Source organism: Solwaraspora sp. WMMD406 (assembly GCF_029626025.1).
Lineage (GTDB): Bacteria > Actinomycetota > Actinomycetes > Mycobacteriales > Micromonosporaceae > Micromonospora_E.
Window position 1 is genome coordinate 4620001 of the sequence record NZ_JARUBF010000001.1, and the last position, 113427, is coordinate 4733427.

At 70.8% G+C, this 113427-nt stretch carries 107 protein-coding genes, 5 pseudogenes and 1 CRISPR repeat array (1 of these 113 only partly in view); of the genes and pseudogenes, 32 read left to right on the forward strand and 80 right to left on the reverse strand.

Translation table 11 applies throughout. The features are described from left to right. Positions 1-89: 89 nt before the first annotated feature. The 4 genes from O7632_RS20185 (at position 90) to O7632_RS20200 (ending at position 4026) form a co-directional block, all read left to right on the forward strand. A complete protein-coding gene (locus tag O7632_RS20185) occupies positions 90-1715 on the forward strand; it encodes a flavin monoamine oxidase family protein (protein ID WP_278116515.1) in 1626 nt (541 codons plus the stop codon). A 209-nt stretch (positions 1716-1924) separates the two neighbouring features. After that, positions 1925-2377 carry an OsmC family protein gene (locus O7632_RS20190; protein WP_278116516.1) on the forward strand — a complete coding sequence of 151 codons (453 nt, stop codon included), beginning with the start codon at positions 1925-1927 and terminating at the stop codon, positions 2375-2377. A 169-nt stretch (positions 2378-2546) separates the two neighbouring features. Then, on the forward strand, positions 2547-2903 hold the full coding sequence (locus tag O7632_RS20195) for a metalloregulator ArsR/SmtB family transcription factor (RefSeq protein WP_347403585.1): 357 nt from the start codon (positions 2547-2549) through the stop codon (positions 2901-2903). A gap of 88 nt (positions 2904-2991) precedes the next feature. Continuing rightward, positions 2992-4026 (forward strand): phosphatase domain-containing protein, encoded by a 1035-nt coding sequence (locus O7632_RS20200; protein ID WP_278120226.1) that lies wholly within the window; start codon positions 2992-2994, stop codon positions 4024-4026. 40 nt (positions 4027-4066) lie between these two features. Here the strand turns inward: O7632_RS20200 and O7632_RS20205 are convergent, their stop codons facing one another. Then, entirely contained in the window at positions 4067-4225 is a 159-nt protein-coding gene (locus O7632_RS20205; protein WP_278116517.1) for a hypothetical protein, read from the reverse strand. 18 nt (positions 4226-4243) lie between these two features. Here O7632_RS20205 and O7632_RS20210 point away from each other — a divergent pair, with 18 nt between their 5' ends. Then, positions 4244-5104 (forward strand): hypothetical protein, encoded by an 861-nt coding sequence (locus O7632_RS20210; protein WP_278116518.1) that lies wholly within the window; start codon positions 4244-4246, stop codon positions 5102-5104. 22 nt (positions 5105-5126) lie between these two features. On the opposite strand, the gene O7632_RS20215 is transcribed toward O7632_RS20210, so the two are convergent. Continuing rightward, positions 5127-6047, reverse strand: coding sequence for a fumarylacetoacetate hydrolase family protein (locus tag O7632_RS20215; RefSeq protein WP_278116519.1), 921 nt, complete (start codon positions 6045-6047; stop codon positions 5127-5129). Between the two features lie 196 nt (positions 6048-6243). Between O7632_RS20215 and O7632_RS20220 the strand changes: the two genes are divergently transcribed. After that, positions 6244-6924 (forward strand): DNA methyltransferase, encoded by a 681-nt coding sequence (locus O7632_RS20220; RefSeq protein ID WP_278116520.1) that lies wholly within the window; start codon positions 6244-6246, stop codon positions 6922-6924. A gap of 63 nt (positions 6925-6987) precedes the next feature. On the opposite strand, the gene O7632_RS20225 is transcribed toward O7632_RS20220, so the two are convergent. After that, on the reverse strand, positions 6988-8490 hold the full coding sequence (locus O7632_RS20225) for a hemolysin family protein (protein ID WP_278120228.1): 1503 nt from the start codon (positions 8488-8490) through the stop codon (positions 6988-6990). A 257-nt stretch (positions 8491-8747) separates the two neighbouring features. Here O7632_RS20225 and O7632_RS20230 point away from each other — a divergent pair, with 257 nt between their 5' ends. Continuing rightward, complete coding sequence (locus O7632_RS20230) at positions 8748-9578, forward strand: sulfotransferase (RefSeq protein WP_278116521.1); 831 nt, start codon at positions 8748-8750, stop codon at positions 9576-9578. On the opposite strand, the gene O7632_RS20235 is transcribed toward O7632_RS20230, so the two are convergent. Further along, positions 9554-10894 carry a tetratricopeptide repeat protein gene (locus O7632_RS20235; RefSeq protein ID WP_278116522.1) on the reverse strand — a complete coding sequence of 447 codons (1341 nt, stop codon included), beginning with the start codon at positions 10892-10894 and terminating at the stop codon, positions 9554-9556. The two genes, O7632_RS20230 and O7632_RS20235, sit on opposite strands and share 25 nt — an antisense overlap. A gap of 54 nt (positions 10895-10948) precedes the next feature. Here O7632_RS20235 and O7632_RS20240 point away from each other — a divergent pair, with 54 nt between their 5' ends. Beyond that, positions 10949-11089: a hypothetical protein gene (locus tag O7632_RS20240; RefSeq protein ID WP_278116523.1), complete on the forward strand. Its 141-nt coding sequence runs from the start codon at positions 10949-10951 to the stop codon at positions 11087-11089. A 73-nt stretch (positions 11090-11162) separates the two neighbouring features. Continuing rightward, positions 11163-11432, forward strand: coding sequence for a LuxR C-terminal-related transcriptional regulator (locus O7632_RS20245; RefSeq protein ID WP_278116524.1), 270 nt, complete (start codon positions 11163-11165; stop codon positions 11430-11432). Between the two features lie 34 nt (positions 11433-11466). On the opposite strand, the gene O7632_RS20250 is transcribed toward O7632_RS20245, so the two are convergent. The 31 genes and pseudogenes from O7632_RS20250 to rpe all read right to left on the reverse strand — a co-directional run bounded on the left by O7632_RS20250 (position 11467) and on the right by rpe (position 40392). After that, positions 11467-12153 carry a DNA-3-methyladenine glycosylase gene (locus O7632_RS20250; RefSeq protein ID WP_278116525.1) on the reverse strand — a complete coding sequence of 229 codons (687 nt, stop codon included), beginning with the start codon at positions 12151-12153 and terminating at the stop codon, positions 11467-11469. Positions 12154-12168: 15 nt separating this feature from the next. After that, on the reverse strand, positions 12169-13632 hold the full coding sequence (gene argH, locus O7632_RS20255) for an argininosuccinate lyase (protein ID WP_278116526.1): 1464 nt from the start codon (positions 13630-13632) through the stop codon (positions 12169-12171). Between the two features lie 8 nt (positions 13633-13640). Further along, positions 13641-14879 (reverse strand): argininosuccinate synthase, encoded by a 1239-nt coding sequence (locus O7632_RS20260; protein ID WP_278116527.1) that lies wholly within the window; start codon positions 14877-14879, stop codon positions 13641-13643. Between the two features lie 101 nt (positions 14880-14980). Next, on the reverse strand, positions 14981-15490 hold the full coding sequence (locus O7632_RS20265) for an arginine repressor (protein WP_278116528.1): 510 nt from the start codon (positions 15488-15490) through the stop codon (positions 14981-14983). Further along, positions 15487-16479 carry an ornithine carbamoyltransferase gene (gene argF, locus O7632_RS20270; protein WP_278116529.1) on the reverse strand — a complete coding sequence of 331 codons (993 nt, stop codon included), beginning with the start codon at positions 16477-16479 and terminating at the stop codon, positions 15487-15489. Before argF ends, O7632_RS20265 begins: the two co-directional genes overlap by 4 nt. After that, a complete protein-coding gene (locus O7632_RS20275; RefSeq protein WP_278116530.1) occupies positions 16476-17702 on the reverse strand; it encodes an acetylornithine transaminase in 1227 nt (408 codons plus the stop codon). The genes argF and O7632_RS20275 overlap by 4 nt, the downstream gene beginning before the upstream one ends. After that, on the reverse strand, positions 17703-18623 hold the full coding sequence (gene argB / locus O7632_RS20280) for an acetylglutamate kinase (RefSeq protein WP_278116531.1): 921 nt from the start codon (positions 18621-18623) through the stop codon (positions 17703-17705). Then, on the reverse strand, positions 18620-19792 hold the full coding sequence (gene argJ, locus O7632_RS20285) for a bifunctional glutamate N-acetyltransferase/amino-acid acetyltransferase ArgJ (RefSeq protein WP_278116532.1): 1173 nt from the start codon (positions 19790-19792) through the stop codon (positions 18620-18622). Before argJ ends, argB begins: the two co-directional genes overlap by 4 nt. A 55-nt stretch (positions 19793-19847) precedes the next feature. Continuing rightward, positions 19848-20885 (reverse strand): N-acetyl-gamma-glutamyl-phosphate reductase, encoded by a 1038-nt coding sequence (argC, locus tag O7632_RS20290; RefSeq protein WP_278120230.1) that lies wholly within the window; start codon positions 20883-20885, stop codon positions 19848-19850. Between the two features lie 98 nt (positions 20886-20983). Next, positions 20984-21271, reverse strand: coding sequence for a DUF427 domain-containing protein (locus tag O7632_RS20295; protein ID WP_278116533.1), 288 nt, complete (start codon positions 21269-21271; stop codon positions 20984-20986). 90 nt (positions 21272-21361) lie between these two features. Then, positions 21362-21790 (reverse strand): hypothetical protein, encoded by a 429-nt coding sequence (locus tag O7632_RS20300; RefSeq protein WP_278116534.1) that lies wholly within the window; start codon positions 21788-21790, stop codon positions 21362-21364. Between the two features lie 190 nt (positions 21791-21980). Further along, positions 21981-24560, reverse strand: a complete 2580-nt coding sequence (locus O7632_RS20305) for a phenylalanine--tRNA ligase subunit beta (RefSeq protein WP_278116535.1) — start codon at positions 24558-24560, stop codon at positions 21981-21983. 3 nt (positions 24561-24563) lie between these two features. Beyond that, on the reverse strand, positions 24564-25625 hold the full coding sequence (gene pheS, locus O7632_RS20310; protein ID WP_278116536.1) for a phenylalanine--tRNA ligase subunit alpha: 1062 nt from the start codon (positions 25623-25625) through the stop codon (positions 24564-24566). A gap of 167 nt (positions 25626-25792) precedes the next feature. After that, positions 25793-26728 (reverse strand): RNA methyltransferase, encoded by a 936-nt coding sequence (locus O7632_RS20315; RefSeq protein ID WP_278116537.1) that lies wholly within the window; start codon positions 26726-26728, stop codon positions 25793-25795. Positions 26729-26767: 39 nt separating this feature from the next. Beyond that, positions 26768-27160 (reverse strand): 50S ribosomal protein L20, encoded by a 393-nt coding sequence (gene rplT, locus O7632_RS20320; RefSeq protein ID WP_278116538.1) that lies wholly within the window; start codon positions 27158-27160, stop codon positions 26768-26770. A gap of 33 nt (positions 27161-27193) precedes the next feature. After that, positions 27194-27388, reverse strand: coding sequence for a 50S ribosomal protein L35 (gene rpmI, locus O7632_RS20325; RefSeq protein ID WP_278116539.1), 195 nt, complete (start codon positions 27386-27388; stop codon positions 27194-27196). A gap of 19 nt (positions 27389-27407) precedes the next feature. Then, entirely contained in the window at positions 27408-28025 is a 618-nt protein-coding gene (infC, locus tag O7632_RS20330) for a translation initiation factor IF-3 (RefSeq protein WP_278116540.1), read from the reverse strand. 410 nt (positions 28026-28435) lie between these two features. After that, entirely contained in the window at positions 28436-28945 is a 510-nt protein-coding gene (locus tag O7632_RS20335) for a PH domain-containing protein (protein ID WP_278116541.1), read from the reverse strand. After that, positions 28930-30015 carry a DMT family transporter gene (locus tag O7632_RS20340; RefSeq protein WP_278116542.1) on the reverse strand — a complete coding sequence of 362 codons (1086 nt, stop codon included), beginning with the start codon at positions 30013-30015 and terminating at the stop codon, positions 28930-28932. The genes O7632_RS20335 and O7632_RS20340 overlap by 16 nt, the downstream gene beginning before the upstream one ends. A gap of 121 nt (positions 30016-30136) precedes the next feature. Next, on the reverse strand, positions 30137-30937 hold the full coding sequence (locus O7632_RS32265; protein WP_347403638.1) for a hypothetical protein: 801 nt from the start codon (positions 30935-30937) through the stop codon (positions 30137-30139). Between the two features lie 36 nt (positions 30938-30973). Continuing rightward, positions 30974-31309 (reverse strand): annotated as a pseudogene (locus O7632_RS32270) (hypothetical protein); the annotation flags it as partial. 438 nt (positions 31310-31747) lie between these two features. After that, a complete protein-coding gene (gene hisG, locus O7632_RS20350; RefSeq protein WP_278116544.1) occupies positions 31748-32596 on the reverse strand; it encodes an ATP phosphoribosyltransferase in 849 nt (282 codons plus the stop codon). A gap of 48 nt (positions 32597-32644) precedes the next feature. Then, positions 32645-32926 (reverse strand): phosphoribosyl-ATP diphosphatase, encoded by a 282-nt coding sequence (locus tag O7632_RS20355; protein ID WP_347403639.1) that lies wholly within the window; start codon positions 32924-32926, stop codon positions 32645-32647. A gap of 97 nt (positions 32927-33023) precedes the next feature. Continuing rightward, positions 33024-34145 (reverse strand): Gmad2 immunoglobulin-like domain-containing protein, encoded by a 1122-nt coding sequence (locus O7632_RS20360; RefSeq protein WP_278116546.1) that lies wholly within the window; start codon positions 34143-34145, stop codon positions 33024-33026. Next, on the reverse strand, positions 34145-34669 hold the full coding sequence (locus tag O7632_RS20365; protein WP_278116547.1) for a SigE family RNA polymerase sigma factor: 525 nt from the start codon (positions 34667-34669) through the stop codon (positions 34145-34147). The genes O7632_RS20360 and O7632_RS20365 overlap by 1 nt, the downstream gene beginning before the upstream one ends. 134 nt (positions 34670-34803) lie before the next feature. Continuing rightward, positions 34804-35280 (reverse strand): 6,7-dimethyl-8-ribityllumazine synthase, encoded by a 477-nt coding sequence (gene ribH, locus O7632_RS20370; RefSeq protein WP_278116548.1) that lies wholly within the window; start codon positions 35278-35280, stop codon positions 34804-34806. Beyond that, on the reverse strand, positions 35280-36572 hold the full coding sequence (locus O7632_RS20375; protein ID WP_278116549.1) for a bifunctional 3,4-dihydroxy-2-butanone-4-phosphate synthase/GTP cyclohydrolase II: 1293 nt from the start codon (positions 36570-36572) through the stop codon (positions 35280-35282). Before O7632_RS20375 ends, ribH begins: the two co-directional genes overlap by 1 nt. Next, on the reverse strand, positions 36569-37204 hold the full coding sequence (locus O7632_RS20380) for a riboflavin synthase (RefSeq protein ID WP_278116550.1): 636 nt from the start codon (positions 37202-37204) through the stop codon (positions 36569-36571). Before O7632_RS20380 ends, O7632_RS20375 begins: the two co-directional genes overlap by 4 nt. Positions 37205-37208: 4 nt before the next feature. Then, positions 37209-38270, reverse strand: coding sequence for a bifunctional diaminohydroxyphosphoribosylaminopyrimidine deaminase/5-amino-6-(5-phosphoribosylamino)uracil reductase RibD (gene ribD / locus O7632_RS20385; protein ID WP_278116551.1), 1062 nt, complete (start codon positions 38268-38270; stop codon positions 37209-37211). A gap of 482 nt (positions 38271-38752) precedes the next feature. Continuing rightward, positions 38753-39724: a response regulator gene (locus tag O7632_RS20390; protein ID WP_278120232.1), complete on the reverse strand. Its 972-nt coding sequence runs from the start codon at positions 39722-39724 to the stop codon at positions 38753-38755. Next, complete coding sequence (rpe, locus tag O7632_RS20395) at positions 39712-40392, reverse strand: ribulose-phosphate 3-epimerase (RefSeq protein ID WP_278116552.1); 681 nt, start codon at positions 40390-40392, stop codon at positions 39712-39714. The genes O7632_RS20390 and rpe overlap by 13 nt, the downstream gene beginning before the upstream one ends. A gap of 257 nt (positions 40393-40649) precedes the next feature. On the opposite strand from rpe, the gene O7632_RS20400 reads away from it, so the two are divergent. The 5 genes from O7632_RS20400 (at position 40650) to O7632_RS20420 (ending at position 43810) form a co-directional block, all read left to right on the forward strand. Then, positions 40650-41636, forward strand: a complete 987-nt coding sequence (locus O7632_RS20400) for a septum formation family protein (protein WP_278116553.1) — start codon at positions 40650-40652, stop codon at positions 41634-41636. An 18-nt stretch (positions 41637-41654) separates the two neighbouring features. Beyond that, positions 41655-42614 carry a septum formation family protein gene (locus tag O7632_RS20405; protein ID WP_278116554.1) on the forward strand — a complete coding sequence of 320 codons (960 nt, stop codon included), beginning with the start codon at positions 41655-41657 and terminating at the stop codon, positions 42612-42614. A gap of 377 nt (positions 42615-42991) precedes the next feature. Next, complete coding sequence (locus tag O7632_RS20410) at positions 42992-43372, forward strand: hypothetical protein (protein WP_278116555.1); 381 nt, start codon at positions 42992-42994, stop codon at positions 43370-43372. Next, complete coding sequence (locus O7632_RS20415) at positions 43369-43581, forward strand: hypothetical protein (RefSeq protein ID WP_278116556.1); 213 nt, start codon at positions 43369-43371, stop codon at positions 43579-43581. The genes O7632_RS20410 and O7632_RS20415 overlap by 4 nt, the downstream gene beginning before the upstream one ends. Positions 43582-43612: 31 nt before the next feature. After that, a complete protein-coding gene (locus O7632_RS20420) occupies positions 43613-43810 on the forward strand; it encodes a hypothetical protein (RefSeq protein WP_278116557.1) in 198 nt (65 codons plus the stop codon). Positions 43811-43902: 92 nt separating this feature from the next. On the opposite strand, the gene O7632_RS20425 is transcribed toward O7632_RS20420, so the two are convergent. Beyond that, a complete protein-coding gene (locus O7632_RS20425) occupies positions 43903-44589 on the reverse strand; it encodes a Crp/Fnr family transcriptional regulator (RefSeq protein WP_278116558.1) in 687 nt (228 codons plus the stop codon). A 69-nt stretch (positions 44590-44658) separates the two neighbouring features. Next, complete coding sequence (locus O7632_RS20430; RefSeq protein ID WP_278116559.1) at positions 44659-45195, reverse strand: hypothetical protein; 537 nt, start codon at positions 45193-45195, stop codon at positions 44659-44661. 169 nt (positions 45196-45364) lie between these two features. On the opposite strand from O7632_RS20430, the gene O7632_RS20435 reads away from it, so the two are divergent. The 3 genes from O7632_RS20435 (at position 45365) to O7632_RS20445 (ending at position 49096) form a co-directional block, all read left to right on the forward strand. Next, on the forward strand, positions 45365-46180 hold the full coding sequence (locus O7632_RS20435) for a hypothetical protein (protein ID WP_347403640.1): 816 nt from the start codon (positions 45365-45367) through the stop codon (positions 46178-46180). Then, complete coding sequence (locus O7632_RS20440) at positions 46177-48270, forward strand: hypothetical protein (protein ID WP_278116561.1); 2094 nt, start codon at positions 46177-46179, stop codon at positions 48268-48270. The genes O7632_RS20435 and O7632_RS20440 overlap by 4 nt, the downstream gene beginning before the upstream one ends. 94 nt (positions 48271-48364) lie before the next feature. Further along, entirely contained in the window at positions 48365-49096 is a 732-nt protein-coding gene (locus tag O7632_RS20445; protein ID WP_278116562.1) for a hypothetical protein, read from the forward strand. 186 nt (positions 49097-49282) lie between these two features. Here O7632_RS20445 and O7632_RS20450 read toward each other — a convergent pair whose 3' ends face one another. Continuing rightward, a complete protein-coding gene (locus O7632_RS20450; RefSeq protein WP_278116563.1) occupies positions 49283-49798 on the reverse strand; it encodes a hypothetical protein in 516 nt (171 codons plus the stop codon). 206 nt (positions 49799-50004) lie between these two features. Here O7632_RS20450 and O7632_RS20455 point away from each other — a divergent pair, with 206 nt between their 5' ends. The 4 genes from O7632_RS20455 to O7632_RS20470 all read left to right on the forward strand — a co-directional run bounded on the left by O7632_RS20455 (position 50005) and on the right by O7632_RS20470 (position 52022). Beyond that, a complete protein-coding gene (locus tag O7632_RS20455) occupies positions 50005-50832 on the forward strand; it encodes a DUF5753 domain-containing protein (protein WP_278116564.1) in 828 nt (275 codons plus the stop codon). Next, positions 50829-51023, forward strand: a complete 195-nt coding sequence (locus O7632_RS20460) for a DUF397 domain-containing protein (RefSeq protein ID WP_278116565.1) — start codon at positions 50829-50831, stop codon at positions 51021-51023. Before O7632_RS20455 ends, O7632_RS20460 begins: the two co-directional genes overlap by 4 nt. Positions 51024-51120: 97 nt before the next feature. Continuing rightward, entirely contained in the window at positions 51121-51315 is a 195-nt protein-coding gene (locus tag O7632_RS20465) for a DUF397 domain-containing protein (protein ID WP_278116566.1), read from the forward strand. Between the two features lie 143 nt (positions 51316-51458). Further along, a complete protein-coding gene (locus O7632_RS20470) occupies positions 51459-52022 on the forward strand; it encodes a Uma2 family endonuclease (RefSeq protein WP_278116567.1) in 564 nt (187 codons plus the stop codon). Between the two features lie 12 nt (positions 52023-52034). On the opposite strand, the gene O7632_RS20475 is transcribed toward O7632_RS20470, so the two are convergent. The 3 genes from O7632_RS20475 to cas1 form a co-directional block, all read right to left on the reverse strand. Next, positions 52035-52655 (reverse strand): DUF6518 family protein, encoded by a 621-nt coding sequence (locus O7632_RS20475; RefSeq protein WP_278116568.1) that lies wholly within the window; start codon positions 52653-52655, stop codon positions 52035-52037. A gap of 295 nt (positions 52656-52950) precedes the next feature. After that, a CRISPR array of direct repeats spans positions 52951-53913; the repeat unit is 37 nt; unit sequence GTTTCAATACGCCCTTGGGCGTGACGTGGTTTCTGAC. Between the two features lie 212 nt (positions 53914-54125). After that, positions 54126-54359, reverse strand: coding sequence for a CRISPR-associated endonuclease Cas2 (gene cas2, locus O7632_RS20480; protein WP_278120234.1), 234 nt, complete (start codon positions 54357-54359; stop codon positions 54126-54128). Between the two features lie 42 nt (positions 54360-54401). Continuing rightward, on the reverse strand, positions 54402-55505 hold the full coding sequence (cas1, locus tag O7632_RS20485; RefSeq protein ID WP_278116569.1) for a CRISPR-associated endonuclease Cas1: 1104 nt from the start codon (positions 55503-55505) through the stop codon (positions 54402-54404). A gap of 91 nt (positions 55506-55596) precedes the next feature. Between cas1 and uppS the strand changes: the two genes are divergently transcribed. The 3 genes from uppS (at position 55597) to O7632_RS20500 (ending at position 57140) form a co-directional block, all read left to right on the forward strand. After that, positions 55597-56373 (forward strand): polyprenyl diphosphate synthase, encoded by a 777-nt coding sequence (gene uppS / locus O7632_RS20490; RefSeq protein ID WP_278116570.1) that lies wholly within the window; start codon positions 55597-55599, stop codon positions 56371-56373. A 73-nt stretch (positions 56374-56446) separates the two neighbouring features. After that, positions 56447-56845 carry a type II toxin-antitoxin system RelE/ParE family toxin gene (locus tag O7632_RS20495; RefSeq protein WP_278116571.1) on the forward strand — a complete coding sequence of 133 codons (399 nt, stop codon included), beginning with the start codon at positions 56447-56449 and terminating at the stop codon, positions 56843-56845. Next, positions 56811-57140, forward strand: coding sequence for a helix-turn-helix transcriptional regulator (locus tag O7632_RS20500; protein WP_278116572.1), 330 nt, complete (start codon positions 56811-56813; stop codon positions 57138-57140). Before O7632_RS20495 ends, O7632_RS20500 begins: the two co-directional genes overlap by 35 nt. A gap of 52 nt (positions 57141-57192) precedes the next feature. Here the strand turns inward: O7632_RS20500 and cas6 are convergent, their stop codons facing one another. Together cas6 and O7632_RS20510 are read right to left on the reverse strand one after the other, a co-directional pair. After that, the gene (gene cas6, locus O7632_RS20505) at positions 57193-57972 is read right to left on the reverse strand and encodes a CRISPR system precrRNA processing endoribonuclease RAMP protein Cas6 (RefSeq protein ID WP_278116573.1); all 780 of its coding nucleotides are present in this window, start codon (positions 57970-57972) and stop codon (positions 57193-57195) included. Positions 57973-58053: 81 nt separating this feature from the next. Beyond that, positions 58054-59871 (reverse strand): GNAT family N-acetyltransferase, encoded by a 1818-nt coding sequence (locus O7632_RS20510; protein ID WP_278120236.1) that lies wholly within the window; start codon positions 59869-59871, stop codon positions 58054-58056. Positions 59872-60179: 308 nt separating this feature from the next. Between O7632_RS20510 and O7632_RS20515 the strand changes: the two genes are divergently transcribed. Next, positions 60180-61958, forward strand: coding sequence for a cellulose binding domain-containing protein (locus tag O7632_RS20515; protein WP_278116574.1), 1779 nt, complete (start codon positions 60180-60182; stop codon positions 61956-61958). Positions 61959-62006: 48 nt separating this feature from the next. Here the strand turns inward: O7632_RS20515 and O7632_RS20520 are convergent, their stop codons facing one another. Beyond that, positions 62007-63404, reverse strand: coding sequence for a hypothetical protein (locus tag O7632_RS20520; protein WP_278116575.1), 1398 nt, complete (start codon positions 63402-63404; stop codon positions 62007-62009). A 378-nt stretch (positions 63405-63782) separates the two neighbouring features. Further along, positions 63783-65336 carry a plasmid pRiA4b ORF-3 family protein gene (locus tag O7632_RS20525; RefSeq protein ID WP_278116576.1) on the reverse strand — a complete coding sequence of 518 codons (1554 nt, stop codon included), beginning with the start codon at positions 65334-65336 and terminating at the stop codon, positions 63783-63785. Positions 65337-65808: 472 nt separating this feature from the next. Between O7632_RS20525 and O7632_RS20530 the strand changes: the two genes are divergently transcribed. After that, a complete protein-coding gene (locus O7632_RS20530; protein ID WP_278120238.1) occupies positions 65809-66657 on the forward strand; it encodes an LppX_LprAFG lipoprotein in 849 nt (282 codons plus the stop codon). Between the two features lie 76 nt (positions 66658-66733). Here the strand turns inward: O7632_RS20530 and dapF are convergent, their stop codons facing one another. Together dapF and O7632_RS20540 are read right to left on the reverse strand one after the other, a co-directional pair. After that, positions 66734-67744 (reverse strand): diaminopimelate epimerase, encoded by a 1011-nt coding sequence (gene dapF / locus O7632_RS20535; RefSeq protein ID WP_278116577.1) that lies wholly within the window; start codon positions 67742-67744, stop codon positions 66734-66736. A 141-nt stretch (positions 67745-67885) separates the two neighbouring features. Further along, positions 67886-69757 carry a S8 family serine peptidase gene (locus O7632_RS20540; protein ID WP_278116578.1) on the reverse strand — a complete coding sequence of 624 codons (1872 nt, stop codon included), beginning with the start codon at positions 69755-69757 and terminating at the stop codon, positions 67886-67888. 550 nt (positions 69758-70307) lie between these two features. Here O7632_RS20540 and O7632_RS20545 point away from each other — a divergent pair. Beyond that, on the forward strand, positions 70308-70748 hold the full coding sequence (locus O7632_RS20545; protein ID WP_278116579.1) for a hypothetical protein: 441 nt from the start codon (positions 70308-70310) through the stop codon (positions 70746-70748). Between the two features lie 205 nt (positions 70749-70953). Then, complete coding sequence (locus O7632_RS20550; protein WP_278116580.1) at positions 70954-72039, forward strand: hypothetical protein; 1086 nt, start codon at positions 70954-70956, stop codon at positions 72037-72039. A gap of 20 nt (positions 72040-72059) precedes the next feature. On the opposite strand, the gene O7632_RS20555 is transcribed toward O7632_RS20550, so the two are convergent. The 6 genes from O7632_RS20555 to O7632_RS20580 form a co-directional block, all read right to left on the reverse strand. After that, positions 72060-72425, reverse strand: coding sequence for a cellulose binding domain-containing protein (locus tag O7632_RS20555; RefSeq protein ID WP_278116581.1), 366 nt, complete (start codon positions 72423-72425; stop codon positions 72060-72062). A 256-nt stretch (positions 72426-72681) separates the two neighbouring features. Beyond that, complete coding sequence (locus O7632_RS20560) at positions 72682-73356, reverse strand: TcmI family type II polyketide cyclase (protein WP_278116582.1); 675 nt, start codon at positions 73354-73356, stop codon at positions 72682-72684. 88 nt (positions 73357-73444) lie between these two features. Beyond that, positions 73445-74737: a cytochrome P450 gene (locus tag O7632_RS20565; protein ID WP_278116583.1), complete on the reverse strand. Its 1293-nt coding sequence runs from the start codon at positions 74735-74737 to the stop codon at positions 73445-73447. Next, positions 74734-75153 (reverse strand): antibiotic biosynthesis monooxygenase family protein, encoded by a 420-nt coding sequence (locus O7632_RS20570; protein WP_278116584.1) that lies wholly within the window; start codon positions 75151-75153, stop codon positions 74734-74736. The genes O7632_RS20565 and O7632_RS20570 overlap by 4 nt, the downstream gene beginning before the upstream one ends. Next, positions 75150-77504: an FAD-dependent monooxygenase gene (locus O7632_RS20575; RefSeq protein ID WP_278116585.1), complete on the reverse strand. Its 2355-nt coding sequence runs from the start codon at positions 77502-77504 to the stop codon at positions 75150-75152. Before O7632_RS20575 ends, O7632_RS20570 begins: the two co-directional genes overlap by 4 nt. Positions 77505-77816: 312 nt before the next feature. Next, complete coding sequence (locus O7632_RS20580; protein ID WP_278116586.1) at positions 77817-79988, reverse strand: alpha-galactosidase; 2172 nt, start codon at positions 79986-79988, stop codon at positions 77817-77819. Between the two features lie 414 nt (positions 79989-80402). Between O7632_RS20580 and O7632_RS20585 the strand changes: the two genes are divergently transcribed. Beyond that, positions 80403-81455: a hypothetical protein gene (locus tag O7632_RS20585; protein WP_278116587.1), complete on the forward strand. Its 1053-nt coding sequence runs from the start codon at positions 80403-80405 to the stop codon at positions 81453-81455. Between the two features lie 172 nt (positions 81456-81627). Beyond that, positions 81628-82530: a septum formation family protein gene (locus tag O7632_RS20590; protein ID WP_278116588.1), complete on the forward strand. Its 903-nt coding sequence runs from the start codon at positions 81628-81630 to the stop codon at positions 82528-82530. Positions 82531-82623: 93 nt separating this feature from the next. Here O7632_RS20590 and O7632_RS20595 read toward each other — a convergent pair whose 3' ends face one another. The 17 genes and pseudogenes from O7632_RS20595 to pyrR form a co-directional block, all read right to left on the reverse strand. Beyond that, the gene (locus tag O7632_RS20595; protein ID WP_278120240.1) at positions 82624-84078 is read right to left on the reverse strand and encodes a transcription antitermination factor NusB; all 1455 of its coding nucleotides are present in this window, start codon (positions 84076-84078) and stop codon (positions 82624-82626) included. A 32-nt stretch (positions 84079-84110) separates the two neighbouring features. Further along, complete coding sequence (gene fmt, locus O7632_RS20600) at positions 84111-85037, reverse strand: methionyl-tRNA formyltransferase (RefSeq protein ID WP_278116589.1); 927 nt, start codon at positions 85035-85037, stop codon at positions 84111-84113. 5 nt (positions 85038-85042) lie between these two features. Then, the gene (def, locus tag O7632_RS20605) at positions 85043-85633 is read right to left on the reverse strand and encodes a peptide deformylase (protein ID WP_278116590.1); all 591 of its coding nucleotides are present in this window, start codon (positions 85631-85633) and stop codon (positions 85043-85045) included. A 121-nt stretch (positions 85634-85754) separates the two neighbouring features. Next, a pseudogene (locus tag O7632_RS20610) lies at positions 85755-87887 on the reverse strand (primosomal protein N'); the annotation flags it as partial. 21 nt (positions 87888-87908) lie between these two features. Next, on the reverse strand, positions 87909-89105 hold the full coding sequence (gene metK, locus O7632_RS20615; RefSeq protein WP_278116592.1) for a methionine adenosyltransferase: 1197 nt from the start codon (positions 89103-89105) through the stop codon (positions 87909-87911). Positions 89106-89242: 137 nt separating this feature from the next. Next, positions 89243-90439 (reverse strand): bifunctional phosphopantothenoylcysteine decarboxylase/phosphopantothenate--cysteine ligase CoaBC, encoded by a 1197-nt coding sequence (gene coaBC / locus O7632_RS20620; protein ID WP_278116593.1) that lies wholly within the window; start codon positions 90437-90439, stop codon positions 89243-89245. Positions 90440-90477: 38 nt separating this feature from the next. After that, the gene (gene rpoZ, locus O7632_RS20625) at positions 90478-90741 is read right to left on the reverse strand and encodes a DNA-directed RNA polymerase subunit omega (RefSeq protein ID WP_184537378.1); all 264 of its coding nucleotides are present in this window, start codon (positions 90739-90741) and stop codon (positions 90478-90480) included. A 145-nt stretch (positions 90742-90886) separates the two neighbouring features. Further along, positions 90887-91489 (reverse strand): guanylate kinase, encoded by a 603-nt coding sequence (gene gmk, locus O7632_RS20630; protein WP_278116594.1) that lies wholly within the window; start codon positions 91487-91489, stop codon positions 90887-90889. Positions 91490-91521: 32 nt separating this feature from the next. Then, positions 91522-91839, reverse strand: coding sequence for an integration host factor, actinobacterial type (mihF, locus tag O7632_RS20635; protein ID WP_123601181.1), 318 nt, complete (start codon positions 91837-91839; stop codon positions 91522-91524). A gap of 173 nt (positions 91840-92012) precedes the next feature. Continuing rightward, positions 92013-92852 carry an orotidine-5'-phosphate decarboxylase gene (pyrF, locus tag O7632_RS20640; protein ID WP_278116595.1) on the reverse strand — a complete coding sequence of 280 codons (840 nt, stop codon included), beginning with the start codon at positions 92850-92852 and terminating at the stop codon, positions 92013-92015. 103 nt (positions 92853-92955) lie between these two features. Further along, positions 92956-94281 carry an adenosylmethionine--8-amino-7-oxononanoate transaminase gene (locus O7632_RS20645; protein WP_278116596.1) on the reverse strand — a complete coding sequence of 442 codons (1326 nt, stop codon included), beginning with the start codon at positions 94279-94281 and terminating at the stop codon, positions 92956-92958. Between the two features lie 68 nt (positions 94282-94349). Then, complete coding sequence (locus tag O7632_RS20650) at positions 94350-95420, reverse strand: quinone-dependent dihydroorotate dehydrogenase (RefSeq protein ID WP_278116597.1); 1071 nt, start codon at positions 95418-95420, stop codon at positions 94350-94352. Between the two features lie 137 nt (positions 95421-95557). Beyond that, positions 95558-98866: pseudogene (gene carB, locus O7632_RS20655) on the reverse strand (carbamoyl-phosphate synthase large subunit); the annotation flags it as partial. Further along, entirely contained in the window at positions 98859-100034 is a 1176-nt protein-coding gene (carA, locus tag O7632_RS20660; RefSeq protein ID WP_278116598.1) for a glutamine-hydrolyzing carbamoyl-phosphate synthase small subunit, read from the reverse strand. The gene carA and the pseudogene carB, both read right to left, overlap by 8 nt. Then, entirely contained in the window at positions 100031-101329 is a 1299-nt protein-coding gene (locus O7632_RS20665; protein ID WP_278116599.1) for a dihydroorotase, read from the reverse strand. The genes carA and O7632_RS20665 overlap by 4 nt, the downstream gene beginning before the upstream one ends. A 94-nt stretch (positions 101330-101423) precedes the next feature. After that, positions 101424-102350: an aspartate carbamoyltransferase catalytic subunit gene (locus O7632_RS20670; RefSeq protein ID WP_278116600.1), complete on the reverse strand. Its 927-nt coding sequence runs from the start codon at positions 102348-102350 to the stop codon at positions 101424-101426. 80 nt (positions 102351-102430) lie between these two features. Next, positions 102431-102964, reverse strand: a pseudogene (gene pyrR, locus O7632_RS20675) (bifunctional pyr operon transcriptional regulator/uracil phosphoribosyltransferase PyrR); the annotation flags it as partial. A 322-nt stretch (positions 102965-103286) separates the two neighbouring features. Here pyrR and O7632_RS20680 point away from each other — a divergent pair. Continuing rightward, positions 103287-103775, forward strand: coding sequence for a transcriptional regulator (locus tag O7632_RS20680; protein WP_278116601.1), 489 nt, complete (start codon positions 103287-103289; stop codon positions 103773-103775). Positions 103776-103836: 61 nt separating this feature from the next. Here O7632_RS20680 and nusB read toward each other — a convergent pair whose 3' ends face one another. The 6 genes from nusB to aroC are packed head-to-tail and all read right to left on the reverse strand — an operon-like array spanning position 103837 to position 108108. Next, positions 103837-104244 (reverse strand): transcription antitermination factor NusB, encoded by a 408-nt coding sequence (nusB, locus tag O7632_RS20685; RefSeq protein WP_278120242.1) that lies wholly within the window; start codon positions 104242-104244, stop codon positions 103837-103839. 23 nt (positions 104245-104267) lie between these two features. Beyond that, the gene (gene efp / locus O7632_RS20690) at positions 104268-104825 is read right to left on the reverse strand and encodes an elongation factor P (protein ID WP_278116602.1); all 558 of its coding nucleotides are present in this window, start codon (positions 104823-104825) and stop codon (positions 104268-104270) included. A gap of 58 nt (positions 104826-104883) precedes the next feature. Then, the gene (gene aroQ, locus O7632_RS20695) at positions 104884-105327 is read right to left on the reverse strand and encodes a type II 3-dehydroquinate dehydratase (RefSeq protein WP_278116603.1); all 444 of its coding nucleotides are present in this window, start codon (positions 105325-105327) and stop codon (positions 104884-104886) included. Continuing rightward, positions 105324-106397 carry a 3-dehydroquinate synthase gene (gene aroB, locus O7632_RS20700; protein WP_278116604.1) on the reverse strand — a complete coding sequence of 358 codons (1074 nt, stop codon included), beginning with the start codon at positions 106395-106397 and terminating at the stop codon, positions 105324-105326. The genes aroQ and aroB overlap by 4 nt, the downstream gene beginning before the upstream one ends. 29 nt (positions 106398-106426) lie before the next feature. Beyond that, positions 106427-106930, reverse strand: coding sequence for a shikimate kinase (locus O7632_RS20705; protein WP_278116605.1), 504 nt, complete (start codon positions 106928-106930; stop codon positions 106427-106429). Then, complete coding sequence (aroC, locus tag O7632_RS20710) at positions 106930-108108, reverse strand: chorismate synthase (protein WP_278116606.1); 1179 nt, start codon at positions 108106-108108, stop codon at positions 106930-106932. The genes O7632_RS20705 and aroC overlap by 1 nt, the downstream gene beginning before the upstream one ends. Positions 108109-108258: 150 nt before the next feature. Between aroC and O7632_RS20715 the strand changes: the two are divergent. Continuing rightward, positions 108259-109424 (forward strand): annotated as a pseudogene (locus O7632_RS20715) (multidrug effflux MFS transporter); the annotation flags it as partial. On the opposite strand, the gene O7632_RS20720 reads toward O7632_RS20715, so the two are convergent. The 4 genes in view from O7632_RS20720 to alaS are tightly spaced (at most 40 nt apart) and all read right to left on the reverse strand, a layout consistent with a single transcriptional unit that may run on beyond the window. Continuing rightward, positions 109374-110267: a shikimate dehydrogenase gene (locus O7632_RS20720; protein WP_278116607.1), complete on the reverse strand. Its 894-nt coding sequence runs from the start codon at positions 110265-110267 to the stop codon at positions 109374-109376. The pseudogene O7632_RS20715 and the gene O7632_RS20720 overlap by 51 nt on opposite strands. Then, entirely contained in the window at positions 110254-111462 is a 1209-nt protein-coding gene (gene mltG / locus O7632_RS20725) for an endolytic transglycosylase MltG (RefSeq protein ID WP_278116608.1), read from the reverse strand. Before mltG ends, O7632_RS20720 begins: the two co-directional genes overlap by 14 nt. Further along, complete coding sequence (ruvX, locus tag O7632_RS20730; RefSeq protein WP_278116609.1) at positions 111462-111920, reverse strand: Holliday junction resolvase RuvX; 459 nt, start codon at positions 111918-111920, stop codon at positions 111462-111464. The genes mltG and ruvX overlap by 1 nt, the downstream gene beginning before the upstream one ends. A gap of 40 nt (positions 111921-111960) precedes the next feature. Then, positions 111961-113427, reverse strand: partial view of an alanine--tRNA ligase gene (gene alaS, locus O7632_RS20735; protein WP_278116610.1) — the 3' portion only. The gene runs 1218 nt beyond the window's last position; the window shows 1467 of its 2685 coding nt (coding positions 1219-2685); its start codon lies beyond the right edge, outside the window — the gene reads right to left on this strand; it ends in the stop codon at positions 111961-111963.

Here is a 113427-nt window from a genome sequence, read left to right on the forward strand (position 1 = left end):
CGGCATCGGCATCGGCATCGAAATGTATCGGCAACACCATGCGCGCCAGACGGCAACAGACCGCACACAGTATCGACCTTCACCAATCAATGAAGATCCTGGAGGTCACCGTGTCGGAGTCCGTACCCAGTGTCAGTCGACGCCGGTTCCTGCAGTCGGTCGGCGTCAGCGGTGGCGCCGGTGCGCTGTTCGCGACGATGGGCGCGCTCGGCTTGGCGCCGACCGCGACGGCCGCGGTCCCGGCTTTCGCTCCCCCTCGGGCCGGGGATCTCCAGGTGACCGGTCGATCGGCAGGCCGGGTGGTCGTCCTAGGCGCGGGCATCGCCGGCCTGACCGCCGCGTACGAGTTGGGCAAGGCCGGCTACCAGTGCACCGTGCTGGAGGCGCGGGACCTCGCCGGCGGTCGCAGCCTCACCGTGCGGCACGGTACCTCCGAGACCGACCTCGACAGCAACGTCCAGCGCGCCGACTACCAACCGGGGACGTACTTCAACGCCGGACCGGCCCGGATCGCGCAATGGATGGTCACGATGGACTACTGCCGGGAACTCGGGGTACCGGTGGAGGTCTTCACCAACGCGAACGCCAACGCGCTGATCTACAACGAGAACAGCGGGATGCCGCCGGAGTCAGCCGTCCGCTACCGGACGGCGAAGGCCGACATGTACGGCTACGTCGCGGAGTTGCTCGCCAAAGCCACCGACCAGGGTGCCCTCGACGACGCGTTGACCAGCACGGACAAGGACCGACTGCTGAGCTTCCTGCAGAGCTTCGGCGCGATCGGCGGGCGAAGCTCCGGCTGGGCGTACGGGGGCACCACCCGGCGGGGATACCTGAGCGACCCGGGGGCGGGCAACGACGCCGGCGTACCGCTCGGCGCGCCGCCGCCCTTGTCGGAGGTCTTCGCCAGCAACGTCGGCCGCTACTTCAGTTTCGAACTCGGTTACGACCAGGCGATGTTGATGTTCCAACCGGTAGGCGGGATGGACCGTATCGTCGCCGCCCTGGTCCGGGCGATCGGACCAGCCTCGGTACGGACCGGTGCCGAGGTGACCGAGTTGGTCGACGGCGTCAACGGGGTGACGGTCACCTACCGGCGCGGTGGCCGGCTGCGGCGGATCGAGGCCGATTTCTGCGTAGCGGCGCTGCCGCCGCACCTGATGGCACGGGTCACACACAACCTCGGTGCTTCCGTACAGGACGCGTTGGGGCGGTTTCCGGCGTCACCCGCCGGCAAGATCGGCATCGAGTACCGCAGCCGATGGTGGGAACGCGACCTGCGGATCTACGGCGGCATCACGGAGACCGATCTGGACCTGGCGCACATCTGGTACCCGTCGCACGACTTCCATGCCGAGCGTGGCCTGATCGTCGGCTACTACAACACCGGGTCGGCGGCGCGTACGTACGGCTCGCTGACCCCGGCTCAGCGGCACGAGCGCGCGATCGACCAAGGAATGAAGATTCACGGTGAGCGATACCGTACGGAGGCCGGCGCCTCGTTCTCCGTCGCCTGGCACAGGGTCCGCCACCTGGAGGGGGCCTGGGTCTCCGCCCCGTACGGAACGGCCGCCTACGACCTGCTGCTGCGGCCGGCCGGCCGGGTCTACTTCGCCGGCGACTGGTTGAGCCGGACCGTGGCCTGGCAGCACGGCGCGTTCCTGTCCGCCCGTTCGGTGGTGACCGCGATCCATTCCCGGGTGCTGACCGGCTGAGTCCGGACCTACCGGCGCGACCTACCGACGCGACCTACCGACGCGACCTACCGGCGCGGGCCGAGCGTCCCATCGCCGTCGGGCCGGCCGGCCCTGCCGCCGGATCGTCGACGGCGATGTACTGGCGATATCAGACGAGCGGACGACCAGACGGACGAGCGGGTGCGGTGGGTGAACCAGCCGGCACCGGGTCGGGAGGGAGAACGACGATGGACGTCATGCTGAGCGCGCCAACGCGGCCGGACCAGCCGCTGGCGAACGGTGCCGCGATGACGGTGCGTCACGTGGCCGGGGAGGCTTACGCCGTCGACGTCCGCGGCCACCGGATCGTGGTGGACCAACCGCACGGCGGTGGGGGCGCGGGCGAGGCACCGACCCCGGTCGAGTTGTTCGTGGCCAGCCTCGCCTCCTGCGTCGCCTTCTACGCCGGGCGGTACCTGACCCGGCACGGGTGGTCCCGGGAAGGGCTGACGGTCTCGGCCCGGTACGTGATGGCCACCGACCGGCCGGCGCGTGTCACGGCGGTACGGATCGACATCGGGCTACCACCGGATCTGCCGGCCGGTCGGCGGGCCGCGCTGCGGGCCGTGGCCGCGCACTGCACGATGCACAACACGATGGCCGACGCGCCTCGGGTGGACATCGAACTCGAGCCGAGCTGACGGGTACCCGTATGGTCGGCTCGACGGGACAGCCGTACGGTCGCGGCGTGCCCGTACGGTCGCGGCGTGCCCGTGCGGTGGCACCGCCGCGCGGTTTGGACCTGGTCGTCGCCGGCCCGGTCCCGCTGGCCGCTTGCGGCGTGTTTCGACCGATGTCAAGGTTGGCGTCATGGAGCAGACGCTGTCGCGGCCGGTTGACGGCGCACGGGCGGGGTGGGACACGCCGCTGCTGTCGGCCGCGCTGCCGGTGGAGGCCGCCGGTGGGTTCGCTCGCGCGTTCAAGGCCCTGTCGGATCCGGTACGCCTTCGGCTGCTGTCGTTGATCGCGTCCGCTCCCGCCGAGGTCTGCGTCTGTGATCTCACGACCGCGTTCGATCTGACCGGACCCACCATCTCGCATCACCTGCGGGTGTTGCGCGAGGCGGGGCTGGTCGACTGCGAACGGAGGGGTACCTGGGTCTACTACTGGCCCTGTCCGCAGGCGATCGGGCGATTGTCCGTCCTGCTGGCCGCGCCAGGCGGGTGATCATCCGTACGACGGGAACCGGTCGCCCCTCGGTTGATCACCACGTCGTGCCGGGTGCACCAGACTGTGGCAGGGTGTCACCGTGGCGATGACACCCGTGAGCCCGGCTGCCCGCGGAGCGCACCGGGCGGTACGGATCGAGGATGCCATCCATGCCCTGTTGGAACGGCGGTTGCGACGTCGGGGTTGGGACCTGACGCTGATTCCGTACACCGGCTATGGCGCGCCGGGTTGGGTCCGGGTGATGGCCCGGGTGCTGCTCGGCCGGCCGGATCCGGCGTTCCGCCGGGCGAAGAAGGTGCGTGGCTGGCGCAGCTTCGCCACCCTGCCGGTCAAGCACGCGACCGTGATCATCGAGGCGGGCGGAAAGCGACACGAGGTACAGGCCGACCGTGGCGGTTTCGTCGACACGGTGGTGCCGGCCGACCTTGCGCCTGGTTGGACCTCGGTGCGGTTGCACAGCGGCGACTCGGAGCCGGTGGAGGCACCGGTGCGGATCGTCGATCCCCAGGTCCGTTTCGGGATCATCTCCGACATCGACGACACCGTGATGGTCACCGCGTTGCCCCGGCCGATGTTGGCGGCCTGGAACACCTTCGTGCTGGACGAACACGCCCGGGCCTCGGTGGCCGGAATGGCGGTGCTCTACGAACGACTGGTCACCGCGCATCCGGGTGCGCCGGTGCTTTACCTGTCGACGGGAGCGTGGAACGTCGCGCCGACGTTGCGGCGATTCCTGTCCCGCCATCTGTACCCGGCGGGTCCGTTGCTGCTCACCGACTGGGGGCCGACCGCGGAGCGTTGGTTCCGCAGCGGCCGGGAGCACAAGCGGGCGAGCCTGGCCCGGCTGGCCGGCGAGTTTCCGCAGGTACGGTGGCTCCTGGTCGGTGACGACGGTCAGCACGACCAGGAGATCTACGCCGAGTTCGCCGCCGAGCATCCGGACAGCGTCGCGGCGGTGGCGATCCGGCGGCTCTCCCCCACCCAGGCGGTTCTGGCCGGTAACCTGCCCGCTCCGGCGGGAGAGACGTCGCGGGCCGCTGGACCCGGGGGGCGTCGTTGGTTGTCCGCGCCGGACGGGGCTGGTCTGGCGCACCTGTTGCGCGAGGCGAAACTGCTGTGACCGTGGCGCCCGGTGCGTCCCCGCCGGGGGGCGGTGGGCGTCACCGTGGTGGAACGGCTTCGGCGTGGCGTTGGCGCAGTCGGTCGCGGATCTCCTCCGGCGTGTAGGCGCGACGGCGGCGTTCCGCCCGGACGACGACCGCTCCGGTCGCGGCCACTCCGACGAACGCGGCCAGGCCCATTACCTTCCACCATCGCATCGGCCTAGGGTAGTCCAGGTGACCGCCGACCCGCTCCGCCTCGATGCCGCGGTTGATCTGACCCGTACCGGCGATCTCTGGCTGTTCCGTGGTCGCTCGGTGCCGGACCGCGCGATCCAGTTGACGACGAACAGTCCGGTGAACCATGTCGGGATGGCGGTGGTGATCGACGACCTGCCGCCCCTGTTGTGGCACGCCGAACTGGGTCGTTCGCTACCGGACATGTGGTCGGGAACCCACCACCGTGGGGTGCAGTTGCACGATCTACGCGACGCGGTGACGGTGTGGGCCCGGCGGTACGGGCAACGCGGCTGGTTGCGGCAGCTCGATCCGCCAGCGGACGCGCGGATGGAGGACGCGGTGCTGCGGACCATCGCCCGCCTGGACGGCACGCCGTTTCCGTCGACCGCCCAGCTGGCGTGGCGGTGGCTACGCGGCCGGACTCCGTCCCGCTCGCGTACCGCCCGATTGCCGGGTTTGCCAGATCTGCCAGGCTTGCGGAATCTCACCGCGATGGCGGGGCTTCGTTCCGTACGCCGGGCGCCCGACCGACCGGGCGGGTGGCCCACCGGGAGACGGGCGTCGGAGCACGGCGCGGACCGGTCCGACCAGGACGTGCGCGCAGCCGGGTTGGTGGGGACCGGGCTGGGTGCGGATCTGGAGAGTGTGTACTGCGCCGAGGTGGTAGCGCTCACCTACGAGGCCATGGGGCTGCTTCCGACGGGACGTCGGACCAACTGGTACGACCCGGGCCGGTTCTGGAGTGGCGACGATCTGCGCCTACGCGGTGGTGCGCGGCTCGGTGCCGAGATCGCGGTCCAGGTGTCGCCGGAGGATTCCGCCGGTCGCCGAGGCAGCCCCCCGGATCGCTCGGGGTGACGGTCGGCGGCCTACGGAGCGATCAGGTGGGTTTCCGACCACCTGGCAGTGTCGTCGCCGGGTCCGTCGAGTCGGTGGCGGCGACGCACTCGTGGCGTAGTTCGCCCAGCTGACTGATTCGCGTCCGCAGGACGTCACCCGGGCTGAGATAGCGAGCCGGTGACCGGCCGAAACCCACTCCGGGTGGAGTGCCCGTGAAGATCAAATCACCTGGATACAGTGGACATACCGCAGACAGGTAGCTGATCAGCACCGGCACCGGGAAGACCATGTCCCGGCTACGGCCGTGCTGCACCACCTCGCCGTTGATCAGGCAGGACAGTTCCAGATCGTCGCGATCGGTCACCTCGTCCGGCGTGGTCAGCACCGGCCCGATCGGGCCGTAGCCGGCGAACGACTTGGCCAGGCTGAACTGCGGTGGTACGCCGCGCATCTGCAACGCCCGGTCGGACAGGTCCTGGCCGACGGTCAGTCCGGCCACATGGTCCCACGCCCGGTCGACGGTGACCCGCGACGCGGTGACCCCGATCACGACCACGAGTTCGACCTCCCAGTCGACGGTGTCGCTGGAGAGCGTGATCGGGCCGGTCGGGCCGGTCAGGCACGAGGCGAACTTGGTGAAGATCATCGGCTGGGCGGGCTGGGTGAACCCGGACTCGGCGCTGTGATCGACGTAGTTGAGGCCAACCGCGAAGATCTGCCGGGGTCGAGGAACCACCGGCCCGAGCGCCTTCGGGTCGAGGTGACCGTTTGACGACGGGGCGACCTCGCCCGGATCACCGACGCGCAGTCCCAGGTCGTCGGCCCACCGCCGGAACGGTGTCCAGTCGTCGAAGATCGCCTGCGGATCCGGGCCGAACCGCCCGTCGCTGGCCGTGGCGACATCGACGACACCGCCTGGGGTGACCAGCGTCAGCCGGCCGCGCAGGTTGGCGAGTCGCATGTCGTCCTCCTCCGATGGCGGGGTCTCCGATGGCGGGATTTGACGCATCCCACACTGACATCTCAGACACCGTACCGATTGATCGGGATGTCCTGTGGGTTGTCGAGGCCCGCGCCACGGCGATCCGCGCGACCGAACGACCCACGATCGAACGACCCGCGACCGAACGAGCGGGCCGGCGAGGGACAATAGGTACGTGAAACCGTGGCTCCAGCTGTCCAGCTCGGACCTAGCCGATCAGCTTCCCGACGGTGAGGACCAGGAGGTGCACTTTCCGGCGGCGCTGGTCGAAGCGATCCTCAGCGAGTACACCACCCCGGGACAGACCGTCCTCGACCCGTTCGCCGGGTTCGGCACGACCCTGGTGACCGCCGAGGTCATGAATCGACGCGCGATCGGAGTCGAGCTGCTGCCCGACCGGGTCGACCTCATCCGCAGCCGACTCACCGGCGCCGGTACCGTCGAGGTGATCAACGGTGACGCCCGGAAGCTGAGCACCCTGGTCGACGGACCGGTCGATCTGTGTCTCACCTCACCGCCGTACATGGACGCGGTCGACCATCCAGAGAATCCGTTGAACGCCTACGAGACACTCGACGGCGACTACGCGACCTACCTCGACGAGATCGCCGCCGTCTTCGGCCAGGTCGCGAGCCTGCTGCGGCCAGGTGGTCACGCCATCGTCAACGTGGCGAACATGCGGGTCGACGACCGCGTCACCACACTCGCCTGGGACGTCGGCCGGGCGATATCGCGGCACCTGACGCTCCGTCAGGAGTCGTTCCTGTGCTGGGATCGGCAGCCGGAGTGGTTGACCGGCGACTACTGCCTGGTCTTTCAGCGACCGGTGGACTCGACCGGGCACCCCTACCCGTAGGGGTCGCGTCGGGGCTGAACCCACGTCTGGGCGGAACCCGCGCCGGGGCTGACCCGCCGCCGCTCAGCCTGGCCTGCCGGTCGACGGCGAGGCGCTGGCCGGGGCGTCGCCGACCGCCCGGCCGTCGCCGACCCGGCCGTCGCCGACCCGGCCGTCGCTGACCGCTCGGCCCGCGTCCTGGCCCGCGTCTTCCTCGGCGGCGTGGCCGTCGGCAGGGGTCTCCCGCGACCGGACCCGCTCGGCCGAGGCCGGGTTCGTGTCGGCGGTGGCGGTGGCGGTGGAATCGCCGGGCGTCGGGCTGGACGCGCGCATCCGTACCCCGCTGATCGCGTGATGGTCCACCGACGCGACCTCCAGGGTCCAGTTGTCGATCCGGACCGACTCCCCCGCGGCCGTGGGAATGTGACCCAGACACGCCAGCACCAGTCCGGCCACCGTCGTGTAATCGCCGGTCGGCCGGCCGGGAAGCTCGACGCCGATGTCGATCAGATCGTGGATCGGGAAGGTGCCCGGCACCAGCAGAGCGCCGTCCTGCTCGGTACGTACGGCCCGGACGTCCCGGTCGGTCTCGTCGTAGATCTCCCCGACGATCTCTTCCAGTACGTCCTCCAGGGTCACGATGCCGTCGACGGCTCCCCGCTCGTCGACGACCAGCGCGATGTGCTGCCGCTCCGCCTTGAACTGACGCAACGCGTCGACGACCGGCAGCGACTCGGGTAACAACATCGGCGGCCGGGAGATGCCGTCGATCTGCCGGTCCGCCGGTACGCCGACGAGATCCCGCAGGTGGATGACGCCGACGGTGTCGTCGAGCATCCCGTTGCGGACCACCGGCGCCCGGGAGTGCCCCGACGTCGCCAGCACGATCCGCGCCGCCTCCGCCGAGGTCCCGCTGTCCAGGGTGAACACCTCCAACCGGGGCACGAGCACCGCCCGCAACCGCCGATCGGCGATCTCCAGGGCACCGGCGATGATGGTCTGCTGCTCGACGGTGAAGGCCCGGTGTCCGGAGACGATGTCGAGCAGTTCGTCCGGGCCGATCTCGTCCCGGGCGGCTTTGGGATCCCCACCGGTGAGGCGGACGACCAGGTCGCTGGTCGCGCCCAACGCCCAGACCGCCGGCCGGGCCAGGCTGGCCATCACGTCGAGTGGCCGGGCCACCGCCAGCGCCCACTGTTCCGCCCGCTGCATGGCGATACGTTTGGGTGCCAGCTCACCGAAGACCAGGGTGACGAAGGTCAACGCCAGGGTGATCAGGACGATCGCGACCGGCTCGGCGGCCCCGCCGAGGGCCTCCAGCAGGGGTACGAGCGGCCGGGCGAGGGCGACCGCCGCCGTCGCGGAGGCGAGGAACCCCGCCAAGGTGATCCCGATCTGGATGGTGGCCAGGAACCGGTTCGGATCCTTGGCCAGCTTCGCCAGGACACGACCGGTCCGGCGGGACCGTTCCAGACGTTGCAGTTGGCTCTCCCGCAGCGACACCAGTGCGATCTCGCTGCCGGCGAAGACCGCGTTGATCACCACCAGGATGCCGACGAGCGCCAACTGCGTCCCGTAACCCTGCACGTCCGCACCTTCCGTCACCGCGCCACGAAACCGGTCAGGCGACCCGACCAGCGCCCGTCAGAGGACCCACCCGGCGGGCGGTCTGTACGCCCACCCGGCATTGCCCACCCTCGCCCACGGTGAATCCTGTCATCTCGGTCGCGGCGGCGGTCAGCGACCGGGGTCGCTGCGCCAGAGCGTTCGGCGGGCGGAGTAGATCGTCGGCTGTGCCGCCCGAACATGGCGGACTGACAGGAAGGCCTCGTAGTGTCGGTGCGATGAGTTGGAAGGAGCACATCGCCGTACGCATCGCCCGCACCACCGGACTGCAGGTCACCCGGCGGGGTGGCCGTCCCACCCTGGCCCGAGGATCATCCCGGCTGCTCGAGCGGCCGGTGTTCCTGCTCTCGTCGGTGCGGTCCGGATCGACGCTGCTACGCATGATGTTGAACAGTCATTCCGCCGTCTACGCCCCACACGAGCTGCATCTGAGCAAGCTGCGGGTCGGCTTCGAGGATCATTACGTCACCGACAGCATGAACGAGCTCGGCTGGGACGAGCTGGAGGTCACCCACCTGCTCTGGGACCGGGTGCTCGACGCCGCGCTGCACCGCAGCGGCAAGCAGGTGCTGGTGGAGAAGACCCCGCACAACGTGTTCATGTGGTCCAGGATCGCCCGCTGCTGGCCGGACGCGCGCTTCCTGTTCCTGCTGCGGCACCCGGCTGCCATCCTCGACTCCTGGCGGCGGGCCCGCCCACGCCAGACTCCGCAGCAGGCCGAGGAGAGCGTGGCCAGATATCTCACCCGGCTCGCCGAGGCCCGCCGGGCACTGCCCGGACACACCGTCCGGTACGAGGATCTCGTCGCCGACCCGGCCACCCAGACCCAGGAGATCTGCGCGTTCCTGGGGCTGGAGTGGGAACCCGCGATGGTCGAGTACGGCCGTTTCCGACACGGCTCGATCAAGGCGGGTCTCGGCGACTGGACCGAACGGATCCGGTCCGGGAGCGTCCAGCCCGCCCGCGAGGTGCCCACCGACGTCGAGTTGCCGGAGCCGCTGGACGAGTTGGCCCGTAAGTGGGGCTATCCGGCCCGGCGGGCCGGGTAGGCGGCGTCCGACGCGGCCCGGCCGAGGTGCACGACCGCGGTCGCCTTGCGAAACGCCTCCACCGCGCCGATCGGGTCGCCGGTGTCGGCCAGCATGTCGCCCAGTTCCGCCCATGCGCGCGACGCCTGCCGGGAGGCGTTGAGCCGGCCGAGGGTCTGCGCGGCTTCGGCGAACACCTCCTGGGACTGTTCCTTGTCGTCGGCGGCGGCGAGGGCGGCGGCGAGGGCGATCTGCGCGCGGGCCCGCTCCAGGTGCGCCTGGCCGCCGAGTTCGGACAGCGAACGCCGGGCGCAGTCGACGGCGCTCGCCACGTCGCCGTCGAGCAGGTTGACCCGGGACAGTTCGGTCAGTACGTAGCCTCGGTCGATGCCACCGCCGATCTCGGTCAGTTCCCGCAGGGCGCTGTCGAAGGCGGTACGGGCCTCGCGTACCCGGGGTGGGGTGTGGCTGAGCAGGATGCAGCCGTAGGCGGTGAGCAGCCGAGCGGCGCTGCGCCGGTCGCGGTCCTGCCGGAAGAAGGCCAACGCCTCCTCGGCCAGTTCGAGGGCCTCGCGGTAGCTGCCCTGCTCGCAGGCGACCTGGCTGGCGTTCCACAGCACGGCAGCGCGGGCACGCGGCGATCCGATCCGTCGCGCGCGGTCCATTCCTTCCCGGAGCAGCCGCTCGGCCTGGCGCAGGTCGCCGAGCTCGGCGTGGGCCGCGGCGACGGTGGCAAGCAGTCGGATGGCGTCCTCGGACTCCCACGCGCCGAGCCGGTCCACCCGTTCCAGGGTGCCCATCCCCACTTCGATCACGCGATGTAGTTCGCCGAGCTCGTAGAGGCAGCGCACCCAGCTGATCACCATGCCGAGCGAGGCCACGAAGGCGGGTCCGTCGGTGTTGTCGCGCAGTAACGACTCGTACTGCTGGGCGGCCTCGTCCAGTCGGCCCTGTTCGGCCATGGCCCGGGCCAGACCGAGGTGGGCCTCGGTCCGGGTCAGTGGATCCGGCGGTGCGGCGGCCAACACGGTGGCGAACTGCCGTTCGGCTTCGCCGGGGTCGCCGGCCTCGATCGCCAGGCGGCCGTAGGACAGCGTCAGGCTCGCCGGGCGGGTGGCGACGGCGTCGACCTCGCCGGTCAGCTCCGCGACCGAGCAGCCCAAGGTCTCCGCGAGGTCACGCAGCACCTCTGGTTTCGGTGTACGCCGACCCGCCTCCAGCAGCGAGATGTAGCTGACCGATAGGCTGCCCCGAGCCAGCTCGCGTTGGGTCATGTTCCGGGCCGTCCGCAGCGCCCGGAGCCGGCGCGGGAAGTCACGGTGAACGTGTTGACTCACGTGAACCTCCCTTATTTACTGCAGGCACCGTTATATCACCATCGAGGGAGCACAATGAAGCTCATGCGCGCGGGTGTCGTCGCCGCGCTCGTCACGCTCGCCCTGGTCGTCGCAGGCTTCGCCCCTGCGCAGGGGACGGGCGTCGTGGAAACCAACCCGCCGGGATGGCCGTCTTGTTGTGGAGTGGCGCGCTGACTAGTCAACTCGTTGACTAACGATTAGTCAACTGCTTAATCTTCGGAGGTCACGGCACTTCCGGAGGCTCATCGTGTCCGAATCACCCGTCATTCCCGGCCCGCGTCTCTCGCGACAGGAGACCGAGGTACTGCTCGCCTACGTCTCCGGGCTCACCATGGTCGCTGTCGCGAGGCGGGTCGGGATCGGCCTGGGCACCGCCAAGCAGTACCTCGAACGGGTCAAGCGAAAGTACGAAGCGGACGGGCGCCCGGCGCGGACCAAGCTCGACCTCGCCCGCCGGGCCGTCGAGGACGGACTGTTGCCCTGGGCCGAACGGCGGCGGCCACAGCCCCACGGGTAGCGGCCACGCCCCCACGGGTAGCGGCCACGGCAGATCACGGTCGGCCGGGCGTCGCCTCCGCGTCAGCCGCCGTCGGCCGCGTCGCGGACCGACGTGACCTGGGCACAGCCCGACGGTACGGGCTCACCGTCGGTTCCCCGTCGAGCCAGAACCGCCACGGTGTCTCGACGGCCCGCGCGACACCGACCCGTGGACCGGACCGGATCCGGGCCGGGTCGACCGGCGCACCCGCCGACAACGTCACCGGTCCCGCCCCGTCCAGCAACGCCACCCCGTCGACCGCGCCGTCCAGGCCCAGCGCGACCATCAACCGGGCCGGACCCCGAGCCAGGTCCCGGTCGCTGACCGCCGGGCCACGCCGACCACGAGCCGCACCGTGACCGGAGATCACCTCACCGGCGCGCAGCAGCACCGCGGCGGCTTCGCCCGGTGCTCCGGTGACCACATTCCCGCACCAGTGCATGCCGTAGGTGAAGTAGACGTACAAGTGTCCGGCCGGCCCGAACATCACCGCGTTGCGCCGAGTACGGCCGCGGTGGGCGTGCGAGGCCGGATCGGCGTCGACTCCGCCGTACGCCTCGACCTCGGTCAGCCGGACCGCGACGTCGCCGGCGGTGACGACGCAGCCGAGCAGGCCCCGCGCGGCCAGCGGAACCGGCCCGGCGAGCAACGTCCGCAGATCGCTGCCGCCCGAGCCATCGATCGCGTCACGTCGCCCCACCGGAACCCGGCGGCGTCAGCGCGGGACGACCGACTCGGCGGCCCACTCCCGCCAACCGGCGAGCTGTTCCGTGACGCTCACGAGCTGGTCGGCGACGGGGCCCGGTCCGGTCGAGCCGGGCGTGGTCCGGGCCGCCAGGGCCGACCGGACCGACAGCACCTGCCGGACCCCGCCGTCCAGGTGCTCGCTGACCAGCCGCAGGTCGTCGTCGGAGACCTCGTCGAGGGCGCATTCGCGGGCCGCGCAGAGCGCCACCAGCTTGCCGGTGATCTCATGTGCGTCGCGGAACGGCACCCCCTTGAGAACCAACCAGTCGGCGACCTCGGTAGCCAGGGTGAACCCGACCGGGGCGGCGGCGGCAAGCCGGTCCACCCGTACCGTCATGGTGGAGATCATCCCGGCGAGAGCCGGCAGCAGCAGCGCCAGGGTGTCCACCGCGTCGAACGCCGGCTCCTTGTCCTCCTGCATGTCCCGGTCGTAGGTCAACGGCAGGCCCTTGAGCATGGTCAGCACCGCGACCAGCCCACCGACAAGGCGTCCGGACTTGCCCCGGGCCAGCTCGGCGATGTCGGCGTTCTTCTTCTGCGGCATGATCGACGAACCGGTGGCGAAGGCGTCGTCCAGCTCCACCCAGCCGAACTCCTGGGAGGTCCAGAGCACCACCTCCTCGCCGAGGCGGGACAGGTGCACCCCGATCAGCGCGGTGACGAACAGGAACTCGGCGGCGTAGTCCCGGTCGGCGACGGCGTCCATCGAGTTGGCGAACGACGTCTCGAAGCCCAGCTCCTTGGCGACCACGCCCGGATCCAGCGGCAGACCGGAGCCGGCCAGCGCGCCCGCGCCCAACGGGGACACCGCCGTACGCAGGTCCCAGTCCCGCAGCCGGTCCAGGTCCCGCAGCAGCGGATGCACGTGGGCGAGGAGCCAGTGCCCGAAGGTCACCGGCTGGGCGTGCTGCACGTGGGTCATCCCCGGAGCCGGCGTGTCCAGATGCCGCTCGGCCTGCTCGACCAACGCGGCGGCCAGCTCGATCAGCCGCACCGCCAGCCCACGGGCGTGATCCCGCAGATACAGCCGCAGGTCCGTGGCGACCTGGTCGTTGCGGGACCGCCCGGCCCGCAGCTTGCCGCCGAGCGAGCCCAGCCGCTCCAGCAGCCCGCGTTCCAGCGCGGTGTGCACGTCCTCGTCGTCGATCGTCGGCCGGAACGACCCGGAGGCGCAGGCCGCCTCCAGGTCGTCCAACGCCGCGAGCATCCGACCCAGTTCGTCCGGGTTCAGCAGGCCGGCGGCGGCCAGCACCCGGGCGTGCGCCCGGGAACCAGCGATGTCGTACGGGGCGAGCCGCCAGTCGAACTGGACGCTGACCGACAACCGGGCCAGCGCTTCGGCCGGCCCGCCGGCGAAGCGTCCACCCCACAGGCTGGTGCGGTTCGGGCTGGCGGTGTTCTCGGTCAGGCTCTTGTCGTCCACGGCGACCATTGTGGGGGTCAGGAACCGGAGCCGGACAACCGGGACTGGCCACCAGGGCCGGCGAGCCGGGTGTCGCGGGCGGTGGCCAGCCGGCTGGACAGCCCCCACAACTGCACGAACCCCTTGGCCTGGCTCTGGTCGAAGGTGTCGCCGGTGTCGTAGGTCGCCAGGTTGAAGTCGTACAGGCTGGCGTCGGAACGCCGGCCGACGACGACCGCGCGGCCGCCGTGCAGCACCAGCCGGATCTCACCGGTCACGTGCCGCTGGGTCTCGTCGATGAACGCGTCGAGGGCACGCTTGAGCGGCGAGAACCACAGGCCGTCGTAGACCAGCTCGCCCCAGCGCTGGTCCACGGTCCGCTTGAACCGGGCCACCTCGCGTTCCACGGTGACGTTCTCCAGCTCCTGGTGGGCGGTGATCAGCGCGATCGCGCCCGGAGCCTCGTACACCTCGCGGCTCTTGATCCCGACGAGCCGGTCCTCGACCATGTCCAGCCGGCCGATGCCCTGCGCGCCGGCCCGCCGGTTGAGCTCCACGACCGCCTGGTACGGCGTGACGGTCTCGCCGTCGATCGCCACCGGCACCCCGGCGTCGAAGGTGATGGTGAGCTCGTCGGCGTCGCGCGGCGCGGCCGGGTCGGCGGTGTAGGCGTACAGATCCTCGATCGGGGCGTTCCAGATGTCCTCCAGGAACCCGGTCTCGACCGCCCGGCCCCACAGGTTCTGGTCGATCGAGTACGGCGACTTGTGCGACACGTCGATCGGCAGACCCTTTTCCTCGGCGAGGGCGATCGCTTTGTCCCGGGTCCAGGCGAAGTCCCGGGCCGGGGCGACGACCTTCAGCTCGGGTGCGAGCGCGCCGATGCCGACCTCGAAGCGGACCTGGTCGTTGCCCTTACCGGTGCAGCCGTGCGACACGACGGTGCCGCCGTGCTGACGGGCCGCGGTGACCAGGTGCTTGACGATCAGCGGCCGGCTCAGCGCCGACACCAGCGGGTAGCGGTCCATGTAGAGGGCGTTGGCGCGCAGCGCCGGCAGGCAGAAGTCGGCGGCGAACTCGTCGCGGGCGTCGATCACCTCGGACTCGACGGCGCCGCAGTCCAGCGCCCGCTGCCGGATGACCTCCATGTCCTCGCCACCCTGGCCGACGTCGACGGCGACCGCGATCACCTCGGCGCCGAGTTCCCCGGCGAGGTACGGGATGGCGACCGACGTGTCCAGGCCGCCGGAGTAGGCGAGTACCACCCGCTCAGTCATGATGTCGTGCTCCTTGTCGGTGGGTCGATGTCTGGCTTGTCGGTGGGTCGATGTCTGGCTTGTCGGTGTATCGGTAGCTGTGGCTTGTCGGGCCGGCCCGGTCAGCTGGCGCCCGGGGCGGGTGGGGTGGCGGCCCAGGTGGACAGCTTGTCGGCCAGGTCGGCCCCGCCGACCGGGTCTCGGGCGACGACCAGGATGGTGTCGTCGCCGGCGATGGTGCCGACCACCTCCGGCAGGCCGGACCGGTCCAGCGCGCTGGCCAGGAACTGCGCCGCGCCCGGGGGGGTCCGCAGCACACAGATGTTGGCACTGGAGTCGACGCCGGTGAGCAGCTCGTGCAGCAGCCGGACCAGCCGGGACGGGGCCTGCTCGGCCGGACGCAAGGTCGGGTTGCCGTCCTCGGGGATCAGATAGACCGCCGGACCGCCGTCACGGCCGCGTACCTTGACCGCACCGAGTTCCTCCAGATCCCGGGACAACGTCGCCTGGGTGACCTGCATGCCGTCACCGACGAGCAGCTCGGCCAGCTCGGTCTGGGACCGGATCGCCTTGGCCCGGATCAGCTCGACGATCCGCGCGTGCCGGGCGGTCCGGGTGGCCGGCCCGGTCACCGGGGCGCTCCGCCGCCGTCGCCTCGTACCCGGCCGCCGGCCCGCGTGTCACCGGCCCGCGTGTCACCGGCCTGTGCGAGCAGCCAGGTCAGCAGCGCCTTCTGCGCGTGCAACCGGTTCTCCGCCTGGTCGAACACGGCGCTGTGCACGCAGTCGAGCACCTCGTCGGTGATCTCCTCGCCCCGGTGCGCCGGCAGGCAGTGCAGCACGATCGCGTCCGGCGCGGCGAGTGCCAACAGTTCCTTGTTGACCTGGTACGGCCAGAACGGGGTGCGCCGGTCCCGGCCGTCGTCCTCCTGTCCCATCGACGTCCACGTGTCGGTGGCGATCACGTCGGCGCCGTCGACCGCCTCCCGGGGATCCCGGACGAGCCGCACCGATCCGCCGGTCCCGGCGGCGATCACACCGGCACGGGCGACGACCGCCCGCGACGGATCGTGGCCGGGCGGTCCGGACACCCGTACGTGCATGCCGGCGGTCGCCCCGGCCAGCAGGTACGAGTTGGCCATGTTGTTCGCCGCGTCGCCGACGTACGCCAGCGTCCGCCCGGCGGTGCCACCGCAGTGTTCCCGCACGGTCAGCAGGTCGGCCAGCAACTGGCAGGGGTGGAACCCGTCGGTGAGGGCGTTGACCACCGGGACGCTCGACCCGGCGGCCACCTCCGCCAACCGGTCGTCGCCGTACGTGCGCATCACGATCGCCGCGACGTAGCGCGACAGCACCCGGCCGGCGTCGGCCAGGGTCTCGCCGCGACCGAAATGGGTGGCCTGGGTGTCCACCACGATCGGGTTGCCGCCCAGCTCGGCGATGCCGACGTCGAACGACAGCCGGGTCCGCAGGCTCTGCTTGTCGAACAGCACCGCCACCGAGCGGGGGCCGGCCAGCGGCCGGTGGCCGTACCGGTCGGACTTCATCGCGGCGGCCAGGTCCAGCACCGCCGACTGCTCGGCCGGGCTGAGGTCGTCGTCGCGCAGCAGATGCCGGGTCACGAGCCTTCTCCTGTGGTGGTGGCGGCGTCCAACGCGCCCGGCAGCGCGGCCAGGAACGAGTCGGCCTGCTCGGCGGTGAGGATCAGCGGCGGAGCCAGCCGGATCACGTCCGGCTGAGCCGGATTGACCAGGAAACCGGCGTCGCGCAGGGCGGTGGCCACGGCTGGCGCGGCGGGCGCGGTGAGCACGACGCCGAGGAGCAGGCCCGCACCGCGTACGCCGGCGACCAGCGGGTGGCCGAGCGCCTCGACGCCCCGGCGCAGCTGCTCGCCGATCCGTTTGACGTGGTCGAGCAGCCCGTCGGCGGCGATGGTCCGCAGCACGGCGAGCGCGGCGGCGCAGCAGACCGGGTTGCCACCGAAGGTGCTGCCGTGGCTGCCCGGGGTGAGCAGCGCCGCCGGGGTCAGGTGCGCCGCCGAGGCGCCCACCCCACCGACCCGGGTGTCGGCGAAGGCGATACAGGCACCGATCGGCAGTCCGCCACCCAGCCCCTTGGCCAGGGTGACGACGTCCGGGGCGATCCCGTCGGCCTGGTGGGCGAACCAGTGGCCGGTCCGCCCGACACCGGTCTGCACCTCGTCGAGGGTGAGCAGCGCGCCGTGCCGGCTGGTGATCTCCCGGGCGGCCGCCAGGTAGCCCGGCGGCGGCACCACCACACCGGCCTCGCCCTGGATCGGCTCCAGGATCACCATCGCGGTGCGGTCGGTGACGGCGGCGGCGAGCGCGTCGACGTCGCCGTACGGCACGTGGGTGACCTCGCCGGGCAGCGGCCGGAACGGATCCGCCTTGGTTGGCTGCCCGGTGAGCGCCAACGCGCCCATGGTGCGGCCGTGGAAGCCGTCGTGGGTGGCGACGACATGGGTACGCCCGGTGCGGCGGGACAGTTTGAACGCCGCCTCGACCGCTTCGGCACCAGAGTTACCGAAGAACACCGTGCCGGGGCGACCGGTCAACGCCAGCAGCAGTTCGGCCAGGGCGACCGGGGGTTCGGCGACGTACAGGTTGGACACATGGCCGAGGGTGCCGATCTGGCGGGTGACCGCCTCGACGACCGCCGGGTGGGCGTGGCCGAGCACGTTGACCGCGATCCCACCGAGCAGGTCGAGGTAGCGGCGGCCGTCCTCGGCGACGACGCTGGCGCCCTCGCCGCGCACCAGCGCCAGCGGCGGTGTGCCGTAGTTGTCCATCAACGATGCGGACCAGCGGTCCCGCAGCGAGGCCATTCAGGACTCCCCGTCGTTCGTCGGATCGGTGACCATGGTGCCGAAGCCTTCGGAGGTGAAGACTTCCAGCAGGGTGGAGTGGGCGACCCGGCCGTCGACCACGTGCGCGGCGGGCACCCCGCCCCGTACCGCCCGAAGGCAGGCCTCCATCTTCGGTACCATGCCGGCGGCGAGGGAGGGCAGCAGCCCGGCCAGGTCGTCGGCGGTGATCCGGCTGATCAGGCTGGCGGTGGCGGGCCAGTCGGCGTACAGGCCGGGCACGTCGGTGAGGACGACCAGTTTGCGGGCCCGCAACGCGACGGCCAGCGCGGCGGCGGCGGTGTCGGCGTTGAGGTTGTGCAGCACGCCGTCGACGTCGGGGGCCACGGTGGAGATCACCGGGATCCGGCCGGCGGCGATGATGTCGGCGACCGCCGACGGGTTGACCGTGTCGACGTCGCCGACCTGGCCGATGTCGACCGGTTCGCCGTCGACGTACGCGGGGCGGCGCACGGCGGTGAACAACCGGGCGTCCTCACCGGACAGCCCGACGGCGTACGGGCCGTGTTCGTTGATCAGGCCGACGAGTTCCCGGCCGACCTGGCCGACCAGCACCATCCGGACCACGTCCATCGCTTCCGGGGTGGTGACCCGCAGGCCGCCCTTGAACTCGCTGGCGATCCCGAGCCGGCGCAGCATGCTGGAGATCTGCGGCCCGCCGCCGTGCACCACGACCGGTCGGATGCCGGCGTAGCGCAGGAACACCATGTCGGCGGCGAAGGCCCGCTGCAACTGCGGGTCGATCATGGCGTTGCCGCCGTACTTGACCACGACCGTCTCGCCGTGGAAGCGAGCCAGCCAGGGCAGCGCCTCGATCAGCGTGGCGGCCTTGGCCTGGGCGGCGCTGAGGTCCCGGCTGAGCTGGGTGTGCGGGTCGATCATGTCGAGTACGCCGAGTTCTCGTGCACGTACGCGTGGGACAGGTCGTTGGTCCAGATGGTCGCGGTGTCGGTGCCGGCGTGCAGGTCGACCCGGATGCGCACCAGCCGGCCGGTGAGGTCGACCTGGTCGCGGGGCGCGTGCGCGGCCCCGCCCCGGCAGATCCACACGTCGTTGATCGCCACGTCGAGCTGGTCAGGGTCGAACGCGGCGGCCGTGGTGCCGACCGCCGCGAGGATCCGCCCCCAGTTGGGGTCGTTGCCGAACAACGCCGTCTTGACCAGGTTGTTGCGAGCCACCGCCCGGCCGACCTGCACCGCGTCGGTCTCGCTGGCCGCGCCGACCACCTCGATGGCGATCTCCTTGCTGGCCCCTTCGGCGTCGGCGATCAACTGCCGGGCCAGGTCGGCGCAGGCGGCGGTGACGGCGGCGGTCAGCTCGGCGGCCGACGGGGTGACCCCGGACGCGCCGCTGGCCAGCAGCAGCACCGTGTCGTTGGTGGACAGGCAGCCGTCGGAGTCGATCCGGTCGAAGGTGGTCCGGCAGGCTTCGCGCAGCGCCGCGTCGCAGGTCGCGGCGTCGGTGAGCGCGTCGGTGGTGAGGACGCAGAGCATCGTCGCCATGGCCGGGGAAAGCATGCCGGCGCCCTTGGCCATCCCACCGACCCGCCAGCCCGTGCGGTCGATCACCACGGTCTTCGGCCGGGTGTCGGTCGTCATGATCGCCTCGGCGGCGGCCGGTCCGGCATCGTCGGCCAGCGCCGCCACGGCGGCGTCGACCCCGGCGAGCAGCTTGTCCATCGGCAGCCGTTCGCCGATCAGCCCGGTCGAGCAGACCGCGACCTCACCGGCCCCGACGTCGAGGCCGGTTCCGGTGCCGGTCAGTGTCGCGGCGACGTGTTCGGCGGTGGCGTGGGTGTCCTGGAAGCCGCCCGGTCCGGTGCAGGCGTTGGCCCCGCCGGAGTTGAGCACCACCGTGCGCAGCGTGCCGGTGCGCAGCACCTGCCGGCTCCACCGTACCGGCGCGGCCTGCACCCGGTTGGCGGTGAAGACCCCGGCGGCGGTGGTGGCCGGGCCGTCGTTGACGACCAGGGCCACGTCGGCCGCGCCGCTGCTCTTGAGCCCGGCCACCACCCCGGCCGCCCGGAATCCCTTCGGCGCCGTAACCGTCACCTGAGCCACCTTTCGATCGCGGCTGCGGGACTCCGCTGCGCTACGTTCCTCGCGCTCACGGCGCAACTCCGAAAGCGGTCAGGCCCGTGGTTTCCGGCAATCCGAGCATCAGGTTGGCGCACTGGACGGCCTGGCCGGCGGCGCCCTTGCCGAGGTTGTCGATGGCGCTGGTCACGATCACCCGTCCCGAGTCGATGTCGGTGCTCACCTGCAGGTGGCAGGCGTTGGATCCGAGGGTCGCGGCGGTGGTCGGCCAGCTGCCGGCGGGCAGCAGACGCACGAACGGTTCGTCGGCGTACGCGGCGGTCAGCGCCGCGTGCGCGGCGACGGCCGGGTCGGCGGCGGTGCCGGCGACGATGTCGACACCGCCGGCCGGACGGGCGGTCACCGTGGCGAGGATGCCGCGCGGCATCGGGGCCAGCACCGGGGTGAAGGAGAGGCTGGTCGCGCCGGTGGCCTGCTTGATCTCCGGGACGTGCTGGTGCGCGCCGACCTTGTACGGCGACAGGCTGCCCATCACCTCGCTGGCCAGCAGGTGGGTCTTGGCGGCCCGGCCGGCACCGGAGGTGCCGCTGGCGGCGACCACCACGACGTCGGCGGGGTCCACGACACCGGCGGCGATCAGCGGGGCGAGCGCCAGGGTGATGGCCACGGCGTAGCAGCCGGTGGCGGCGACCCGATCGGCGGCGGCGATCAGGTCCCGCTGGCCGGGCAGCTCCGGCAGGCCGTACACCCAGGCACCGGCGTGCCGGCCGCCGTAGTAGCGGTCCCAGGCGGCGGCGTCGGTCAGCCGGTGATCGGCACCGAGGTCGACGACCTTGACTCCAGCGGGCAGGGTGGCGGCGAGCGCGGCGGACTCGCCGTGCGGCAGGGCCAGGAAGACCAGGTCCGCGTCGGCGAAGCTGGTGACGTCGGTGCCGGCGAAGGTCAGGTCGAGGCCGGCCAGATGTGGATGTACGGCGGAGACCGACGCGCCGGCCTGGCTGTGTGCCGTGGCGGCGACCAGGTCCAGTTCGGGGTGCCCGGCGATCAGCCGCAGCAGTTCTCCCCCGGCGTACCCGCTCGCGCCGGCGACGGCGACCCGGATGCCCATACCCACCTCCGCATTTCTATGCAGCGGAAGGTATCAGGATGCACTCGCCCCTGGCAACCCACAAGATCGGCTGCCAGGGGCGACGTGCAGGCGCACCGTCAGTCGGCGATCACCTCGACGTCGCGCCAGAAGGCGACCCGTCCCCGGATCGTCTCGGCCGCCTGCGACGGCTCCGGGTAGTACCAGACCGCGTCGGCGCTGCGCTGACCCTCGTGCTCCAGCGAGTAGTAGGACGCGTCGCCCTTCCACGGGCAGTGGGTGTGGGTGTCCGATTCACGTACCAGGTCGTCACGCAGCGACGACCTGGGGAAGTAGTGGTTTCCCTCGACGACGACCGTGTCGTCGCTCTCGGCGATCACGAGCCCGTTCCAGATGGCCTTCGGCATAAATCCAGCGTAGCCACCCGCCTGACCGACCCGAAGTACAGACATTCGATCGGCGGCTGCCCTGCGTCGGCGGCGAAGACCAGCTCACCCCTACCCGAGCGGCGTCATCCGGACCAGGATCAGCAGACCCGAGACCGCACCCAGCAGCGCGGCGACGAAGCCGAAACCCTCCCGTACGTGCCGGGCCACGTCCCGGCTCCGATCCGCCGGCACTGCCACGCCCGGCCCTTTCCGGCGGTCGCCGGCAGGAGTCCGTGGTTGCGCGCCGAGCAGCCGCTCGAGCTTGTCGAGGCGGTGCAGGTGGCAGCCGACCAGCAGACCCGGCCCCAGGTACGGGCAGTCGCCGTCGTGCCACAGTGGCTCACCGCAGCGCGCGGGAACGGCGAGGACCGCGTACGGCAGCCCGACGGTGAGCAGCAGAAACCAGCCCCAGTGCGGCTGGCCGGTGGTGAACGCGGCCACCGCCAGCGCGGCTGTCGACGCGCCGGCGACCAGACGCGTCGTCCGCCATTGAGGCATCCCCGCATCCTAGTCGGAGGGTCCATTCACACTTCGCCCAACCTCGGTTCGCCACTGGAGCACAGCGTGAGTGCACTGTGCACGGTGGGTCCGTGCGGGTTGAGCGGCATTCGGCTGGCATCGCTGGCGGTCCCGGCCCGGTCCGCCCGTCGTCGCGGCGGACCGGGCCGGGACCCCGGCGTCGGTACGGTCAGGCGCCGCGCAGGGTGGCGCCGAGCCGGGCAGCCGCCTCGGCGACCGCGCCGTCGCGGGCCGCCACCGCCTCATCCACGGTCAACGTACGGTCCGGGGCCCGGAACACCAGCTTGTACGCCAGGGACTTACGCCCGGCGCCGAGCTGCTCCCCGGCGTACACGTCGAAAAGCCGGACCGATTCGAGCAGCTCGCCGGCACCGGCGACCAGGGCGGCGCGGACCTGCGCCGCCGGGGTGGCCTCGTCGACGACCAAGGCGACGTCGATCAGCGCCGGCGGGAAGCTGGAGAAGTCCGGCGCCGGCACGACCGGAGCCGGCGGCACCGCGTCCAGGTCCAGCTCCATCGCGCAGGTACGCCGGGGCAGTTCCAGCGCGGCGACCGCCGCCGGGTGCAACTCCCCGGCGTGGCCGACGACGACCCCGTCGACCAGCAGTTCGGCGCAGCGGCCGGGATGCCAGGGGGCGTACTCGCCGGCCCGGACCTCGACCCGGTCGGCCGGGACACCGGCGGCGTCGAGCACCACCCGGCTGGCTTCGACGGCGTCGGCCCAGCCGGCCGGGCGTCCAACGCCCCACCAGCCGCCCGGCTCCACCTCACCGGCGAGCACGACGGCGACGTGCCACGGCTGGTGCGGTACGGCGGCGTCGGCGGCGGCGAACACCTCGTCGTCGGGTCGGTCGTCGACGCCCATCGCCGGTGGCGCGGCCGCACCCGGCCGGGGTTGGAACACCACGCCGATCTCGTAGAGGGCGACGTCGCGCTGTCCCCGGCCGATGTTGCGCCGCAACGTGCCCAGCAGCGGCGGCAGCAGGCTGGTCCGCAGCAGCGGGTCGGTGTCGGCCAGCGGGTTGGCCAGCCGGACCGCGTCGCGGCGCGGGTCGTCGGCGGGCAGCCCCAGGTCGTCGGCGGCCTGCGGGGAGACGAACGGGTAGCAGAGCGCCTCGACGTGGCCGGCTTCGGCCAGCGCCCGCGCCACCGACCGGCGACGCCGCTGGGTGGCGGTGAGTCCGCGTCCGGCCGGGGCCGGCGGCAACACGCTGGGCACGTCGTCGTAGCCGGCCAGCCGGACCACCTCCTCGACCAGGTCGGCCGGGTCGGTCAGGTCGGGCCGCCAGCTCGGCGGGGCGACGACCAGCGGTGCCGCGCCGTCGTCGGGGGCCGAGGCCGCCGAGGTGGCGGTGGCCGCCCCGGTGGCGACGGCGCTGGCGCTGGCCACCCCGGCCCTGGCGCCGGTGGCGACGGTGCAGCCGACGGCTTCCAGCAGTTCGACGACCCGCTGCGGCGGGTACGCCACCCCGACCCGGCGGCCGGGCAGCCCGGCGTCGATCACGATCGGGGCCGGCGGGGCGACGTGGTCGATGTCGAGGATCTCCGCCCCGGCTTCGCCGCCAGCGTACTCGGTGAGCAGCCGTACGGCGCGGTCGACGGCGACCAGCGGCAGCGCCGGGTCGACGCCGCGTTCCCACCGCTTGGCGGCCTCGCTGAACAGCTTGTGCCGCCGGGCGGTGCGGCCGACCATCACCGGGTCCCAGTGGGCGGCCTCGAACAGCACGGTACGGGTGTCGGCGACGACCTCGCTGGTCTCGCCGCCCATCACGGCGGCGAGCGAGATCGGCCCGGTGTCGTCACAGATCACCATGTCCTCGGCGTCGAGGACCCGGGCCACCCCGTCCAGGGTGGTCAGCTTCTCCCCCGCGACCGCCCGGCGTACCACCAGCGGGCCGGCGAGCCGGTCGGCGTCGAAGGCGTGCATCGGCTGGCCGAGTTCGAGCATCACGTAGTTGGTGATGTCGACGGCGAGGCTGATGCTGCGGACCCCGGCGGTGGTCAGCCGGCGCACCATCCACTGCGGCGACGGCACGGTCGGGTCGACGCCGCGCACCATCCGGGCGGTGAACCGGTCGCAGCCGACGGTGTCGCGCACCTCGACCGGGTACGCCGGGGCGGCGGTGGCGCCGGGTGCGTCGATCGCCGCCGGGTCCCGCCACGGTACGCCGAGCGCCTGGGCGAGTTCCCGGGCGATCCCGCGCACCGACATGGCGTACCCCCGGTCGGGGGTGATCTCGACGTCGACCACGACGTCGTCGAGGCCGACGACGGGCCGGGCGTCGTCGCCGGGCGCGGCGGTGACGTCCGGGGGCAGCACGATGATGCCGGCGTGGTCGTCGCTGACGCCGAGCTCGCGGGCGGAGCAGATCATGCCGTTGGAGTTGCGCCCGTAGGTCTTGCGGGCGCCGATGGCGAAGCCGCCGGGCAGCACCCCGCCGGGCAGGATGACGACGACCTTGTCACCGGGGGCGAAGTTGGTGGCGCCGCAGACGATCTCCTGCGGTTCGCCGGTGCCGTTGGCGGTGCCGACGTCGACCCGGCAGAACCGGATTGGTTTCTTGAAGCCGGTGAGTTCCTCGATCTCGCGGACCTCGCCGACGACGAGAAAGCCGGTGACGGTGCCGGCCAGGTCGACGATCGACTCGACTTCCAGACCGAGGCCGACGAGGGCGTCTTCGAGTTGCCGCGTCGTCAGGTCGGCGGGCAGGTCGACGTGTTCACGCAGCCAGGAGAGTGCGATCCGCATGACTCAGACCTCCATCCCGAAGGCGCGGGTGAACCGCACGTCGCCTTCGACCATGTCGCGCATGTCGCTGATGCCGTGGCGGAACATCAGGGTGCGTTCGATGCCCATGCCGAACGCGAATCCGGAGTAGACCTCCGGGTCGATGCCGCAGGCCCGCAGCACCCGGGGGTTGACCATGCCGCAGCCGCCCCATTCGACCCACCGGGGGCCGTCGCGGTGCTGCGGGAACCAGACGTCGAACTCGGCGGACGGCTCGGTGAACGGGAAGTAGTGCGGCCGCCAGCGGGTCCGGGCGTCGGCACCGAACATCGCCTGGGCGAAGTGGTCGAGGGTGCCCTTGAGGTGCGCCATGGTGATGCCCCGGTCGACGACGAGCCCTTCGACCTGGTGGAACACCGGGGTGTGGGTGGCGTCGAGTTCGTCGGTGCGGTAGACCCGCCCCGGGCAGACCACGTAGATCGGCGGGGTGCGGGTCAGCATGGTGCGGGCCTGCACCGGTGAGGTGTGGGTGCGCAGCACCAAACCGGGCAGGTCGAGGTGGAAGGTGTCCATCAGGCCGCGTGCCGGGTGGTCGGGGCTGATGTTGAGCGCGTCGAAGTTGGTCCACTCCAGCTCGGCCTCGGGGCCTTCGGCGATCTCGTAGCCCATGCCGACGAACAGGTCACCGATGCGTTCCATCAGGGTGGTCAGCGGGTGCCGGGCGCCGCGCGGGCGGCGGTCGTACGGCAGGGTGACGTCGACGCGTTCCTCGGCGAGGACGCGGCGGGCCCGTTCGGCTTCGAGCGCGACCTGACGGGTGTCGTACGCGGCCTGGACGGCGGCGCGGGCCTCGTTGACCCGTTTGCCGGCGTCGGCCTTGGCCGCCGGCGGCAGGGCACCGATCTCGCGGCGGGCCAGCGCGATCGGGGCGCGGTCGCCGAGGTGCTGGTGGCGCAGCGCGGTCAACGCGTCCAGGTCGGCGGCGGCGGCGAACGCCTTCTCGGCGGCGGCGACCGCACCGGCGAGCGCGGTCGGGTCGAGCAGCGCGACCTGCTTCGGATCGTATGGGTCGTTGCGGTAGGTCATGACGTGCGGGCACTCCCTCGCGGCGTGCGGTCACCGGGGCCGATGACCGGCAAGAGTCTACGGACGCGCGGCGCTGCCGCAGCCCGCCGGTGGGAGAAGGCGCAGGAGAGGGTCCGCTCAGCCCTGCCGCCCGCCGCGACCGGCGGGCTGGCTAAACATGGGGGCGGTCAACACGAGGACTCCCTGGATCGTTGCGCTCTGGCCGAAGTGTACAGGCAGACGGCGGCGGCGGCAGCCAGGTTGAGGCTCTCGGCCCGGCCGTGCAGCGGTACCCGTACCCGCGCGTCGGCTCGGGCGGCGAGCGGGTCGGCCAGCCCGTGGGCCTCGGATCCGAACAGCCAGGCGGTCGGGTCGCGCAGGGTCCCGTCGTCGGCGAGGTCGTCGAGGTCGGTGTCGCCGTAGCCGGTGGCGGCGAGCACCCGCAGCCCGGCGGCGCGCAGGGCGTCGACGACGTCGTCGGGGTCGGGGTGGCGGACCACGTCGACGTGGAACAGGCTGCCGGCGCTGGCCCGGACACATTTGCCGTTGTAGGGGTCGACGGCGGCACCGGCGAAGACCACGGCGGCGGCTCCGGCGGCGTCGGCGGTCCGCAGGATAGTGCCGGCGTTGCCGGGATCCCGGACCTCGGCCAGCACGGCGACCAGCGTGGGTCGCCGGCGCAGCGCCGCGTCCAGGGTGACGTCGAGGTGGTCGCAGACGGCGACGACGCCCTGCGGGGTGACGGTTTCGGTGAGCGCGGCGAGCGCGTCGTCGGTCACCGTGGAGACGGTCACGTCGGCGCGGGTGGCGGCGGCGACCAGATCGGCGTGCCGGTCCAGGCCGGCGGCGCTGCCGAACAGCTCGCGGGTGACCCCGGGGGTGGCGAGCGCTTCGCGGACGGCTTGCGGGCCTTCGGCGAGGAAGCGCCGCGTGGTGTCGCGGTCGCGGCGGCGCAGCAGCCGCCGGGCGGCCACGATCCTGGGGGTACGGGTGGTGAACCCGGCCGGATCCGATCCCACGTGCGCCGGGCCGGTCCGGCCCGGGCCGGCGGGCGTCGGGTCGACTCGGCCGGTGCCAGTCGCCGGGGCATGAGTGAGGCGTCCGGCGGGCCGTGGTGCGGACATGCCGGACGCCTCGTTTCGTGCCACGTGCGGGTCAGCCGGTCAGGCGGCCTGGGCCGCCGCACCGCCGGTGCCTTCGGCGGCGACCGCGGTGCGGGCCACCTCGACGATGCCGGCGAAGGCGGTCGGGTCGTTGACCGCCAGGTCGGCCAGGATCTTGCGGTCGACCTCGACACCGGCCAGCTTCAGGCCCTGGATGAGCCGGTTGTAGGTCATCCCGTTGGCGCGGGCCGCCGCGTTGATCCGGGTGATCCACAGCTGCCGGAAGTCGCCCTTGCGGTCGCGACGGTCCCGGTAGGCGTACTGCATCGAGTGCAGCACCTGCTCCTTGGCCTTGCGGTAGAGCCGGGACCGCTGGCCCCGGTAACCGCTGGCGTCATCCAGCAGGGTGCGGCGCTTCTTCTGGGCGTTGACAGCCCGCTTGACGCGTGCCATTTCACCTACTCCTTCAGGTCAGTGGCGCGCGCGTCAGCGGCCCAGCAGCTTCTTGATGCGCTTGACGTCGGCCGGAGACACCTCGACGGTGCCGGTGAGCCGACGGGTCCGGGTGGAGGGCTTCCCCTCCAGCAGGTGGCGCTTGCCGGCCTGCTCGGACAGGATCTTGCCCCGGCCGGTCACCTTGACCCGCTTGCCCATGCCGGAGTGGGGCTTCATCTTTGGCATTTGTCGCGTCTCTCCCCTGTCACTCGCCGGTGGTGCCGGCGGGTTCGGCCGCTGCGGCCGGTGGTGCCTCGACGGCACCGGCGTCGCGCTGCTCCCGGGTCGGACCGACCCGGGCCGCTGTTGCGGCGGCGGCTGCGGCCTTGGTGGCCCGGTGCGGGGCCAACACCATGATCATGTTCCGGCCGTCCTGCTTCGGAGCGGCCTCGACGTACCCCAGGTCAGAGATCTCCGATTCGAGCCGGCGCAGGAGCCGGTAGCCCAGCTCCGGGCGGCTCTGCTCACGACCCCGGAACATGATCGTGACCTTGACCTTGTCGCCGGCCTTGAGGAACCGCACCACGTGACCCTTCTTGGTCTCGTAGTCGTGCGGATCGATCTTGGGCCGGAGCTTCATTTCCTTGATGACGGTCTGCTGCTGGTTACGCCGCGCTTCGCGCGCCTTGAGTGCGCTCTCGTACTTGAACTTGCCGAAGTCCATGAGCTTGCACACCGGCGGGCGCGCCATCGGCGCAACCTCAACCAGGTCCAGGTCGACGTCCGCGGCCAGCTGCAGGGCCCGCTCCAGTGGGACGATGCCCACCTGCTCACCCTCCGGACCGACCAGTCGGACCTCACGTGCCCGGATCTGCTCGTTCACGCGTGGTTCGACGCTGATGGGGCCTCCTCGAGTCCGTTTCTCCGTAGTCTCGTCGACCCCGGACACGCACCCCGGCGGGGGCGCCCCGGGAAAGCAGAAGGCCCTGGCGCATGCCAGGGCCCGCTCGACCGGTCGATGACGCCGGAGGCGTCGACTCGACGGCGGACATAGCCGCCGTGAGTGACCGGACCCGACCGCCGAGTTCGCGGTACGGGTGGGAGCGGGCGCTCCGCTTTCTCGACTGTCGCCGGATGACCGGCTCCCGGTGGTGACGACCCCGGCGAAGAACATCTGACGGGCTCGACCGTGACCTGGAGCCGCCACCGGTGACAGCGTGGTCGACCCGCCAAGCCTACCAGGTCGGTGACTTAGCCGGGAATCGAACCGGCGTCAACCCGCGCCGACGTACCTCAGCCCGCCCGGGTGGCCGGCCGCCGCCCGGCACCGCCCCGACCATCGGCGCTGCCCCTGCCGGCGCCATACGACGTGTGCAGCGCCCGCAACGCCCGGACGGCGTCGACCGCGTGCTGCCGGTCGACCGCCTGCAGGGCCAGCACCGGCACCGTCTCGTCGTCGTCGAGTTCGATGCTGGCCCAGGCGGCGTCGCGGTCGAAGCGCACCGCCCGGATCACCGACCAGGGCAGCTCGTAGGAGCGGAACACGTTACGTACCCGGACCCCGGCGGCGTCGGCCTCGACCCGGGGACGGGTGAACAGCAGGATCACGGCGGCACCGACCAGGCCGAGGCCGATCATCGCGAACTGGTCGCCGCGCTGAAAGCTGCCCATGTTGCGACCGGTGGAGCCCTCCAACCCGAAGCTGATCGCCGTGAAGAGCAGCACCAGAGCCGCCGCCAACGACCAGCAGGTCACCCGGATCCGACGCGGGCGCGCCGACACGCTCGTCACTTCGTCCGCCATCTGATCGAGTCTGCCATCCTCCGACGGGTCCCGTCCCGCACCCCGGCGGTCCCCCGACCGGACACCAGCACCGCCGCCACGATCAAGCCGGCCCCGGCCAGCAGGCCGACACCGACGCCGGGACCGTCCGGACGCAGCACGTCGATCAGCAGCGCCCCGATCAGCTGGCCGCCGACCACTCCGAGTCCGGTCCGCAGCACCCCGACCGACCGCACCCCGACGAGCAGCGCGACCATCACCATGACACCGAACAGGCCGCCCAGGTAGAGGAACCAGTCCCCCGGCCAGCCGCCGCGCGCCACGGCACCGGACGCGCCGAGCACGACGGCCACGCCGAGCACCATCGGGGTGGCGACGGCGAAGTTGACCACCGTGCCGGCGGCGGTGGTACTGGCCGCCGAGACCCGGCCGTTGAGCGCCGACTGGATCGCCACGGCGAGTCCACCGGCCACCGCCAGCGCCACCAGGCCGACGGCCAGCTGCCCGACCGGGCGACCGATCTGGGCCACCGCGACCGCCCCGATCCCGAGCAGGGCGCCGGTCAGCCGGGGACCGGAAAGGGCCAGCCGGCCAGCCGGGGCGAGACCGGTCCGGTCCACCGCCAGCCCGCCGACGCTGGTGCCCGCCACCTGCGCGATGGTGAACACCGCCACCCCGAGCACCGGTACGGCGTACGTGGCGGCGATGACGAGGAAGCCGCCGCCGATCCCGCCCAGGTAGGTCCACCACGGCAGCCGGGCCCGCCGCAGCGTCCGCAGCCCGGCCCGCATCGACGGTACGAGCAGCAGTCCGCAGACGATCAGCGACGACCCGCCGATGTTGTTGACCGCCGCGCCGACGACGGCGTTGCCCATCCGGGCCCCGAGTTCGGCGTTGACCGCGCTCTGCGACGCCGACGCGACCCCACCGAGCGCGGCGACGATCAGGGCAAGCCAGGGCGGCACCACCCTGGCCGGCACCGCTGGCGGGACCGCCGGGACGACCGATGCCGGTCCGGCCGATGCTGGTCCGACCGGCTCCGGGCGCGGCGCCGCCGACGCGGCGGGCTCGGAGCGGGCTGGTCGACGCACCCGCCCACTCTCACAGCCCACCCGGCTGGTGTCTGTGACGGACATCGCCGCCGGCTCGGGTGGGCGTCAGCTCGACCGATCGGCGTCTCCGCACGCCATGAGGCCATGGACGGAAGCCTCGTCATGGCATGGCGTCGAGGTGTTCCCATGGAGACCAATCACCGTCCTGGAACCACCTGTGCACAAGTCGATCGACCCTGTCGACAGCAAACACATCAACCCGACCTGGCGACCACGAACACGCAGTAGGCGGAGAACCCAACGTACCGCCCAAATGCTCCCAGCCCGACCACTCACCATTCACATACCACTTATGCACCAACTGACCAGAACCACCACGAGCAAACACATCAAGACGCCCCGGCCCCTGCGACGTGACAGCCGGAGCAGACGTCAACACACCACCAAGATGAGACCAACCAGACCACGACGAACCATCAAACCACTTATGCACCAACTGGCCAGAACCACCACGAGCAAACACATCAAGACGACGCTCCGCCCACGACGCCGCAGCCGGAGCAGACGTCAACACACCACCAAGATGAGACCAACCAGACCACGACGAACCATCAAACCACTTATGCACCAACTGATCAGAACCACCACGAGCAAACACATCAAGACGACGCTCCGCCCACGACGCCGCAGCCGGAGCAGACGTCAACACACCACCAAGATGAGACCAACCAGACCACGACGAACCATCAAACCACTTATGCACCAACTGGCCAGAACCACCACGAGCAAACACATCAAGACGACGCTCCGCCCACGACGCCGCAGCCGGAGCAGACGTCAACCCACCACCAAGACCCTCCCACCCGAACCAACCATCATCGAACCAGCGATGCGCCAACGCCCCACTACCCGCCCGCGCGAACAGATCCAACCGCCGTACACCCCACGCACACACCCCCACCCCGTCAACCAACGACGAGCCATCTACGAGCCGGCGAGCCTCGTCGATAAGGCTGAGCGCTACTGCTTCGGACTCGTCGTATCGCTCTGGAAAGGCAGATCGCTGTACGGCCTGCGCTATCTGCCCGGCAGTCGCCGACGGATGATCGGCTGCCCAGGGAATCGCCCGGGTAAAGAAGGAACCCGAGGCGAAGGCGACGTCCAGAATCTGCTCAGGCGTCCCCCAGCCCTGTGAAGGTCGCTGTTGGAAGACTCCGAGGGAATCCCGGTCACCGCAAGGAAGGTTGTTCATTCGGGACTCGACCCAGCCCGCCTCGAATGCCGAGAGCATGACGCGGCTACTGGCACCCAGATCGACCCCGACCCGGTAGACAATCGCAATGACCTCCGGATCATGAGTCGCGGGTATCGAAGTGCATTCGGCGATGCTGACGTCAGCGGCGGCGGTCGGCCTGCCACCGAACACCGCCATTCCGATACCGCCGGTCGCGGCTAGCGCCAAGATCCCACGACGGGTGTATGCGGTCACGCCTATCGACCCTGGCCATTCAAGAGATCAGCGACACACTCCGGCTGCCGCAGGCTGGCCTGAACCGGCGCGGAGGAGAGAGCGATGGCAGCTACCGCCAATGTCGGCACCATCATCAGCGACCTGCGATTGACCTGCGGCAAATCCCTTTGTCTCTTCAGCATGGTGATGTACACCCCGCAACCAACACGCCTGGGCAACATATTGACTGTGATCACGGTACCAGCCCGGACCACCGAGGTACAGCAGTCCTTCGATGTTTACCTATCGCGCCGGGACGGGTCAGAGGCGACAGGCGTGGATCGAGGTGACCAGGATGGCGCGGGCGCCGACCTCGTACAGCTCGTCCATGATCCGGTGGACCTCGGCGCGGCGGACCATCGCCTGCACCGCCGCCCAGCCTTCCCGGTGCAGCGGCGAGATGGTCGGCGACTCGATGCCCGGGGTCAACGCGCTCGCCTGTTCCAGCAGGTCGGCACGCACGTCGTAGGCGAGCATCACGTACCGGCGGGCCACCAGGACACCCTGCAGGCGACGGATCAGCTGGTCGGCCTGCCCGGTGGTGGGGGTCGCGGCCGGGTGCACCAGCACCGCCGAGGAACGCAGGATCGGCTCGCCGACGGTGACCAGGCCGGCCTGGCGCAGCGTCGCGCCGGTCTCCACCACGTCGGCGATGACGTCGGCGACGCCGAGCCGGATGGCGTTCTCCACCGCGCCGTCGAGCCGGATCACCTCGGCTTTGAGGCCGTGTTCGCCCAGGTAGCGTTCGACCACCCCGGGGTACGCGGTGGCGATGCGTCGCCCGGCGATCTCGTCGGGCACCCGGGTCAGGGTCTCGGGGCGGGCGGCGAACCGGAACGTCGCCCCGCCGAAGTCCAGGTCGAGCAGTTCCTCGGCCGGGCTGGCCGAGTCGATCAGCAGGTCCCGGCCGGTGATGCCGAGCTCCAGTTCGCCGGTGCCGACGTAGGTGGCTATGTCGCGGGGGCGCAGGTAAAAGAACTCGACGTCGTTGGCCTCGTCGCGGCAGACCAGGTCCTTGGGGTCGGTGCGTTGGCGGTAGCCGGCCTCACGCAGCATGTCGGCGGCCGGTCCGGACAGGGTGCCTTTGTTGGGTACGGCGATGCGCAGCATCTCGGTCTCGCTCCTGATCGATCGGGGGTGCACGGTCGCGAGGGCGGGTCAGAGATGTCGGTAGACGTCTTCGAGTTCCAGTCCGGTGGCCAGCATCAGCACCTGCGCCTGGTAGAGCAGTTGGGAGATCTCCTCGGCGGCCCGCTGCGGGCTCTCGTGCTCGGCGGCCATCCACGCCTCGGCGGCTTCCTCGACGACCTTCTTGCCGATGGCGTGTACCCCGCGCTCCAGCGCGGCCACCGTCGACGAGCCGGGCGTACCGGCTGCCGCCTTGGCCTGTAGCTCGGCGAACAGCTCCTCGAACGTCTTCACGGTGCCTGATTGTGGCAGCCGGACCTCGGGCCGGTCGGCACCGGGTCCGCACCGGTCCACCAGCTGATCACCGTACGGCGGTCAGGGCCGGCGCCGTACGACGGTCAGCGTGCCGTCACCGTACGGTGATCATCGCGTCGACGAGGTAGCGGTCGCTCCCGTCCTCGACCAGCGACTCTTCGTACGCCTCGACCAGGTAGTCGCCGGGCGGCAGGGTGAGCGCGACGGTCGCCTCGCCCCGCCCGGGTGCCCCGTCGTCGAGGGTGACGTGGCGCTGGTGGACGATCCGGTCCCCTTGGCGGACCCGCAGCTGTGCGGTGGCCTCGTTGACGCTGCCGGCGAGGTGCACGGTGAAGGTTCGCCCGACCGTGTCGCCGTGCTGCGGTTCGATCAGCCAGAGCGCGGCCAGGGTGTCGAACGCCCGTCCTTTGACGATCTCGTCGCGGGTGTCGACGTGACCCCAGAGCCGGTCCACGGGTTCCCCGTCGAGCAGGAGTCGGATCCGGGGGTCGCCGCCGACGACTCCGGCGACGGTCCAGGCGAGTTGCTGCACGGCGGCGTCGGCCCCGGCCGCGTCGAGGTTGGCGACGTCGGCGCCGCTGATGTTGACCCCGACGATGTCGTACTGGGTCCAGACGCTGGTCAGGCTGGCACCGATCGGCCAGAGGGTGCGGTAGTCGGGGTCGCGCAGCCGCTCGCCGGTGAGCATTTCGCCGATCACGGCCCGCAACTCGCCGAGGGTGCTGCGGCTGGTCAGGTCGAAGCGGTGGAACTCCCGGTAGAGCCGGGGCCGGCCGTCGACCTCGCCGACGTAGTAGACCGGCAGGGTGGCGACAGCCGTACCGGCGCGCTCGCCGGCCGCGCCTGCGGTGGCGGTGGCGGACGTGGCGCCGGGGGCGGACGGGTCGCCGGGGGCAGCGGACGGTGCGACGGAGGCGGGGGCCGGGGCGGAGGCGGAGGTCGCCGGGTCGGCGGTGGCCGCGCCCGGACGCTGGCCGGGTGGGCCCGGGGTGCCGATCGGCGACAGACCGACCATGACTCCGACCATGGTGGCGGCGACGGTCGCGGCGGCGGTGGCGATCAGCGTCGCCGGCAGCCGGCGACGGCGTCGGACGGCGATCCGGTCGCGGATGGCCGCCAACGCGGCGTCAGGTCCGGCGTCGACCCGGTCCGCCTGTGCCCGTAGCGCCTGGCGCAGCAGGTCGGCGTGGCGGGTGGCCGTATCGTCGTGGTCCATCACAGTCCGTCCAGGCTCGTGCGCAGCGCCGCGATGCCGCGCGCGGTGTGGCTTTTCACCGCGCCCCGGCTGACTCCCATGATCTCGGCGGTCTGCGCCTCGGACAGATCGACGTAGTAGCGCAGGACGATCGCTTCCCGTTGCCGGGGCGGCAGGGCGCGCAGCGCGGTGACGACGTCGTCCTGGCGCAGCTGATCCAGGGCACCCGCTTCGGCGCTCGGGGCGTCGGGTTCGGGCCGGGCGGCGGCCAGGTGTGCCTGCACGACCCGGCGGTGCCGCATCGCCGACCGGCACTTGTTGACCACGGTGACCCGCAGGTAGCCCAGGGCCTTGTCGGCGTCCCGGAGCCGCCACCAGCGGCCGTGCAGCGCGACGTAGGCGTCCTGCACGATCTCCTCGGCCATCGCCGGCTCACGCAGCAGCAGGGTGGCCAGGCGTACCAGCGGACGGTAGTGCGCGGTGAACAGGCGGGTGACCGCTTCGTCCGCCGCCCACGCCGATGGCTGTGTCCGCTGTCGCGGCATCGTCCTCCCCGCGCGCAGGTCAGAGGCCAGTTCGGGTGTCACGCCAGCTACGACGTGTCAGCTCCGCGTCTGGTTTACCGCGCGGACGGCCAGAACGTGACGGGTCAGTGACAGGAAGCGGGACCGCCGGTCGTTCAGGTCGGCGGCAGGGCGCGCAACGCGAGCGCGGCATCGAGTACGGCGACCATCGCCGACCACCCCTTGTCCTCGATCGAGTCGGGTAGTCCGGCCCGTTCGGCGGCCTGGTCGATGGTGTCGACGGTGAGCACTCCGTGCCCGACCGGCGTGGCTTCGTCGAGCGACACCCGGGTCAGTCCTTCGGTCACCGATGTGCAGACGTAGTCGAAGTGGGCGGTGGCACCCCGTACCACGACGCCGAGGGCGACCACCGCGTCACAGCGCCGGGCCAGGGCCTGGGCCAGGACGGGCAGTTCGACCGAGCCGGCGACCCGGGCGACCTGTACGCCGGCGACCCCGCAGGCGTCGGCGGCGGCCAACGCCCGGCTGAGCATGACGTCGACCAGTTCGCCGTGCCATCGGGCGGCGACCACCCCGACGGTCAGGTCCCGGGCGTCGACGGTGGTGACTCCTGGTTCTCCGAAACCGGCCACTATGCCCGTCCTCCCGCGATCCCGGTGGTCTCGATCTCGTCGAGTCCCTGCAGCAGGTGCCCCATCCGGTCGCGTTTTGTCCGCAGGTAGCGCAGGTTTTCCGGGCGCGGATGGATGGTGAGCGGTTCCCGGTGGAGCACTGTCACACCGTGGGCTTCGAGGCCGTCGACCTTGGCCGGGTTGTTGGTGAGCAGCCGTACCGACCGCACCCCGAGGTCGTGCAGGATCTGCGCGCCGGTGCCGTAGTCGCGGGCGTCGGCGGGCAGCCCGAGGGCGAGGTTGGCGTCGACCGTGTCGCGGCCCTGGTCCTGCAGGTGGTAGGCGTGCAGCTTGTCCGCCAGGCCGATGCCGCGCCCCTCGTGGCCGCGCAGGTAGAGCACGATGCCCCGGCCTTCGGCGGCGACCAGCCGCAGGGCGGTGTCGAGCTGCGGCCCGCAGTCGCAGCGCAGCGAACCGAAGACGTCGCCGGTGAGGCATTCGGAATGGACCCGGACCAGCACGTCGTGACCGTCGCCGGCTCTCCCGGCTCCCCCGCCGCTGACGTCACCACCGTCGCCGACGTCGCCGAGGACCAGCGCGATGTGTTCGGCGGGGTCGTGCGCGACGCGGTAGCCGACCGCCCGGAACTCGCCGTACGGCATCGGTAGCCGGGCCTGCGCCACCCGTTCCACATGGCTTTCGGTGCGCCGCCGGTGGGTGATCAGGTCGGCGATGGTGATCAGGGTGAGGCCGTGGTCGGCGCAGAACTTCTCCAGGTCGGGCAGGCGCATCATGGTGCCGTCGTCGTTGACGAGTTCGCACAGCACCCCGGCGGGTCGCAGCCCGGCGAGCCGGGCCAGGTCGACGGCGGCCTCGGTGTGGCCGGGCCGGTGCAGGACACCGCCGGCGCGGGCCCGCAGTGGCACGACGTGCCCGGGGCGGGACAGGTCGGCGGCGCTGGTGGCCGGGTCGGCGAGCAGTCGCATGGTGTGTGCGCGGTCGGCGGCGGAGATCCCGGTGGTGACGCCCGCCCGGGCGTCGACGGTGACGGTGTACGCGGTGCCCCGCCGGTCCTGGTTGGTGTGGTACATCGGCGGCAGGTCGAGTCGGTCGCATTCGGTTTCGGACAGGGACACGCAGATGAAGCCCGAGGTGTGCCGCACCATGAAGGCGACCTGGGCGGCGGTGGCGTGTTCGGCGGCGAAGATGAGGTCGCCTTCGTTCTCCCGGTCGGCGTCGTCGACGACCACGACGGGCCGGCCGACGGCCAGGTCGTCGAGAGCCTGCGCGATGGTGCCGAACCCGGCGGTCACCGCGCCGCCCCGCTTGCGCTGACCTGCTTGGCCACGTACTTCGCGATCACGTCGACCTCCAGGTTGACCGGTGCCCCGACCGGTTTGTTGCCGAGGGTGGTGAGCTGCAGGGTGGTGGGGATGAGTCCGACGGTGAACCAGCCGGGGTCGTCTCCCGGGGCGGCGGGATCGCCGTCGTGGACCCCCGTCACGGTCAACGAGACTCCGTCGACGGCGATGGACCCTTTCTCGACGACGTAGCGGGACAGGCCGCCCGGCAGGCTGATCCGCACCTGTTCCCAGCGGTCCGCCGGGGTGCGGTCGACGATGACGCCGACCGCGTCGACGTGGCCCTGCACCAGGTGCCCGCCGAGGCGGGTGGCGAGGGTCGCGGCCCGTTCCAGGTTGACCGGATCGCCGGTCCGCAGACCGCCCAGGGAGCTGCGGTCGAAGGTCTCCTTCATCACGTCGACGGTGAACCGGCCGCCGTCACCGACGTCGACGACGGTCAGGCAGACACCGTTCACGGCGATCGAGTCGCCGTGCCGGGCGTCGGCGGCGACCAACGGGCCGTGCAGGGCGAGGACCGCGCTGTCGCCGTGCCAGTCGAGTGTGCCGGCTGTGCCCAGCTCCTCGATGATCCCGGTGAACATCGACTCAGCCCTCTTTCTGCCGGGGTACGGCGGTGATCCGCAGGTCGGGGCCGACCTGGGTGACGTCGACGACGGTCAGCTCGATCGCATCGGCGATGGTCGGCACGCCGGCGTCGCCGAGCGCGGCGGCCCCGGAGCCGAGCAGTTTGGGTGCCAGGTAGCCAACGATCCGGTCGACCAGGCCGGCACGCAGGAACGCCCCGGCGAGCACCGGTCCCCCTTCGAGCAGGGCGGACCGGACGCCCCGGTCGTACAGTCGGGTCAGCAGCGCGGACAGGTCGACCCGGCCGTGGTGGTCGGTGCCGACGTCGGCGGCGGTGGCGATCCAGGTGGGGGCGGCGGCGTCGCGGACCCGGGCGTCGACCGGGGTACGTCCGGCGCTGTCCACCACGACGCGCAGCGGCTGGCGGATGGCGAGGGCGCCGTCGCGCGGGTCACGGACGGTGAGCCGGGGATCGTCGGTGCGGACGGTGCCGACCCCGGCGATGATCGCGTCGACGGTGCCGCGCAGGGCGTGCACGTCGGCGCGGGCCGCCTCCGAGGTGATCCACATGCTGGTGCCGTCGACGGCGGCGGACCGGCCGTCGAGTGTGGCGGCGTACTTCCAGGTCAGGTAGGGGCGTCTGCGGCGTACGGCGGTCAGCCAGGCGATGTTGGCGGCCTCGGCCTCGTCGGCGCGCAGGCCGAACTCGACGGCGATCCCGGCGGCGCGCAGGGTGTCGGCGCCGCCGGCGGCGACCGGGTTGGGATCGGGTACGGCCAGCACGACGGTGGCGACGCCGGCGTCGGCGAGCGCGGTGGAGCAGGGGCCGGTCCGGCCGACGTGGTCGCACGGTTCGAGGGTGACCACGGCGGTGCCGCCCCGGGCCCGGTCGCCGGCCTGGGCGAGGGCGACGATCTCGGCGTGTGGGCCGCCGGCGTAGGCGTGGAAGCCTTCGCCGACGACGTGCCCGGCGGGGTCGAGGATGACGCAGCCGACGATCGGGTTGGGGCTGGTGGCGCCGAGGCCGCGCACAGCGAGGCCGATGGCGCGACGCATCGCCTCGTCGGTGGTCAGGCTCGCCATGACCGGTCCCTCTTCTCCTGGCCTGCCGTCGTGGCGCGCGGCGGGCGGGAGGCGTCACCGGGCCCGAAGGTGGGCGGCCGGCGACAGCGGGCGGCGGCGTACACCCGGGGGTGGCCATGGCGGCCTAGCCCCGGGTCGCTGAGCGGGCAGGCGTACGTGAACACGCCAGCGCGCAGCGTCCGTCCCCGCGCGCTGTCTCCCATCCGGACTGTCTGGACCGGTCAGTGCCGGGATCGACACTGCCTGGCCCAACCGTCGGCCCTGGGGTCTCACCAGGTCCACCGGGCGTCGTTACCGACGACCGGGTCGCGGGCTACCACGGCTCGGGCCGTGGATCACCGCCGGTTCGGAATTTCACCGAGTCCCGCCAGCGCGTGGTGGGTGCTGTACCTGAGAGTCTTACACGAATCCCGGGACCGGCCGCCAGCGACGCGGCCCAGGTCACAACTGTCGGGTTTCCGACAGTTGTGCCCCGCCGCTGGTCAGCCGCTGGACAACCGCCGGTCGACCGCGATGAACGAACCCGGTTGGCTCTTGGCGACCGATTTCATCTCGTTTGCCACCGTGATGATGTCGCGGGGGTCGCTGAACCGACGCGGGCCGGCCGAGACCGCCACCCCGACCGACAGGGTGACCAGCGCGGCCTTCTGCAGGTTGCCCCGCCGGTCCTTGACCTCGACGTAGCCGCGTCGCGCGTCGGTGGGATCGTAGAGTTCGTCGGCCACCTTCTCGAAGTCCACGATCGCCTGCTCGATGATCGGTCGGACCTGCTCCGGCGTGCAGACCACCACGAAGTCGTCGCCGCCGATGTGGCCGAGGAACGCCGGCGGCAGCCCGATCGACACCACCGCCCGGTGCAGGCATCGCGCCAACGCGGAGATGAACTCGTCGCCGCGGCCGAACCCGTACACGTCGTTGACGCTCTTGAACCGGTCGATGTCGATGTAGCCGACGGCGTAGTCGGTGCCGCTCCGGACCCGGTCGGTGATCTCCCGACTGACCCGGGTGTTGCCGGGCAGCCCGGTCAGCGGCGACACCTCACGGTATTCGCGGTTACGGCGCAGAGTGGAGATGACCCGGGCCATCAACTCCGAGGTGTCGAAGGGTTTGACCAGATAGTCGTCGGCCCCGGCGGTCAACCCGAGCACCTTGTCGACGGTCATGCCCTTGGCGGTGAGCATGATGATCGGCAGGGCGGCGGTCATCGGGTCGGCGCGCAGCCGGCGGGTGAGTTCGAGCCCGCCGATACGCGGCATCATCAGGTCGACCACCGCCAAGTCGGGACGCTGCCGCTCGATCGCGTCGAGCGCTTCCTGGCCGTCGTGCGCGAGCAGCACCTCGAATCCCTGCAACCGCAGGTTGACCTCGACGAACCGGGCTATGTCGACGTCGTCGTCGACCACCAGGATGAGGTCGGGGCGCGGTTGCGCCCCGTCGGGGCTCACCACTGGCAGGCGGTCCGCTCGGCGAGTTCCCGCAGCTTGCGGACCGCCTCGGCGGGATCCTCGGCACCGTAGACGGCGGTGCCGGCGACGAACGCGTCCGCGCCCGCTGCGGCGGCCTGTTCGATGGTCTCGGCGGCGATCCCGCCGTCGACCTCGATCCGCAGCTCCAGGTGGCCGCTGGCGACGTGCCGGCGGGCGGCGCGAACCTTGTCCAGCATTTCCGGGATGAACCGCTGGCCGCCGAACCCGGCCTTGATTGTCATGATCAGCAGGGTGTCGAAGCTGGGCAGCAGGTCGAGATAGGGCTCGACGGGTGTGTCCCGGTCGATCGCCAGACCGGCCTTCGCACCGGCCGACCGCAGTTCCTTGGCCAACGCCACCGGGTCGTCGCAGGCTTCGGCATGAAAGGTGACGTTGTAGGCCCCGGCGTCGGCGTAGCCGGGCGCCCAGCGTCGTGGGTCGGTGATCATCAGGTGTACGTCGAACGGCAGGTCGGTGGCGGGCAGCAGACTCTGCACCACCGGGAGCCCGATGGTCAGGTTGGGCACGAAGTGGTTGTCCATCACGTCGACATGCAGCCAGTCGGCGGCCCCTTCGACCGCGCGGGCCTCCTCGGCCAGTCGGGCGAAGTCGGCGGCGAGGATGCTGGGCGCGATGATCGGCGCTGCTGCGGTCACCGCGCCAGTCTACGAACGTGAGCAAGAGTCCCACACACGCCACCGCAGATCAGCCCATGTCAGGCGGCGGATCCGCCGTACCGCCACTGGTGCGGGTGAGCCGTCCGCCCGGCGCGGCGCGGGCGGTGTCCGTCGACACGTCTGAGTCAGTCAGACAAGCGAGACCCGGCAGCCGGCGCGGTCCTCCGGATGTCGTAGCCTCGGCCGCCTGAACCACGACGGACAGGCGACAGTCAGACGACGGGAAGGCACGCATCATGGCGCGACGGCGCGACTCCGGTCGGTGGGGTGACTCCGGTCGGTGGGGTGACTCCCGTCAACGAGGCACCCGCCGGCAGGCCCGGGTCGGACTGGCCGCTGCGCTGCTGATGGTCGTGACACTCACGGCAGCGACCGGCTGCGCACTGCCGATGTCCGCTGACGGTAACCTCGCCAACGGCTGGCCGGCGTTCGACGAGCCGGTCCACCTCATGCCGGAGGCCGATGTCTGTCACCATCAGGTGACGGTCGTCGGCACCCGGCAGAACTACCGGCCGAGCAGCTGCGCCGGGTACCACGACCTGGAGACCGCGTACGTCGGCACGTTCGGCGACGATCCGAGCGTGACCGTTGACGAGAACGGCCCGGCGAACGGTCTGGTGCCGGCCAGGCGGGTCGCCCGCGCCGCGTGCGACGAGCGGGTCAACGAGTTCCTCGGCGGACCGTGGCGGACCGGCCGGTTCCGGCTGACGATCGTGACGCCGTCGGCGACTGCCTGGGATGGTGGTGCGCGCTGGTTCCGCTGCGACGTCGGCGTCACCGACACCCCCGACGGCTCGATCGTCGACTGGTACGGCTCGGCCAAGGGAGTGCTGGCCGTCCCCGGTCACGTGCTGCGCCTGGCCTGCTTCGGTTCCCCGGCGGTCGACGACGGCGAGGTCCTGACGGAGCCGATGTACTGCGACGCCCCGCACCAGGCAGAGTTCGTCGGCACCTACGTGGAGGACGAGCTGACGTACGACGACCTGGAGTCGAACGCCGACCAGGCGCACGCCCGGTGCCGCGCGGTGGTCGCCCGGTACGCGAAGGTGCCGAACGACGGCAACCTGGAGTACCGGGTCGGCACGATCTACAGCAATCCCGACCAGCTGAGCTGGGCGGAAGGCGAGTCGACGGTTCGCTGCTTCGCCTGGCGCTCCGATCCGCCGCTGATCCGGTCGGTGCGCGGCGGCGGCACCAGCGCCCTACCGATCCAGTACGAGTAGTCATCTAGGGAGCAGACGATGATGGCACCAGGGTGGCGGGGCACGCGACGACGGGAACGCTCATCGTCACCGCTGACGCGGATGGTCGCGGTGCTGGCCGCCGCGTCCCTGGCCGTGATCGCCGGCTGCGTACCGCCGCCGCAAGGGCTCGACGGCGACCTGACCGACGGTTGGGCCGCGTTCGACGCGCCGTCCACCTTCGTGCCGAAGGCCGGCGTCTGTCACCGCGAGGAGGCCGTCTCCGGCAGCGCGAAGTACTACCTGCCGGTGGACTGCGCCCGGCTGCACCGGGTCGAGACGGTGCACGTCGGTACCTTCACCGGCGCCGACGCACGGCGGCCGACCGCCCCGGTCGGGTTCGACCCGACGCGCGAAGCGGCCCGTACGGAGTGCGAGACGCACGCCACCAGGTTCCTGGGCGACCTCTGGCAGCACGGAGCGCTGCGGTTGACCGTGGTGATGCCGCCGCAGGTCGCCTGGGAGGCCGGGGCCCGCTGGTTCCGCTGCGACCTCGCCGAGGTCACGAGTGTGCTGCCGGACAAGGTGGTCCCTCGGACCGGGAGCCTGCGCGGCGCGCTGGCCGGCGACGCGCCACTGCTGCTGCGCTGTTACGAGCCGCTGTGGGACGACCGCGGGTTCGTGGGGGCGATGGAGCCGGTCGATTGCGGCCAGCCACACCGCAGCGAGTTCGTCGGGACGTTCGACCAAAGCACGCTTCCTCCCGTCGACCTCGACAATCCTGAATTGGAGGAGGAGCGGTTCCGTCAACGGTGTCTGCGGCTGGTCGCCGACTACGTGGGCCTACCGGTCGACGACGATCTGCCGGACCGGGTCGACGCGCACTGGTACCGGATCGACGACCGGTTCAGATATCAGGGTGACCCACGGATCCTGTGCTTCCTCTACCTGTGGACTGACTTTCCCCCGCTGACCCGGTCGGCCAAGGACGGCGGGCCCGCCCTGCTGCCGGTCCGGTGACGGGTGCGGCCGGTGGCTGGCTGGCGACGACTGTCGCCACTGGTGATCCGCACAGCCCCCGGAACCCAATGTTGATTTGTGGTTGATCCCGCAACGGGATCAACCACAAACGCAGTACGGGTGCCCGGCCCGGGAGCGTTGACGTCCGCCGGTGGTCACCTCGGCGGCAGGAAGCAGCGGCCGTCGGTTCAGCGGCGTAGTGCGGATCGCAGCCGTATGCCACCGGCGGCGCCGGGTACCGGCCCGGCGCGTCGAAGCAGAGGAACTCGTTACCGCCGAGTCCCGGACGAAATCCACAACCTTCGATCTCACCCCACGGCACGCAGACCTCCAGCATCTCGCCGTTCAACTCCGGAATGAACCGCAGCCCTTCCGAATTGAGCAGGATCGCCTTTCGCGGCAGCGCGCGCCTGATCTGCCGGGCGGCGAGGAGATCGGTCACCCCGTCCACGCCGATCACGATTCCGCCGACGAACAGCGCCACCCCGAGCGCGGCTCCGCCGATCTGCAGTACGGGCGCGGCGGACGCCCCCGTACCGACGCCGGGGTGCCAGCAGGATGCCCGGCTCCGTCGTCGGCGACACTCGCGGTCCCTCTCCCGCCGGTGTCGGCTCGACGACCTGCTGATCACGTTGATCGGCGCGGCCGGTAAAGCAGCGTGGAAGCTGCCGAAGGAGACCGCCGACCCGTTCGAACTCGCCGCACCGGAGGTGCGGAAGTTCGTCCGGGCCTGGCGCGACGAACACGGAGAGCGGTGAGCATCATGGCACTGACCAGGGCACAGGAGCAGACGATCATCAGACTGCTCCGCAAGGAGAACCGCGACAAGATCCAGAAGATCCTGCGTACCTCAGCCTCGTTCCTCAACTGGCTCGCCGACGTCATCGGCGCCGCCGACGAGATCTACCGGCGGGTCCGTACGGCGGTCGCCGATTTCCTACAGGACCTCCGCGGTCTGTTCCGCTGACCGACCGCCACGGGCGAGAGGAACCCATCCCATGTCCAACCTTTCGGCCGCCGAAGAGCGGCAGATCATCGAGATGCTCGGCAAGCTGAAAAAGAAGAAGCGCGTCGAGGTGATGCGCAACGTCACGGTCTTCCTCGCCTGGCTGCATGACGAGGCGCCGCGCCTGTGGTCGGCGGTCCGCAGCGCGATCCGCGCGGTCTGGGACTCGATCGTCGACTTCTTCTACTGACCCGCGCCCTTGATACCGACCCGCTTCTCGGCGTACCCGCGCATCGGCCTCCGGCGGTGGCACCCGCCGCCGTCGGCCGAAGCACAGAAACCTCATCCGTTGAATTTGGCGACTGAACGCAACGCCTCGCTGTCCCGTACGACGAAGCCCCGGTAGCGGATGGCGACGATGCCGTCCGCGCGGAGTCCGCTGAGTGCCTTTTGTGCGCTGACCTGTGCGGCCCCGCAGAGGGTGGCCATCTCATCCTGGGTCAACCGGATGTCGACGACGATGCCTTGCGGGCTCCGCCGTCCATAGGCGGCGGCAAGCTCCCACAGGACGCGGGCCAAGCGCACCCGCACCGTGTAGGCAGTGAAGTCGATGCGGCGCCGGTTGGCCCAGCGAAGACGGTCCGCGATGATCCCGGCCACGGTCAGCGCGGCGTCGGGGTAGTCGCGGAGGAATGCCATGAACTCGTTGCGGTGCACCACGCGGATGACCGATGGCCGGCAGGCGGTCACCGTCGCCGTCCTCGGCGTCTCGTTCAGTGCTGATATCTCACCGATGACGTCGCCGGAGACCCGGATCGACAACAAGGCGTGCCGACCGTCGGTCAACGCAGCCGTTACCTTGACGAGCGCGTCGTCGAGCAAGACCACGTAGGACTCTTCAGCGCCCTCATGGATCATGACCTGCGCTTCCTTCACGGACCGTCGGACTCCCGCCGACAGGAGACGTTTGCGCGTCGACGGCTGGAGCCGGGCCAGGAAGGTACCCGGCAACCAGGGAGCGTTGTCCATCTGTACCTCCTCGTAGTCAAGAAGACATCATTCACGCACAGCTTGCGTTTAGCCACCCTCCGCAGTCATTCAGGACATCGCACCCCCTGCGCCCCTGACCACCAGCAACCCGACGGCACCGCCCAGCACAACAAGGAACCAGGGCATAGAGTCATTGATCAATACAAACTTGGCCAATGCGATACGGGCTAGGGCTACCACGAAGTCCCAGGCCTCGTCCCGGTGCTGGTGGACAGCTGCGGGCGAAGGGCACCCGCCGGCCGCGACGAGGTCCGGGAAGCCGAACCGGTTGGTCCCTCCGGCTCCGGTCAGGCGCGGCCGCAGCGACATCGCGAGCCGCCAGGTGGTGACGGCACAGGCAACGGCCACGCCGGCCGTGAGAAAGATCGAGATAGCCACCACGACCGAGGGGCCGTCAAACATCGTCGGCAGCACCCGGTCGGCAACGGTCGCCGCGACGCCCCCTTCGGCCGCCAGCATGGCCAGCGCTTTCGCGTCCGCGTGTCTGATTGACGTTTGCAGCGAGGCCGCAGTGGCCAGACCCACCTGAAAATCACGCCACAGGTCCGGACCAGCGTCACTTATCGCGCTCTCGCTTCGCTCCATGCATCGAGTCAACGTGGAACCGATGTGAATCGACGCATCGGACTACCACTTGTCGCCCATGCGACTCTCGCCTCGATTACGTACTTTTATGGAATCTCCCTGCCCGCCGTTCTGTAGAGATAAGCATCGAACGGTTCGTCGCCAGGGAGAGATGGGGAACATGCCTTACATCAATGATCCGGACCGGCGTGTCCTGATCGCTGTGGACATGGAGTCCTACAGCCGCCGAGACAACGTCCTGCAGCATCGTGCGCAATTGGCCTTTCAGGAGGTCATGACGACAGCGTGCGGCGAGCTGGGCTTCGATCGCGCCAACTGGCAGGTCCAACAGGGGGGAGACGGCGAGCTCGCCATCCTCCCCCAGGGCACCAGCGAACGGGCGGTGCTGGCGCGGTTGACACCAGTCTTTGACCGACTTCTGCGCGAGACCAATCGTGGCCTCAGCAGCGAGGCTCGGATTCGCCTGCGGGTAGCTGTGCACGAAGGGCCGGTCCACTTGAACGGAGCGAACGGATTCCCGAGCGAGGCGGTCGTGACAGTCTGCCGTCTGGTCGACTCACCCCAGCTCAAGGCCGCGTTACGGCAGTTCCCGCAAGCAGCGGTCGCCCTCATCGTGTCGGACCGGCTCTACCAGGACATCGTTCGGCAATACCAGGACCTTCGACCGGATCACTTTCAGCGAGTGACCGCGCGCATCGCGGACAAGGACTTCGAGGCCGCCGCCTGGATCTACGTCCCGGGTGAGAGCCTCGCGCCAGCCTCCGCGCAACCAGAGGCGCTGGACCATGGGCCCGGCCAGCAGAACGATGGCCCCGGCGCCGGGGGGATCGACCATCGGCGACCCGGGCCTCGTCCGCGACCGGCGGGCGGTGCGCAGGTGTTCCGGGACAACCAGATAGGGGGTGTCGGTGCCATCGGTACCGGAAACGCCGTCTCGATATCGGGCCGACCGGAGGATCTCGACTCTTGGGAGTCGCCTCGATGACGGGCGCTATCCCTGGCCACGAGATGTCGTCGGAGCCGGAGGCCGATCTCCAGGACGAACCCGATCCGGAGTCCCTGTGGCTGGACCCGCAGGTCGGTGCGGAGCTGTACGGCGACGGGCTTTCCGCCTCCTACTCAGGGCTGCGCATCGGTGGGGTGGGCGCTGTCGGCATGGGCAACACGATCAAGATCGTGTACAACCTGGGTCGACCATCGGGGAGACCCGTTATCACCGACTTAGTGGGAGTCACCGATCTACTCACGGTGTACGTGCCGACTGCCGCAGACGATGAACTGGCGAGGAAGCTCAGCGAACGATCGGCGGTGTGTCTGGCTGGCAGGCCCGACACCGGCCGGTTCAGCACCGCGCTCGTGGCGCTGGCCCGACGCCACGGCCCGGACCAGACGCACGAGATCCTGCTACCCGACGATGTCGAGCCCGGCGTCCTCACCCAGGCCAGCGACAGAACCCTCAAGAAGGATCACGGGTACGTGCTCCGGCTACCGGGCGACACACACAGCCGGGTGATACCCATGCTCGCAGACCTCTTCCGACGTCGCGAGGCCAGCCTGCTGCTGATCCGTGACGACGAGGGCCGTGTGGGCGGACGGTCCGGTGCCGAGGTGACGCACCATCCTCCGGAACCGGTGGCTGTCTTCCACGCTCATCTGCATCGTCACCTGCGTGCCATGCCGAGGTCGTCCGAACCGGACCGAGAGCATGCCGTCAGCCGGTACCTCCAACACGAAAAGCTCACCGCCGCCCTACACAGCTGCTACGGGCCGCAAGAGGTGGTCTTCATCGCCGAGGCTGTCTGGGCAGCTCATCCGGCCGGCTCCGAGGACATTGAGCGGATCCTTGACAACTCCCAGCCGCGACGCAGGGTTCGCGCGGCGGAGATCCTCGCGACCAACCAGGACGGCACCGGCCACCGCCGGCAACGACGAATCGACCAACACGAGCGGGCTTTCCGGATCGCGTACGCCGTCTTCGCCCGCCGACCGCTGCACTACGTCTTCGAGGCGGCCAGCCTCCTGCTCGAGGAGATAGACGGCCAGGCCAAACGAGTCGACTGGGGACGGATGGCGCTGCAGTACTCCGTTTCGGAGCTACTCGGCCCCCTCCTCCAGGTGGATTGGCAGGAAAGCCGCGACGCCACGAACTCCCCCGGTGGATCATCACGCTCGGCGTGGCTGCGCGACGGTGCGATGCGGGGCGCGATCATCGAAGTGGCGTGGCACGAGTTCGACAGCACCCGGCCGGCTTTGATCAACTGGCTGAACACGCTGGCGACAAGGGGCGACGAGCCGATGCAGCGCGCAGCGGCAGAGGCCGCCGGACTACTCGCGCACCACGACTTCCTCCGGGTCTGCACCGAATTGGTCGATGAGTGGGCCGCGTCGCCGAAACGGCGGCTGCGTCAGGCAGCGGCGTGGACGATGGTCGCGGCGGACATGGGTGGCCAAGTGGGCCACCTTGTCCGTCGGCGGGTCCGTAGTTGGGCTGGTGGCAGGCGCAACTACCAGCGGGACGCCGCCGCGCGGGTCTACGCCAGCGGGCTGCGCCAGCCGGACGTCAGTTGGAGCCTGGCCGACCTGCGCCGCATCGCCCAGGACCCGATGCAACAGCACACCCGGACCGTGGCCAAAGGCGTGCGCCAGATCTACACCGTGCACAGCGCCGAGCACATCATCGGCGAGCTGGTGAACTGGTCGCAGGACCGTCAGCTGCAGCCACATGCCGCCTACGCCCTGATCGAAGTCGCCGAGCACGTGGACGACGACTCCCGTGGCGACGTACCCGACCTGCTGATCAGGTTCGCGGCGCAGCAAATCGACGGCGGCGGCCTCGTACGGCTCTGGCGGCTGGCGTTGCTCAGTCCGGGCCTTTCCCAGCGGGCGTGGCACACGTTCGGCCAGTGGCTGGCCAGGGCCGACGCCGATGACACCGTACGCAAGGCAGTCGCCTCGTTGGTCGCGGACCTCGCCGCCGACCCGTCCCTGCACCGTCGGATGGAGTTCAACCTTGCCCAGCTACCACGGTTCGACAGCGGGCTGCCGCGATGGCTCGACGTCGCGATGAGGAAGTGACGACATGACAGATTTCGAGACGCGAGGCTCCGGTGGTAGGTGGCGTCGGTTCATATCGTGGCTGCTGAGGCCGTGGCACCGGTTGGTCGCGGCGATGAGCGCCCCCGAACCGGAGCTCTCGCCGCCGTCGCCGCCACCCGCGCCGCCGGGGCGGCTGACCGAACTCCGGGACGCACCGGCACCGATCGTCGTGCCCGCCCGGGGATACCTGTTCGCCTTCCGCGTCCACACCAGCTTCGTCTGGTCATCCGAAGGGCTCCCGAGGGAGACGCTCAACGGCTGCGTCAAGATCTTCATACCGTACGCGATCCGGGCGCTGACCCGTCTCGCCGCCGCCCGCGCCCGCAACGTCGCCGCGCACCAGGCGGAGGAGTTGGAGGTCGAGCTGCAACGCACAATCGATGCCTTCGGACCATTACGGTACGAGTACGGCGAGGCGCGAGTGGACTGCCAGGCATGCGTGTCGGTCGAGCTCGACGACCGGGTCAAGCAGGCTGTGCAGCCGTACTGGGAACAGTTGATCAGGCTCGACTGCGAGTACGACGTGGACACCAAACGCGCGCAGTACATAGCTCGGATGAGCCGGCAATGGTCGACGATCCTGGAAGATCTCCTCGACAATCCGGTCGCCGGCGGCGCGGCAACGCTGTCCAACCAGGCTTTGGCCGCCGTCGTGCGAGACTTCCTCGCCGCGCGTAAGGCTGAGGCCGATCAGCTGGCGGACCGCCTCGCCGAGTACTCACGCAACGGCGCCGGCTACGAGCAAAGCGCCTATTTCGATCTACTCATGGACAAGGCACGCCGTAACGGCTCCTCCAGTTCCTGACGACCCGATGTGGCTGCGCTGAGCCGTGCCGCTGCCGACCGGCTGGCCGCACGGGACCGACTATGTGTTTCGGCGTGATCCCGCTGCATGAGCCTCAGCGGGATCACGCCGGATCGCGGTACTACCCCCGTACGCCAGCCGGCCTGTCCGCGCGTCCATCGCGCTCGGCTTGACTGGGCGACCGAGCTACACCAGCCAAACCAGGTCGAGGTCGTCGATGGTGCCGCCGATCCGTACCTCGGCGAGGTAGCGGCGCATCAGCTGGCCGGGGTCGACGGCCTGCTCGATCTGGACCAGCGCGCCCGGTTCGCGGGTGGCCAGGGCGTGCAGGACGAGCTGTTCGAGTCGTTGGGCGTTGAGCACGGTGAGCCGGCAGCCGCACGGGGAGCCGTACGCCCGGCCGCCGAGCATCTCCATGCCGGTCAGCGCACGCTCGCAGGCGGCGCAGAACAGCAGCCCGTCGAGCGGGTATTCCGGTCGGTGCCCGCCGGTGCGCGGGGCCGGCGGCCAGTGTCCGTCGTTGCCGCCACCGCCGCCGGCCCCGCCAGCGCCGGCCGTGGCCGGTCGCGCGCCGCCGTGGCTCCCGGTCTCCCAGCGGTACGGGGTGTTGCCGCGCGGGTCGGGACGCTCCACGCCGTTGGCGGCCAGGGAACGGACGAGGCGTGGTTCGCGGCCGATCGGCTCACCACGGAACAGGCACATGCTTGACCTCCGTCACGAGTTTCGGATTTTCGGGGTTCGATCCTTGTGGCGGACCACGTTTCCAGTCCTCGTGCGGGAGACTCAATCGCGTACGCCGTCGCCCGTCCACTGTGATGTGGTGAATTCGGCGGCCGGCCCGGCCAGCGGTTCCCTGGTGAAACATTGGCGCGGGTGGTGGGTGTGTCGGACGAGAGGAAGGTAAAAGCATGCCGGTCACCGGACCGACTGTGGTGCGCCGTCAGCTGGGGCGACGGTTGCGCCGGCTGCGTGAGGAGGCGGCCCGCACCGAGCAGGAGGTGGAGCGGGCGAAGGTCTGTTCGCGTACGACGTTGTGGCGGATCGAAAGCGGCAAGTCTCCGGTAAAGATGAACACCGTTCGCGGTTTGTGCTGGTTCTATGGTGCCGATCCGGAGACGACGGACGCGTTGACCCGGCTGGCCGCCGCGTGTGACGAGCACGGCTGGTGGGAGTCGCATGGGGACGCCGTACCGGATTGGTTCCGGTTGTATGTCGGCCTCGAAACCGCCGCCACCGAGATCCACAACTACAACCCGGAGCTGATCCACGGCCTGCTGCAGACCCCGGACTACATGCGCGCGGTCTTCCGCGCCGCCGACCCGCAGGCGACCGAGCAGAAGATCGAAGGTCAGGTCTCACTGCGGCTGGACCGGCAGATCTCCTACTACGACCGCGAGGAGCCGGCCCGGATCGTCGCAGTCCTGGGTGAAGGCGCGCTGGCCCGCGAGGTCGGCGGGCCGGCAGTGATGGCCGAGCAACGCGCCCACCTGGCCGGGCTGGGTCGACGGGTACGGGTGGAGATCCGCGTCCTGCCCTGGTCAGCCGGTGCCCACGCGGCAATGGTCAGCCCGTTCACGCTGCTGGACTTCGCGGACCCGGACGACCCGGACATCGCCTACGTCGAGTCCCATGTGGGCGCTCGTTATCTGGAGCGGCCGGAGGAGTTGGCGGAGTACCGTCGAATTTTCCGGCTGATCCGCCAGCAGTCGGTCCCGATCGAGGAGCATCTGCGATGAAGCCTGACACCCCTTGGTTCACGTCCAGCCGCAGCGGTGGCAACGGTGGCGAGTGCGTCGAGGCACGCCGGCACGCCGGCCAAGCCGAGGTACGCGACAGCAAAGACCGCACCGGCCCCACCCTCACCTTCACCACCGGCCAGTGGGACACCTTCACCACCGCCCTACAAACCGGCACCCTCCCCCACTGACCGTTGCCCATCGCCTCGTCCCCCGCCCCAGTCACAGGGGTGGGGGACGCAGCCGTACCTGACGCATAGGTCCACGGAGCGAGGAGGAGCATCAGCGATGAAGCCTGACACCTCATGGTTCACGTCCAGCCGCAGTGCCGGGAACGGCGGAGCGTGCGTCGAAGCCCGCCGGCACGCCGGCCAAGCCGAGGTACGCGACAGCAAAGACCGCACCGGCCCCACCCTCACCTTCACCACCGGCCAGTGGGACACCTTCACCACCGCCCTACAGACCGGCACCCTCCCCCACTGACCGTTGCCCATCGCCTCGTCCCCACCCCAATCCTCGGGGTGGGGCTGGCACCGCCCCCGCAGCAGGGGCTGCAGCCCTTGCTTGCCGACAACCTCGGCAAGCAAGTGGGAGACTGGTCACGGCAGCAGTAGGAGGTGTAGCTGATGAGCGTGGCCGTACTTGATCACGTGGGTCCGTGGAGCGAGGAGGAATACCTCGCGCTGGACGCGAGTCCAAATCGTGTCGAACTGATCGACGGAGGCCTGTGGGTGAGCCCGGCACCAAGCAAGCGTCATCAGCAACTCTCCTACCTGCTGATGTCCGCGCTGTATCCGGCAGCCCGGTCTGCCGGCCTCCGGGCGTACGAGGCGATCAACGTCAGGCTGCGTACGGATCGGATCGTGATTCCGGACCTCGTCGTCGCCGACACCAGCAGCGAAGGATCCGTCACCGACGCTGGCGAGGTCGTGCTGATCTGCGAGATCACCTCGCCGAGCAACGCCGCCACCGATCGTCTGCTCAAGATGCAGCTGTACGCCGCAGCCCGAATCTCGTGGTATCTGCTGATTGAGCCGGAGTTGCCGGGCTCGTCGGCGGTAACGCTCCGGCTGTTCCGGCTCGACGGCGAGCACTACGTCGAGCACGTGACCGCGACCAAGGGCGACGTGTTGACCACCGATCAACCGTTCCCGTTCACGCTCGACACGGCCACGCTGGCCGACGAGTAGACACCCGCCCGGTCAGCGGAAGCCGGCTAGCAGGAAGGCACCGAGGCCAAGCAGGGCCAACGGCAGCGCTGTGGCGAGGCTGAGGAGCCGGTTGCGGTTGGTCCGGCCGGCCAGGACGATCACCAGTACGCCGAGCACCGCCCGGACCACGACGTGCGGAATCGGATCGGTGCCGTAGCTCGGTTCGCCGATCCGGCTCGCCTCCAACGCCGCCTCGGTGAAGCACACCGCCCCCGGCAGGGCCGTACCGATGATTTGTCGCCAGCCCGAGCCGCGTGCCCAGACGCCGCCGACGCCGAAGACGACCCCGGCGAGGACCCCGAAGGCCATCCACAGCGCCGACGTCGGCGACCACATCACCGACCAGTTGTCGCCCTGGATCAGCGCCGCCGCCACGTAGTAGGCGGGTACGGCGATCACCAGCCCGACGGCGGCACCGGCAGCGGCCCGGAGCCATCCCGTACGGACCCAGTAGCCGAAGAAGAACGCGGCAACCGCCCACACCGCCGACGAGTTGCCCAGGTCGGCCAAGGGCCACCAGGGCATGAACTTGATCCATACGAAGTCGACGAACCCCAGCAGGAAGCCGCCGACCACCGCGACGAGCGCGACGCGCCGATTGTCCGGATACATGCTGTCGGACCATACCGTGCCGCACACGCGACCGCTCCCCGCCGGCACGCCGCCCAGCTGCACCGCACTCGACCACTCTCCGGTACGGCACCGAGCGCTCACCCTCTCCTACAGAACGTCACAAGGCGGCAGAGGGATGGACCAACGTCCACCCCTCTGCCGCCTCATCGGCCTCCCAGACGCCCGTAGGCGTGACGTGTTCCCGAACGATGGGCAAGAGCAACAGGTGCTCCGCGCCCGAGAGTTGCCATCCGCCCGTAGCCGACACGCCACGGTTTAACCGCATGGCGCACAGGTTTCAATACGCCCTTGGGCGTGACGTGGTTTCTGACTTTGGGTACCCCGTAGTTTCGTTGTCAGTCCCCCTGTTTCAATACGCCCTTGGGCGTGACGTGGTTTCTGACGGCCGGCCCCGCGTCGCCCTGTTCCCCCGAGCAACGGAGTTTCAATACGCCCTTGGGCGTGACGTGTTCTGACCTGCGACCGACCCCTGACCCGCCCCCGTCTGAGGCAAATGTTTCAATACGCCCTTGGGCGTGACGTGGTTTCTGACTGCCCTGTGGGGGCTGCTGTGAGGTGGCGGCAGATTCGGGCCCGCGTTGCAATACGCCCTTGGGCGTGACGTGGTTTCTGACTCAGGCGACGACGCGCAGGCTAAAAAGCATTCCCCGGACTGCGGTTTCAATACGCCCTTGGGCGTGACGTGGTTTCTGACCCATCATTGGAGGAGGAATCTATGACCACAGATGAGTTGTGTTTCAATACGCCCTTGGGCGTGACGTGGTTTCTGACGCTGCGTTTGCGATGGTGTACGTGATCAACATCGGATGCCGCAAGTTTCAATACGCCCTTGGGCGTGACGTGGTTTCTGACCATCCGCTCGCGCCGATGCCGGCCGCGAACCGTGCCGCGCGTTTCAATACGCCCTTGGGCGTGACGTGGTTTCTGACCCGACGTCGACGACCAGATCGCCGCCCTGAAGTCGGTGGTTTCAATACGCCCTTGGGCGTGACGTGGTTTCTGACGTGAGTCCGGCGCCACGTTGGTGCTCGATCCGCCCGGCGGGTTTCAATACGCCCTTGGGCGTGACGTGGTTTCTGACTGGACCGACATCACCGCCTGGCTGCAGGGCTCCACTCCGGTGTTTCAATACGCCCTTGGGCGTGACGTGGTTTCTGACCTGGTGTAGAGGTTCAGGTTTCGAGCGCTGCAAACTCTCAGGTTTCAATACGCCCTTGGGCGTGACGTGGTTTCTGACCCTACCCCGCTGGGCGGGTCTGTGACCAGGGCAGACGCAGGGCTGCTGCACGGCGACCTCTGCAGCTCCACACTCGACGGGTGACGCAGATCACTTTTTCAGACGTTTCTGCAGGTCAGCGACTTGCACGGCGCAGGGCGGATTTGCATGATCACCTAACCAGGCCCGACTTGTCGCCGTCTGGTCACCATCAGCGCCTCGCGTACCTTGTGTCACAACACCACCCAGTAGGGCGGCTCTGGGTCAGTCCGTCGCTGGCCGATCACCACCAGCTGACCCTGACAGCCGGCGCAGATCGGCACGATGTGAATCGTATCCGTCTCCACGTCGATCATCCGCTCCAACCGGGCGGCGAGTCGCGTCAGCCTGGCCCGGTCGATCTGGCAGAGGAAGACGCTGCGCTGGATCCGTTCACCCCACTGATGCAGGGCCGCCGCCACCCGCAGCCGGCGGCTGTCCCGCGATGTCGTAGCACACCAGCACCGTCGTCATCTCCACTCCAACCCGTCCCACGGCACGTCCCGCTCCACCCACGCCGCCAGCCGTTGCGCCTGTCGGTGCAGGTGGCGACGGATCGACCCGGTGAAGCCGGGTAGCGCGCTGCGGGTCACCGTCGCCATCCGCTGCTCGTACGCGTCGATCAGCACCGCCCGCCCCTCCCGGTTGAGCAACACCCCGGCCCGGTCGGTCTCCTCACTGCCGTGCTCCAGACCCAGCCGGCCGGTCCGGGCCAGGTGCAACACCACCTGATCCACCACGTACGGCCGGAACTCCTCGATCAGATCGAGTGCCAGACTCGGCCGCCGGTCCGCCGGGGTGTGCAGCAGCCCGATCGCCGGGTCCAGGCCAGCGGCCGTCAACGCGGTCACCGCCTCCCCGAGCAGCAGCGTGTAACCGAACGACAAGGCCGAGTTGACCACGTCCAGCGGTGGCCGCCGCGACCGGACGGCGAACCGCAGCGGTGCCGGCAGCAACGCGCCCAGCGCGGCGAAGTAGGCGCGGGCCGCCGCGCCCTCGGCACCCATGATCTCGTCCCGGCTGGCCGCCAGCGCCACCGTGTCTATCGACCGGATGATCCGCTGGATCGCCGTATCGACCTCGTCGTGGCGTTCCTGCCGGCGGCTGCGGTGCAGCAACACCGCCTGCTTCGCCAGCTTGGCGGTGACGACCGCCCGCGCGAGCGGCACCGCCCGCCCGGGGTCGTCAGCGGCGGCGAGCAGCGCCCGCAGCCGTTCCACCCGACGAGTGCCAGAGCCGGCCAACTGCCCCAGGTACTGGCCACGCCACGAGGCGAAGACCACGTCGACCCCGTCCCGCAGCGCCCAACTGCGGGCACCCGCCGACAGCCCCACCGGCCCGCACAACGCCAGCCCTCGGACGTGCCCGGCCGGCACGCTCAGCAGCGTGCCGCCGTCGGGTGAGTCGACGACGAGGCGGCCGGCTGCCACCCGTACCGTCGCGCCCGGCACCCCGACGTAGATCACCTTCGTCGGCGCGCGCTCGCCGTCCGACGGCCCGATCCCGCCGTACGGGTCGATGTCGCCCAGGTCGATCCCGACGCTCATCGCCGGACCGCCGTCGTCTCCCGCCACCGCCACCACCCGCCGTTACCCGGTCGCCCGCCGATTAGCTGACCGACCTGCGCTGCTGTGTCCGGGTGAGGAAGCGTGGTGAGATCAGGCGATGATGCGACAGTTGCTCGACGCGGGACACCGGCTCTACGCCCGCCGGCTGCGTGCCCAGCTCGCCGCCGCCGAGCTGCCCCGCCACCTGGCGATGGTGATGGACGGCAACCGGCGGTGGGCGCGGCAGATGGGCTTCGACGATCCCAAGGTCGGGCATCGGCATGGTGCCGAGCATCTCGACGAGGTGCTGGGCTGGTGTGCCGAGATCGGCATCCGGCACGTCACCGTGTTCGTCGCCTCCGTCGACAACGTCCGTAAACGCGCCTCCGACGAGGTCGACAATCTGATGGGCATGATCGAAAGCGTCGTAGCGGAGCGGCTGACCCGCGACGACAACATCTGGCGGCTGCACCTGGCCGGCCGGCTGGAGGTGCTGCCCGACTCAACCCGGCACGCGCTGAAGCTCGCCGAGGAGGCGACCCGACCCCGGCAGACCGGCCACCACCTGACCGTCGCCATCGGCTACGACGGCCGCGAGGAGATCGTCGAAGCCGTCCGGTCGCTGCTCGAAGACCAGGCGCGACGCGGTACGACCCTCGACGACGTCGCGCAGCGACTCACCGCCGACCAGATCGCCGCCCACCTCTACACCAGTGGGCAGCCCGACCCGGACCTCGTCATCCGCACCAGTGGGGAACGCCGGGTCTCCGGTTTCCTGCTGTGGCAGTCGGCCCACTCCGAGCTGCAGTTCTGTGACGTCTACTGGCCCGGCTTCCGCAAGATCGACCTGCTGCGGGCGCTGCGCTCGTACGCCGCCCGCAAGCGCAAACCCTGACCGTCACCGCCAGGTGCCGGCAGCTCTGACACCCAGGTTACGTGCGACAATAAGTCTGGCTTATAGTCATCTCATGTGGGAGGTGTCCTTACATCCTGAGGTCGAGGACTGGTTCATCGATCTCTGCTGCACCGACCCGGCCACCGCCGATCGGGTCGCCGAGGCTGTAGACCTGTTGGCCGAGCACGGTCCCGCGCTGGGGAGACCTCTTGTAGATCGACTCAAGGGCAGTCTCTATCACAACATGAAGGAGCTTCGGCCAGGATCGACAGGCGATACCGAGATCCGGATGATCTTCGCCTTCGATCCTCTCCGAGAGGCCGTGTTCCTCGTCGCGGGCGACAAGTCCGGCCAGTGGCGGGCCTGGTACGAGAAAGCCATCCCACTGGCCGACGCGAGGTTCGACGAGCACCTGATGAAGCTCAAGGAGGATGTTGATGAGCCCGACGAATTGGCGAGACGTCAAAGCTAAGGCACGCGCGGCCGACCCTGAGTGGGACAGCCCCAGCCGGGTCGCTCGACGCGCCGAGGTGCGCCAGGAGATGTTGGCGTCCGTGAGCGGTGCCCAGCTCGCCGACATCCGCAAGCAACTGGGCATGACTCAGGTACAGCTCGCTGAGGCAGCAGGGCTGTCGCAGGCTCGGATCAGTCAGATCGAGAACGGCGAGGTCACCAGCCTGGAATCTCTCAGATCGTACGTCGCCGGGCTTGGTGGGCATCTCGACATCGTCGCTCGAATCGGAAACATCCAACTGAACGTGGCATAAGAACCCGATTCGCCGGAATTCGCACCAGCCCGGGTTACGGCGCCGACGGCAGTCACCGCCAGGTGGGTTCCAGACGGACCAGGCCGAAGCCGCGACCGCGCTGCGCACCCACCCCGCTGTACGGGGCCAGCCGCAGCAGCCGGTCCACCGCACCGACCAGGGTCGCCGGTCCGTCGCAGACGTAGCGGATCCGGCCGAGGAAGCCCGACACCGTACGCCCGTTGACCTTCACCACGTCGCTCGTACCGTCGATGTCGCTCACCCACAGCATGTCCCGGTCCGGCCGCTCCCCCGGCTGGCCACCGCCCGGCCCGCCGCTACCGCCGCCCGGTCCCCCGCCGCCGGGTAGCGGCAGCACCAGTTCCGGCAGCCCGGCCGGGGCGCTCGCCCGCCACACCGCACGCAGCCCGGCCACCACCGACCACGGATCCGGCCACGGGGTGAAGCCGTTGCCGCGCCGGAACGTCGCCGGGGTCAGGAACCGCAGCGACCACGCGGCGTCGCCGGATGGCCGCGCCAGCTCCAACCAGGACACCCCGGCGACCTGCCGCGCCCCGGTGACCAGCGCGCCGGCCTGCGCGCCGAACCGGATCACCGCCCCTGGTGCCGCCCCGGCCCGTAGCCGGTCGACCAGGGCGTCGTCGAGCAGGCCGACTTCGACCAGGGTGCCGGCCGGGTGGTCCACCGGCGGACTGACGCTGTACGCCTTGGCGTGTGACCGGTGTGCAGCCAGGTCCACATCGAACCAGCGGGACACCACCGCGTGGACGTGTTCGAGCCGTACCCTGGCCGGGTCGACCCCCGGCACCACGAACTGCCACCTGCTCGGCATCACGCACGCTCCTCCACCGCCTGGCGAACACTCGACCGTAGGCCAACCCGTCCATCTTCGACAACTGCGGGCCTCCTCGCGTCACCCCTCCGGCCGGCTGCGGTCCGGTTGTCCGGCAGCGATGGTGCGTTGTCCGGCGGCGATGGTGCGCAGGATGCCGACCATGTCGAGGGCGCCGTCACCACGCCGCACGGCGTCGGCGTAGAGGGCCCGGCACAGGTCGCTGAGTGGGACGGCCGCGCCTGCGGAGACGGCCGCGTCGACGATGAGCTCGGAGTTCGTGTGTACGTCGGAGATCGCCGCCTGCGCGGTGAGGTCGCCCGCGACCAGCTTCGCGGTCTTGACCCGGGAGATCGGGGAGGACATCTGCCCGGCGTCCAGGATGTCGCGCAGCAGCCGCGGGTCGAGTCCGTGTCGGTCCGCGAAGTGGAACGCCTCGGCGAGGCCGGTCACGAGCGCGATCAGGAACACGTTGACGGCGAGCTTCATCGTGATCCCGGACGGCACCGGCCCGCAGGTGGTGACCCGCGCGCACATCGGGTCGAGTAGCGGTACGACGCGTCGGACGACGTCGGGGCGGCCCGCCACCATCGCGACGAGGTTGCCGTCCTCGGCGGGCCGACGCGAGCCGGAGACCGGGGCTTCGACGTAGTGTCCGCCGGCGCTTTCGACCTCGTCGGCCAGGGCCTTGGCGTACTCGGGGGAAAGGGTGCCCATGTTGGCGATCGTGCGGCCGGCGACGAGGTGGGCGAGTCCGCCGGGTGCGCCGCGCAGGACCTGATCGACGGCGGCCGCGTCGCGCAGCATCACGAACACCGTGTCGCACCCCGCGAACAGCTCCGGGACGGTCGCGGCGGTCCGGGTGCCGGCCGATACGAGTTCGTCGTCGGTCTTCGGGGTACGGTTCCAGACGGTCAGCGGGACACCGCTGTGCACCAGCCGGCGGGCCATGGGCAGGCCCATGATGCCCAGGCCGATGAACCCGACCCGGCCGGGCGGGGTCTCGGTGCCGCCGCCGGTCAGCTGCTTGGCGAACCAGTGGTGCGCGTACGGCTCGTCGTTGAACGGGACGACCTCGTCGTAGCCGGCGGCCCGGTAGAGGCCGATCGCCTCGGTGAGTGACCTGTTGGTCTCCAGCCGGACGACGCTCGCCCCGAGCGACGCGGCCGCGTCCTCGGCCGCGTCGAGGAGCCGCCGTCCGAGCCCCAGCCCGCGCAGTTCGGGCGACACCCAGAGCCGGCGGATCGCGGCCGCCGCCGGGTCGTCGGCGGTCGTGACGCCGACGCATCCGACGGGGCGGTCCTTCAGTGTCGCGAGCAGGAACCGCCCGTACGGGGGTCGCAGCGCGTCGTCGGCGGTGGGCAGGCTGCGCTCCGGATGGAACCCGCCGTCGAAGCGGTCGTCGAGGGTGCGGCGGTATGCGTCGACCGCCGACCGGGCCGCGTCCGAGGCCGGGTCGACCGTGGTGATCGTGATCTCGGAGGCGGTGAACAGGCGACGTACGGTCGCGGCGGCAGCGACGAGTTCGTCTCGTTGACGTTCGGTCAACGGATCGAGGATCGTGTCGACCAGGTCGTCCGAGAGCCGGTTCAGCACGGCCAGTTCCGCCCGTCCCGCCGGGGTGAGCGTCGCCCGGCGGACCCGACTGTCGTGTTCGGACGGGGTGACGACGACCAGGCCTTCCTGTTCCAGGGCGCGCAGCTGCCGGCTGGCGTAGCCGGAGTCGAGTCCGAGGCGGCTACGCAGCTCGCGCACCTCGATGCCGTCGTCGCCGATCTCCCACAGCACACGGTCCAGACTCAGCGGTCGGTCACGCGACAGGTAGCGGTCCTGCAGCGCGCCGAGTCGTTCGGTGACGACGCGGTTGAACGCGCGGATCGTCTGGATCCGGGGCTCCATGCTCACGATCTCTGACTATAGTCAGAGATCGTCGAACCAGCGATACCGCAGGCCGACCACGAGTCGGGTGGTTGCCTGCGGGACGCCCGACTGAAACGATATCCATCTATGGGCGTCCGGGTGCACCAGCGCTGACGACCCGTGCCGAGGGCGACGGCGACGGGACCAGACCATCCTGATCGACTCGTGGCTGGGCGGCGACAAACCGACGACGAGCGGCGGCGTCCGGCCGCTCGGACACGTCGGAGACGCCCGGCCACACCAGGTTGCCGCCGACCCTGTGGCCGTTGCGGCAGAGAGGAAGCCCGATGAGGCTGACCCACCGGGGCACAATCCGCCCGTACCACTTGCGGCGCGGAGGCAGCGCGGCTGCCGTCCTCGCCGCAGCCACCGCCGTCGTCACCGTGGCCGGGGTCCTGACCGCGCCGCCGTCGATGGCCGCGACACCGGACATCACCGTCAACACCGGCTCGTCGTACCAGACGATCGACGGCTTCGGCGCCGCCACCCCGATCTTCAGCAGCGGCGGCGACCAATGGTCGACAAGCGAAACCCAGACGCTCGTCGGCATGGGCCAGGGACAGCTCGGTCTGTCGATCGTCCGGACCGTCGTGTCGCCGACGTCGAGCGAGTGGAGCTGGCCGGTCAGCAGCCTCCAGACGGCCAAGTCCTACGGCTCCGACGTCACGATCCTCGCCTCGCCGTGGACGGCACCGGCACACTTCAAGACCAACAACAGTCGGGTCAACGGCGGCAAGCTCCGGACCGACTACTACGACGACTACGCCAGACACCTCAACGACTACGTGCAATACATGAAGGGCCAGGGCGTCACGATCGACGTGACGTCGATCCAGAACGAGCCGGACTGGCACCCCGACTACGACTCGATGGACTGGACCGGCGCCGAGATGCGCAACTTCGTCCGCGACCACGGCGCGGCGATCCGGGACACCGAGCTGATGGTCGGCGAATCCCTGCGGTTCGCCCGCTCGTACAGCGACCCCACGCTGCAGGACCCCGCCGCGCGCAACAACATCGGGTACGTCGGCGGCCACCTGTACGACGCCGAGAACAGCGGCAACCTGTCGCCCTACCCGCTGGCCAACCAGTACGGCAAGCCCCAGTGGATGACCGAGTGGAACCTGCACGCCGCCGACGGAAGCGGTTCGAACATCTGGGGGGACCCCAGCAACACGGCCGTCTGGAACGAAACCCTGGACGACATCATGCGGACCGTACACCGGTCGATGGAATCCGGCTGGAGCGCCTACATCTGGTGGTACGGCCGCCGCTTCTACTCCTTCGTCGGCGACGGCGAGTCGCAGTACGGGACCACCAGGGGCGCACCCCTGCGGCGCGGTTACGCGTTCTCCCAGTACGCCAAGTACGTCCGGCCGGGTGACAAGCGGGTCGCCCTGTCGAAGAGTTCGCGGGCGTCGTCCCTGGAGGTCACCGCCTACCAGGGCCGGGGCAAAGTCACCCTGGTGCTGCTCAACCGGTCCAACAGCGCGGTCAACGACACGGTCGTCCAGGTGCCGCAGAACGTCTCGGCGGCCGAATACACCGTCACCTCACGGACCCAGAGCTCCCAGTCGCAGCCGGTGAGCGTCAGCGGCGGCCAGGTGACGGTCGACGTTCCCGCACGGAGCATCTCCACCATCACGATCACCGAAGGCTCGGCCTCGCCCACCCCGACGACCGCGCCGCCGACCACCGCACCGCCCACCACGGCACCACCGACCACCGCTCCCCCGACGACGGCTCCGCCGACGGGGGCGTGCCGGGTGACCAACGCGGTCGACGCGTGGAACTCCGGGCTGGTCGACAACATCACCATCACCAACACCGGTACGAGCGCCATCAACGGCTGGTCGCTGCGATTCACCCTCGCATCAGGACAGACGATCGTGTCCGGTTGGAACGCCACGTACTCACCGACCAGCGGTCAGGTGACCGCGACGAACGTCAGCTACAACCCGTCGATCCCGCCAGGAGGTTCGGTCACCATCGGCTTCCAGGCCACCCACAGCGGCAACAGCTCCGCACCGAGCGGCTTCACCCTCAACGGTGCCGTCTGTAGCTGACCGAGCGGTGCTGGCCGGGTGCGACAGCTGTCGGACCCGGCCAGCTGGTCAGCGGCCGAGGTTGAGCCCGGGGACGGTGAAGGTGCCGTTGGTCATCGAGTGCACCAGCGGCCACAGGTGCCGGGGCCAACCGGACTGCCGGGCCGACCGGATACCCAGGCCGACCGACACCTCCTGCGGCAGCTGCGCACCGAGCAGCACCGTCGCGCCCGGCGCTTCGGCCACCTGCTCGGCGATCCACTGGACCGCCGCCGTCACGATCTGCGGATAGTCCTCCCAGTGGTGGTACGTCTCGCCGGGCCGGGGCAGGTAGCGCCACTCCCGCAGGGTCGTCGACGCCGTCTCCGGCAGGCCGAGACCGGCGGCGTCGTGCAGCTCGACGACGATCGGTTCCCGGTCGGCGGCCAGTGCCGCCGTGAAGTCGTGCGCGGCCCGCTGCGTCACGTCCACCGGCAGCCGGGGCAGCCGGCCGAACTCGTGATGGTTGGTCCGCAGCACCAGCAGCAGCACCTCCGGCGTCGGCTGCCGTTGGCCTGCCGCCGGTCCCGCCTCGCCGTCCCCGGGGACCTGCCCCACTGGGACCTGCCCCGCTTCGGCGTCCCTGGCGACCTGCCCCGCCTCGTCATCGCCGGGGACCTGCCCCGCGTCGGCGGGGTCGTCGCGGATGACCCGCAGCTGGGCCGGATGACTCAGCACCCGCAGATCACCGAACAGCCCACCGGCCGTCCGGTCGAACTGCCCCTGGAAGGTGTGCCCGTCGGCGACCGGCGTCGCCAGCAGCGGCCCCTGCCGGCCGAAGCTGTCCCGTTGTCGCACGCGCAGCGCCCGGCCCCGTTCGGCGGCCGTCACCTGCTGCCCGAACGCGACCGCCACCGGCCACGGCGCCCAGACGAACAGGGACCGGTCCAGGGTGGCGTCCCGGCCGTCCGGGTCGTAGCTGGCCACCTGGAAGTGCCGGACCAGGCTGTCGACGTCGCGGCCCCAGCGGGTCGCCTGGGATCCCTGCGGCCACACCGCCGCCCGGTCGAAGGTGCGCAGCGGCGGCACTGGCCGGAACACGGCGAACCGGTCCCGGACGTCGCGCAGGAAGCCTTCCTTCTGCTCCGGGGTCCACCCGGCCGCCACCTCGTTGATCACGTAGGCGACGCCGAGTCGCTGCCGGAGCCGGTTACGCCACCACCACAGCGTGGCACCGGCGACCAGGGTCACGACCGCCAGGACACCGAACGTCACCAGCCAGCCGCCCCGCCCGGAGGTCCAGCCTTCCACCGCCAGGTCGGGCGCGACGCCGCCGGCCGCGCTGAACGCGGCCGTCGCGATCGTGAAGAAGACGCCGATGACCCCGGGGCCGGCCGGACCGGCCAGCCACCGCCCGAAGCGCGCCAGATCAGCGGTACGGCGGACAGGTCGCGCCTCGTCGGGCCGGTTTTTCTCCACGTCGGACACGCGTCACCTTTGTCGTCGTCACCAGTACGGTCAGCCGACCGTAACCACTGGGCCGGCGTACGCAATCCTCCGGCCGGACCTTCCGTCGCCAACGCGACAGAACATGGGCGACATCACACCTGTCCGCCAAATCGTTCAGTTGCCGCTGGTCGGCTGCTGGCGGATCGCAGGCGGGCTGCGCCAGTGGCTCGTCGCCGACGCCGAACGCAAGGCGGCCCAGGACGCACAGGAGGCAGGGCAGGCAGCGAAACGGGCCGAGCGGGAACGCGTCGCGGCCGAACTGGCCAGCAGGGATTCGACGTTCGTCAACCCGTACACGTTCGTGCCGCGACCGGAGCCCACCGACTCAGCTTCGTCAGCGTCGGATGACCCTTGTCGTCATCCCCCCTGCCCGGTCAACTGGCGGGTCACCTCGGCGGTGTCGAACCGTGCCGGGTCGAAGTCGTCGTCCGGCCCCATCCCGAGCCACTCCCGGCGCTCGTCGTGCTCCGGGTGGGACGGGTCGGCGAGGACCTCGACCAGGTAGCCGTACCCCCAGATGCCGCCGCAGTCCTCCGGTGGCGCGGCCCGCCGGCCGCCGGTGCAGCGCGGGTAGACGACCGCCTGGCGGTCGAGCGACTTCTCGACGACGATCTCGTGGTCCCAGCTGTCGCCGAAGTCGTAGCGGTACCGCAGCTTGGCCCCGACACCCGGGGCGACCTGCTCCAGCGTCACGGCGGCCGCCGAGCGGTGGTCGAGATCCGGGTCGGGGACACCGAACATGCCGTACGGGGTGTCGAAGACGTGCAAGTGGCTGTCGTCCCAGTCGAAGGCGACCTGCAGGATGTCGTGCACGTCGGCCAGGGTGGTGTCGCCGGGGAGTTCCAGCCGCCGCCAGATCGGTGGTTTCGCCCCCCGCAGGCTAACCTTGACCTGGTAAATCGGCGCCGGCCCGTCGGACTTCTTTCGCTTTCTCGGTAGCTTCGGCGCCCGCGACGGCACGCGCCGCAGCCGGCCGCCCGCCTTGATCCGTTGGGCCTGCCCGACGATCTCGGCCAGCATCTCCAGCATCGCCGCCGGATCGCCGTCGCCGTGTCCGTGCTCGGCCGGCGGGCGGGTCGGCTCGGGCAGTGCCGCCAGCCGGGCACGCAGCAGTACGGCCAGCGGGTGGTAGCCGGGTCCGTCTTCGTCACCGAAGTCGCCGTCGGAGCCGGGCTCGCCGTCCTGTCGGTCGTGCGTCGCGCGGGCGTCCAGCGCCCGCTGCACCTGCCACCGGAACTCGCCCGGATCCAGATCGTCGACGGTGAACGACACGTCGGCGCGGCGGAGGTCCGTACGGATCATGGCGTCGACATCGTCGAGCAACTCGCCCGGCAGCAGGCTGATCTCCCCGGCCGCGTCGCAGTCCAAGTGGTCGACCTGGACGAGGAAGCCGTGGGGGCGGCCGGTCCGCTCGAAGGAGCACAACAGCATCGACGCCGCGCCGGTCGAGTCACCGTAGCGCCGGCAGAGTCCCACCTTCAGCGTCTCGGACAGGTCACCCGACCACGCCGGCGCGGGGACTCCGGCGGCCAGCAGCGTCCGGGCCGCGTCGGCGGCACCCGCGTCGGCACGCACCGAGTCAATGGCGAGCAGTACGGCGACCGACTCGCGGCTGGAACGCTGGGCCAGCGCGGGCACGATGCCCTCGGCCAGCGCCTGACCGAAACCGTCGGCGGCGGACTCTCCCACCGCTACGAAACCCGCCCCGAACAGCTCGGCCGCCAACGGGTCGTTCTCGTCAGGCAGGTCGGCGGCGGCCGCCAGAAGTTTGGCGACGAACCCGCCGGGTTCGAACGCAGGGTCCGAACACTCCGGGCAGTCGCACTGTTCAGGGACGAGCGACACCGGCGTGCGGCCACGTGCGCCGGTGCGCGACTTGACCTTCTTCCTACCACGGCTCACAGGACTCATCGGGACATCTTGCCGCACCCCGTCGGGCGGGGTGACATCCTATCCCGCAAGGTGGATGACGCGCCGCGCCCTACCCGACCCAACTCAGCCGGCGATCACCGTGGCGAGGGCTATGTCCTGTGGGGACTCGGCGAGCGGGAACGTTGTCCCCAGAGAGTTGTTGACGATGTCCACACGCGAACACTCGTCAAGAGCACCAATCAAGATCAGCAATTAAAGATCCCCGACGATTTCGATGGGCGTTGATAACGCTAGCGAAAGGAAGTCCACGCATCAACAGTCGGCAGTTGTCAACTTGACTCGCAATTCGGGCAATCACTGCATGGAGACCCGCTCGCGCACCGCAGACTGTCCATCAGCGACGGTCACACGGGCCGCTGGCGGTCGCGGCGCGCTGGACAGGTCACGCTAGGCTGCCGCATGACCGATAAACCAGACACATACGTTCAGGGAGTTTTCGCTCGTGTCCACAATGCAGAGGCTTGCCCAGCTGGGTGTGGCCTCGGTCGCCGTTCTCGCCGTCACCGCCTGCGGTTCGCAGGCCAGCACCCCTGACGGCGACACCGCCGCCGCCGAGCAGCCGAACGTGTTGGCGCTGCTGGCCAGCGACGCCACCGGCTCGCTGCAACGTACCGTCGAGACCACCGGCAAGGCCGAGTCGGTGACGGTGACGATGACCGGCACCTCCGAGGGTGAAACCGTCGACATGAGCGGCGTCATCAAGCTCGGCGACTCGCCCATGGCCGAGCTGTCGACCACGGACCCGGAAGACGGCAAGATCACGATCATCATGGTCGGCAGCGCCTTCTACGTGAGCATCCCCGAGGCCGACCAGGCGTCGATGGAAGGCAAGAAGTGGTTCAAGATGGACCTCGCGTCGCTCGGCCAGAGCTCGGATGAGGACCTCGCCAAGCAGCTGGAGGACATGGACCCGGTCAAGAGCGTCCAGACCCTGCTCGACGGCGGCGACGTGACCGTCGTCGGCGAGGAGACCATCGACGGTGTGCCGACCGTGCACTACACCTCGACCACACCGGTGGAGGCCTACCTGGGTCACCTCGACGCCGAGCTACGCGACGGCGTCCAGGAGCAGCTGGCGACCGCCGGTGTCACCGAGATCGTCTCCGACGTGTGGGTCGACGAGCAGTACCAGCCGCGTCGGGTCAAGCTCGTCATGGGCGAGCTGAGCGACATGACGATCAACTACACCGACTACGGCAAGCCGGTGTCGATCGCGGAACCGTCGGCCGAAGAGACGCTGGACTTCGCCGAGATGATCGCGGAGATGCAGGATCTGATCGCCGAGGTCGAAGAAAGCTGACCGGCGAGGCGGCCCAGGGCCGCCGGGTGTAGCCGTCGGTCGGCGTACATCCGGCGGCTACCGTCGCCGTCGTTCGTCAACCGACCGACGGGTGTACGCCAGCGGCCTGCAACACGGCGTGGTTGTTCTCCCGCAGCCGCGAAAACGCCTGGACCTCGTCGACGAAGGTGTCCGTCTCGACGGTGGCCGGTGACCCGGTGGCGAGGATCCCCGCGTCGACGTCGGCCCGATAGACGTACGACGCGTTGCCCTGCAGGGTGGCGTGCCAGGCGTCGGCGTCGCCGGACAGCCAGGCGGTCGCGACCCCACCCGGATTGCGGACGGTGATCCGCGCGTCCGGATCGGCGAGACCGAGGCGCGAGTAGACCGCACGGGACGCGACGACACCGGATCCGCACGACGGGGTCAGCCCGGCTCCCCGCTCGTACGTCTGCACGTAGATCTCGCCCGGCGTGTCCGTCCCACCGGTGTCGAGGGGGAAGATGAACGACAGGTTGGCCCCGCGCGGCACCAGGTCGGTCGCGGCGGTGATCCGCTGGCCGGTGGCGACAAGCTCGGCCTCGTCGAACTTCTCGACCACCGCGACCAGGTGATCGTTCGGTACGGCGAGTGCCGTCATGCCCAGCGTCGGGTGCAGCGCCGGAAGCGGTGTGTCGACGTGTGGCTGCCCGACGTCGACCACCGGGTCGGCCGGGTCGAAGTCGATCCGGGGCATGTCGACGGCGGTCTGCCGGACCCCTTCGGGGGTGGACGCGGCCCGGCGCACCACGAAGTCGCTGCCGCCGGCCCGGATGACGGCTTCCTGCGCGTCGCGGGTGTCGAGGACGAGGCGGCCGATGCAGCGCATGCCGTTGCCGCAGAGCTTGGCGAAGGAGCCGTCCGGGTTGAAGAACGCCGCCTCGGGCACCCGAGGGGCGAGGTCGATGAAGTAGACGCCGTCACCACCGAGCGGGCCGGACCGGTCGCACAGGTGGCGGACGAGTCGCGGCAGGTCCGCCTCGGCGGCGTAGTCCCCGGGCCGGCCCTCGATGATCAGGATGTCGTTCTGCGAGCCGTGTGCCTTGAGGATCGGCAGGCTTGACCTCATCTGTGCTCCAACGCTGCGATTGCGCGAACCGGCGAGCCGGCACCAGCGATCGAGTCTAACGGCGATCGGGGCTCCGGACGATTCCGTCCGAAGCCCCGATCGATCGTCAAGAAGCCCTGATCGATCGTCAATCGGTCCGGGTCACAGGTTCAGGGTCCAGCTGTCCAGGTAGCCGGTGTCCAGGCTGGCGGAGTCCTGGACCCGCAGCTTCCAGGTGCCGTTGGCGACCTCGCCGGACAGGTCGCGGGTGTAGGTCTGGAAGATGTTGTCGGCACTGCTGCCGGTCCGGTTGTGCAGCACGTAGGCGCTGCCGTCGGGGGCGATCAGCGAGACGGTCAGGTCCCCGATCCAGGTGTGGTGGATGTTCACCGCGATGGTGCTGGTGGGGCGGGCGGTGCCGGCGCACCCGGTGACGACGACCGCGCTCTCGATCGTGGTGTGGTCGCTGATCGGGTAGTCGGTGGCGTTGGTCTGGGAGCATCCGGGTGGGCCGTTGACGGTGAGCGTGTACGACGCCGTCTGGGTGGTCTCCGGGCCGGTGCCGGTCACGGTCAGCGCGTAGATCCCGGGGATGGTCGTGGCGGCGGTGCTCAGGGTCAGGGTGGCCGAGCCGCCGGAGGTGACCGTGGACGGGCTGAACGCGGCGGTCACACCGGCCGGCAGTCCGCTGACGCCGAGCGCGACGCTGTGCGGGGTGCCGATGACGGTGGCGGTGCTGACGGTGGCGGTCACCGAACCGCCCGGGTTGGTCGCGCCGGCGGTCGGGGTGACCGCGATGGCGAAGTCCTGGGTGGGCGGGACGATGTCGCCGACGTACAGCAGCTTGTTGGGTGAGCCGGTGCCCGGGTTGGTGACGACGTTGCTGGTGGCGTCGTCGACCAGCAGATCACCGATCTGCTGCGGGGTGTAGCCGGGGTTGGCGGCCAAGGCGAGCGCGGCGGCGCCGGCGACGTGCGGGGCCGCCATCGAGGTGCCGCTGATCGTGTTGGTCGCGGTGTTGCTGGTGTGCCAGGGGGCGGTGATGTTGCTGCCGGGGGCGAAGATGTCCAGGCAGGTGCCGAAGTTGGAGTAGCTGGCGCGGGCGTCGGTGTTTGTGGTGGCGCCGACGGTGATCGCGGCCGGGGTGCTGGCCGGCGAGTAGTTGCAGGCGTTGGCGTTGCTGTTGCCGGCCGCGATCGAGTAGACCACGCCGTCGGCGATGGAGCGGGCCACCGCGTCGTTGACCGCCTGGTCGAAGCCGCCGCCGAGGCTCATGTTGGCGACCGCCGGCTCACCGGCGGCGTGGTCGGCGGTGACCCAGTCGATGCCGGCGATGACCCCGGCGTAGGTGCCGCTGCCGCTGTTGTTGAGCACCCGTACGCCGACCAGGGTGACGCTCTTGGCCACGCCGTACGCGGTGCCGCCGACCGTACCGGCGACGTGGGTCCCGTGCCCGTTGCCGTCGTCGGCGCTGCCGCCGTCGACGGCGTCGAACCCGGTCACCGCGCGGCCGCCGAAGTCGCTGTGCGCGAAGCGGATCCCGGTGTCAATGATGTACGCGGTGACGCCGGATCCGGAGTTGGGGTAGGTGTAGCTGTTGTTCAGCGGCAACGCGGCCTGGTCGATGCGGTCGAGCCCCCAGGACGGGGTGGGGCTCTGCGTCGCGGCGAGCGACACGGTCCGGTTCTGCTGGACGTATGCGACGCTCGGGTGGGCGGCGACCCGCTTCGCGGCGGCGGCGGACATGCGCGCTTCGAAGCCGCGCAGCGCGTCGCGGTAGGTGCGGGCGACGGTGCCGCCGTGTCGGGCGGTCAGGGTCCGGGCGGTCGCGGCGACCCGGGGCCGCGTCACCCGGTCGTCCTTGAAGACCACGATGTACGAGTCCGCGACGGCGGTCTGGGCGCCGGCGTAGAGCACCGGACCTTCCGCCGGTTTGGCGTGGGCCGGTGTCGCGAGGGCCACCGTCACGGCGGCCAGCACGGAGGTGGTGAGGGCGGAGCGCCAGCGGCGCCGGGACGGCCGGGAGAAGATCATCTCCCGCCTCCTTTCGATACACGGCCGACCCGTTTGTGACAGGTCGACCGGTGACCGTGTACCTGATTGACACAAATGCTAAAGCCGAAAGAGATCGATGTAGAGACATATGATTATTTCTCGTGTTCACGTACGCTGGCAATTTTGTCCCTCTTCTCGATCCTCGACGAAACGCATGCCCCGTCGACCCGGAGGGACCACCGGAAGGACCACCCGAACACGAGCTGGCGAAAATTATTGTCAGGCCGTTTCGGGCTGATCAGTGTCAATGCGCGGTACGCGCGGGATTTTGTCCGCCAGCGGACCGGCCCTCGACCCGATCCGACAGGAAGCCGCCCGACCGACGGGGCGCGGTACGGCACCGGCGACCGCACCGCCCGACGCCAGCGGCCGGCAGCCGACGACCGGCGACGTCGCGTCTGCCCGAAGGCGTCGTCGTCGCGCGACTGGGTGAATGCCTCGACTTCGTCGACGAACACCTCGGCTGACCGCCGACTCCGCCGCAGCGGTGGCCCGGCGATGTCGGCCCGGGCCGGTTACGTGCGCCAGCGTGAACGGCGTCGCGACTTACCGGTACCTGCGCCCCTCGACCCTGACCGACCAGTACCTCACCCTGCAGACCAGCGGTGGGCCGGCCGCCAACCCGAGGTTCTTCGCCGGGTTCCTGACCAGGCCGGTGCCGGCGGCGGCCGGGCTGCTGGCGGTCACCGAGGTCGCCCGGACCCGCTACCACCGGCCCGTCGACCCGGCGAGCCTCGACCCGGTGGTCACCGCCGACCAGGACCAGCTGCGGTTCGAGTCCTTCTCCGGCTGCTGCGGGGTGTACGCCCGACTCGACATCGGCCCGAGATCACCGATCCGGACGAGCTCGCCGAGGAGACGGCCGCGCTGTTCGGCGGCCCGGACACCGACTCGGTGGCGCTGGAACGGATCCTCGATGGCGTGGTGCAGACGGCCGCCACTGATCGCGCGGCCGTGGTCGCCGCGCTGACCCCGGTGCTGGATCGGGCCGGGGTGATGGCCTGGTCCGCGATGCCCGAGGACAGGTTCGGCGGCCTCGGCGGGGTGCTGCGGTCGTCGCCGGCAGCCAGGACCCGGTCCCGGCGCGCAACTGGGCGTCGCTGACGGCGGCCTGGGGGCGGGAGCAGACGTCCGGCCGGCGGCCGGCCGACCCGCAGCAGGCGACGCTGCGCCGGTTGCTGCGGACCCGGGTCGCGGAGATCGGCCGGTTCGCCACTGACCACGGCACGTCGAAACACGGCACGCCGGAACACCGCCCGTCGGGGGCACCCGCGCCAGGATTGCTGGCCGCACCGACGCATCGCACGGGTGGAATCGAGCCGCAGGCGTTGTACGACCGGCTGGCCCGGCTCGGGGCACGGCCGCCGTGGCCGGCGGACCTCGCCCAGGCGCTGCTGCGGCTACCGGCGATTGTCGACGAACCGTTGGCGGCCAAGGCCGCGCGGCTGGGCAGCCCGACCGGGCGGACGCTGGCCGACTGGCTGCGGGTCGGCGGGCTGCCACGACCGCGCTACCAGGTGGTGACGGTCGCCCGGCGGGACCGGGAGGGCACATACGACTTCCGCCACGACCGGTTGCCGGCACGGCGGCGGGTCGTCGAAGCGGTCGCCCCGCCGGGGGCGGACGATCCGTACGGGCTGCTCACGGTGTCGGCCCGCCCGGTCGACCTGCGTGGTCTCACCGACGAACCACTCTGGCCGGCGCAGCTGCCCGCCTATCGCGGGCTGGTCGCCACGTACGGCCTGCCGCTGGTCGCCGGCTGCGCGGACCTCGACGAGCCGGGCGGGGCCGCGCTGCTGCCGATGCTCGCCGAACGGACCGGCGAGCCCGGACCCGCGCTGGACCTGGCGGTGGCCTACGGGTTGGCCGCCCGGCACGAACCCGACCGGGTGGCGACCGTCGACGCGGTGCTGATGTTGGCCGCCGACGGCGGGCTCGACCCGACGGCGGTCGGCGGTCATCTGGGCGCACTCGCCGCCGACGGCATGATCACCGTGTCGCGGGTCGTCCTACCGCTGAGCGACGCGGCGGCCGCCGGGGCTCCGTTGACGACCTGGCGGCTCCTGGCCGCCGTGCTGCCGGCGTTGCTGGCCTGCCGGCCCGCGCCGCGCGGGTTGCCGGATCTGCTGGCGCTGGCCGCGCGGACCGCCGCCTCGACGGGCGTGCGCATCGAGGTGCCGGGGCTGGTCGACGTCGCCGCCCGGGCCGGGTCGAGCCGGCTGGTCACCGAGGCCCGCCGGCTGGCCGACGCGCTGCGGTGACCGGGTGACGGTCCGGATGGTCACAGTGGCCAGAGGAACGTCGGGGTTCCGGTGCCGGTCACCACGAACCCGAACGTCGTCGACACGCCGGGGTTGAGCGTCGTGGACCAGGTGGGATTGATCATGATGTAGTGCGGTGTGCTGGCCGCGCTCCGGGCGTTCCAGAGCGACGAGACCGTCGAGCCGGCCGGCAGGGTGAAGCCCACCTCCCAGCCGGTGATGGGAATGCTGTAGTTGTTGGTGACCGTCACCTCGGCCACGTATCCGGTGGACCACACACTCGTCTGGGTAAAGGTGACCCCGGTGGCCTGGGCCGGCGTCGAGACCATCAGGGTCACCGTCAGGCCGACCACCACAGCGACCAGGAGACCTAGCAGCTTTCGCACGGTTACACCACCATTCATCATTGGCTTCACGTGAGTACCGAGCGTATTGCGACACCATCTGAACACACACCAACCTATAGGTTGTCTTCGATGACAAATCAGCTGATGTAAATGTCTCTCGATTATGCCGTGCCACCTTTCATCCGAAATTCGGACGGACCCGGTCGAGGTACGTACTCCGCCGCCGGTCGCACTGACACCGGGGCCGCCCGACGGCGGAGCACGCGGTCGGTCAGTCGGTCAGTCGGTCAGTCGGTCAGTCCTCGGCCCGCCAGCGGTAGTACTCCTTGGCCACCGCGTCCGTCGGCCCTCGCCAGGCGTCCTGGTTGTACGGGCTGATGTACGGGCTCAACTCCTCCATGATCTTGCCGAACTTCGGCTTGTCGTGGATCCGCGCGTCGTCGGCCGAATGCGGCACCGACCGCTCCAGCAGGTGCACGTACACGTCGTCGATCGAATAGAGCCAGCGCGCGGTGACGTCCATCTCCACCGGCAGGGTGCCGGCGTCCGACTCGGCGAAGATCCGGGCCACGTTGTCCTCGGCACCCGGCTTGATCCGCCCCACGATGACGGTCAGGTGTCGCTCGTCGCCGGTCTCCGCGACGGCACCCTCCCCCGGTGTCCAGCGGTAGAACTCCTTGGCGACCGAATGGGACGGATTCTGCCAGTTCCGGGGGTACGGCGTGACGAACGGTCCGATCGCCTCGGCGATCTCCTTGAAGGCCGGCAGACCCCGGTTCTGGCCCGAGATCGCCGGGTCCTCGTTGCGCTCGACGATGTGGATGTAGAGGTCGTCGTGCGAGAGCAGGATGCGGCCGATCACCCCGAAATCCTGGGGGCGCGTCGCCTTGTCGTAGTGGCCGAAGACCTCGGCGATGGTGTTCTCGCTGCCCTTCACCATGCGGCAGACGATGACGTTTCGGAAGACCATGGCTACTCCTCGCTGACGGTTGTGGCCGGTGTGTTGCCGGTGTTTCCCGGTGTTTGCCGCAGTTGCCGGTGACGCGTCCGGGTTCGGGTCAGTGGATCGCGGTGGAGGTGAAGCTCACCGGCAGCTCCAGCAGGCCGCGAAACGGCGAGGCCGGGGGGAGCCGACGCAGCTGATCGACCGGTACGGCGATCCGCAGGTCGGGCAGCCGGCGCAGCAGAGCCCCGATGCCGATCCGCGCCTCCATCCGGGCGAGGGAGACACCCAGGCAGTAGTGCACGCCGTGACCGAAGCCCAGATGCGGACCCCGCTCCCTGGTCACGTCGAGCCGGTCGGGGTCGGTGAAGTGATCCGGATCGCGGTTCGCCGAGTTGAGCACCACACCTACCGCCGCACCACGCGGGATGCGGACGCCGTCGTACTCGACGTCCTCGGTCGCCACCCTCGGGCTGGCCACCGGCAGCGGCCCGTCGAACCGCAGCAGTTCCTCGATCGCGGTCGGCAGCAGTTCGGGCCGGGCGCGCAGCAGATCCAGTTGATCGGGGTTGGTCAACAGGGCCAGCATCGCGTTGCCGATGAAGTCGGCGGTGGTCTGGTGCCCGGCGAACAGCAGCAGGAAGGCGGTGGACACCAGCTCCCGCTCGGACAGCCTGCCGCCCTGGTCACACACGTCGATCAGGGCGCTGATCAGGTCGTCGTCGGGGGTGGTGCGTTTGGCCCGGACCAGCCCGGCCAGGTAGCCGTGCAGCAGCGACTGCACCTGCTGCACGGCCGCCCGTTCCTGCTGCGGCGGACGGCTGGCCGAACCCGAGGTGCGGATCACCTGGGTCCAGGCCAGCACCTGCTCGTGGTCGCCCTTCGGCACCCCGAGCAGGTCGCAGATCACCACCATCGGCAGCGGTACGGCGAAGTCGTGCATCAGGTCCGACTCGCCCCTCGGCGCGATCGCGCCGATCAGTTCGTCGACGATGCGCTCGACCCGGGGCCGCAGCGCCTCGATGCGCCGGGGCGCGAACGCCTGCGACACCAGCCGCCGCAGCCGGCTGTGCTCGGGTGGGTCGGAGTTGAGCATGTTCTTGTTCAGACCCTCCGAGTTGGGTCCGAAGAACCGCAGGTAATGCTGTTCGGGACCGTAGAGGTCCTTGGACAGCCGGGGATCGGTGAGGGCCTCCCGGGCGTCGTCGTACCGGGTGATCAGATAGGACTCGAACCTCGGCGAGGCGACCAGGCGTACCGGGCAGTCGGCCCGCAGCCGCGCGTAGGTCGGATAGGGGTCCACGGCGTACTCGTCGGTGTAGAACTCCGCCGCCGGCACGGCCCGCTCCGCCGGTTCGGCTCGCTCCGCCGGCACGGCTGGATCGGCGGGTTCGGCGTCTGCGGTCATCTCGGCTCCTCCAGGTCGCTCGGCACGCTGTGCAGCACCTGGTACGTGTGCCGCCGCGCGGATTCCCGCAGGTCCCGGATCACCCGCAGCAACCGATCGCGCTGCGCGCTGCGGCCGAACGCGTCGAGTCGGTCGCGATCCGCCCAGTCGGTGATGATCAGATAGGTCTGCGGGTCGTCGGCGTCGCGCACCAGGTCCTGGTGCAGGCAGCCGTCGAGCGCGCGGATCGCCTGAGCGACCGACAGCCATTCCGTCTCGAAGCGCCGTTCGCAGCCGTGCCGGATCCGCATCGCCAGCACCGCCCGTACCGTGGATCCGGTCGATCCCGCGTCCGCGACGGACCCGGCGGCACCCGCCGGCGCCGCGCCGACCACGGACCCGGCGGCACCCGCCGGCACCGCGCCACCGGCCGTCACCGGGCACCGCCGAACACCAACCGCAGGTGGCCGCGCAGCGCCTCGGCGTCGATCGGCTGGCTGCGGAACCCGACGTGTCCGTCCGGGCGGATCAGGTAGGCGGCGGTGCCGGTCACGCCGTACCCGGCCCGGAATGCGCCCTCGGCGTCGCGTACCACCGGCGGGTGCAGCATCGGCGGCACCGCGGCGTCCGCGCTGGCGACCAGATAGACCTCGATCTGGCCGTACGTCTGCTCGCGGACGTCGGCGCAGAGCTTCTCCACCGTCGCCACCTCGGCCTCGTCGGCGGTGTGGTCGGCGTAGAGCAGCAGCGTGTGCCGGGTGCCTCGGGTCAACTCGTGCAGCCGCTGCGGATGGCCGACGCCGCGACGCAGCAGACCGGCCACGTCCGGCGCGCGGTCACCCGGTGCCGGCCCGGCGCGCAGCCCGTCAGGGGTGGACACCGACTCACCGACGATCGGGCTGCCGGCGTAGCTGAGCAGCATCGACATCTCCTGCAGGAACTGTCGCTTCAGGTCCGCGCGGTCCAGTTCGTCGGTGAACGCCAGCCGGACCGCCCGGCCCACGACCTCCTCGCCCTGGGGTCGCCGCTCGGTCTGGTAGCTGTCCAGCAGCCCCGGCGCGGCCATTCCCCGGACCGCCAGCGCCAGCTTCCAGGCCAGGTTCCAAGCATCCTGGATACCGGTGTTCATGCCCTGGCCGCCGGCGGGCGGATGCAGGTGCGCGGCGTCACCGGCGACGAAGACCCGGCCGTCGCCGTACCGGTCCACGATGCCGTGACAGATCCGGAAGATCGACGACCAGCGCAGGTTGGCCGCCCGGGTGCCGGGCGGAGCCAACTGGTCCAACACCGCCTGTACGTCGGCGAGGGTGGGCTCGTCGAGTTCCGCGCTGAACCCCGGCGGGGCGTTCTCGCCCCGGATGGCGGCGAAGTACCGTGCCGGTGCCATCGTCGCGATCCGGTAGCGCGATTCACCCCGCAGCGGTACGCAGACCAGCATGTTGTCGAGTTGGCCGTCGATTTCGTGGATGAACCGCAGCAGGTGACCGTCGGGCATGTCCCAGTCGACGTCGACGTCGCCGAGCATGAACAGTTGCGGGAAGCGGCCCAAACCACCGGAGAAGGTCAGGCCGAGGAGGTCCCGTACCTTGCTGTGCGCCCCGTCGGCACCGAGCAGGTACGTCGCGCGGATGGTCTGGCTGCCACCGGCGGCGAGGGCGAGGGTGGCGGTCACGCCGTCGTCGTCACTGGTGAATCCCACCAGTTCGGCGCCGCGGCGGGGCCGTACGCCGAGGGTGGCCAGCCGGTCGGTGAGGATCCGCTCGGTTTCGTACTGCGGCAGGCCGAGGTGCCCGTACGGCAGTTCCGGCAGCTCCCAGCTCATCCGGTTGACCTCGTGGCCGTTGACGAACACCATCTGCCCGGTGAGCCAGATCCCGGCATTCATCGCCTCTCGGACGACGCCCTGGTCCGCCCAGATCTCCATGGTCCGGCAGTGCACCCCGATCGCCTTGTCGGCCTGTCCGGGCGGGGTGGTGAGCTTGTCGACCACCTGGCAGTCGACGCCCCGGCGGGCCAGTTCGATCGCGGCGGTCAGCCCGGTCGGCCCGGCGCCGACGATCAGGACCTCGGTCGTGTCCGTCGCGGCGCCCTGCCGCCCTCGCTGACCTGCTGCGCCGGCCGCCGCGCCGGAGGTGCCGGCCGCCGCGCCGGACGTCGTCTCCTCGGGCGCGGCCGGCGGCAGCGCCTCGAACAGCCGGGGGCGGATCCCGACGAGGAACGGCGCGATCGGTCCCGCCTCGGCCCGCTCGTGGTCCGGGTCGTCGATCCAGCGGCGGAACTCCGCCTCGCTACGCCATCGCGCGAAAATGTGGTGAATGGTGGAGCCGGGTTCCCGCAACAGCTCCTCGGCCAGATATCCGGGCACGTCAGCCATCCGGCGGACCACCTCGGCGTGTCCTTCTTGGAACTCGGTGACCCGGTCGGCCGGTACGGTGATCTCCACGTCCACGTAGGTCTGTCTCTGCCGGACCGCCGGATCGGCCGCCGCGCGTTGTCCGGTGGTCTCGCGCATCACCCGGTAGCTGTCCGGTGTCGGCGGCTCAGTCATGTCCGCGAGGGCGTCGGCGAACCGCGCGGCGACCGGGCCGGCGACGTATTCGCGCAGCGCGGCGTCGTCGGCCCATTCGGTGACGACGACGAGGGTGCGCGGATCGTTGGCGTCGCCGAGCAGCGACCGGGTCAGGTTGCCGGACGAGGCCGCGATCTGGTCCACGACCGCCCGCCACTGCGCTTGCACCATTGGGTCGAATCCCCGGCGAGCGCGGATCCGGAGCATTGTCCTGATCATCTGAACTCCCTTGGGCGGCCGGCACGACCCGAGGCTGGCTGGGCTCGGTGGCCTGCCTGCTCGGCGATCGGTGAGCTGTCTGGTCGGTCGACGGCCACGGTCTGGCGGAGGGCGCCGGGGCCGGGGCATGTCATGACCCGACCTTCGCTCACCGCGCGTCACACAACCGTTACCAGATGACCGCACGACGCACCGCTGGCGGTGACGCCCCAGGGACGGGGACGCCGCCGACGACCGATGCGCGGACAGACGCCAGGCCGTGTCGCGCCGCGCGAGAGGAGTGACGCCGCGCCGCGCGACAGGAGTGACGCCTCAGTCCACGGCGTCGACGGTGAACAGGGCGGCCTGCTGCGGGGTGAGCAGCGGCGCCGGCAGACCCACCTCGGCGAGTAGCCCACCCGACAGAGTCACCCCGCCGCCCCGCAGCCAGGCCGGCGGCGCGACCTGCATCGTCCGGGGCTGCGGTCCGATCAGCAGCGGACGTACGGCGTACCGGCGCAGCGGGTCGAGTCCGACCAGGCGCAGCGGCACCGGCACGGCGGTGTCCGGGGCGGCCAGCGCGACCAGCGCGTACAGGCCGGTGGAGCGGTCGGCGTCGACCACGCCGTACACCTGGCACCCGGGGTCGGGGCTGTCCGCGCGGACCAAGGTGCCGGTGTGCAGCAGCGGACGGAGCCGTTTGTACGCGGCGACCCAGTCCGCCACGTACCCGCGTTGTTCCCCGGTCGCGGCGGTGAGGTCCCATTCGATGCCGGCGTGGCCGAACAACGCGGTCGCCAGCCGGAAGCCGAGATCGGTGGCGCGGCCGGTGATGTGCGCGGTGTCCGCGCCGAGATGACCGCCGAGGTACTCCAACGGCATCAGTACGCTGGTCCAGCGCATGATCCGTTGCCGATCCAGTGGATCGTTGGTGTCCGAGGTCCAGAACCGGTCGACCAGGTCGGCGATGCCGAGATCGATCCGGGCGCCCCCGGACGCGCAGCTTTCGATCTCCACCGCCGGGAACGCGCCGCGCAGCTCGGTGAGCAGCCGGTACAGCGCCGTCGTCTGCCGGTGCGCGCCACCGGCGGCGAGCAGGTCGCGGTTGTGGTCCCATTTGAGGTACGCGATCGGGTACGTGTCCAGCAGCGCGTTCAGCCGCCGCAGCACATGGTCGTACGCGGCCGGCCGGGCCAGGTCGAGGACGCGTTGGTGCCGCCAGGTCGGCGTGTGTACGGTGCCGAGCAGCCAGTCGGGGTGGGCCCTGGCCAGGTCGGAGTCGGGGCTGATCATCTCCGGTTCCACCCAGAGCCCGAAGTCCATGCCGCCGGCACGCACCCGCTCGATCAGCGGGTGCAGCCCGTCTGGCCAGCGCCGTGGGTCGACGTACCAGTCGCCGAGCGCTCGCCGGTCGTCGGTCCGGCCGGTGAACCAGCCGTCGTCCAGTACGAAACGTTCGACGCCGACGCTGGCGGCGGCGTCGACCAGCTGGGTCAGCCGGTCGAGGTCGTGGTCGAAGTAGACCGCCTCCCAGGTGTTGAGCACCACCGGTCGGGGGCGACGCGCCGGCCGGCGGGACCGTAGCCACCCGTGCAGTCGGGCGGAGAGGCCGTCGAGGCCGGCGTCCGACCACACGGCGACCGTCCACGGCGAGGTGTATGTGGCGTCGGACGGCAGGACGATCTCGCCGGGGGCGAGTAGTTCGCCTGCGCCGAGCAGGCTCTGCCCGGTGGCCTGCCGCTCGGCCCACAGCCGCTTGTCGCCGCTCCACGCCAGGTGCGCCGCCCACACCTCACCCGTCCGGAAGCCGAACCCGGGGGTGCCGGCGACCAGCAGGTACGGGTCGTCGTGGCCGGGCCGGCCGTGCCGGGTCTCGCGACTCCAGACACCGTGCCGCAGCAGGGCGCGTTGCGGACGCCGCTCGTGCGCCCACAGGCCGGTGAAGTCGAGCAGTTCGTCGGCGCGGTCCGGCACCGGAATCAGCACGTCGACCGACGCGAGGTGCAGATCGTCGTCGGGCGCGGTGTTGCGGACGTGGTGGCGTACCCGCAGCACACCTTCGGGGCTGAGCTGGATCTCGGTGTCCACCAGCAGACGGCCGTCGGCCATCGCCGACTCGACCCACACGCCCCGGTCACCGGTACGGCGTACCGCCCGCAGCCGCACGTCGTCCACGGGCCGGGTCGGTCGCGCCGCGCCGGCGGGTCCCGCCGGACCCGCCTGGTGTCCTGCTGGAGCCGCCCGATGTCCCGCCGGAGCCGCCCAGTGTCCGGCGATGCCGGGCCGGCCGGTCCAACCCTGCCCCGGGGTGGGCAGCAAGGTCAGCCGCAGCGGCTGGTCGACGGCGCTGGGCGGTACGGCCGGTGTCGCCGCGTCGGCGACGGCCGCCAGCTCGTCGGCGGCCAACTCGCCCAGGTCGGCACCCCAGTGCAGGACCACCGGCGGGTACGGGCCGCGAGCGTCCAGCACGAGGCTGGTGCCCGCGGCCCGCAGGTATGCGATCAACCGTGCTACTCCTGGACCGGAATCGACTGGGACTTCAGGGTATCCACCGTCGAGGTCTGGGCGGCGGTCAACGCGTCCAGCAGGGTGCCCTGACCGGAGACCGCCGCCTGTTCTCCCAGCACAGAGAGGGTGTGAGGCGATCCTGCCGGCCGCGCGGCGTATGGATCGTCACGTCGCGGCCCGCCGCGGCGAGAAGCCCGACCGAGCGAATCCACTCCGGCCACTCGAACGCTAATTGTTTTCTCGTTACCACCCGTCCATACGGCGATGATCGACGCCGGACATTGAAAATTAGCGAACGCGACAACGAAACACCGACGCCGACGGCAAGCGCAACCAGGCTCCACGTTACTTCCGTGCTACAAACTCATCTAGCACGCATCTGTCAAGCGAAACGCGAAAGGGGCAACCTCTTTGAGAATCATTCGATTTTCCACACGCGGCAAAGGTGGCGCCCACCGCGCCGTCGAGCCGCCCTCGTCCGGCGATCGGAAACGACGACTCGTCATCGGGGCCACGGCGGCCACCGCACTCGTGGCCGGAGCCACCGTCGCGCCACAGGCGTACGCCACCACCGACTTCACCGGCCCGGGAGTACGCACCCAGATCGTCGACGCCGCCACCGGGGCACCCGTCTCGGACATCTGCGTCTTCGCCGTCAGCGTATTCACATTCAGCTTCGCCAACGTTTGTCCTACCCGCAGCGATGCGGCGGGACGAGTCAACGTCACCGTACCCGGACCGGGCTCGTACAACCTCTTCGTCCTCCCGGACTCCGGCAGTCCGTACGGCGCACAATGGGTCAGCCAAACGGGCGGGACCGGCACCCAGAAGAACGCCCGATGGTTCACCTTCACCGCCGACGAGATCAAGCCCGGCCCGACGATCCGGCTCGACCCGCGCGCCACGATCAGCGGATCGGTCCTCGGCGCGGACGAGGAGACGCTGGGCCACGCCACGGTCGGCATCGTCGCCCCGATTCCGGACGGCTCCCGTGACCCCCGCTACTCGCTGGTCGCCGACGACGGCACCTTCAGCATCGACTGGCTCGGCCCATACCAGTGGCCGCTGCTGTTCAAGGCCGACGGGTACCCCTACCAGTGGAGCGGTCACGTCGGAAACCGCCTCCGCGCCGAACTCGTCACGACCGACGCCAACGGGCCGGTACCGTTCGACTACCAACTCGAGCGCGGCACTGAGGTGACGGTGGACATTCCCGACCCACCCCAGGGACCCGGTCGGATCGTCTTCCACAACGCCGCCACCAGGGACCCGGTCGGTGTCGCCGAGCTCGGCGCTTCCGCCACCCAGGCACAACTGCTGGTGCTGCCCCGGCAGCCAGTGAAGATCCACTGTGTCTGTAGTGGCGTCCACCGGTGGCACGGTGGCACCGACTTCGCCAGCGCCACCACCGAACCGATCAACGCCAACGGACCGCAGCTCATCACCTTCACGCAGCCGAGCTGACCGCATCGCCGTCGTCGGGGCGGGGCTGGTTCGTCCAGTTGGACGGACCGGCCCCGCGCCGACACCAGCACCGTCGCATCACGACAGACGCACCCTCGCGTCGCGGCCGGATTGGACCCGATGCCGTACTCTTGTGCTCCTACGGTCACCCGGCTCGGGGAGGCGTACGGCGATGCGGCGACGATGGTTCGGTGCGGTGCTGACAGCCACGATCCTGTCGACGACCGCCGGATGCACCGGACCGGCGCGGTTCGGCGACGGCGACCTCACCAACGACTGGCCGGCGATCGACACCGTGACATCCTTCGTACCGGACGTCGGCTTCTGCCACACCGAGTCCGGCGACGTCGGGTCCCGCGCCGACTATGACCCCGTCGACTGTGGCCGGCCGCACCTGGTGGAAACGGTCTTCGTCGGCACCTTCGCCGGCGTGCACGCCGCCGGCGACACCGCGCCCCGACCCGGCTCGCCCGAGCGCACCGCCGCCCGTGGCGTGTGCGACCAGCGGGTCAAGGGATTCCTCGGCGATTACTGGCAGGCCGGCCGGGTCCGTTTGCAGATCGTCCTGCCGTCGGCACCGGCCTGGGCCGGGGGTGCCCGGTGGTACCGCTGCGACGTCGGCGAAATGACCAGCATGGCGGATCGCACGTTCGTCTCCCGTACCTCCAGCCTGGCCGGAGCGCTCGGTCCCGACGGCCCGCTGCGCTGGGGTTGCTTCCAACCCGAGTCGGTGACCGACGACGGCATCGGCAACCTCCGGCCGGTCGCCTGCTCCCAGCCGCACCAGAGCGAATTCGCCGGGCTGTACGTCGAGGACGCGCTCTCCTACGACTACTTCGCCGACAACTCGGTCCGGGTCCACGAACGCTGCCGGGCTGTGGTCGCCGGGTTCGCGCGGCTACCCGTCGACGGCGACCTGCGATTCCGGTTCGGCACCATCTACGACTATCCGTTCCGCGACGAGTGGGACGAAGGCAACAAGACCGTCCGGTGCCTGCTGTGGCGTGAGGACCCGCCGCTGGTCGGCACCGCCCGCAACGGCGGCACGGCCTTCCTGCCCATCCGGTTCGGCTGACCGACCACGCGCGCGCACCAGCCCAACCGGTACCGGCGGCTGCCGCTGAACGGGTACCGGTGGCTGCCGCTGAGCCGCGCACGGCGGCTGCCGCTAGCCGGAACGCCGCAGCAGTGACAGGAACATCGCGTCCGTACCGTGCCGATGCGGCCACAACTGCACCGACGGGCCGCTGCCCAAACCCGGCATCCCGGCCGGCAGCAACGGGCGGGCGTCGACGAAGTCGACCGGAACGCCGCACCGACGGGCGGCTTCGGTCACCGACACATGGGTTTCCACCCGGTGCGGCGAACACGTCACGTACGCCACCACGCCACCGGGACGCACCGCCCGCAGCCCGGCGACGAGCAGTTCCCGCTGCAGCCGGGTCAACGGCGGCAGATCCGACGGCTGACGCCGCCACCGCGACTCGGGACGGCGACGCAGCGAACCCAGCCCGGTGCACGGTGCGTCAACCAGCACCCGGTCGAACGACGACTCCGGGACGTCCTGGTTCGCGCCGACCCGCCGGCCGTCGCTGACCTGCACCGTCACCGGCAGCCCCCGGACAGCCTGTTCCACCAGCCGGGCCCGATGCTCGGCGACCTCGATCGCGGTGACCCCGGCACCCCGCCCGGCGGCCAGACCACCGAGTAGCGCCGCCTTGCCGCCCGGCCCGGCGCACAGATCCAGCCACCGGGTATCGGTGCCGCCGACCAGTTCCGCCTCGGCCAGAGCGGCGGCGACCAGCTGGGACCCCTCGTCCTGCACATGGGCCCGACCGTGCCGGACCGCCGGCAGGTCACCCGGCGCCCCGCCGGACAGATAGACCGCGTACGGGGAAAAGGCTCCCGGTGCCCCGCCGACCTCGTCGGCGAGATCCACCGCGTCGGCGCGACCAGGCCGGGCGCACAGGTGCACCGGCGGACGCTCGTTGTCCTCGATCAACATCCGGGCGGTCTCCTCCAGATCGTCGCCCAGCGCCTCGGCGAACGCCCGGACGATCCACGTCGGATGGTGGTACGTCACCGCCAGGTTGCCGATCGGATCGGCCTGCGCGTCCGGAGCGAGCTCGGCCACCCAGGTGTCCAGATCACGATCGGCGATCTCACGCAGCACCGCGTTGGCGAAGCCGACCGCGCCCGAGGCCACGTTGTGCACCAGGTCGACAGTGGCCGACACGGCGGCATGCGGCGGTACCCGGGTGTGGAGCAGCTGGTAGGCACCGAGCCGCAACGCGTCGCGGGCCGGCGGATCGATCCGGTCCACCGGCCGCCCGGCCGCCCGCGCGATGATCAGATCCAGGGTGCCGAGCAGCCGCAATGTGCCATAGGTCAGCTCGGTGGCGAAAGCGGCGTCACGCCCGTGCAGGTCCCGCTCCCGAAGGATCGCCGGCAACACCAGATTCGCGTACGCGTCGTCACGGTGCACCGCCGCGATCGCCTCGTACGCCGCGTCCCGCGCCGGATCGATCCGCCGGCGGCGGACCTGGCTCGGCCGATCGGCGCGGCCGCCCCGACCACCACGATCCCCGCGCTGGTCCCCCCGCGAACCCTGACCCGTCGGCAGGCTCACTCGCTGCGCTCCCTCACTCCTCGCGCTCACCCGAAGAACTCACCGGTGGTGAGGCGGGCGCCCCGCGCCCAGTCGGCAGCCGGCATCGCCTTCTTGCCCGCCGCGCGGACCTCGCCGAGCGCGACCGGCACGGTGGCCGTACCGACCAGCAGGTGGTTACGCTGCACCGACAGCTCCCCCGGCTTGAGGTCCGGGCCGTCCGGCACCGGCCGGACCGGACCAAGCTTGACCCGTTCGTCGCGCAACGTCGTCCACGCGCCCGGCGCGGGCGTGCAAGCGCGCACCCGTCGGTCGACCGCGAACGCCGGATCCGTCCATCGCACCTGGGCGTCGTCGACGGTCAGCTTCGGCGCCAGGGTGACTCCGTCCGCCGGTTGCGGCACCGCTCGGGCGCTACCGGCGGCGATCCCGTCGAGCACCGCCACCAACAACCGCGCCCCGCTCGGGGCGAGGCGTCCCAGCAGATCCCCGGCGGTGTCGGTCGACGCGATCTCGTCGGTCACGGTGCCGTACACCGGGCCGGTGTCCAGGCCCGCCTCCAGCTGGAAGACGCTCGCGCCGGTGACCTCGTCGCCGTGCAACACCGCGTGTTGCACGGGGGCCGCCCCCCGCCAGGCCGGAAGCAGCGAGAAGTGCAGATTGATCCAGCCGTGGGCCGGAATCGTCAGGGCCGTAGGCGGAACCAGCGCGCCATAGGCGACCACCGGTACGCAGTCCGGGGCCAGCTCGGTCAACCGGTCGAGGAACTCCGGATCCCGGGGACGGGCCGGGGTGAGGACCTCGATGCCCCGCTCGTCTGCCCAGGCACCGGCGGGCGAACGCACCAGCCGGCGGCCTCGCCCCGCCGGCGCGTCCGGACGGGTCACCACCGCGACCAGCTCGTGCCCGGAGTCGGCGATCGCGTCCAGCGCCGGCACGGCCACCTCTGGGGTGCCGGCGAAAACCAGCCGCATCCGGCTCACCCGCCCAGACCGAACGGATTGGCGGTCGGTCCGGCGCGGAACAGGCCGGTGCGACTGCGGTGCGGGCTCACCTTGATCGTCGGCGGCGCGGCCTGGTCGTACCAGTCGGCTTCGCGGATCGCCTTCATCGCTTCTTTACGGGTGGCGGGGTCGAGCCGGTCCAGGAACAACACGCCGTCGAGGTGGTCGGTCTCGTGCTGCACACAGCGGGCCATCAGGTCGGTGCCGACGATCTGCATCGGATCGCCGTACTCGTTGAAGCCCTTGGCGACCACGTTGAGCCGACGCTTGGTGTCGAAGTAGAGCCCGGGGATCGACAGACACCCCTCCGGGCCGTCCTGTTCCTCCTCGTCGGGGAACTCGAGCACCGGATTGACCAGATGGCCCAGGGTGTCGTCGACGTGGAAGGCGAACACCCGCAGTCCGACGCCGAGTTGCGGCGCGGCGAGACCGGCACCGTTCTGGTCGACCATCGTGTCGGTGAGATCGGCGACGAGCCCGCGCAGCTCGGCGTCGAAGTCGACCACGGCTTCGGCCGGGGTACGCAACACCGGGTCGCCGAAGAGTCGAATGGGCTGGACGGTCACGCGGGGTGGCTCCTTGTCGTGGGTAATTGTGGGTCCAGTCTACGGATGCCCGACGGCGATGGCGCCAGTCGCCGTGCTCACCCGTCGCGTCGTACGCGTGCTAAGGGCCGCACCGTCACCATCACAGCAGATCGAGCGGGTCGACCTGGATCCGTACCGGCTGACCGGTCTTGCGGAGCGCGCGGGCGCCGGCCGCCGCGCGGAGTTCGCGGGCCAGTTCGGCGGCCTGCGACCGGCGTACCCGGATCAGCATCCGCTCCTGGTCGTCGCCGACGGGTACCGGGCCGAGCAGTTCGGCGTCCGTCGGCAGACGGACGGCGGCCAACAGTTCGGCGACCGCTTCGGCGGTGCCGGTCAGACTGGCCATCCGGGCCACCGGCGGGAAGCCGAGTTCCCGCCGGTCGGCCAACTCACGAGCCGCGTACCAGGCCGGATCCCAGCGCAGCAGCGCCTGCACCGGTGCGAGCCCACCGTCGGCGACCACCACCACCCGGCCACCGTCGGCCGCCGGCCGGGCCAGCGCGGCGGCCGACAGCCAGCGCCGCAGCGCCTCCTCACCGGCCCGCAGGTCGGCGCGGGTCAGCAACGCCCAGGTGTCCAGCAGAAGGACCGCGCCGTATCCGCCGGCGGCGGCCGGCTCGGCACCCGGGGTCGCGACCACCACCGCGGCCTCCCCGGTCACCTCGGTCAGGACCTCGTCGCGGCCCGAGGTCCGCACCGGGACGTCGGGAAAGGCCCGGCCGAGTTCCTCGGCGGTACGCCGGGCACCGGTGACCGCGGCGCGCAGCCGCCGCCCCTGGCAGTGCGGACAGGCGTATCCGGCGGCGGGCCGGCCGCACCAGCGACAGCTGGGGGTCGCGGTGGCCGACCGCAGCGCCAACGGCCCGGCGCAGTGCGCGCAGCGGACCGGGGTACGGCAGTCCGCGCAGGACACGGCGGGCAGATAGCCGCGTCGGGGCACCTGCACCAGCACCGGCGTGCCGGCCTGCAGCGCGCTGCGGGCGGCGGTGTAGGCGAGGCTGGGCAGTCGGGCGGTGGACGCGGCAGCGTCACGGGCCAGGTCCGGATCGTCACCGGTCGGGCTGACCCGTGGCGCGCGGCGGCGGATCTCGGCTCGGCCGGCGACGATGTCGTGCGCCCATCCCGTCTCGACGAGTTGCTGGGACTCCCCGGATCGGGCGTAGCCGCCGAGCAGCGCTGCGGCGTCGCCGAGTTGTGCGCGGGTGAGCAGCACCTCCCGGGCGTGCGGGTACGGCGCGCGTGGCTCGGCGTGCACGTCGTCGCCGTCGTCCCAGATGGCCACCAGGCCCAGCTCGGGTACGGGAGCGAACATCGCCGCCCGGGTGCCGATCACCACCGGCACCCGACCCCGGCTGCCGGCGAGGAACGCCCGGTACCGTCGGGCCGGTCCCAGGGCGGCCGACAGGACGGCGTGCCGTCCGGGGCCGAGCGAGCGCCGCAGGGCTTGGTCGAGGCGGTCCAGGTCACGGCCGTCCGGCACCACGGCGACGGCGCCCCGCCCGCCCACGACGGTCGCGGCGATCGCCTCCGCGTAGCGGGTCGCCCAGTCTTCGCCCGGCAGTGGTGTCCAGACCGCCCGGGCCGGGCGGCCGGCAGCGAGCGCCCGCAGGTAGGCGGCCCCGGCGGGGTAGGCCGTCCAGCCGTGCGGATCCGGCGCGGGTGGGCGGTCCGGCGGAGGCGCGACGGCCGCCGCGCGGCGGCCGTCCGGCGGGGTGGCGGCGGCCGGCGGTGCCTCCACCTGCGGTGCCGCTTCCTGCTCGACCCGGGCGTGACGCGGAGGAACAGCGAGTCTGAGCACGTCGGCGAGGTGTCCGGCGTACCGGTCCGCGACCGCGCGGGCGAGCCGGGCCACCTCCGGGGTGAGGACGGGTTCCGGGGAGACCAGCCGGTCGAGGAAGGTGAGCTTTCCGTCGTGCGTCGAGGCCTCCGCCCGGTCCAACACCCAGCCGCCGACCAACTGGCCGGCGAACCGCACCCGCACCCGGGTACCGGGCCGCACACCGGCGTCGAGTTCCTCCGGTACCAGGTAGTCGAAGGCGCGGTCCAGATGCGGCAACGGCACGTCGACGCAGATCCGGGCGACCGGCAGCTGGGCCGCCGGTCGCCGGTCGCCTTTCGCGCGGGTACTCACCGCGCCATCCTGCCTGTCTCCTCCAGCGTGCGCGACCTGCCACCCCCACCGGCGGACAGGCGACACAAAGGGGCTCGGAGCACCGGACCCCGCAGGGTCCGGGCACCGCGCGACCGGGGCGGGTCAGGCTCCGGCCGCGGACTTCAGCTCGGCGGCCCGACCGGTGTTCTCCCAGCTGAACTCCGGCAGCTCCCGACCGAAGTGACCGTAGGCGGCGGTCGGCCGGTAGATCGGCCGCAGCAGGTCGAGATCCCGGATGATCGCCGCCGGCCGGAGGTCGAAGACGTCGCCGATCGCCTTTTCGATCCGGTCCACCGGAACGTTCTCGGTGCCGAAGGTCTCCACGAACAGGCTCACCGGGTGGGCCTTGCCGATCGCGTACGCCACCTGCGTCTCGCAGCGTTCGGCGAGCCCGGCGGCGACGACGTTCTTGGCGACCCACCGCATCGCGTACGCCGCCGAACGGTCCACCTTGGACGGATCTTTGCCGGAGAACGCCCCACCGCCGTGCCGGGCATAGCCTCCGTAGGTGTCCACGATGATCTTTCGACCGGTCAGACCGGCGTCACCCATCGGCCCACCGATCTCGAACCGGCCGGTCGGGTTGACCAGCAACCGGTATCCGTCGGTCTCCAACCCGAGACCTTCCAACTCCGGTGTGATCACGTGCTCGCGCACGTCCGGCGTCAGCAACGACTCCAACGAGATGTCCGCCGCGTGCTGGCTGGAGACCACCACGGTGTCCAGCCGTACCGGGCGGAGGCCGTCGTACTCGATGGTCACCTGGGTCTTGCCGTCGGGCCGCAGGTAGGGGATCGTGCCGTCCTTACGCGCGGCGGACAGCCGCCGGGACAGCCGATGCGCCAGCGCGATCGGCAACGGCATCAGCTCCGGCGTCTCCGAGCAGGCGAAGCCGAACATCATGCCCTGGTCACCGGCGCCCTGCGCGTCGAGGGCGGCGTCGGCGGCCTCGCCCACCCGCAACTCGATCGCCGTGTCGACGCCTTGGGCGATGTCCGGCGACTGGGCGCCGATCGACACGCTGACCCCGCACGACGCGCCGTCGAACCCCTTCTTCGAGGAGTCATAGCCGATGCCCAGGATGGTCTCGCGGACGATCGCCGGGATGTCGGCGTAGGCCTGGGTGGTGACCTCACCGGCGACGTGCACCTGTCCGGTGGTGATCAACGTCTCGACGGCGACCCGGGACCGGGGGTCCTGCGCCAGGAGCGCGTCGAGAATCCCGTCGCTGATCTGGTCAGCGATCTTGTCCGGGTGGCCCTCCGTGACCGACTCGGAGGTGAAAAGGCGGCGTGCCACGGTACTCCTTGGATCAGTTGTCAACGGTTCACGGCAGTCTAGTCACCAAGTCCGGGCCATGGCGCCCAGCCGAGCAAGCTGGCGGACGTCACGGTCCGACAAGCCCGGGTGAACGAGGGCAAGCCCGGCGCCGGGATTCAGGCCGGTCCGGGCAGCCGGTCGAGCACCAGGTCCCAGACGTCGTCGGCCAACTGTTCCTTGCTGCGTTCGTCGAGAACGGTGACGGAACCGTCGGCACCGAGAACGGTCGCCGAATTGGCGTCCGCGCCGAAGACCCGCTCCACTCCGACCTGGTTGGCGACGATCAGATCGGCGCGCTTGCCGATCAGTTTGGCTCGGGCGTTGGACAGCAGGTCCCCGGTCTCCGCGGCGAAGGCGACCAGAACCTGGCCAGGCGGCTTGGTCGCACCCAGTTCGGCCGCGATGTCCGGGTTGGTGACCAGTTCCAGCACCGGGGGCTCACCCGACGCGGATTTCTTGATCTTGTCGGAGGCGTAGCTCGCCGGCCGGAAGTCGGCCGGAGCCGCCGCCATCACCACCGCGTCGGCCTCGCCGGCGGCGGCCAGGGTGGCCCGGCGCAGCTGGTCCGTGGTGCCGACCCGGACCAGCTCCACGCCGGCCGGATCGGGCAGGCTCACGTTGGCCGACACCAGGGTCACCCGCGCCCCCCGGGCGACGGCGGTCCGCGCGAAGGCGTAGCCCTGCTTGCCGGACGACCGGTTGCCGAGAAACCGCACCGGGTCGAGGGGCTCGCGGGTGCCACCGGCGGTGACCACCACCCGACGGCCGGCCAGATCGGCGGCCGTCGGACCGCCTCGGGTCAGGACCCGACGCAGTACGGCGAAGATCTCGGCCGGATCCGGCAGCCGGCCCTTGCCCGAGTCCGCACCGGTGAGCCGGCCCACGGCCGGCTCGATCACCAGGGCGCCCCGGCCGCGGAGCAGCGCGACGTTGTCCCTGGTGGCCGGGTGCTCCCACATCTCGGTGTGCATCGCCGGAGCGAAGACCACCGGACAGCGGGCCGTGAGTAGGGTGTTGGTCAGCAGGTCGTCGGCGAGCCCGTGGGCAGCGCGGGCGAGCAGGTCCGCAGTGGCCGGGGCCACCACGACCAGGTCGGCCCGCTGGCCGAGACGGACGTGTGGCACCTCGTGGACATCGGTCCAGACGTCGGTGGCGACCGGCTGCCCGGACAGCGCCGACCAGGTCGGCGCGCCGACGAACCGGAGCGCCGCAGCGGTGGGGATCACGCGCACCTGGTGGCCGGACTCGGTCAACAGGCGCAGCAGCTCGCACGACTTGTACGCGGCGACACCACCACCGACGCCGAGGATCACCCGGGGCGGGTGCGCGTCGACGTCGGACCGGTCGACACTCAGGGCTGGTCGGTGGGCTCGGCGGTGAGCAGCCCGGCGTTGATCTCCCGCATGGCGATCGACAGCGGTTTTTCCTGCGGAGTGGTCTCGACCAGCGGCCCGACGTACTCCAGGAGCCCTTCGCCGAGCTGGCTGTAGTAGGCGTTGACCTGACGGGCGCGCTTGGCGGCGAAGATCACCAGCGCGTATTTCGACGAGGTCTTCTCCAGCAACTCGTCGATCGGCGGGTTGGTGATGCCTTCCGGGCTGGCGATGGATCCCACGGGATGCAACCTCTGTGTCGTCGGGTCGGACTCGGTGTGTCGCCGCGCCGGGTCGCGCCGAGCGGCGCGTTGTCTCGGGCGACGTCCCGCCTCAGGCGGTGTGTGCGCCTCAGGCGGTGTGTGCGTCTCAGGCGATGTGTGCGTCTCAGGCGGTGCGTTGTGGACGCGCGGGCGTCAATAACGATGAACCGAGCAATCCTACCAGCTCAGCTGCGGCCCGCTCGACCTGGTCGTTGACAACTGTCACGTCGAACTCGTGTTCGGCGGCGAGCTCGTCGTCCGCGTGCTCCAACCGGCGGCGGATCGTCTCCTCGTCGTCGGTCCCCCGCCCGACGAGCCGCCGTTTGAGCTCCTCGACGCTGGGCGGGGCGAGGAAGACCAATTGGGCCTCCGGCATCGCGGCCCGGACCTGACGCGCACCCTGCAGGTCGATCTTGAGCAGGACGGGCTCGCCCCGGCGCAGCCGTTCGGTGACAGCCGAGCGCGGCGTGCCGTACAGGTTGCCGGCGAACTCGGCCCACTCGAGCAGTTCGCCGTTGGCGGCCATCCGCTCGAACTCGGTCCGGTCGACGAAGTAGTAGTGAACGCCGTCGATCTCGTAGTCCCGCATCGGGCGGGTGGTCACCGAGACGGACAGCCAGATCCAGGGCGAGCGCGCCCGGATCAGCTCGATCACGCTGTCCTTGCCGACCCCGGAGGGGCCGGACAGGACGGTGAGCCGAGCTGCCGGGCGCGCGTCGTCATACATGGTCACTGCTTGTTTCTACACCTTGCCGCGAATCAGTTCGCGGCGAACTCCCCGAGCAGCGCCTTGCGCTGCTGGTCGCCGAGGCCACGAAGGCGACGGCTGTCGGCGATCTTGAGCTTCTCCATGATCTGGGTAGCCCGGATCTTGCCGATCCCTGGCATCGCCTGGAGCACGGCGGAAACCTTCAGTTTGCCGACAACGTCGTCGGACTCCGCCCGGTCGAGCACGGCGGCGAGGGTGGTCTTGCCCTGCTTGAGCTGCTCCTTCAACTCAGCACGGGCCTTACGGATCTCCGCGGCCTTCTCCAGCGCGGCTGCGCGCTGTTCGGGGGTCAGTGACGGGAGCGGCACCAGTTCTCCTCAGGTCCCTATCGCGACGGGCGGATCGCACCGCCGCATCTGAAACGTGGTGTGGCCGGGAACCAAAGGGGCATGTGGTTCCCAGCGCCGGGAAAACTAGCGGTCAGCGACGTTTTCGGCAACGTGGGCCGACGGCGATCACCTCCGGGTGATGGACCGCTCACTCAAAACCCGGCCCCGAGCACGGCCCGACACTTAGCAAGCGTCTGTTCGGCTGAGACGCGCAGCGCGGACGGATCCGGCCCGCTGCGCAGGATCTCTCGGGAGTACGACGGGAGCACCCAGGCAAGGGCTTGCCCAAACACCGCGCGCAGGTCCTCGGGCCGCCCACCCTGCGCCCCGAGCCCTGGCGCAAGCAGCGGGCCATTGACGTACGACAGTTCGTGTCCGGTCGGTCCGACCGTCGCACCGACCACCAGACCCAAACTCCCAATCGGCTCCGCACCCGTGTTGAGCTGCGAAATCTCATCGATCACCGTCTGCGCGACAGTGCGCCCATCGGGCACTCGGGCGTGTTGGACGAGGCGACCTTCCGGATTGGAGGTGAGCGCCAACACGAGGACCCCCGCGCCGTGTTTGTCGGCCATCTCGAACATTGGAGCGAGCGCACCGACGCCGAGATAGGGGCTGGCCGTGACCGCGTCGGCGGCGAGCGGGCTCGCCGGATCGAGGTACGCGGCGGCGTACGCGGCAGCCGTCGAGCCGATATCTCCGCGCTTGGCGTCGAGCACGACGAGCACCCCGGCCTCGCGCAACTGTCGGATAGTTGACTCAAGGACGGCAATGCCCGCCGAGCCGAAACGTTCGAAGAACGCCGACTGCGGCTTGGCGACCGCGACCGTGTCGCCCAGTGCCTCGACCACGGTCCCGGCGAACCGGGACAGCCCCGCGACGTCGTCGGCGAGCCCCCACCCCGTCAGCAACTCGGGGTGGGGGTCGATCCCCACGCAGAGCGGCCCTCGGTCGGTCACCGCCCGATGCAGCCGCTGCCCAAAGGTCTCCATTCGACTCTCCTTCCATCCCACCGTGGCGGCGGTCACTGTCGGCGGCCTCCCAGCGTCTCCACCTGGCGGCCGGCGTCTCCACCCGGCGGAAGGTGGAGAGTGCTCAGGAAGTCCCGGCGGCGACCGCCGCCGCCATCGCGCGGGTGATCCGCGCCACGTCGTCGTCGTCCGCCACGTACGGCGGCATGGTGTAGATCAGATCCCGGAACGGCCGCAGCCAGACCCCGGCGTCGACCGCGGCGGCCGTCGCCGCCCGCAGGTCGACCGGCCGGTCGAGTTGGACCACTCCGATCGCGCCGAGGACCCGTACGTCCCGCACCCCGGCCTGTCCCGCCAACGGTGCCAGCCCGACGCGCAGGCCGTGCTCGATCCGGCGGACCGCCACCGCCCACGACGGCGGGTCGTCGGCCGGCCCGTCCCCGACCACCGACGCGCGCAGCAGCCCGATGGAGGCGTTGGCGACGGCACACGCCAGCGGATTGCCCATGAAGGTCGGACCGTGCGCCAGGACGCCCCCGGCGCCGATGCCAGCGGCCACCCCGGGCGTACACAGGGCGGCGGCCAGCGACAGGTAGCCACCGGTCAGCGCCTTGCCGACGCAGAGCACGTCCGGAGTGACCCCGGCGTGCTCGGCGGCGAAGAACGCACCGGTCCGGCCGAAACCGGTGGCGATCTCGTCGAAGATCAACAGGATGTCGTGCGCGGTGGTCACCTCCCGCAGCGCCCGCAGGTAGGCGGGATGGTGGAACCGCATGCCGCCCGCGCCCTGCACCACCGGCTCGACGATCACCGCGGCGATCTCGTCGGCGTCGCGGGCGATCCCCGCCACCAGCGCGGCGAGGTAGCGCTCGTCCGGTGGGGTGTCGACACCACCCGGCGGGGCCGGTACGAACACCTGGGCCGGCAACACCCCCCGCCACAAGTGGTGCATACCGCCCTCCGGGTCACACACGCTCATCGGATGGAACGTGTCGCCGTGATAGCCGCCCCGCCAGGTGGCCAACCGGCGTTTGCCCGGCCGGCCCCGACCGAGGTGGTACTGCAGGCACATCTTGACCGCGACCTCGACGCTGACCGAGCCGGAATCGCAGAGGAAGACGTGCTCCAGGCCGGGCGGGGTGATCTCGACCAGGGTCCGGGCCAACCGGACCGCCGGCTCGTGGGTCAGGCCGCCGAACATGACGTGTGCCATCCGGCCCAACTGATCGGTGACGGCGGCGTCGAGTACCGGGTGCCGGTAGCCGTGGACCGCCGCCCACCAGGACGACATGCCGTCGATCAGGTCACGCCCGTCGGCCAGCCGGAGCCGTACCCCGGACGCGCTGTCCACCAGGTACGGCGGGTCGGCCGGCGGCAGCGCCGCGTACGGATGCCACACGTGCCGGCGATCCAACGCCAACAGATCGGCGGCGTCCGCCCGGGTCGCCACCGGCGGACCGGCAGGTCCCGACCGGCTTCCGGCAGGTCCCGGCCCGCTGGTGGCAGGTCCCGACCGGCTCATCGGGTACGGGCGTGCCGGGCGATAGCCCGGGTCAGCCCGGGACCGCGATAGATGAAGCCGGTGTACAGCTGGACCAGGCTGGCCCCGGCGTCGAACATCCGGGCCGCGTCGTCGGGATCCAGGATGCCGCCCACCCCGATCATCGGCAGCGAGCCGCCGGTCTGCCGGTGGACGAAGGAGACCACCGCACGGGCGCGGTCGGTCAACGGTCGGCCGGACAGCCCACCGGCTTCCCCGGCCCGTCCGGCGTCGGCACCGACCAGGCCGGTACGCGACAGCGTCGTGTTGGTGGCGATCACCCCGGCCGCGCCCCGGGCCAGACAGACCTCCAGCAGTTCGGCGATGGCCGAGTCGGACAGGTCCGGCGCGATCTTGACCAGGATCGGCCGCTCGCCGACCAGGGTCGCCAGCAACGTGTCGAGGTGCTCCCGGTCCTGCAACTGACGCAGGCCGGGCGTGTTCGGCGACGAGATGTTGATCGCGAAGTACTGGCCGTACCCGCTGAGCGCCTTGTAGGCCGCCACGTAATCGTCGACCGCCTCGGCCAGCGGAACGACCTTCGACTTGCCCAGCGAGATGCCCAGCGGCACCGGCCGGTCCGCGTACGCCGGGTGGGAACGCCCGAATCCGGCGCGATCCTCCAGCCGACCGAGTACGGCGAGCCGCTCGGCGAGCGCCTCCGCCCCGGCGTTGTTGAACCCCATCCGGTTGATCACCGCCTCGCTGGCCGGCAGCCGGAACAACCGGGGCCGGGGGTTGCCCGGCTGTGGGTGGGCGGTGACGGTGCCGACCTCGACGAAGCCGAAGCCGAGCGCCGGCCAGGCCGGCAGCGCCAGGCCGTCCTTGTCCATCCCGGCGGCCAGCCCGACCGGGTTGGGGAAATCGACCCCGAAGACGGTACGCGGTGCGGCGACCGCGTACCGGGCCCGGAGCGCCGCCAGGGCGACCGGCCGGCGGGACAGGGCGGCCAGCCGGCGCAGCGTCCACTCGTGGGCGGTCTCGGCGTCCCCGCCACCGAGGCGAAACAGCGCCGCGCGGGCCAGCCGGTAGCCGCCGGAGCCGCTCACCGGCCGGTCCGCTGGCTCGCCGAGTCCGACGACGCGGTGCCGGGCTCCGTACCGGACCCGTCGCTGAACCCGCCGCCGGGCGCGGCGGTGGGCGGCACGGCCGTGGGCGGCACGGCCGTGGCGTAGGACAGGTCCGGTCGTAGCGCGGCGTGCAACTGTTGCAGCGGACGGACCGCCATCTCGCCGTTGATCAAGGCTTCGATGCCCATCACCGCAGCGGCGACCCCGGGAACGGTGGTGACGCACGGGATGTCGGCGCTGACCGCCGCGCTGCGGATCTCGTAGCCGTCGGACCGGGCACTCGCGCCGGAGCCCTGCGGCGTGTTGATCACCAACGCGACGTCGCCGGAGGCGATCAGCGACACCGCGTCCGGCTGGCCGTCGCCGGTCTCCTCCCAGTGTTTGCGGGCCAACTCGCAGGTGATGCCGTGGCGGCGCAGCACCTCGGCGGTGCCGGCGGTGGCCACGATGTCGAACCCGAGGTCGGCCAGCCGCTTCACCGGGAAGATCATCGAACGCTTGTCCCGGTTCGCCACCGACACGAAGATCTTCCCGCTGGTCGGCAACGATCCGTACGCCGCCGCCTGGGACTTGGCGAAGGCGCTGCCGTACGCCGGGTCGATACCCATCACCTCGCCGGTGGACTTCATCTCCGGGCCGAGCAACGAGTCGACGCCGTGCCCGGCCCGGGTACGGAACCGCTTGAACGGCAGCACCGCCTCCTTGACCGCGATCGGCGCGTCCGGCGGCAGCGTGCCGCCGTCGCCGGTGGCCGGCAGCATCCCCTCGGCGCGCAAGGCGGCGATGGTGGCACCGAGCATGATCCGGGCCGCCGCCTTGGCCAGCGGCACCGCCGTGGCCTTGGAGACGAACGGCACCGTCCGCGACGCGCGCGGGTTGGCCTCCAGCACGTACAGCACGTCGTCCTTGAGCGCGTACTGCACGTTGAGCAGGCCACGCACCCCGACGCCTCGGGCGATCTGCTCCGTGTAGTGGCGGATGGTGGCCAGATGCGGGGCGGCCAGGGTGATCGGCGGCAACGCGCAGGACGAGTCGCCGGAGTGGATGCCGGCCTCCTCGATGTGCTCCATCACCCCGCCGAGGTAGACCTCCCCCGTGGCGTCGCAGAGCGCGTCCACGTCGATCTCGATCGCGTCGTCGAGGAACCGGTCGACCAGCACCGGATGCTCCGGCGAGATCTCGGTGGCCCGGCCGATGTAGTCGCGCAGCGTCGCGTCGTCGTAGACGATCTCCATGCCCCGCCCGCCGAGCACGTACGACGGTCGGACCAGCACCGGGTAGCCGATCTCGTCGGCGATCGCCTTGGCCTGCTCGTACGAGACGGCGGTACCGTGCGCTGGCGCGCGCAGCCCGGCGCGGGCCAGCACCTGACCGAACGCGCCCCGCTCCTCGGCGAGGTGGATCGACTCCGGCGGCGTGCCGACGATTGGCACCCCGACGTCGGCGAGACGCTGCGCCAACCCGAGCGGGGTCTGCCCCCCGAGCTGCACGATCACCCCGACGACACCCGGCCCGCCGGCCGCCTTGCCGGAAACGTCCTCGGCCTGCCAGACCTCCAGCACGTCTTCGAAGGTGAGCGGCTCGAAGTAGAGCCGGTCGGCGGTGTCGTAGTCGGTGGACACCGTTTCCGGGTTGCAGTTGACCATCACCGTCTCGTACTCGCCGAGGGCCATCACCGCGTGCACGCAGGAGTAGTCGAACTCGATGCCCTGCCCGATCCGGTTGGGCCCGGAGCCCAGGATCAGCACCTTGGGCCGGTCCGACCCGACCACCTCGGTCTCGGCGTCGTAGCTGGAGTAGTGGTACGGCGTACGGGCGGCGAACTCGGCGGCGCAGGTGTCGACGGTCTTGTAGACCGGGCGCAGACCGAGCCGGTGTCGCAACGCCCGTACCCCGTCCTCGCCGGCCAGTTCCGGGCGTAGCGCGGACACCTGCCGGTCGGACAGCCCGGCCCGCTTGGCCCGGCGCAGCAGCGCGGCGTCGAGCACCGGTGCGGCCTCGATCTCGGCGCGCAGTTCGACCAGGCCGGCGATCTCGGACAGAAACCACGGGTCGATGCCGCCGGACGCGGCGTGCACCTGGTCGACGGTGGCGCCCAGCCGCAGCGCCCGTTCGACGGTGTAGAGCCGGCCGTCGTGCGGGGTGGCCAGCTCGGCCAGGGTGGACTCGACGGTGGCGCCTGCCGGGTCGGGCACGGTCCAGAAGCCGACGGCCTTGGTCTCCATCGAGCGCATCGCCTTGTTCAGCGCCTCGGTGAAGTTGCGGCCCAGGCTCATCGCCTCGCCGACCGACTTCATCGTGGTGGTCAGCTCCGGGTCCGCACCGGGGAACTTCTCGAACGCGAACCGGGGGATCTTGACCACGACGTAGTCGAGGACCGGCTCGAACGCCGCCGGGGTCTGCTTGGTGATGTCGTTGGGGATCTCGTCGAGGGTGTAGCCAATGGCCAGTTTGGCGGCGATCTTGGCGATCGGGAAGCCGGTCGCCTTGGAGGCCAGCGCCGACGAGCGCGACACCCGGGGGTTCATCTCGATGACGACCAGCCGACCGGTCTGTGGATGCACGGCGAACTGGATGTTGCAGCCGCCGGTGTCGACGCCGACCTCCCGCAGCACGGCGATCCCCATGTCGCGCATCCGCTGGTACTCGCGGTCGGTGAGGGTCATCGCCGGGGCCACGGTGACGCTGTCGCCGGTGTGCACGCCCATCGGGTCGATGTTCTCGATGGAGCAGACCACGACCACGTTGTCGTTGCGGTCGCGCATCAACTCCAGCTCGTATTCCTTCCAGCCGAGCACGCTCTCCTCGATGAGGACCTCGTGCACCGGGGAAGCGGCCAGCCCGGCGCCGGCGATCCGTTCCAGGTCCTCCAGGGTGTGCGCCATACCCGAACCGAGCCCGCCCATGGTGAACGACGGCCGGATCACCACCGGCAGGCCCAGGTCGGCGACGGTGTCGCGGACCTCGGCCATGCTGTGGCAGACCCGGCTACGCGGGGTCTCGCCACCGACGGTCGCCACGATGTCCTTGAACAGCTGGCGGTCCTCGCCGCGCCGGATCGCGTCGATGTTGGCGCCGATCAGCTCCACGCCGTACTTGTCCAGCACGCCGGCGGAGTGGAGTGCGACGGCGGTGTTCAGCGCGGTCTGCCCGCCCAGCGTGGGCAGCAGCGCGTCGGGGCGCTCCCGGGCGATGACCAGTTCGACGAACTCGGGCGTGATCGGCTCGACGTAGGTGGCGTCGGCGAACTCGGGGTCGGTCATGATCGTCGCCGGGTTGGAGTTGACCAGCGACACGCGCAGCCCTTCGGCGCGCAGCACCCGGCACGCCTGGGTGCCGGAGTAGTCGAATTCACAGGCCTGGCCGATGATGATCGGCCCGGAGCCGATCACCATGACATGCTGCAAATCTGTCCGCTTAGGCATGCTTTCCCTCGATCAGCTCGACGAACCGGTCGAACAGGTAGTCCGCGTCGTGCGGGCCAGCCGCCGCTTCCGGGTGGTACTGGACGGTGAACGCCGGCACGTCGCGGGCCCGCAGCCCCTCGACGACATCGTCGTTGAGGCACACGTGGCTCACCTCGACGCCGCCGAAGTCGGTGTCGATCACCGTGTTGAGTGGGGCGTCCACGGCGAATCCGTGGTTGTGGCTGGTCACCTCGACCTTGCCGGTGGTGCGGTCGAGCACCGGCTGGTTGATGCCACGATGGCCGTAGCCGAGCTTGTAGGTGCCGAAGCCGAGCGCGCGGCCGAGGATCTGCGAGCCGAAGCAGATCCCGAACAACGGCGTACGGCGGGCCATCACCTGCCGGGCCAGGGCGACCGCGTGGTGTGCGGTGGCCGGGTCACCCGGTCCGGGTGAGAAGAACACCGCGTCCGGGCCGGTGGCCAGGATCTCGTCCAGCGTCGAGGTGGCCGGCAGCACGTGGGTGGTCACCCCGCGCTCGGCCAGTCGACGCGGCACGTTGCGTTTGATGCCCAGGTCGAGCGCGGCCACCGTGTAGCGGTGCTCGCCCTGCGCGGTCACCGTGTACGGCTCGGCGGTGGTCACCTGGGCCGACAGGTCCGCGCCGACCATCTGCGGGGTCTCGCGGACCCGGGTCAGCAGCTCCTGCGGGTCGTCGGTGACGCTGGAGACGCCGACCCGCATGACCCCCCGGTCACGCAGGTGGCGGGTGAGCGCCCGGGTGTCGACGCCGCAGATGCCGACCACGCCTTGGTCGGCCAGCCGCTGCTCCAGGTCGCCGGTCGAGCGCCAGTTCGACGGTCGACGGGCCGGATCGCGCACCACGTACCCGGCGACCCAGATCCGGTCGGACTCGTCGTCGTCGTCGTTGACCCCGGTGTTGCCGATGTGTGGTGCGGTCTGCACCACGACCTGCCGGTGGTAGGACGGGTCGGTCAGCGTCTCCTGGTAGCCGGTCATGGCGGTGGTGAACACCGCCTCGCCGAAGGTCTCCCCCACCGCCGCGTAGCTCTCGCCGGGGAAGACCCGGCCGTCTTCGAGGACCAGCAGCGCCGGTGTCCGCCGCCGGGGCGCGGTGACCTCACCGCTCGTCGTACGGCTGTCGTTCGTCGTACGGCTGTCGTTCATCGCACGGCCTTTCCGTCGAGCACGGTCGCCTCGCCGTGCAGGAACGTCGCGGCCACCCGACCGGGCAGTACCATCCGCGCGTACGGGGTGTTGCGGCTGCGGCTGGCCAGTTCGCCCGGTTCGACCGTACGGCTGGCCGCCGGGTCGACCAGGGTGATGTTCGCCGGTGCGCCCACCTCGGGGGTGTGCCCGTGCGCGGTCAGCCCGGCGATCCGGGCCGGGGCCCGCGACATCCGTTCGGCGATCAGGTCCCAGTCTGGTTCACCGTCGGCGCTGTGCAGGGCGGTCGTGAGCAGTACCACGGACAGGGCGGTCTCCAACCCGAGCATGCCGGGTCGGGCGTACGCCCATTCGCACTCTTTGTCCTCGATCGCGTGTGGTGCGTGATCGGTGGCGACGACGTCGATGATCCCCTCGGCCAGAGCGGCCCGCAGGGCGGCGACGTCCTGGCCCGTCCGCAGCGGCGGGTTGACCTTGAACACCGGGTCGTAGTTGGTCAGTGCCTCGTGGGTGAGCAACAGGTGATGCGGGGTGACCTCGGCGGTCACCCGGACCCCGCGTGCCTTGGCCTGACGGACCACCTCCACGCTGCCGGCGGTCGAGACGTGGCAGACGTGCAGCCGGCTGCCGACGTGTTCGGCGAGCAGCGCGTCGCGGGCGATGATCGCTTCCTCGGCGACCGCCGGCCACCCGGTCAGGCCCAGGCGGGTGGAGATCTCGCCCTCGTGCATCTGGGCGCCCTCGGTCAGCCGGGGCTCCTCGGCGTGCTGCGCGATCACCCCGTCGAACGCCTTGACGTACTCCAGGGCGCGGCGCATCAGCCGGGGGTCGGCGACACAGTGTCCGTCGTCGGAGAAGATCCGCACGGCGGCGGCGGAGTCTGCCATCGCGCCGAGTTCAGCGAGCCGTTCGCCGGCCAGGCCGACGGTGACCGCGCCGACCGGCTGCACGTCGACCAGCCGGGCCTCGCGGCCCAGTCGCCACACCTGTTCGACCACACCGGCGGTGTCGGCGACCGGCGAGGTGTTGGCCATCGCGCAGACGGCCGTGTAGCCGCCGAGCGCGGCGGCCCGCGACCCGGTCTCGACCGTCTCGGCGTCTTCGCGGCCCGGCTCCCGCAGGTGGGTGTGCAGATCGACCAGGCCGGGCAGGGCGACGAGTCCGTCGGCGTCGATCACCCGGGCTCCGTCGGCGGACAGGCCGACACCCTGCTCGGTGACGACGCCGTCGCGCAACAGCAGGTCGCTACGGTCCCGACCGAGAACGCGGACCCCCTTGATCAGGTACGAAGTCATGCGTGGTCCTTTCCGTGGGCCGGGTCGGGCCGACGAACGGGTTGCTGGGGCGGAACGGGTGACGGGGACGGGTGTGGTCGGTGCGGCGCACCGCTCATGCGCCGCGCCCGCCGAGGAGCAGGTAGAGGACGGCCATCCGGACGCTTACCCCGTTGGCGACCTGTTCCACGATGGTGGAGCGGGGTGAGTCGGCGACGTCGGCGGAGATCTCCATGCCCCGGTTCATCGGTCCGGGGTGCATGACGATCGCGTGCTCGGGCATGCGCCGCAACCGGGTGCCGTCCAGGCCGTAGCGGCGGGCGTACTCGCGGGCCGACGGGAAGTAGGAGTCGGCCATCCGCTCGTGCTGGACCCGCAGCATCATCACCACGTCGGCGGTGGGCAGCGCGGCGTCGAGGTCGTAGCCGACCGCGACCCCGGGGGCGAGCGCGGTGGCGATGTCGACCGGGATCAGCGGCGGCGGTCCGACCAGGGTGATCTTCGCGCCGAGCGTGGCGAGCAGCAGCACGTTGGACCGGGCGACCCGGCTGTGCAGCACGTCGCCGACGACCACCACCTGCAGGCCGGCGAGCCGGCCGAGCCGGGCCCGGATCGTGTACGCGTCGAGCAGCGCCTGGGTGGGGTGCTCGTGGGTGCCGTCGCCTGCGTTGATCACGGAACCGTCGAGCCAGTTGGCCAGCCGGTGCGGCGCGCCGGAGGCGGGGTGGCGGATGACCACCGCGTCGGCCCCCATCGCCTGCAGGGTCAGGGCGGTGTCCTTGAGGCTTTCGCCCTTGGAGACGCTCGATCCCTTGGCCGAGAAGTTGATCACGTCGGCGGAGAGCCGTTTGGCGGCGGCCTCGAAGGAGATCCGGGTGCGGGTGGAGTCCTCGTAGAAGAGGTTGACCACGGTCCGCCCGCGCAGCGTCGGCAGCTTCTTGACCTCCCGGCCGGCCAGCGAGGCGAGTTCGACCGCGGTGTCCAGGATCCGGGTGGCGTCGGCGGCGTCCAGGTCGCCGCCGGAGAGCAGGTGTTTGATCATCGGCGGGTCCTCCCCGCTTGTCGGCCGGCCGGCGGGGAGCCCTCGGCACCAGCACCAGCACCGGCCTCGGGCGGCGCCGGGCCGAACAGGCGGACCTCGTCCAGGCCGTCGCGCTCGGCCAGCAGCACCCGGACGCTCTCGGTGAGTGCGGTCGGGATGTTCTTGCCGACGTAGTCGGCCCGGATCGGCAGTTCCCGGTGCCCCCGGTCGACCAGCACGGCGAGCTGCACCGAGCTGGGCCGGCCCAGATCGCTGATCGCGTCCAGGGCAGCCCGCACCGTACGGCCGGAGAACAGCACGTCGTCGACGAGGATCACCCGCTGACCGTCGATGCCGCCGGGCGGCAGGTCGGTCGGACCGACGGCCCGGGTCGCCTTGAGTCGAAGATCGTCGCGGTAAAGCGTGATATCCAGCACACCGACCGGAATACGGACGTCTTCGAAGGCCTGGATCCGGTCAGCCAGCCGATTGGCCAGCGGCACTCCCCTGGTGGGGATGCCCAACAGTACGGTGCGTTCGGCACCGCTGGTCTTTTCCAGCACCTGATGAGCGATTCGGTCGACCACGCGCTGGATGTCTGCGCTGGTCAGGATGCTCTTTACAGACGGTGGCATCGTCACCGGTGATTGGGTGGCCGATGGGTAGGCCACAGCGGACCTCCTTCCCCGCCTCACGGGACGGGTCGTTAAAGGACGTCGGGGCACCGCCAGCCAGCCTTCGGCTGGTCAACGGTCGGACCGAACGTTACCAGCGGATCGGCGGCGGGCGGACCAGGGGCGCTGAGTGTCGCATCAGTAAGCGAAATTCCGGGCAAGTCACTACGATCTTGCTCACTGGCCACTATTCACCACTTGACCGCGCTTGCGAACCGCCGTACCGTCACGCTCCGTAGCGATCGCTGGGGAAAGCCCCGGGCACAGCACTGGGAGAGTCCGAATGCCCTCTGAGTACGCCAAGTCGTTGGGCGCCCGCCTGCGCTCCATCCGTCAGCAGCAGGGGCTCTCCCTGCAGGGGGTGGAGGAGAAGTCGAACGGGCGCTGGAAGGCTGTCGTCGTCGGTTCCTACGAGCGTGGGGACCGGGCAGTCACCGTCTCCCGCCTCGCCGAGCTGGCCGACTTCTACCGGGTTCCCGTGTCGGAACTGCTGCCCGACGGCAGCGGAGTCCGGCACGAGCCCACCAGCAAGATCGTCCTCGATCTGGAGCGGCTGTACGACGAGGTCTCCGAAGACCTCGCCTACGTCGCCCGGTACGCGCGGGCGATCCAGCAACAGCGGGGCGACTACAACGGCCGGGTGTTGTCCATCCGCGCCGACGACCTGCGGGCCTTGGCGATCGTGTACGACTCGTCGCCGTCCGGCCTGATCGAGCGGCTGAACGAGCACGGCGTACTGGTCGCCGACCCGCGGGCGTTCTTCGCCTCCTGAGAGCTACACCGAACCGGTGCGGTGCCCTGATCGACGATCAGGGCACCGCACCGGCGCACCACTAGTGGGTGGTGTACTCCGCGATCCGGTCCAGCAGGCCGTTGAGGAACCTCGGCGAATCGTCGGTCGACATCTGCCGGGCCAGCTCGACCGCCTCGGAGATCGCCACCGGATCGTCGATCTCGTCGACGTAGAGCAGTTCGTAGACGGCGATCCGGGCCAGGTTGCGGTCGACCACCGGCATCCGTTCCAGCGTCCAACCCTCGGCGTAGCTGGCGATCAGCTCGTCGATCCGGTCCCGGTGCTCGGCGACCCCTTCGATCAGGCCGATGGCGTAATCCAGATGCTCCGGCCGAGGCGAGAGCCGCGCGACGTAGCCGACCAGCACCTGCGTCGGTGGCAGGCTCCGCAGGTCGGCCTCGTAGAGCACGTCCAGTGCCCGCTTGCGCGCCTTGCGGCGGGCGGGCATCGGCGTCTTCGGGCCCTCGGCCATCAGGCGCGGCCGAGATAGCGGCCGTCGCGGGTGTCGACCTTGATCTTCTCGCCGGTCGTGATGAACAGCGGCACCTGCACCGTGGCACCGGTCTCGACCGTCGCCGGCTTGTTGCCACCGGTCGAGCGGTCGCCCTGCAGACCGGGTTCGGTGTAGGTGATCTCCAGAACCACGGACGTCGGCAACTCGATGTAGAGCGGCACGCCCTCGTGGGTGGCGACCGTCGCCTCCGCCTCGGGCAGCAGATAGTTGGCCGCTTCACCGACCGTGCCGCCCGGGACCGGGATCTGGTCGTACGTCTCCAGATCCATGAAGACGTAGTCCTCACCGTCGACGTACAGATATTGCATCGTCCGCTTGTCGACGGTCGCGGTGTCGACCTTGGTGCCAGCGTTGAAGGTCTTGTCGACCACCTTGCCGGAGAGCACGTTCTTCAGGGTGGTGCGCACAAAGGCGCCGCCCTTACCGGGCTTGACGTGCTGGAACTCCACGACGGACCACAGTTCGCCGTCGAGGTTGAGGACCAGCCCGTTCTTCAGGTCGTTGGTGGTGGCCATTTCCTGCCTTGATCTTCAATAGCGGACGGACCTGGCAAGTCTATCCGGCGACCGGAGATCAGCTGGGACGGGCCGCCGCGAGCTGGGCGACATGCAGCAGCGCCAAGCGATATCCGTCCACGCCGAGGCCGCAGATCACTCCGGTGGCCACCGCCGAAACCACCGAATGATGCCGAAACTGCTCGCGAGCGTGGATGTTGGAGATGTGCACCTCCACCAGCGGCCCGCGCAACATGGCACAGGCGTCGCGGACCGCGTACGAGTAATGCGACCAGGCACCCGGATTGAGCACCACGGCCGCCTGCGCGTCAGCCGCCTCGTGCAACCAGGCGAGCATCTCGTGTTCGGCGTCGGTCTGCCGGACCACGACGTCCAGACCGGCCTCCCGGCCCACCTGCTCACACCCGGCCACCAGGTCGGCGTAGCTGGTCACCCCGTAGACGTCGGTCTGACGGCGGCCCAGCCGGCCCAGGTTCGGCCCGTTGAGCACGTACGCCTTCATGCGCTCGCCACCTGCGCGTAGGCGGCGGCGAGCAGCGCGTCCTCCGGCCCGTCGAGGATCGCCGGCCGGGCGACGTCGTCCAGCACCACGAACCGCAGCCGGCTGCCCCGGGTCTTCTTGTCCACCCGCATCGCCGCCAGCAACTGCGGCCAGGCGTCAGCCCGGTAGCCGGTCGGCAACCCCAACGCGATCAGGATCGCCGCGTGCCGGTCGGCGACCGCCGCGTCGAGCCGGCCGGCCAGCCGGGCCAGCGTCGCGGCGTACACCAAGCCGACAGAGACCGCGTGCCCGTGCCGCCAGCGATAGTCCTCCACCTTTTCGATCGCGTGGGCCAGGGTGTGACCGTAGTTGAGCACCTCACGCAGCCCCGACTCCCGCAGATCGTCGCCGACCACGTCGGCCTTGACCCGGATCGCCCGCTCGATCAGCTCCCGGACCTGCGGACCCGCCGGGTCGGTGACCGCCCGGGGGTCGGCCTCGATCAGGTCCAGGATCGCCGGATCGGCGATGAAGCCGCACTTGACCACCTCGGCCAGGCCGGCGGTCAGGTCGACCGGCGGCAGGCTCGTCAGCAGCTCCAGGTCGCAGAGCACACCGGCCGGCGGATGAAAGGAACCAACCAAATTCTTTCCGGCCCTGGTGTTGACGCCGGTCTTACCGCCGACAGCCGCGTCGACCATGCCGAGCAGGCTGGTCGCGACCGGCACCCACCGCACTCCCCGCAGCCAGCAGGCCGCCACGAAGCCGGCCAGGTCGGTCACCGCTCCCCCGCCGATGCCGACCACGACATCGGTACGGGTGAAGCCGGCCTCCCCCAGCCGCGCCCAACAGTCGGCGGCGACGTCGATCGACTTGCCGGCCTCGGCGTCCGGCACCTCGATCAGCAGGACGGCGGCACCGGCGAACGCCTCAGCGACCCGGTCGGCGTGTTCCTTCAGCGGTGGGGTGTGCAGCACGGCGACCCGGGCAGCGCCCGGCAACAGCTCGGGCAGCTCCGCGAAGAGGCGCTGACCGACCAGCACCTCGTAGGGTCGTTCACCAGGTACGGGAATGCGAGTCGTGGAGTCCATCAGGACAGCAGCCTAGTCGCCCGCGCGGGTCACCGCTTGAGCAGCTCCACGATCTCCTCGGCGACCTGCTCCGGGGTACGGCCGTCGGTGACCACCTGATGAGTGGCGACCTGTTCGTACAGCGGGCGGCGCTGGTCCAGCAGGTGCCGCAGCGTCGCCCGGGGGTTGAGGGCCAACAACGGCCGGCCGGCACCCAGGCCGACCCGCCGGATCGCGTCGGCCAACTCGACACTGAGGTAGATCACGGTCTGATCGGCGAGCGCGGCCCGGGTCTGCGGGGCGAGCACCGCGCCCCCGCCCAACGCGAGCACACCGGAGAAGCCGGTCAGTGCCGCCTCGACGGCGGCGCGCTCCAACGCCCGGAAGTGCTCCTCGCCGTCGTCGACGAAGATCTCCGGGATCGGCTTTCCGGCAGCCGCCTCGATGTCGCCGTCGATGTCCCGAAACCCGTGGCCGAGCAGCTCCGCGAGGGCCTGCCCGGTGCTGGTCTTGCCGGCACCGGGCGGACCGACCAGCACGCAAACCGGTGCCATCAGCGGATCACCAGGTTGTCGAGGTAACCGGCGACGTTGCGGCGGATCTCGGCGACCGAGTCACCGCCGAACTTCTCCGTCACCGCCTCGGCCAACACCAGGGCCACCATCGACTCGGCCACCACGGCTGCCGCCGGCACCGCGCAGACGTCCGACCGCTGGTTGATCGCCGTCGCCGGCTCACCCGTGCTCACGTCCACCGTCGACAAGGCCCGGTTGAGCGACGAGATCGGCTTCATCGCCGCCCGTACCCGCAACGGTTCGCCGGTGGTGATGCCGCCCTCCAGGCCGCCGGCCCGGTCGGTCACCCGGCGCACCCCGGAGGCCGTCGGAACGATCTCGTCGTGCGCGACCGAACCCCGGGACCGGGCCTGCTGCCAGGCATCGCCGATCTCCACGCCCTTGATCGCCTGGATCGACATCACCGCGGCGGCCAACCGGGCGTCGAGCTTACGGTCCCACTGCACATGCGAGCCCAACCCCGGCGGTACGCCGTAGGCGAGCACCTCGACGATCCCGCCGAGCGTGTCGGCGTCGGACTTCGCCGCGTCGACCTCGGCGACCATCCGGGCACTCGCCTCCGAGTCCAGGCACCGCAGCGGGTCGGCGTCCACCCGCTCGGCGTCCTCCGGACGCGGCTGCAGGCCGGGCTTGGCGGCCACCGAACCCAACTCGACCACGTGCGAGACGATCTCGATGCCGAGGGCCTGGTGGCACAGTGCCTTGGCGACCGTACCGACGGCGACCCGCGCGGCGGTCTCCCGGGCGCTGGCCCGCTCCAGAATCGGCCGGGCGTCGGTGTGGCCGTACTTCTGCATGCCGGCCAGGTCGGCGTGACCAGGACGCGGCCGGGTCAGCGGGGCGTTTCGCGCCTGGCCGGCCAACTCGTCCGGATCGACCGGGTCGGCCGCCATCACCGTCCGCCACTTGGGCCATTCGGAGTTGCCCACCCGGATCGCCACCGGGCTGCCCAGCGTCACCCCGTGTCGCAGGCCGCCGATGATCTCGATCTCGTCCTGCTCGAAGCTCATCCGGGCGCCCCGCCCGTAGCCGAGCCGCCGGCGGGCCAATTCCCGGCCGAGCTGCGCGCTGGTCACCTCGATCCCAGCGGGGACACCCTCCATGACCGCGACCAGGGCGGGACCATGCGATTCACCTGCAGTCAGCCAGCGCAACACGTCGGAAGTGTGCCATGCCGGCGAGCACCGGCATGTGGCGCGTGTCGGGTGTCCCGCCCTCCGGAACGGCGACCGCCGGCGCGGCGTACGGTGAGATCGACATCCGGGGGGTCGTCCGTGCCGCACGACATCCGCCGCCGGCCGGCGGCGCTGCTCATTTTGCTCGGCGCGGCGACCGCGATCGGCCCGCTGTCGATCGACATGTACCTGCCGGCCCTACCCGCGATCAGCGACGACCTGTCCGCCTCGCCGGCCATGGTGCAGCTGTCGCTCACCGGATGCCTGATCGGGGTGGCGCTCGGCCAGTTGATCGTCGGCCCGCTCAGCGACCGCTGGGGGCGGCGGCGTCCCGTGCTGATCGGGATGGCCGGGTACGCGCTGGTGTCGCTGACCTGCGCGGCGGCGCCCAGCGCCGAGGTGCTGGCCGGGCTGCGATTGCTGCAGGGCTTCGCCGGCGGTGTCGGGCTGGTGGTGTCCCGGGCGGTGGTCCGGGACCTGTTCTCCGGCGCCGACGCGGCCCGCTTCTTCTCCCGTTTGCTGATCATCTTCGGGGTGGCACCGATCGCCGCGCCCGCGCTGGGCAGCCTGGTGCTGCAGTTCGCCTCGTGGCGGGGCATCTTTGTCGCGCTCGCGGTGATCACCGTACTGCTCGCCGGGGCGTTGGCCCGGTGGCTACCGGAGACCCTGCCGCCGGGACGGCGCAACCGGGACGGGCTGGCCGGCACCGCGCGGGCGGCCCGGGTCCTGCTCGCCGACCGGATGTTCGTCGGGTACGCGCTCACCCAGGGACTCGCGTTCGCCGGGATGTTCGCCTACATCGCCGGATCGCCGTACGTGCTGCAGGACGTCTTCGGGCTCTCCCCCACCACGTACAGCCTGGTGTTCGGCGCCAACGCGCTCGGGCTGATCGTGCTCGGCCAGGTCAACGCCCGACTGGTCGGGCGGTACCGGCCGCGACGGCTGTTCGGCGCCGGCCTGGTCACCGGGCTGGCCATGGCCGGTCTGCTGCTGGTCGGCGCGGTCGGCGGCCAGCTCTGGCTGATCCTGCTGGCGCTGGCCGGCTACGTCGCCACCATCGGCGTACTGATGCCCAACGGCACCTCGCTGGCGTTGGAGGAGCACAGTCGGCACGCCGGTACGGCCGGTGCGCTGCTCGGCGCGATCCAGTCCGGCGTCGGGGCGCTGGCCGCACCGCTGGTCGGCCTCGGCGGCAGCGGCAGCGCCGTGTACCGATGGCGCTGGTCATCGTCGCGGCGGCCGGGCTGTCAGGTGCCGCGGTGTTGACCCTGACCCGGCGTCGACCGGGCGTCGTGTAGCGCCGCCCGCATCGCCGGCACCGGTGCCGGCACCCCGGTGAAGTGCTCGAACTGGCCGACCGCCTGAGCCAGCAGCAGGTCGAGCCCGGAGATCACCCGAACCCCGGCGGCGGTGGCGGCGGCGGCGAGCGGAGTCGGCCAGGGATCGTAGATCGCGTCGAAGAACACCATCCCGGCCGACCAGCGCAGCACGCCCGCGAGCGGATCGGCGACGCCCTTGGGCACTGTGGCCACGACCACGTCCACGTCGCGACAGGCCGTCGCGGCGGCCGTCCAGCCCGCCGCGACGACGTCGATTCCGAGTGCGTCGGCCACCGGGGCCAGCTCGGTGATCGACGCCGGACGCCGGGCGATCACCGTGACCTCGCGGGCGGCGAGCGCCGCGGCGGCGGCCAACGCGGCCCGGGCGGTGCCGCCGGCACCGAGTACGGCGATCCGCGCATCGGGTGCGACGCCCGCACCGCGCAGCACCGCGACCATTCCGGGGACGTCGGTGTTGTCCGCGTACCAGGAGCCGTCGGGTCGGCGTACCAGGGTGTTGGCCGCGCCGATCGCGGCCGCGACCGGGGACTGGTCGTCGGCGACAGTGAGGGCCGTCTCTTTCAACGGCATGGTCAGCGACAGTCCGGCCCACCGCTGGTCGAGTCCGGACACCAGGTCGGACAGCTCCGACTCGGCGCACTCGATCGCGGTGTAGCTCCAGCCGACCAGTCCCGCCGCCCGGTAGCCGGCGTTGTGGATCACCGGGGAGAGCGAGTGCGCGATCGGCTTGCCGAGCACGCCGGCCCGGCACGGACCCGCCTGCGCGGCCCGGTCGGGGCCGGCCTGCTCAGAGGATGCCATTCTGCCGGGCGATCTCGATGTTGGCCTCGTGCTCGGCCAGGGTGACCGCGAACGCCGAGTGGCCTTCCTTGTCGATGGCGACGAAGTAGAGCCAGTCCTCGTCCGGTGGGTTGAGCGCGCCTTCCAGGGCGGCCTTGCCGGGGTTGTTGATCGGCGTGGGCGGCAGCCCGCCCCGGGCGTGGGTGCTGTACGGGTTGCTCTCGTCGTACAGCTCCTCCCGGGTCATGTCCTTGGACGCCTTGGTCGGCTTGCCGGTCAGCTCCCAGTAGTAGTTGACCGTCACGTCGAACTGCAGACAACTGCAGGGGAAGGTCTCGCTGTAGACCCGGTTGTAGGCGACCCGGGCGACCTTGGCGAGGTCTTCGGCGTTACCCGCCTCGGCCTGGGCCAGCGACGCGACGATCAACGCCTCGTACGGGCTGATGCCGCCGCGCTCGGCCTGGACCCGGTCGGCGAACTCCAGTTCGCCGGTGACGGTCAGGAACCGGTCGACCATCAGCCGCAGGATCTCCGGGGCGGTCAGGTCGGGATCGAAGTCGTAGGTGTCGGGGAAGAGGAAGCCCTCGGCGGACGGGGTGACCTGCTGTCCGTCGGTGCGGGTGAGCCACCAGTCGGGCACCCCGAGGGCCAGCGGATCCTTGGCGGCGGCGGCGAACTCCTCGGCCGGGATGTCGGTGGCTTCGGCCAGGGCCTGGTAGAGCTGGATCGCGGTGCGGCCCTCCGGGATCGTCACCCGGTTGGAGACCTTGTTCTCCAGGTCGAGCAGCAGGCCGAGGGCGGTCGCCGCGCTCATCTCCAACCGCAGCCGGTAGAAGCCGGGCTGGATGTTCTGGCTGCGGGAGTTGGCGCGGGCCTCTTCGGTGAACGCCTTGGTGCTCTTGACGACGCCCGCCTCGGCCAGGGTGTTGCCGATGTCGGTGGCGCTGTCGCCGGGGTGCACCTGGACCACCACCTCGCCGGTGCCGCCGCCGTCGAAGTCGGGCGTGGCGAAGAAGGTCTGTACCCGGTCGAAGGCGTACCAGCCGCCACCGCCGAGGGCACCGAGCAGCAGCAGGGTGACCAGCAGGGCGGCGGCGGTCTTGCCCCGGCCACCGCCGCCGGTGCCACCGCCACGCGACTTCGCCCGGCGGGCACCCCGACGGTGCCGGCCCTTGTCGGCCCGGTCCTCGAAGGCAAGGTCCAACTCGTCGATCATCACATCCGCCTCCGCTGCGCATCCAGCCAGCTCTGCAGGATCTCCACGGCGGCCGCCTGGTCGACCACCGTGCGCTGGCGCCGTCCTCGGACACCTCGCTCGGACAGCCTACGGCTAGCGACCACCGTCGACATCCTTTCGTCGGTCATCAGGACTGGAATAGGCGCGATCGCCACGCTCAGTAGTCGAATGTAAGCCTGAACGGTAGCGACGGCGGGGCCGTGTGTGCCGGCGAGAGTCACCGGCAGACCGACAATAACCTCATGGACCTCATATTCAATAACTATCCGGGCAATTTCCACGACATCGGACGGCGGGCCCGAATCGTCGGCGCGACGGTCCCGTTGCACGGTGACCAGCGGTGTCGCCAGGATGCCGTCCGGGTCGCTGATCGCCAGACCGACCCGGACCTGGCCCACATCCACACCGAGCCGCCGGCCCCGCGCCCACCCGGTCACCGCCGCACCACCTCGCCGCCGTCCGCCGTACCTTGCGGGGTCACGCCGGCCCGGCGATCGCCTTCTCCACCGCGACCAGCAGGCCCGCCGCCTCGGCCGCCGGCAGGCCACCGCCCTGGGCCAGGTCGGCGTTCCCGCCACCCCGACCGCTCAGCGCCCCCTTGACCAGATCGGCGGCGGACACGCCACGGCTCTTACCGGCCGCGTTGACCGCCACCACCAGCGACGCCTTGCCACCCGAACGCGCGGCCACCGCCACCACCGCCGGTCGAGCCGGGTCCATCTTGCCCCGGATCTCCTGCGCCAGCGTCCGGACGTCGTTGCCGGCCGCGCCCTCGGGCGCCTCCGTGCCGACGTACGCCACACCTCGGACGTCGCGCGCCTGGGCCGCCAACGCGGCGGCGCCGCCCAGCACCAGCTGCGCCCGCAGCTTCTCCAATTCCTTCTCCGCGTCCCGCAGCTGGGTGACGGTCTGCTGCACCCGGTCGGCGACCTGCTCGGCCGGCACCCGGTAGAGCTCGGCCAACCGTGCCACCAGCAGGTGTTCCCGGGCCAGGAAGTTGAACGCGTCGATGCCGACCAGGGCCTCGACCCGACGTACCCCGGACCCGATCGACGACTCGGAAAGGATCTTCACCACACCCAGCTGGCCGGACCTGGTCACGTGGGTCCCGCCGCACAGCTCCCGGGCGTAGTCGCCGACCTCGACGACCCGCACCTCGTCGCCGTACTTCTCACCGAACAGCGCCATCGCGCCCAGCCGGCGCGCCTCCTCCTGCGAGGTGATGAAGGCGTTGACCTCCAGGTCGCGCAGCAGCACCTCGTTGACCTGCTGCTCGATGTCGTGCAGCACCGACGGCGCCACCGCACCCGGGGTGTTGAAGTCGAACCGCAGCCGCCCCGGAGCGTTCAGAGAACCCGCCTGGGTGGCCGACTCGCCGAGGAAGTTGCGCATCGTCTGGTGCACCAGGTGGGTCGCGGTGTGCGAACGGGAAATCGCCCGCCGACGCGGGATGTCGATCTCGGCGTACCCGGTCTCCCCCGAACGCACCTCGCCCCGGACCACCCGCGCCTTGTGCACGACCAGCCCCGGCACCGGCGACTGCACGTCGAAGATCTCCACCTGGCCGGCGCCGACCGTCAGCAGACCGGTGTCCGGCTGCTGACCACCACCTTCGGCGTAGAACGGAGTGGTGTCCAGGACCAGCTCGACCACGTCACCCTCGCCGGCCGCCGGCAGCACCGCGCCACCCGCGCCGAGCAACGCGCGCACCCGCGACTCACGGGACACCTCCGCGTAGCCGGTGAACTCCACCGGGCCACCCGAGTCGAGCACCCCCCGGTACGCGGACAGGTCGATGTGCCCGGTCTTGCGGGCCTGCGCGTCGGCCTTGGCCCGGGCCCGCTGCTCGGACATCAGTCGACGGAAGCCGTCGGCGTCGACCGTCAGCCCCTGCTCGGCGGCGATCTCCAGGGTCAGGTCGATCGGGAAGCCGTACGTGTCGTG

What these genes read in the sequence shown, in the direction of transcription:
- O7632_RS20185 (WP_278116515.1), top strand. Translation starts at nt 90, where the DNA reads ATGAAGATCCTGGAGGTCACCGTGTCGGAGTCCGTACCCAGTGTCAGT.
- O7632_RS20190 (WP_278116516.1), top strand. Translation starts at nt 1,925, where the DNA reads ATGGACGTCATGCTGAGCGCGCCAACGCGGCCGGACCAGCCGCTGGCG.
- O7632_RS20195 (WP_347403585.1), top strand. Translation starts at nt 2,547, where the DNA reads ATGGAGCAGACGCTGTCGCGGCCGGTTGACGGCGCACGGGCGGGGTGG.
- O7632_RS20200 (WP_278120226.1), top strand. Translation starts at nt 2,992, where the DNA reads ATGACACCCGTGAGCCCGGCTGCCCGCGGAGCGCACCGGGCGGTACGG.
- O7632_RS20205 (WP_278116517.1), bottom strand. Translation starts at nt 4,225, where the DNA reads ATGCGATGGTGGAAGGTAATGGGCCTGGCCGCGTTCGTCGGAGTGGCC.
- O7632_RS20215 (WP_278116519.1), bottom strand. Translation starts at nt 6,047, where the DNA reads ATGCGACTCGCCAACCTGCGCGGCCGGCTGACGCTGGTCACCCCAGGC.
- O7632_RS20230 (WP_278116521.1), top strand. Translation starts at nt 8,748, where the DNA reads ATGAGTTGGAAGGAGCACATCGCCGTACGCATCGCCCGCACCACCGGA.
- O7632_RS20240 (WP_278116523.1), top strand. Translation starts at nt 10,949, where the DNA reads ATGAAGCTCATGCGCGCGGGTGTCGTCGCCGCGCTCGTCACGCTCGCC.
- argH (WP_278116526.1), bottom strand. Translation starts at nt 13,632, where the DNA reads ATGGTCGCCGTGGACGACAAGAGCCTGACCGAGAACACCGCCAGCCCG.
- O7632_RS20260 (WP_278116527.1), bottom strand. Translation starts at nt 14,879, where the DNA reads ATGACTGAGCGGGTGGTACTCGCCTACTCCGGCGGCCTGGACACGTCG.
- O7632_RS20275 (WP_278116530.1), bottom strand. Translation starts at nt 17,702, where the DNA reads ATGGCCTCGCTGCGGGACCGCTGGTCCGCATCGTTGATGGACAACTAC.
- argB (WP_278116531.1), bottom strand. Translation starts at nt 18,623, where the DNA reads ATGATCGACCCGCACACCCAGCTCAGCCGGGACCTCAGCGCCGCCCAG.
- argC (WP_278120230.1), bottom strand. Translation starts at nt 20,885, where the DNA reads ATGGGCATCCGGGTCGCCGTCGCCGGCGCGAGCGGGTACGCCGGGGGA.
- O7632_RS20295 (WP_278116533.1), bottom strand. Translation starts at nt 21,271, where the DNA reads ATGCCGAAGGCCATCTGGAACGGGCTCGTGATCGCCGAGAGCGACGAC.
- O7632_RS20300 (WP_278116534.1), bottom strand. Translation starts at nt 21,790, where the DNA reads ATGCCTCAATGGCGGACGACGCGTCTGGTCGCCGGCGCGTCGACAGCC.
- O7632_RS20305 (WP_278116535.1), bottom strand. Translation starts at nt 24,560, where the DNA reads ATGCGGATCGCACTCTCCTGGCTGCGTGAACACGTCGACCTGCCCGCC.
- pheS (WP_278116536.1), bottom strand. Translation starts at nt 25,625, where the DNA reads ATGACCTACCGCAACGACCCATACGATCCGAAGCAGGTCGCGCTGCTC.
- O7632_RS20315 (WP_278116537.1), bottom strand. Translation starts at nt 26,728, where the DNA reads ATGTCCGCACCACGGCCCGCCGGACGCCTCACTCATGCCCCGGCGACT.
- rplT (WP_278116538.1), bottom strand. Translation starts at nt 27,160, where the DNA reads ATGGCACGCGTCAAGCGGGCTGTCAACGCCCAGAAGAAGCGCCGCACC.
- rpmI (WP_278116539.1), bottom strand. Translation starts at nt 27,388, where the DNA reads ATGCCAAAGATGAAGCCCCACTCCGGCATGGGCAAGCGGGTCAAGGTG.
- O7632_RS20335 (WP_278116541.1), bottom strand. Translation starts at nt 28,945, where the DNA reads ATGGCGGACGAAGTGACGAGCGTGTCGGCGCGCCCGCGTCGGATCCGG.
- hisG (WP_278116544.1), bottom strand. Translation starts at nt 32,596, where the DNA reads ATGCTGCGCATCGCCGTACCCAACAAAGGCACCCTGTCCGGACCGGCC.
- O7632_RS20360 (WP_278116546.1), bottom strand. Translation starts at nt 34,145, where the DNA reads ATGGACCACGACGATACGGCCACCCGCCACGCCGACCTGCTGCGCCAG.
- O7632_RS20365 (WP_278116547.1), bottom strand. Translation starts at nt 34,669, where the DNA reads ATGCCGCGACAGCGGACACAGCCATCGGCGTGGGCGGCGGACGAAGCG.
- O7632_RS20380 (WP_278116550.1), bottom strand. Translation starts at nt 37,204, where the DNA reads ATGTTCACCGGGATCATCGAGGAGCTGGGCACAGCCGGCACACTCGAC.
- ribD (WP_278116551.1), bottom strand. Translation starts at nt 38,270, where the DNA reads ATGGCGAGCCTGACCACCGACGAGGCGATGCGTCGCGCCATCGGCCTC.
- O7632_RS20400 (WP_278116553.1), top strand. Translation starts at nt 40,650, where the DNA reads ATGGCGCGACGGCGCGACTCCGGTCGGTGGGGTGACTCCGGTCGGTGG.
- O7632_RS20405 (WP_278116554.1), top strand. Translation starts at nt 41,655, where the DNA reads ATGATGGCACCAGGGTGGCGGGGCACGCGACGACGGGAACGCTCATCG.
- O7632_RS20420 (WP_278116557.1), top strand. Translation starts at nt 43,613, where the DNA reads ATGTCCAACCTTTCGGCCGCCGAAGAGCGGCAGATCATCGAGATGCTC.
- O7632_RS20425 (WP_278116558.1), bottom strand. Translation starts at nt 44,589, where the DNA reads ATGGACAACGCTCCCTGGTTGCCGGGTACCTTCCTGGCCCGGCTCCAG.
- O7632_RS20430 (WP_278116559.1), bottom strand. Translation starts at nt 45,195, where the DNA reads ATGGAGCGAAGCGAGAGCGCGATAAGTGACGCTGGTCCGGACCTGTGG.
- O7632_RS20440 (WP_278116561.1), top strand. Translation starts at nt 46,177, where the DNA reads ATGACGGGCGCTATCCCTGGCCACGAGATGTCGTCGGAGCCGGAGGCC.
- O7632_RS20445 (WP_278116562.1), top strand. Translation starts at nt 48,365, where the DNA reads ATGAGCGCCCCCGAACCGGAGCTCTCGCCGCCGTCGCCGCCACCCGCG.
- O7632_RS20450 (WP_278116563.1), bottom strand. Translation starts at nt 49,798, where the DNA reads ATGTGCCTGTTCCGTGGTGAGCCGATCGGCCGCGAACCACGCCTCGTC.
- O7632_RS20455 (WP_278116564.1), top strand. Translation starts at nt 50,005, where the DNA reads ATGCCGGTCACCGGACCGACTGTGGTGCGCCGTCAGCTGGGGCGACGG.
- O7632_RS20460 (WP_278116565.1), top strand. Translation starts at nt 50,829, where the DNA reads ATGAAGCCTGACACCCCTTGGTTCACGTCCAGCCGCAGCGGTGGCAAC.
- O7632_RS20465 (WP_278116566.1), top strand. Translation starts at nt 51,121, where the DNA reads ATGAAGCCTGACACCTCATGGTTCACGTCCAGCCGCAGTGCCGGGAAC.
- O7632_RS20470 (WP_278116567.1), top strand. Translation starts at nt 51,459, where the DNA reads ATGAGCGTGGCCGTACTTGATCACGTGGGTCCGTGGAGCGAGGAGGAA.
- O7632_RS20475 (WP_278116568.1), bottom strand. Translation starts at nt 52,655, where the DNA reads ATGTATCCGGACAATCGGCGCGTCGCGCTCGTCGCGGTGGTCGGCGGC.
- uppS (WP_278116570.1), top strand. Translation starts at nt 55,597, where the DNA reads ATGATGCGACAGTTGCTCGACGCGGGACACCGGCTCTACGCCCGCCGG.
- O7632_RS20495 (WP_278116571.1), top strand. Translation starts at nt 56,447, where the DNA reads ATGTGGGAGGTGTCCTTACATCCTGAGGTCGAGGACTGGTTCATCGAT.
- O7632_RS20500 (WP_278116572.1), top strand. Translation starts at nt 56,811, where the DNA reads ATGAGCCCGACGAATTGGCGAGACGTCAAAGCTAAGGCACGCGCGGCC.
- cas6 (WP_278116573.1), bottom strand. Translation starts at nt 57,972, where the DNA reads ATGCCGAGCAGGTGGCAGTTCGTGGTGCCGGGGGTCGACCCGGCCAGG.
- O7632_RS20510 (WP_278120236.1), bottom strand. Translation starts at nt 59,871, where the DNA reads ATGGAGCCCCGGATCCAGACGATCCGCGCGTTCAACCGCGTCGTCACC.
- O7632_RS20515 (WP_278116574.1), top strand. Translation starts at nt 60,180, where the DNA reads ATGAGGCTGACCCACCGGGGCACAATCCGCCCGTACCACTTGCGGCGC.
- O7632_RS20525 (WP_278116576.1), bottom strand. Translation starts at nt 65,336, where the DNA reads ATGAGTCCTGTGAGCCGTGGTAGGAAGAAGGTCAAGTCGCGCACCGGC.
- O7632_RS20530 (WP_278120238.1), top strand. Translation starts at nt 65,809, where the DNA reads ATGCAGAGGCTTGCCCAGCTGGGTGTGGCCTCGGTCGCCGTTCTCGCC.
- dapF (WP_278116577.1), bottom strand. Translation starts at nt 67,744, where the DNA reads ATGAGGTCAAGCCTGCCGATCCTCAAGGCACACGGCTCGCAGAACGAC.
- O7632_RS20540 (WP_278116578.1), bottom strand. Translation starts at nt 69,757, where the DNA reads ATGATCTTCTCCCGGCCGTCCCGGCGCCGCTGGCGCTCCGCCCTCACC.
- O7632_RS20560 (WP_278116582.1), bottom strand. Translation starts at nt 73,356, where the DNA reads ATGGTCTTCCGAAACGTCATCGTCTGCCGCATGGTGAAGGGCAGCGAG.
- O7632_RS20565 (WP_278116583.1), bottom strand. Translation starts at nt 74,737, where the DNA reads ATGACCGCAGACGCCGAACCCGCCGATCCAGCCGTGCCGGCGGAGCGA.
- O7632_RS20575 (WP_278116585.1), bottom strand. Translation starts at nt 77,504, where the DNA reads ATGATCAGGACAATGCTCCGGATCCGCGCTCGCCGGGGATTCGACCCA.
- O7632_RS20590 (WP_278116588.1), top strand. Translation starts at nt 81,628, where the DNA reads ATGCGGCGACGATGGTTCGGTGCGGTGCTGACAGCCACGATCCTGTCG.
- fmt (WP_278116589.1), bottom strand. Translation starts at nt 85,037, where the DNA reads ATGCGGCTGGTTTTCGCCGGCACCCCAGAGGTGGCCGTGCCGGCGCTG.
- gmk (WP_278116594.1), bottom strand. Translation starts at nt 91,489, where the DNA reads ATGTATGACGACGCGCGCCCGGCAGCTCGGCTCACCGTCCTGTCCGGC.
- pyrF (WP_278116595.1), bottom strand. Translation starts at nt 92,852, where the DNA reads ATGGAGACCTTTGGGCAGCGGCTGCATCGGGCGGTGACCGACCGAGGG.
- carA (WP_278116598.1), bottom strand. Translation starts at nt 100,034, where the DNA reads ATGAACGACAGCCGTACGACGAACGACAGCCGTACGACGAGCGGTGAG.
- O7632_RS20665 (WP_278116599.1), bottom strand. Translation starts at nt 101,329, where the DNA reads ATGACTTCGTACCTGATCAAGGGGGTCCGCGTTCTCGGTCGGGACCGT.
- O7632_RS20670 (WP_278116600.1), bottom strand. Translation starts at nt 102,350, where the DNA reads ATGATCAAACACCTGCTCTCCGGCGGCGACCTGGACGCCGCCGACGCC.
- O7632_RS20680 (WP_278116601.1), top strand. Translation starts at nt 103,287, where the DNA reads ATGCCCTCTGAGTACGCCAAGTCGTTGGGCGCCCGCCTGCGCTCCATC.
- nusB (WP_278120242.1), bottom strand. Translation starts at nt 104,244, where the DNA reads ATGCCCGCCCGCCGCAAGGCGCGCAAGCGGGCACTGGACGTGCTCTAC.
- efp (WP_278116602.1), bottom strand. Translation starts at nt 104,825, where the DNA reads ATGGCCACCACCAACGACCTGAAGAACGGGCTGGTCCTCAACCTCGAC.
- aroQ (WP_278116603.1), bottom strand. Translation starts at nt 105,327, where the DNA reads ATGAAGGCGTACGTGCTCAACGGGCCGAACCTGGGCCGGCTGGGCCGC.
- aroB (WP_278116604.1), bottom strand. Translation starts at nt 106,397, where the DNA reads ATGGACTCCACGACTCGCATTCCCGTACCTGGTGAACGACCCTACGAG.
- O7632_RS20705 (WP_278116605.1), bottom strand. Translation starts at nt 106,930, where the DNA reads ATGGCACCGGTTTGCGTGCTGGTCGGTCCGCCCGGTGCCGGCAAGACC.
- O7632_RS20720 (WP_278116607.1), bottom strand. Translation starts at nt 110,267, where the DNA reads ATGGCATCCTCTGAGCAGGCCGGCCCCGACCGGGCCGCGCAGGCGGGT.
- mltG (WP_278116608.1), bottom strand. Translation starts at nt 111,462, where the DNA reads ATGATCGACGAGTTGGACCTTGCCTTCGAGGACCGGGCCGACAAGGGC.